At 38.9% G+C, this 115,343-nt stretch carries 105 protein-coding genes, 1 pseudogene and 1 riboswitch (2 of these 107 running past the window's edge); of the genes and pseudogenes, 91 read left to right on the top strand and 15 right to left on the bottom strand.

Features of this window, described 5'->3' with window-relative positions; translation table 11 throughout:
- A protein-coding gene (locus tag KI375_RS01430) for a carbon starvation CstA family protein (protein ID WP_212971762.1) crosses the window boundary here: on the bottom strand, positions 1-1,244 show its 5' portion. Its footprint begins 190 nt before the window's first position; only the first 1,244 of its 1,434 coding nucleotides appear in the window; its start codon is at positions 1,242-1,244; its stop codon lies beyond the left edge, outside the window.
- A 78-nt stretch (positions 1,245-1,322) separates the two neighbouring features.
- On the opposite strand from KI375_RS01430, the gene KI375_RS01425 reads away from it, so the two are divergent.
- A complete protein-coding gene (locus KI375_RS01425; protein ID WP_212971761.1) occupies positions 1,323-1,952 on the top strand; it encodes a hypothetical protein in 630 nt (209 codons plus the stop codon).
- Between the two features lie 108 nt (positions 1,953-2,060).
- On the opposite strand, the gene pdxK is transcribed toward KI375_RS01425, so the two are convergent.
- The gene (gene pdxK / locus KI375_RS01420; protein WP_212971760.1) at positions 2,061-2,882 is read right to left on the bottom strand and encodes a pyridoxine/pyridoxal/pyridoxamine kinase; all 822 of its coding nucleotides are present in this window, start codon (positions 2,880-2,882) and stop codon (positions 2,061-2,063) included.
- Between the two features lie 139 nt (positions 2,883-3,021).
- Positions 3,022-3,174 carry a helix-turn-helix domain-containing protein gene (locus KI375_RS27880; RefSeq protein ID WP_212971759.1) on the bottom strand — a complete coding sequence of 51 codons (153 nt, stop codon included), beginning with the start codon at positions 3,172-3,174 and terminating at the stop codon, positions 3,022-3,024.
- A 197-nt stretch (positions 3,175-3,371) separates the two neighbouring features.
- On the opposite strand from KI375_RS27880, the gene KI375_RS01410 reads away from it, so the two are divergent.
- A complete protein-coding gene (locus KI375_RS01410; RefSeq protein WP_244852161.1) occupies positions 3,372-4,154 on the top strand; it encodes a YhfC family intramembrane metalloprotease in 783 nt (260 codons plus the stop codon).
- Positions 4,155-4,257: 103 nt separating this feature from the next.
- Here the strand turns inward: KI375_RS01410 and KI375_RS01405 are convergent, their stop codons facing one another.
- Complete coding sequence (locus tag KI375_RS01405) at positions 4,258-4,581, bottom strand: YflT domain-containing protein (protein WP_212971758.1); 324 nt, start codon at positions 4,579-4,581, stop codon at positions 4,258-4,260.
- Between the two features lie 178 nt (positions 4,582-4,759).
- Here KI375_RS01405 and KI375_RS01400 point away from each other — a divergent pair, with 178 nt between their 5' ends.
- Together KI375_RS01400 and KI375_RS01395 are read left to right on the top strand one after the other, a co-directional pair.
- Positions 4,760-5,050 carry a YwdI family protein gene (locus KI375_RS01400; RefSeq protein WP_212971757.1) on the top strand — a complete coding sequence of 97 codons (291 nt, stop codon included), beginning with the start codon at positions 4,760-4,762 and terminating at the stop codon, positions 5,048-5,050.
- Between the two features lie 306 nt (positions 5,051-5,356).
- Positions 5,357-5,728, top strand: coding sequence for a DUF423 domain-containing protein (locus KI375_RS01395; protein WP_207446458.1), 372 nt, complete (start codon positions 5,357-5,359; stop codon positions 5,726-5,728).
- A 93-nt stretch (positions 5,729-5,821) separates the two neighbouring features.
- On the opposite strand, the gene gerQ is transcribed toward KI375_RS01395, so the two are convergent.
- Together gerQ and hemQ are read right to left on the bottom strand one after the other, a co-directional pair.
- Positions 5,822-6,292: a spore coat protein GerQ gene (gene gerQ / locus KI375_RS01390; protein WP_374706774.1), complete on the bottom strand. Its 471-nt coding sequence runs from the start codon at positions 6,290-6,292 to the stop codon at positions 5,822-5,824.
- A 511-nt stretch (positions 6,293-6,803) separates the two neighbouring features.
- A complete protein-coding gene (hemQ, locus tag KI375_RS01385; RefSeq protein WP_212971756.1) occupies positions 6,804-7,553 on the bottom strand; it encodes a hydrogen peroxide-dependent heme synthase in 750 nt (249 codons plus the stop codon).
- Positions 7,554-7,828: 275 nt separating this feature from the next.
- Here hemQ and pta point away from each other — a divergent pair, with 275 nt between their 5' ends.
- Positions 7,829-8,821 carry a phosphate acetyltransferase gene (gene pta, locus KI375_RS01380; RefSeq protein WP_212971755.1) on the top strand — a complete coding sequence of 331 codons (993 nt, stop codon included), beginning with the start codon at positions 7,829-7,831 and terminating at the stop codon, positions 8,819-8,821.
- 325 nt (positions 8,822-9,146) lie between these two features.
- The gene (gene lipL / locus KI375_RS01375) at positions 9,147-9,980 is read left to right on the top strand and encodes an octanoyl-[GcvH]:protein N-octanoyltransferase (protein WP_212971754.1); all 834 of its coding nucleotides are present in this window, start codon (positions 9,147-9,149) and stop codon (positions 9,978-9,980) included.
- Between the two features lie 393 nt (positions 9,981-10,373).
- Here the strand turns inward: lipL and KI375_RS01370 are convergent, their stop codons facing one another.
- The gene (locus KI375_RS01370; RefSeq protein ID WP_212971753.1) at positions 10,374-11,090 is read right to left on the bottom strand and encodes an RsfA family transcriptional regulator; all 717 of its coding nucleotides are present in this window, start codon (positions 11,088-11,090) and stop codon (positions 10,374-10,376) included.
- Positions 11,091-11,490: 400 nt separating this feature from the next.
- Here KI375_RS01370 and KI375_RS01365 point away from each other — a divergent pair, with 400 nt between their 5' ends.
- On the top strand, positions 11,491-12,792 hold the full coding sequence (locus KI375_RS01365; protein WP_212971752.1) for an HD domain-containing protein: 1,302 nt from the start codon (positions 11,491-11,493) through the stop codon (positions 12,790-12,792).
- A 53-nt stretch (positions 12,793-12,845) separates the two neighbouring features.
- Positions 12,846-13,355, top strand: a complete 510-nt coding sequence (locus KI375_RS01360; protein ID WP_212971751.1) for a YwgA family protein — start codon at positions 12,846-12,848, stop codon at positions 13,353-13,355.
- Positions 13,356-13,565: 210 nt separating this feature from the next.
- On the opposite strand, the gene KI375_RS01355 is transcribed toward KI375_RS01360, so the two are convergent.
- A complete protein-coding gene (locus tag KI375_RS01355; protein ID WP_212971750.1) occupies positions 13,566-13,754 on the bottom strand; it encodes a 2-hydroxymuconate tautomerase in 189 nt (62 codons plus the stop codon).
- A 153-nt stretch (positions 13,755-13,907) separates the two neighbouring features.
- On the opposite strand from KI375_RS01355, the gene KI375_RS01350 reads away from it, so the two are divergent.
- Both KI375_RS01350 and KI375_RS01345 read left to right on the top strand, forming a co-directional pair.
- The gene (locus KI375_RS01350) at positions 13,908-14,573 is read left to right on the top strand and encodes a site-2 protease family protein (protein ID WP_207446444.1); all 666 of its coding nucleotides are present in this window, start codon (positions 13,908-13,910) and stop codon (positions 14,571-14,573) included.
- A gap of 9 nt (positions 14,574-14,582) precedes the next feature.
- Positions 14,583-15,107: a YwhD family protein gene (locus KI375_RS01345; protein WP_212971749.1), complete on the top strand. Its 525-nt coding sequence runs from the start codon at positions 14,583-14,585 to the stop codon at positions 15,105-15,107.
- A gap of 535 nt (positions 15,108-15,642) precedes the next feature.
- Here KI375_RS01345 and KI375_RS01340 read toward each other — a convergent pair.
- Positions 15,643-17,643 (bottom strand): transglycosylase domain-containing protein, encoded by a 2,001-nt coding sequence (locus tag KI375_RS01340; protein ID WP_212971748.1) that lies wholly within the window; start codon positions 17,641-17,643, stop codon positions 15,643-15,645.
- 237 nt (positions 17,644-17,880) lie between these two features.
- Here KI375_RS01340 and KI375_RS01335 point away from each other — a divergent pair, with 237 nt between their 5' ends.
- Both KI375_RS01335 and argS read left to right on the top strand, forming a co-directional pair.
- The gene (locus tag KI375_RS01335) at positions 17,881-18,324 is read left to right on the top strand and encodes a YwiB family protein (RefSeq protein WP_212971747.1); all 444 of its coding nucleotides are present in this window, start codon (positions 17,881-17,883) and stop codon (positions 18,322-18,324) included.
- Entirely contained in the window at positions 18,321-19,991 is a 1,671-nt protein-coding gene (argS, locus tag KI375_RS01330) for an arginine--tRNA ligase (protein WP_212971746.1), read from the top strand. The genes KI375_RS01335 and argS overlap by 4 nt, the downstream gene beginning before the upstream one ends.
- Before the next feature lie 511 nt (positions 19,992-20,502).
- Here the strand turns inward: argS and cls are convergent.
- A complete protein-coding gene (gene cls, locus KI375_RS01325) occupies positions 20,503-21,699 on the bottom strand; it encodes a cardiolipin synthase (RefSeq protein ID WP_212971745.1) in 1,197 nt (398 codons plus the stop codon).
- A 139-nt stretch (positions 21,700-21,838) separates the two neighbouring features.
- Positions 21,839-22,020: riboswitch (cobalamin riboswitch) on the top strand.
- Between the two features lie 111 nt (positions 22,021-22,131).
- Here cls and KI375_RS01320 point away from each other — a divergent pair.
- From KI375_RS01320 to KI375_RS01185, 29 genes and pseudogenes are all read left to right on the top strand, one after another.
- A complete protein-coding gene (locus tag KI375_RS01320) occupies positions 22,132-23,124 on the top strand; it encodes an ABC transporter substrate-binding protein (RefSeq protein WP_212971744.1) in 993 nt (330 codons plus the stop codon).
- On the top strand, positions 23,087-24,142 hold the full coding sequence (locus KI375_RS01315; protein WP_212971743.1) for a FecCD family ABC transporter permease: 1,056 nt from the start codon (positions 23,087-23,089) through the stop codon (positions 24,140-24,142). Before KI375_RS01320 ends, KI375_RS01315 begins: the two co-directional genes overlap by 38 nt.
- A gap of 1 nt (position 24,143) precedes the next feature.
- The gene (locus KI375_RS01310) at positions 24,144-25,376 is read left to right on the top strand and encodes an ABC transporter ATP-binding protein (RefSeq protein ID WP_212971742.1); all 1,233 of its coding nucleotides are present in this window, start codon (positions 24,144-24,146) and stop codon (positions 25,374-25,376) included.
- A gap of 423 nt (positions 25,377-25,799) precedes the next feature.
- Entirely contained in the window at positions 25,800-27,914 is a 2,115-nt protein-coding gene (locus KI375_RS01305) for a (Fe-S)-binding protein (protein ID WP_212971741.1), read from the top strand.
- A 293-nt stretch (positions 27,915-28,207) separates the two neighbouring features.
- Positions 28,208-28,405, top strand: a complete 198-nt coding sequence (locus KI375_RS01300) for a hypothetical protein (protein WP_212971740.1) — start codon at positions 28,208-28,210, stop codon at positions 28,403-28,405.
- Positions 28,406-29,095: 690 nt separating this feature from the next.
- On the top strand, positions 29,096-29,647 hold the full coding sequence (gene rpoE, locus KI375_RS01295; protein WP_212971739.1) for a DNA-directed RNA polymerase subunit delta: 552 nt from the start codon (positions 29,096-29,098) through the stop codon (positions 29,645-29,647).
- Between the two features lie 353 nt (positions 29,648-30,000).
- Positions 30,001-30,672, top strand: coding sequence for an aspartate/glutamate racemase family protein (locus KI375_RS01290; protein WP_212971738.1), 672 nt, complete (start codon positions 30,001-30,003; stop codon positions 30,670-30,672).
- A complete protein-coding gene (locus KI375_RS01285) occupies positions 30,669-32,165 on the top strand; it encodes an FGGY-family carbohydrate kinase (protein ID WP_212971737.1) in 1,497 nt (498 codons plus the stop codon). The genes KI375_RS01290 and KI375_RS01285 overlap by 4 nt, the downstream gene beginning before the upstream one ends.
- 46 nt (positions 32,166-32,211) lie before the next feature.
- Positions 32,212-33,126, top strand: coding sequence for a class II fructose-bisphosphate aldolase (locus tag KI375_RS01280; RefSeq protein WP_212971736.1), 915 nt, complete (start codon positions 32,212-32,214; stop codon positions 33,124-33,126).
- Between the two features lie 114 nt (positions 33,127-33,240).
- Positions 33,241-35,277, top strand: coding sequence for a YyaL domain-containing protein (locus tag KI375_RS01275; protein WP_212971735.1), 2,037 nt, complete (start codon positions 33,241-33,243; stop codon positions 35,275-35,277).
- A gap of 6 nt (positions 35,278-35,283) precedes the next feature.
- Positions 35,284-37,236: a four-carbon acid sugar kinase family protein gene (locus KI375_RS01270; protein WP_212971734.1), complete on the top strand. Its 1,953-nt coding sequence runs from the start codon at positions 35,284-35,286 to the stop codon at positions 37,234-37,236.
- 48 nt (positions 37,237-37,284) lie between these two features.
- Positions 37,285-37,920, top strand: a complete 636-nt coding sequence (locus KI375_RS01265) for a D-sedoheptulose-7-phosphate isomerase (RefSeq protein WP_212971733.1) — start codon at positions 37,285-37,287, stop codon at positions 37,918-37,920.
- A complete protein-coding gene (locus tag KI375_RS01260; RefSeq protein WP_212971732.1) occupies positions 37,917-38,897 on the top strand; it encodes an ROK family protein in 981 nt (326 codons plus the stop codon). The genes KI375_RS01265 and KI375_RS01260 overlap by 4 nt, the downstream gene beginning before the upstream one ends.
- A 99-nt stretch (positions 38,898-38,996) precedes the next feature.
- Positions 38,997-41,420 (top strand): alpha-mannosidase, encoded by a 2,424-nt coding sequence (locus tag KI375_RS01255; RefSeq protein WP_212971731.1) that lies wholly within the window; start codon positions 38,997-38,999, stop codon positions 41,418-41,420.
- Positions 41,421-41,916: 496 nt separating this feature from the next.
- The gene (locus KI375_RS01250; protein WP_212971730.1) at positions 41,917-42,924 is read left to right on the top strand and encodes a LacI family DNA-binding transcriptional regulator; all 1,008 of its coding nucleotides are present in this window, start codon (positions 41,917-41,919) and stop codon (positions 42,922-42,924) included.
- A gap of 24 nt (positions 42,925-42,948) precedes the next feature.
- The gene (locus KI375_RS01245) at positions 42,949-43,836 is read left to right on the top strand and encodes a carbohydrate ABC transporter permease (protein ID WP_212971729.1); all 888 of its coding nucleotides are present in this window, start codon (positions 42,949-42,951) and stop codon (positions 43,834-43,836) included.
- Between the two features lie 4 nt (positions 43,837-43,840).
- Positions 43,841-44,728 carry a carbohydrate ABC transporter permease gene (locus KI375_RS01240; RefSeq protein WP_212971728.1) on the top strand — a complete coding sequence of 296 codons (888 nt, stop codon included), beginning with the start codon at positions 43,841-43,843 and terminating at the stop codon, positions 44,726-44,728.
- An 83-nt stretch (positions 44,729-44,811) separates the two neighbouring features.
- Complete coding sequence (locus tag KI375_RS01235; RefSeq protein WP_212971727.1) at positions 44,812-46,107, top strand: ABC transporter substrate-binding protein; 1,296 nt, start codon at positions 44,812-44,814, stop codon at positions 46,105-46,107.
- Between the two features lie 87 nt (positions 46,108-46,194).
- Complete coding sequence (locus KI375_RS01230; RefSeq protein WP_212971726.1) at positions 46,195-47,472, top strand: amidohydrolase family protein; 1,278 nt, start codon at positions 46,195-46,197, stop codon at positions 47,470-47,472.
- Positions 47,473-47,483: 11 nt separating this feature from the next.
- The gene (locus tag KI375_RS01225; protein WP_212971725.1) at positions 47,484-49,625 is read left to right on the top strand and encodes a Sip1-related alpha-galactosidase; all 2,142 of its coding nucleotides are present in this window, start codon (positions 47,484-47,486) and stop codon (positions 49,623-49,625) included.
- A gap of 99 nt (positions 49,626-49,724) precedes the next feature.
- Complete coding sequence (locus KI375_RS01220) at positions 49,725-50,357, top strand: YesL family protein (protein WP_212971724.1); 633 nt, start codon at positions 49,725-49,727, stop codon at positions 50,355-50,357.
- A 457-nt stretch (positions 50,358-50,814) separates the two neighbouring features.
- Positions 50,815-52,164: an ABC transporter substrate-binding protein gene (locus tag KI375_RS01215; protein WP_212971723.1), complete on the top strand. Its 1,350-nt coding sequence runs from the start codon at positions 50,815-50,817 to the stop codon at positions 52,162-52,164.
- 132 nt (positions 52,165-52,296) lie between these two features.
- The gene (locus KI375_RS01210; RefSeq protein ID WP_374706773.1) at positions 52,297-53,262 is read left to right on the top strand and encodes a carbohydrate ABC transporter permease; all 966 of its coding nucleotides are present in this window, start codon (positions 52,297-52,299) and stop codon (positions 53,260-53,262) included.
- Positions 53,259-54,134 (top strand): carbohydrate ABC transporter permease, encoded by an 876-nt coding sequence (locus KI375_RS01205; protein WP_212971722.1) that lies wholly within the window; start codon positions 53,259-53,261, stop codon positions 54,132-54,134. The genes KI375_RS01210 and KI375_RS01205 overlap by 4 nt, the downstream gene beginning before the upstream one ends.
- 41 nt (positions 54,135-54,175) lie before the next feature.
- Positions 54,176-56,608, top strand: coding sequence for an alpha-mannosidase (locus tag KI375_RS01200; RefSeq protein WP_212971721.1), 2,433 nt, complete (start codon positions 54,176-54,178; stop codon positions 56,606-56,608).
- Between the two features lie 185 nt (positions 56,609-56,793).
- Positions 56,794-57,567 carry a DeoR/GlpR family DNA-binding transcription regulator gene (locus tag KI375_RS01195; protein WP_244852196.1) on the top strand — a complete coding sequence of 258 codons (774 nt, stop codon included), beginning with the start codon at positions 56,794-56,796 and terminating at the stop codon, positions 57,565-57,567.
- A gap of 163 nt (positions 57,568-57,730) precedes the next feature.
- A pseudogene (locus KI375_RS27875) lies at positions 57,731-57,874 on the top strand (glycosyl hydrolase-related protein); the annotation flags it as partial.
- Between the two features lie 212 nt (positions 57,875-58,086).
- A complete protein-coding gene (locus tag KI375_RS01190; RefSeq protein ID WP_306419749.1) occupies positions 58,087-58,935 on the top strand; it encodes a DeoR/GlpR family DNA-binding transcription regulator in 849 nt (282 codons plus the stop codon).
- A 360-nt stretch (positions 58,936-59,295) separates the two neighbouring features.
- Positions 59,296-60,897 carry a CTP synthase gene (locus tag KI375_RS01185; RefSeq protein ID WP_212971718.1) on the top strand — a complete coding sequence of 534 codons (1,602 nt, stop codon included), beginning with the start codon at positions 59,296-59,298 and terminating at the stop codon, positions 60,895-60,897.
- Between the two features lie 56 nt (positions 60,898-60,953).
- Here the strand turns inward: KI375_RS01185 and KI375_RS01180 are convergent, their stop codons facing one another.
- Positions 60,954-61,475 (bottom strand): DUF2529 domain-containing protein, encoded by a 522-nt coding sequence (locus tag KI375_RS01180; protein ID WP_212971717.1) that lies wholly within the window; start codon positions 61,473-61,475, stop codon positions 60,954-60,956.
- 166 nt (positions 61,476-61,641) lie between these two features.
- Here KI375_RS01180 and KI375_RS01175 point away from each other — a divergent pair, with 166 nt between their 5' ends.
- From KI375_RS01175 to fabZ, 38 genes are all read left to right on the top strand, one after another.
- Positions 61,642-62,025 (top strand): response regulator, encoded by a 384-nt coding sequence (locus KI375_RS01175; RefSeq protein ID WP_212971716.1) that lies wholly within the window; start codon positions 61,642-61,644, stop codon positions 62,023-62,025.
- Positions 62,026-62,172: 147 nt separating this feature from the next.
- The gene (locus tag KI375_RS01170; RefSeq protein WP_212971715.1) at positions 62,173-63,027 is read left to right on the top strand and encodes a class II fructose-bisphosphate aldolase; all 855 of its coding nucleotides are present in this window, start codon (positions 62,173-62,175) and stop codon (positions 63,025-63,027) included.
- A gap of 364 nt (positions 63,028-63,391) precedes the next feature.
- Entirely contained in the window at positions 63,392-64,678 is a 1,287-nt protein-coding gene (locus KI375_RS01165; RefSeq protein ID WP_212971714.1) for a UDP-N-acetylglucosamine 1-carboxyvinyltransferase, read from the top strand.
- 233 nt (positions 64,679-64,911) lie between these two features.
- Entirely contained in the window at positions 64,912-66,195 is a 1,284-nt protein-coding gene (rho, locus tag KI375_RS01160) for a transcription termination factor Rho (protein ID WP_207446932.1), read from the top strand.
- Between the two features lie 187 nt (positions 66,196-66,382).
- The gene (gene rpmE, locus KI375_RS01155; RefSeq protein WP_207446407.1) at positions 66,383-66,589 is read left to right on the top strand and encodes a 50S ribosomal protein L31; all 207 of its coding nucleotides are present in this window, start codon (positions 66,383-66,385) and stop codon (positions 66,587-66,589) included.
- Positions 66,590-66,958: 369 nt separating this feature from the next.
- Positions 66,959-67,570 (top strand): thymidine kinase, encoded by a 612-nt coding sequence (locus tag KI375_RS01150; protein ID WP_212971713.1) that lies wholly within the window; start codon positions 66,959-66,961, stop codon positions 67,568-67,570.
- A 138-nt stretch (positions 67,571-67,708) separates the two neighbouring features.
- Complete coding sequence (gene prfA / locus KI375_RS01145) at positions 67,709-68,779, top strand: peptide chain release factor 1 (RefSeq protein ID WP_207446395.1); 1,071 nt, start codon at positions 67,709-67,711, stop codon at positions 68,777-68,779.
- Positions 68,780-69,640 (top strand): peptide chain release factor N(5)-glutamine methyltransferase, encoded by an 861-nt coding sequence (prmC, locus tag KI375_RS01140; RefSeq protein WP_212971712.1) that lies wholly within the window; start codon positions 68,780-68,782, stop codon positions 69,638-69,640.
- A gap of 231 nt (positions 69,641-69,871) precedes the next feature.
- Positions 69,872-70,672: a stage II sporulation protein R gene (spoIIR, locus tag KI375_RS01135; RefSeq protein ID WP_212971711.1), complete on the top strand. Its 801-nt coding sequence runs from the start codon at positions 69,872-69,874 to the stop codon at positions 70,670-70,672.
- Positions 70,673-70,823: 151 nt separating this feature from the next.
- Positions 70,824-71,882, top strand: coding sequence for an L-threonylcarbamoyladenylate synthase (locus KI375_RS01130; protein ID WP_212971710.1), 1,059 nt, complete (start codon positions 70,824-70,826; stop codon positions 71,880-71,882).
- 156 nt (positions 71,883-72,038) lie between these two features.
- Positions 72,039-72,617 (top strand): manganese efflux pump MntP, encoded by a 579-nt coding sequence (locus KI375_RS01125; RefSeq protein WP_244852156.1) that lies wholly within the window; start codon positions 72,039-72,041, stop codon positions 72,615-72,617.
- 220 nt (positions 72,618-72,837) lie between these two features.
- Positions 72,838-73,272, top strand: a complete 435-nt coding sequence (locus tag KI375_RS01120) for a low molecular weight protein arginine phosphatase (protein WP_244852154.1) — start codon at positions 72,838-72,840, stop codon at positions 73,270-73,272.
- Positions 73,273-73,305: 33 nt separating this feature from the next.
- The gene (locus KI375_RS01115; RefSeq protein WP_212971709.1) at positions 73,306-74,595 is read left to right on the top strand and encodes a methyl-accepting chemotaxis protein; all 1,290 of its coding nucleotides are present in this window, start codon (positions 73,306-73,308) and stop codon (positions 74,593-74,595) included.
- Positions 74,596-74,659: 64 nt separating this feature from the next.
- A complete protein-coding gene (gene rpiB / locus KI375_RS01110; protein WP_207446387.1) occupies positions 74,660-75,127 on the top strand; it encodes a ribose 5-phosphate isomerase B in 468 nt (155 codons plus the stop codon).
- On the top strand, positions 75,124-75,669 hold the full coding sequence (locus tag KI375_RS01105) for a TIGR01440 family protein (protein WP_212971708.1): 546 nt from the start codon (positions 75,124-75,126) through the stop codon (positions 75,667-75,669). The genes rpiB and KI375_RS01105 overlap by 4 nt, the downstream gene beginning before the upstream one ends.
- Before the next feature lie 254 nt (positions 75,670-75,923).
- Positions 75,924-77,159 carry a serine hydroxymethyltransferase gene (gene glyA / locus KI375_RS01100; RefSeq protein WP_207446385.1) on the top strand — a complete coding sequence of 412 codons (1,236 nt, stop codon included), beginning with the start codon at positions 75,924-75,926 and terminating at the stop codon, positions 77,157-77,159.
- Between the two features lie 905 nt (positions 77,160-78,064).
- Positions 78,065-78,694 carry a uracil phosphoribosyltransferase gene (upp, locus tag KI375_RS01095; protein WP_207446383.1) on the top strand — a complete coding sequence of 210 codons (630 nt, stop codon included), beginning with the start codon at positions 78,065-78,067 and terminating at the stop codon, positions 78,692-78,694.
- A gap of 118 nt (positions 78,695-78,812) precedes the next feature.
- A complete protein-coding gene (gene wecB, locus KI375_RS01090) occupies positions 78,813-79,955 on the top strand; it encodes a non-hydrolyzing UDP-N-acetylglucosamine 2-epimerase (protein ID WP_212971994.1) in 1,143 nt (380 codons plus the stop codon).
- A gap of 425 nt (positions 79,956-80,380) precedes the next feature.
- Positions 80,381-80,758, top strand: coding sequence for an ATP synthase subunit I (locus tag KI375_RS01085; protein WP_207446381.1), 378 nt, complete (start codon positions 80,381-80,383; stop codon positions 80,756-80,758).
- Between the two features lie 22 nt (positions 80,759-80,780).
- Positions 80,781-81,491, top strand: a complete 711-nt coding sequence (atpB, locus tag KI375_RS01080) for a F0F1 ATP synthase subunit A (RefSeq protein WP_207446379.1) — start codon at positions 80,781-80,783, stop codon at positions 81,489-81,491.
- 62 nt (positions 81,492-81,553) lie between these two features.
- The gene (gene atpE, locus KI375_RS01075; protein WP_057982634.1) at positions 81,554-81,766 is read left to right on the top strand and encodes a F0F1 ATP synthase subunit C; all 213 of its coding nucleotides are present in this window, start codon (positions 81,554-81,556) and stop codon (positions 81,764-81,766) included.
- Between the two features lie 205 nt (positions 81,767-81,971).
- The gene (gene atpF, locus KI375_RS01070; RefSeq protein ID WP_212971707.1) at positions 81,972-82,478 is read left to right on the top strand and encodes a F0F1 ATP synthase subunit B; all 507 of its coding nucleotides are present in this window, start codon (positions 81,972-81,974) and stop codon (positions 82,476-82,478) included.
- Positions 82,479-82,480: 2 nt separating this feature from the next.
- Positions 82,481-83,017 carry a F0F1 ATP synthase subunit delta gene (locus KI375_RS01065; protein WP_212971706.1) on the top strand — a complete coding sequence of 179 codons (537 nt, stop codon included), beginning with the start codon at positions 82,481-82,483 and terminating at the stop codon, positions 83,015-83,017.
- 32 nt (positions 83,018-83,049) lie between these two features.
- The gene (atpA, locus tag KI375_RS01060) at positions 83,050-84,558 is read left to right on the top strand and encodes a F0F1 ATP synthase subunit alpha (protein ID WP_212971705.1); all 1,509 of its coding nucleotides are present in this window, start codon (positions 83,050-83,052) and stop codon (positions 84,556-84,558) included.
- A 113-nt stretch (positions 84,559-84,671) separates the two neighbouring features.
- A complete protein-coding gene (locus tag KI375_RS01055; protein WP_212971704.1) occupies positions 84,672-85,529 on the top strand; it encodes a F0F1 ATP synthase subunit gamma in 858 nt (285 codons plus the stop codon).
- A 33-nt stretch (positions 85,530-85,562) separates the two neighbouring features.
- Positions 85,563-86,984, top strand: coding sequence for a F0F1 ATP synthase subunit beta (atpD, locus tag KI375_RS01050; protein WP_212971703.1), 1,422 nt, complete (start codon positions 85,563-85,565; stop codon positions 86,982-86,984).
- An 18-nt stretch (positions 86,985-87,002) separates the two neighbouring features.
- On the top strand, positions 87,003-87,404 hold the full coding sequence (locus KI375_RS01045; protein WP_212971702.1) for a F0F1 ATP synthase subunit epsilon: 402 nt from the start codon (positions 87,003-87,005) through the stop codon (positions 87,402-87,404).
- A 383-nt stretch (positions 87,405-87,787) separates the two neighbouring features.
- On the top strand, positions 87,788-88,021 hold the full coding sequence (locus tag KI375_RS01040; RefSeq protein WP_212971701.1) for a DUF1146 family protein: 234 nt from the start codon (positions 87,788-87,790) through the stop codon (positions 88,019-88,021).
- Positions 88,022-88,320: 299 nt separating this feature from the next.
- Positions 88,321-89,019, top strand: a complete 699-nt coding sequence (locus KI375_RS01035; RefSeq protein WP_212971700.1) for a YwmB family TATA-box binding protein — start codon at positions 88,321-88,323, stop codon at positions 89,017-89,019.
- Positions 89,020-89,051: 32 nt separating this feature from the next.
- The gene (gene murA / locus KI375_RS01030) at positions 89,052-90,359 is read left to right on the top strand and encodes a UDP-N-acetylglucosamine 1-carboxyvinyltransferase (RefSeq protein WP_212971699.1); all 1,308 of its coding nucleotides are present in this window, start codon (positions 89,052-89,054) and stop codon (positions 90,357-90,359) included.
- Positions 90,360-90,593: 234 nt separating this feature from the next.
- Entirely contained in the window at positions 90,594-91,619 is a 1,026-nt protein-coding gene (spoIID, locus tag KI375_RS01025) for a stage II sporulation protein D (protein ID WP_212971698.1), read from the top strand.
- A 630-nt stretch (positions 91,620-92,249) separates the two neighbouring features.
- The gene (gene spoIIQ, locus KI375_RS01020) at positions 92,250-93,167 is read left to right on the top strand and encodes a stage II sporulation protein SpoIIQ (RefSeq protein ID WP_212971697.1); all 918 of its coding nucleotides are present in this window, start codon (positions 92,250-92,252) and stop codon (positions 93,165-93,167) included.
- Positions 93,168-94,046: 879 nt separating this feature from the next.
- Positions 94,047-94,334, top strand: a complete 288-nt coding sequence (gene spoIIID, locus KI375_RS01015; protein WP_207446359.1) for a sporulation transcriptional regulator SpoIIID — start codon at positions 94,047-94,049, stop codon at positions 94,332-94,334.
- Between the two features lie 343 nt (positions 94,335-94,677).
- A complete protein-coding gene (gene mreB / locus KI375_RS01010) occupies positions 94,678-95,679 on the top strand; it encodes a rod shape-determining protein (RefSeq protein WP_212971696.1) in 1,002 nt (333 codons plus the stop codon).
- Between the two features lie 77 nt (positions 95,680-95,756).
- Positions 95,757-96,542: a flagellar hook-basal body protein gene (locus KI375_RS01005; RefSeq protein WP_212971695.1), complete on the top strand. Its 786-nt coding sequence runs from the start codon at positions 95,757-95,759 to the stop codon at positions 96,540-96,542.
- A gap of 33 nt (positions 96,543-96,575) precedes the next feature.
- A complete protein-coding gene (locus KI375_RS01000; RefSeq protein ID WP_212971694.1) occupies positions 96,576-97,397 on the top strand; it encodes a flagellar hook-basal body protein in 822 nt (273 codons plus the stop codon).
- 153 nt (positions 97,398-97,550) lie between these two features.
- A complete protein-coding gene (locus KI375_RS00995) occupies positions 97,551-97,847 on the top strand; it encodes a DNA-directed RNA polymerase subunit beta (protein WP_212971693.1) in 297 nt (98 codons plus the stop codon).
- Between the two features lie 96 nt (positions 97,848-97,943).
- Positions 97,944-98,372, top strand: a complete 429-nt coding sequence (gene fabZ / locus KI375_RS00990; RefSeq protein ID WP_212971692.1) for a 3-hydroxyacyl-ACP dehydratase FabZ — start codon at positions 97,944-97,946, stop codon at positions 98,370-98,372.
- 36 nt (positions 98,373-98,408) lie between these two features.
- On the opposite strand, the gene KI375_RS00985 is transcribed toward fabZ, so the two are convergent.
- A complete protein-coding gene (locus KI375_RS00985; protein ID WP_212971691.1) occupies positions 98,409-99,584 on the bottom strand; it encodes a helix-turn-helix domain-containing protein in 1,176 nt (391 codons plus the stop codon).
- A 173-nt stretch (positions 99,585-99,757) separates the two neighbouring features.
- On the opposite strand from KI375_RS00985, the gene KI375_RS00980 reads away from it, so the two are divergent.
- The 7 genes from KI375_RS00980 to KI375_RS00950 all read left to right on the top strand — a co-directional run bounded on the left by KI375_RS00980 (position 99,758) and on the right by KI375_RS00950 (position 109,090).
- Positions 99,758-101,050: an MFS transporter gene (locus KI375_RS00980; protein WP_212971690.1), complete on the top strand. Its 1,293-nt coding sequence runs from the start codon at positions 99,758-99,760 to the stop codon at positions 101,048-101,050.
- 211 nt (positions 101,051-101,261) lie between these two features.
- Positions 101,262-101,597, top strand: coding sequence for a hypothetical protein (locus KI375_RS00975; RefSeq protein ID WP_212971689.1), 336 nt, complete (start codon positions 101,262-101,264; stop codon positions 101,595-101,597).
- A gap of 223 nt (positions 101,598-101,820) precedes the next feature.
- Entirely contained in the window at positions 101,821-102,798 is a 978-nt protein-coding gene (locus KI375_RS00970; protein WP_212971688.1) for an ABC transporter permease, read from the top strand.
- A gap of 15 nt (positions 102,799-102,813) precedes the next feature.
- A complete protein-coding gene (locus KI375_RS00965; protein WP_212971687.1) occupies positions 102,814-103,713 on the top strand; it encodes a carbohydrate ABC transporter permease in 900 nt (299 codons plus the stop codon).
- A gap of 167 nt (positions 103,714-103,880) precedes the next feature.
- On the top strand, positions 103,881-105,548 hold the full coding sequence (locus KI375_RS00960) for an extracellular solute-binding protein (protein WP_244852152.1): 1,668 nt from the start codon (positions 103,881-103,883) through the stop codon (positions 105,546-105,548).
- Between the two features lie 121 nt (positions 105,549-105,669).
- Positions 105,670-107,538: a cache domain-containing sensor histidine kinase gene (locus KI375_RS00955; RefSeq protein WP_212971686.1), complete on the top strand. Its 1,869-nt coding sequence runs from the start codon at positions 105,670-105,672 to the stop codon at positions 107,536-107,538.
- Positions 107,539-107,569: 31 nt separating this feature from the next.
- The gene (locus KI375_RS00950; RefSeq protein WP_212971685.1) at positions 107,570-109,090 is read left to right on the top strand and encodes a response regulator; all 1,521 of its coding nucleotides are present in this window, start codon (positions 107,570-107,572) and stop codon (positions 109,088-109,090) included.
- A 78-nt stretch (positions 109,091-109,168) separates the two neighbouring features.
- Here KI375_RS00950 and KI375_RS00945 read toward each other — a convergent pair whose 3' ends face one another.
- On the bottom strand, positions 109,169-110,215 hold the full coding sequence (locus KI375_RS00945; protein ID WP_212971684.1) for a metal ABC transporter solute-binding protein, Zn/Mn family: 1,047 nt from the start codon (positions 110,213-110,215) through the stop codon (positions 109,169-109,171).
- Between the two features lie 333 nt (positions 110,216-110,548).
- On the opposite strand from KI375_RS00945, the gene KI375_RS00940 reads away from it, so the two are divergent.
- The 3 genes from KI375_RS00940 to KI375_RS00930 are packed head-to-tail and all read left to right on the top strand — an operon-like array spanning position 110,549 to position 113,550.
- Entirely contained in the window at positions 110,549-111,532 is a 984-nt protein-coding gene (locus tag KI375_RS00940) for a CobW family GTP-binding protein (RefSeq protein WP_212971683.1), read from the top strand.
- Between the two features lie 26 nt (positions 111,533-111,558).
- Positions 111,559-112,560 (top strand): permease, encoded by a 1,002-nt coding sequence (locus KI375_RS00935; RefSeq protein ID WP_212971682.1) that lies wholly within the window; start codon positions 111,559-111,561, stop codon positions 112,558-112,560.
- Positions 112,561-112,569: 9 nt separating this feature from the next.
- Positions 112,570-113,550 carry a TIGR03943 family putative permease subunit gene (locus KI375_RS00930; RefSeq protein ID WP_212971681.1) on the top strand — a complete coding sequence of 327 codons (981 nt, stop codon included), beginning with the start codon at positions 112,570-112,572 and terminating at the stop codon, positions 113,548-113,550.
- A gap of 349 nt (positions 113,551-113,899) precedes the next feature.
- Here KI375_RS00930 and KI375_RS00925 read toward each other — a convergent pair whose 3' ends face one another.
- Positions 113,900-114,340: a YwpF family protein gene (locus tag KI375_RS00925; protein ID WP_207446336.1), complete on the bottom strand. Its 441-nt coding sequence runs from the start codon at positions 114,338-114,340 to the stop codon at positions 113,900-113,902.
- Between the two features lie 233 nt (positions 114,341-114,573).
- On the opposite strand from KI375_RS00925, the gene ssb reads away from it, so the two are divergent.
- Together ssb and KI375_RS00915 are read left to right on the top strand one after the other, a co-directional pair.
- A complete protein-coding gene (gene ssb, locus KI375_RS00920; RefSeq protein WP_207446918.1) occupies positions 114,574-114,915 on the top strand; it encodes a single-stranded DNA-binding protein in 342 nt (113 codons plus the stop codon).
- A 49-nt stretch (positions 114,916-114,964) separates the two neighbouring features.
- Positions 114,965-115,156 (top strand): hypothetical protein, encoded by a 192-nt coding sequence (locus tag KI375_RS00915; RefSeq protein WP_212971680.1) that lies wholly within the window; start codon positions 114,965-114,967, stop codon positions 115,154-115,156.
- Between the two features lie 92 nt (positions 115,157-115,248).
- On the opposite strand, the gene KI375_RS00910 is transcribed toward KI375_RS00915, so the two are convergent.
- A protein-coding gene (locus tag KI375_RS00910; protein ID WP_212971679.1) for a hypothetical protein crosses the window boundary here: on the bottom strand, positions 115,249-115,343 show its end. The gene runs 250 nt beyond the window's last position; 95 of the gene's 345 nt are visible here — the last part of the coding sequence; the start codon falls outside the window, past its right edge; it ends in the stop codon at positions 115,249-115,251.

Here is a 115,343-nt window from a genome sequence, read left to right as displayed (position 1 = left end):
ATGAGTGAGATCCAGTAATTTTTTCGCGCAATATATAAATACATAGCACCAATAAATAAAGTGATCACAGCAGTCGATTGATTTGCCCAGCTAAAATATCTCCACAACAGATTGAAATCGACTTTGGTTAGCAGGAAGGCAATAATAAATAAAGGAAAGGCAACCCATAAGCGACTAGAGAATTTTCTTTGCGTTAAACCTAAATATTCGGCAATAATCATACGAGCGCTCCGAAAAGCTGTATCGCCAGATGTAATGGGAAGGACAACCACTCCAAGTACAGCGAGTGTCCCACCCATTGCGCCAAGTAGAGAGGTCGAAACTTTATTGACAACCGCTCCTGGTCCACCTGCTGCTAAAAGGGCATTCAATTCACCAGGATCAAATAAGCTCATCGCTGCGGCTGCCCAAATCATTGCAATTACTCCTTCGGCAATCATCATCCCATAAAATATTTTCCGGCCTTGGCTTTCTTTTTGTATAGTACGGGAAATAATCGGGGTTTGCGTAGCATGGAATCCTGATAAGGCTCCACATGTAACAGTAAAAAATAAAAGTGGAAAGATCGGTGTCTGTTTAGGGTGAAGGTTTGTCAAGGACAATTCTGGAATTGGAGCCCTAGTGATGATAAGTCCAACGCCCACACCAACTGCACTTAGGATTAACAGCGCACCGAAAAATGGATACAATCGTCCAATGATTTGATCGATCGGTAAAAGTGTAGCAAGAATATAATAACTAAAAATAATCAAAACAATGACTCCCAATGCAATCTTTCCATCCATTAAAACATGCAGTAGACTAGCAGGAGTGATAACAAAAACCGTACCTACCAATAAAAGCAGCAGGACAGCTAAAACATGAACAATATATTTCATTGTTTGTCCTAAAAATTTGCTTGCTAGTGCAGGCAAATGAGCGCCGCGATTGCGAATAGAAATCATCCCTATTAAATAATCGTGAACTGCCCCGGCAAAAATAGATCCAATCACAATCCAAACAAAGGCAACAGGTCCGTATAGAGCTCCCATAATCGGACCAAAAATGGGGCCTGTCCCCGCAATATTTAGTAATTGGATTAAAGCATTTTTAGATGAGTTCATTGGCATGTAGTCGACCCCATCATGATTGACAAATGCAGGGGTAGGGCGATTATGTTTGATGCCGAATATCTTTTCAACAATCTTTCCATATGTAAAGTACCCTAGAATTAAAAGAATGATTCCTCCTAAAAAGGTTTGCATTTTTACTTCCTCCATTGAATCTTTTGCTTCCAATGTTATTCTAGTAAAAGACGATTTAGAACAATAGGGGATGATTTGATGGGAATGAATAAAGCTGATCGTATAAGAGTGTACGATGGAATAGAGGAATTACAAACACAAGAGTTAACCAGAAGCCTAAGTATAGATGAAAGACAAGAATTAGACGATTTGTATGAAGAAGTATGGGAAAAAGATCGATTAGACTGCAAGCAAAGTTTACAGGAAAGTTATATCAATCTTTTTGCGTTCCGTAATGGAACTATGGTGGATGAACCTGTTAAATATGGCTTAATGGACCGGGTTTTGCAAAGGGAAAGACGGGAATTTTATCGAATAAGTGTTAGTGAGGAAGAAGATTTGCATGAAGATCGGTGGCAGTTTTCTTTTACATTAGAAGTACGTGAATTAATAGAGCAAGCCGGTCTTGAGAGAGAATGGCCACAAATGCTGCCAGTGAATGTTGGAAGCGATCTATGGGATGTGCTTAAAAAAGAGGAAGTGACTTGGTTGCAGCAACTGCCAAAACCATCTTGGTGTTACATGAAAATGGTTGAAACCGCGGAATTGGAAAGATTGGCTGCTGATCACAGTGAAGATATGCTAGATGCGATTAAATGGCTAAAAAAATTATGGGGAGAAGGGTATCAAATCTATGGGGACGCCATTGATTTGTTTTATTTTTCATAGTGCTTTTCTTAAAAAATTAGGGTCTGTCCACATCCCCAATGGGACACGGGAGTCCGCTCAAGCCCTAAAACGCCCAGAAAAGAAGAATCCCCTTTTCTGGGCAAGTTTTTATTTCTCTGTATTTTCTTCAAATGTAAAATAGGCACCATGCATGACAGGTCCAACATATTCATTTAGCTTCCACCCATGTTGGATAGCGGCTGTCACAAAGTTTTTGGCAGAAATGACAGAATCCTTGACTGATTTCCCTTTCGCTAGGTTCGCAGTAATCGCAGCAGCGAAAGTGCAACCAGCCCCATGATTATAGGTTGTTTCCAGTTTATCTAATTCAAGTAGGGTAAAGTCATGACCGTCATAGAAAAGGTCGATTGCTTTGTCATGTGCTAACGCCTTTCCACCTTTTACGACAACATTTTTTGCACCTAGCTCATGAATTTTCACAGCGGCTTCTTTCATCCCATCAATGGTTTTGACAGGATCTGTTTGTGCTAATTGTCCAGCTTCAAATAGGTTCGGCGTTACAATTAAAGCCCTTGGGACAAGAAGCTCACGCATTGCGTCCGTATTTTCCGGTTGTAAGACCTCATCCTCGCCTTTACATACCATTACAGGATCAATCACGACATTCTCTAATGCATGTTCATCCAATTTTCGAGCACCTAACTCAATAATTTCAACAGAACCGAGCATCCCTGTTTTCATAGCATCGATCCCAACTGATAGAATTGTGTTTAATTGCTTTTCTACTGTATCAACATCTATTGGAAAGACATCATGGCTCCAGCTATTGTTTGGATCCATTGTGACGATAGATGTTAAAGCATTCATACCGTACACGCCATATTCTTGGAATGTTTTTAAATCAGCCTGGATTCCAGCTCCACCACTTGAATCCGAGCCAGCAAGAGTTAAAACTTTTTTCATGACCATTTCTTTTTCCTCCTAGCTCATAAAGAATGTTTCTTTTTAGGATATACCAATTGATTTGAAAATAAAAGATATTTATTTTGTGGACCATTTAATTAGAAAGACACGAGTAACCCAGCTTCTATTGTTCAACATCAAGTGGCTATTGTCGATGCCTGTACTGTATGGGAGTACATTTGTTATATCTTCGGAATAGTCGTCCAAAGTAGTTGATATTGCAAAAGCCAACAGCATCAGATATATCAGTAATCGTTAGACTATGACCATCAAGCAGTTTCTTGTGAAATGGCTTCACCCAAAGACCTCACAGTGATACGATGGAAAGGGAGTTTACGACGTTTATGGACAGCCCAATTTTGTAATGGAAAATGATAAACTTTGGAAGGAAAAGAAAAAAATGATGAATTGGATGAAACCTTCATTCATTTAATACGTATTGAATAGGGATGAAAACAGAATGGACTCAAGTATCTAGAAAGGAGATGGTAGTCGTTGGTTTCTACTTCTATGTTTATTGCACTTATTGCCTCGATTTTATTTGCGATCGGCTTACCGGTTGTATTAGTTGTTTTCTTTAAAAAGAAATTTGGTATTTCGTTATATGTTCTCTTAATTGGATTGGCAACCTTTTTGGCCTTTGCATTAGTATTAGAGAATATTCCCCATGTGTATTTTCTAACACTCAATTCAACAACAAGTGAATGGCTGAAAAATCCTTGGATGTATATGCTGTATGGTGGCTTAATGGCGGGTCTTTTTGAGGAAACGGGCCGTTTAATAATGATGAAATATGTCCTGAAAAAGTATCGTGACTGGAAAGATGGTCTATCCTTCGGATTAGGACATGGTGGTTTTGAAGCAGCCGTGTTGGTGGGCATCTCAAGTATTAGCACTCTTGTTATGGCGATTATGATTAATAATGGCTCTTTTGATTCTCTTGCGTCGATGAATCCATCGTTGCAAATGGCGAAGGATCAGCTAACAGGAAGTTCAGTTCTTATATGGTTAGGTGGAATTGAAAGAGTTAGCGCGCTTGCGATTCAACTTGGATTATCGATCCTTGTTCTATATGGAGTGAAAAATAGGAAGATCATTTTCTATTTTCTCGCGATCCTTATTCATGCACTTATTGATTTTCCGGCAGCGCTCTATCAAACAGGAACAATCGAAAATATCTTTGTTGTTGAGATCATTTACGCCCTTATTGCTGTGATTGCAATTATTTGGGTTGTAAAATCGAGGGGGTTGTTTAAGGAGACTGTACTAAAAGTATAGCTAATATGTTCTTCAAAATTAAAGGCCCAAGAATGCTGTTAAATCAGCAATCTTGGGCTTTAATGCTTTTATTTTTGAGCATAATGATTACGGCCCTACTTGCCTAGTGTTGCTGAGCCACAATCACAACTTGTCCTCTATCTAGAATGCTTTCATACTTCTCGGCTTCCTGATGTGTCAGACCGACTGATTCGAATTTTGCTCGAAGCTCGTCTCCTTTTTTTCGAAAGATGTTTTTTACAGAATCCACAACACCTTCTTCTTGAAGGCCGACTGTCTCAACTTCAGTAGCATCCGCTAGATCTTCTGTTCGATCATCATCATGGGTAAATAAATAGATATCATCGTGAGAAAAACCTTGGGCTGTTAACTGAGTAATAATATTATTAGCTTCTACACCATTTTCACAAACTTCAATTCTATTCATTAACAATCATCCTCCTTAGAAATATGATCTGCACATTATGTATATTTCCGATTTTGAGTATTTCAAACATCTATTTGTTTTTCATTCTTATAGAAGGGGGTTTTTTCAAAACTTACGGATAAAATTTTTGCTTTTTCAATCGATAAACCCTAAGCTAGATGGATAAGAGGTGATTATAATGGGCGTTTCCTATGAAGTTTTATTAGCTAAAATGCAAGAGGAGATAAATAAGGCAAAACATGCGAGTGAGATGTCTACTAGAAAAGCTCATTTGTATACAGTGAAAACATTAGCGGAGCTTGGAATAGGGGGAGAGGAACTCAATCAGCATACGGAAAAAAAGGAGAAGGTTTCTGAATTCACGCCAATTTTTACACAGCAAACCCAACCAAAGCCAATATCCATTCCGCAATCAGATCCCATTAAAACAGAAGATGGAGCTAATGGGGATTCTATATTTGATTTTTAAAAGCGTGCCACCCTGGTGGCAGACGCAAATCGCGACGTCCTGTCGTAGTACCTCCTGTACAGCGCAACGCCGTTCTGACCAACTTCCCGTGGGCCTAATGGCTAATAGAACGATCCTAACGGCTAATAAAAGGGGTTATCTGCTAATAGAATGTAAATAATGGCTAATAGGATCCTACAACGGCTAATAGAAAGCTTTTAACGGCTAATAGAATATAATTGAAGCGTTTGTTCAGGTGGATTATTTTCCACATATAAAGATCTGTTAGATATGAAAATGAATTTTTAAAAAGGAAGGTTGGACATAATGAAAATTTTTATTATCTTAGGTGCTTTGAATGCCTTTTTGGCCGTTGCGTTAGGAGCTTTTGGCGCCCATGGTTTAGAGGGGAAGCTAGAGCCGAAATACTTAGAAGTTTGGAAAACAGGAGTTCAATATGAAATGTTTCATGCAATTGGCTTGCTCGCGATTGGGATCCTTGCTGGAAAATATCCGGCATCCTCCCTTTTGTCATGGTCTGGTTGGATGATGCTAATCGGAATTATTTTATTCTCAGGAAGTTTATATGTATTAAGTACATCGGGAATCAAGGTATTAGGGGCGATTACGCCTTTGGGGGGAATTGCCTTTCTCGTATCATGGGTTTTATTGGTTATTTTTGCGGTGAAACATCTATAGTTCTAAAAACATAAAAATGCACTGGGAAACAAGTTTGGTTTCTCAGTGCATTTTTATCCGAAGTGATTAGTGCTCCACCAAAGTCCTGCTGCCCTAACGCGGTGGTGCAGAGGCAAGGGGACCAGAACCAAAGGGATATTCATATTCGACGGGTTCATTAAATGTTACATAATCTACATAGACCATCGGAATTAAATACCTTTTTCCGGTTTCTGGATCACTTAGAATGACATGATCCCTTCCGGCAGCCTCAATAATACCTGTAAAAACTTTGGCGTTCCATTCCCGATTGTTTTCAAAGGTTGTGTAAACGTCGACGAGTTTCCCTTTGTTTAGCCTCAATATATTCTCAATATAGGACTCTTCAATCGGGAGCATTCCTGGAACATTGTTACCAGCTTTTGCACCTGCACCTACGTTTGGATTCGGCATTTGCATCTGCTGAGGTTGATAGAGATTTGGATTTTGTCCCTGTTGTGGACCATTCGGATTCGGCATTTGCTGCATGGGATACATAGGATAATAGCCGCCGGAATTCGCTTGGTAAGGATTCGAATTTGCCAAGAATCTCACTCCTTATAAATAGGTTCTCCATGAAATTTGTTGCTCTTTCATTTGTATGTATCACTAAGCAGGGATATGCCTGTTAATTAAATGCCTAGTATGCCCCAGATTTTGTCGAAGAACAAAAGCGCAAGCGCCTTGATGTAAGAAGAAAGGCTAAATTCGCGCCGTTCTGGCGCAACGCCTTCCTGACCAACATCCTGTTGGCCTCCGACAAGCAAATGTTCCTGAACCTAGGAAGGGGCCTTTTTCCCTTCATAGGTTCAGGGTTATTAAGCAGAACATCGGCTAAGTTCGCCACGTCCTGGCGCAACGCCGATGGACTCGCATCCTGCGAGCCTCTCGGGGCTAGGCGCTGGAGCTGGATGACAAAACTCAAAATTACAATTTATCCACAAGCCAAGAATTTTATAGTTTCCTTAACAAAAAAATCCCTATCCCTGAAGGTAGGGATAGGGATAGGGATAGGAGTACAGTGTGGTTACTGTACTTTTATTAGTTTAAAATATGTTTATACGTGCAAGAAGTGAGATAGGTCTTGGTCTTCCAGCAGGTTTCCGACAAAGAAGGCACCAAATTCTCCATAACGAGCACTTGCTTCATCAAAGCGCATTTCATAAACAATCTTTTTAAATTGGAGAGCATCATCAGAAAATAGGGTCACACCCCATTCAAAATCATCGAAACCAGCTGAGCCGCAAATAAGCTGCTTGATTTTCCCAGCATATTTCCGACCGATTAAACCATGACTCCTCATAAGTTCTCTTCTTTCCTCCATTGGAAGCATGTACCAGTTATCATTTCCCTCACGGCGTTTATCCATTGGATAGAAGCAAACATGCTGTGTTTTAGGCAATATCGGATAGAGTCGGCTACGGACATAAGGGTTTTGATAAGGATCTTCATCGGAATCGCCAGCTAGGTAGTTACTTAACTCCACAACGGAGAGATATGAATAAGTAGGTAGGGTAAATTCTGTGATTGTTAATTTATTAAACTCATTCTCAATCTCATTCAATTCTTCTAATGTGGGTCTTAATACCATAAACATAAAGTCAGCTTTGTGACCTAAAATCGTATAAAGCGCATGGCTTCCTTCTTTATGCTCCTGTACTTCATTTAATTTATCCAAAAATTGCTGGAATTCTTGGATAGCTGCTTGGCGTTCATCATTTGAAAGTAACTTCCATGAAGCCCAATCTATTTTTCTAAAGTCTTGAAGTGTATACCAACCATCTAATGTGACTACTGCTTCACTCATTTGATCCACTCCTATATGTAAAATATCTTAATTAATACTTATTCAAACTATATCATAGTTTTTCCAACTATTCAGTTTCCAATCAATAATGTAGAAAAAACGACAAGAATATACATATCATTATGTGTTACTGGGTAAAAAGGTATATGCTTAGGTGGAGACCAACAAGAAGTTAGTTGGTTACAAAGGCATTGCGGCATACTAATGCTAGCGAAGCGACAGGGTGTTGCGACTTTAACCTTTGATCCTTATTATGAAGATAGGAGGCTTTTATGATGGCTCAATCAAATCATGGTTTATTTGAAGAATTGAAAAGAAAAGTACAAGGATGGGATAGAAAAATTGTGTTCCCCGAGGCATTGGATCCACGGGTATTAGCTGCGGCGGGACGTCTTGCTTCAGAAGAAATTCTTACTCCTGTTTTAATAGGTGATATAAATGATATTCAAGATAAAGCAAAGGAACAAAGGATTTCCTTAGATCTAATGGAAATCTATGACCCGCAAAATTATATTGAAATGGATAAAATGGTCGCTGCATTCGTGGAGCGAAGAAAAGGAAAAGCCACAGAGGAAGATGCTAAAAAATTATTGCAAAATGAAAATTACTTTGGCACGATGCTGGTTTACATGGGGAAGGCAGACGGTTTGGTAAGTGGTGCAGCCCATTCTACAGCAGATACAGTTAGACCTGCTTTACAAATTATTAAAATGAAGCCAGGCCTAAGCAAAACGTCGGGTGTTTTTGTGATGGTAAAGGGTGAGGAAAAATACGTGTTTGCTGACTGTGCCATCAACATTTCCCCAAACTCACAAGACTTAGCAGAGATTGCAGTAGAGAGTGCAAAGACGGCTAAAATGTTTGATGTTGATCCGCGTGTTGCTTTACTCAGTTTTTCAACAAAAGGATCAGCTGTTTCTGATGAAACAAAAAAGGTAGAGGAAGCCTTGCAGTTAGCAAAAGAAATGGATCCAACACTTGCGATTGATGGGGAAATTCAATTTGATGCAGCTATTGTTCCTTCTGTAGCAAGTAAAAAGGCTCCTAATTCTCCTCTGCAAGGAGATGCGACTGTATTTGTTTTTCCAAGTCTAGAAGCTGGAAACATTGGCTATAAAATAGCTCAACGATTAGGTGGTTTTGAGGCAGTTGGACCAGTTTTGCAAGGATTGAATTCACCAGTTAATGACCTCTCTCGTGGATGTAGTGAAGAGGATGTTTATCATTTGGCTGTTGTGACAGCGATCCAATCAATGGAGAAAAACTAATAAAAGGTGTTCAAAAAGTCGGTAAAAATGACACCGCGAGCTAAAGTATCTTCGACTAAGTACCGACACTTCCTGTGTCGAATGTCGAAGTCACCACACATGTGTAAGCTCGTTGTGTTGTTTCTGCGCTGCTCGAAAAAGAAAAACACTTTTCCTTCGTGCGGTGCGGATTCGGGGAAGATTTCCTTATGCTCATGTATCAGGATAAGTTTTCTTGTACTAAAATCGTCCACGTCTTGTGCAATGTAGAGGTCAGCGTCCTTATCCGATTTGTTCCTTTTTATCTTCCTTTTTGAACACGTATTATATTAATAGGAGAAAAAGAATGTCAGAATTATTAAGACAAAAGGAATGGCGCTTGATCGATCAATCAGGATATAATCCTTATTTTCATGCCATTCAATCGTTCGCGATGGACGATACTTTATGTAGGTCAGTGGGGAGTGGGGAATCCCCACCTACCCTGCGTGCATGGGTGCATCCATCCACATTAGTGTTAGGAATCCAGGATACAAAACTTCCTAATTTGTTTGCAGGTCTTCGCTTTTTGCAAGAACAGAATTACACAGGGATTGTCCGTAATTCGGGTGGACTGGCAGTGGCATTAGATGAAAATGTGTTAAATCTATCTTTAATTTTTCCGGACACAGAGAAGGGCATCGATATAAATCGTGGCTATGATGCGATGTGGGAGCTTGTCCAATTAATGTTTGCTGATTTTGATTGTGAGATTGAAGCTCGAGAAATTGTTGGTTCTTATTGTCCGGGAAGCTATGACCTCAGCATTGGAGGAAAAAAGTTCGCAGGCATTTCCCAACGGCGAATTCGAAAAGCGGTTGCCGTGCAAATTTATCTTTGTGTAGCAGGCAGTGGAGCGAAACGGGCCACGCTCGTCAAAGAATTTTACGAGCATGCCCAGTACCAGGCTTCTACAAAGTTTGTGTTTCCAAACATTCAAGTAGATGTGATGGCTTCTTTAGCTGAATTATTGGGAGTGGAATTTTCCATCCAAGCCGTGATGCAACGTTTTCTTCAAGTGATGAATAACAAATGTGACAAGCTATTCACGGGTCAACTTCGGGGGATGGAATTAGATTGGTTCCAAGAATATTATGAGCGAATGGTCAAGCGAAATGAACAGCTGAACATCAAAAAATAGAGCCTTGACAGGGGGAAGTCATGGCTCTATTTTTGCGTCTATATGATAAAAACAATTATACGTAATCAGGCCCACAGGATGTGGGGCAGAACGGCGTTGCGCCAGGACGGCGCGTCTTTAGCTGTTCAACCTTACTATGAAAGTTTGTACGCAGCTAAACAGTCGCCTTCCGCTTTTCTTTGTCCAGCTCCAGTGCCTAGCGCTTAGCAAACTTTCAGCTTCTTCCTACGATAAGTCAACATCGATTCGTCCTTCGTCCTCATCGTGTTTCCTTTATCTCAGGGCTACAGGATGTAGGTCAGAACAGTGTTGCGCCAGGACGGCGCGTCTTTAGCTGTTCAACCTTACTATGAAAGTTTGTACAGCGCTGAACAGGCACTTCCGCTTTTCTAGTTACTCGGCCATTTTTTCTAGGTTGCCGTTTCGGTCCATTTTAAAGGATGTTGGGGGAGCTTCTTCTTCATCAAATAAGACTAATTTTCGAGCACGGTTTAAAATTTTCATTAGGGTCTCATAGTCTTCCTGCATTGTGACGGAGTTGTCCTCCAATTTGGCAACTTGTTTCTGAAGAGTATTGTTTTCCGCCTCTACGTCGCGGAGTTGCTTTTTCAATCTCTCATTCTCTCTTTGTAAAATTTCTTGTTGGAAACCAGAACTTTGCAAAGTTTGTAGGTATGAAATGATCTTTTGCATATTCAGATCGCCAGTCGGTTCAACTGGTGCTGGTAAAAGATTTTCTTGAAAGTTAGTAGTCTCTGCTCTCGTTGACTCACCATTTAAGATTTCGAATGCTTCATCCATTTCCATATCTGCCTCATCGAGAAGCGTCATAGGTGGCTGATAAAGCAGTTTCTTTTTGCCGCTTTGCTCTTTCCCCATAACACGATGACGTTGCTTGCGCTGTTTTTTAGCTAAATCCAATGCTTTTTCATATTGGTGACGAACAACAGCATTCCACCTGAATCCACATGCAGCAGAGGTGCGATTTAATTTATCCCCCACTTCTTCAAAAGCATTTAACTGTGTACTTCCTTCGCGAACATGTCTTAACACCGTTTCTGCTAGCAATAAATCATTCTCTTCTGTCCAAGCGTCTTGTCTTGTTTTCATTCTCATCATCTCCTATTTTTTTCTCCCAAAATTAATTTTTCTTTTCAAGCATTTGCTAGTTGCAAAAAGTTATGATTTAGTAGAAGTTATCTCGAGATTTGCTAACTTCATTTCTGTTAGAATAGACAAATGCTAACTTCTTTGATTAGTACTATCATGGACAGATCAAATCATTTTTATACAAAAATAAAAAATAATGATGAAAATAATTGTAAATCGTTTGCAATCCATGTGTGATTATTAAAAAAACGTGAGGAAGTCTGGACAGTTGCGCAATCAATTCTTTGTTTTCAACCTAAATGGATATCTTGGATTATAAGTTGATAGGAAATCGGGACTTTATATAAGTATCTAAAGCCGCTATAATAAAATTATGCTAGATAGGAAGAGGGCCAAATCAATGGATCATTCCAATTTAAAATTAAGTGAAGAGAAGGTATTTAAAGACCCTGTTCATCGCTATGTTCATGTACAAGATCAAATTATTTGGGATTTGATTGGAACAAAAGAGTTTCAACGTCTACGACGAATTAAACAATTAGGGACGACTTATTTAACCTTTCATGGGGCAGAGCATAGTCGTTTTAATCATTCACTTGGGGTATATGAAATTGTACGTAGAATTGTGGATGATGTCTTTCAAGGACGTCCAGAATGGAACGAAAATGAAAGGTTGCTGTCATTATGTGCGGCACTTTTGCATGATCTTGGACATGGACCATTTTCGCATTCATTTGAGAAGGTGTATCATACAGATCATGAACAGTTTACAAAGCAAATTATTTTAGGCGATACAGAGGTCTATGCCGTTTTACATAAAGTAAGTGCCGATTTTCCGCAAAAAGTTGCGGATGTAATTGGAAAAACATATCCTGATAAGCTCGTCATTAGCTTGATATCCAGTCAAATTGATGCTGATCGTATGGATTATCTGCAACGAGACGCCTATTTTACAGGCGTAAGCTACGGGCATTTTGATATGGAACGAATCATGCGAATTATGCGGCCAACAGAAGACCAAGTTGTGTTTAAAACAACGGGTATGCATGCAGTAGAAGATTATATTATGAGTCGCTATCAAATGTATTGGCAAGTGTATTTTCATCCAGTTACGCGTAGTGCTGAAGTGATATTGACTAAAATATTGCAGCGAGCAAAGGCTTTATATCAGGATGACTATCAATTTAAATATTATCCTACTCATTTTGTTTCCTTATTTGAAGAAAAAATAAGTTTAGAGGATTATTTAAAATTAGATGAGCCGGTGATCCTTTATTATTTCCAAATGTGGGAAGAAGAGAAAGATGTGATTTTGCAAGATTTATGTTCTCGATTTATGAATCGGAAATTATTTAAATATGTGGAGTTTGACCCGTCAAAACAGTATAAACTGCTGGGACAGCTAGAGGAGCTATTTAAAAAAGCGGAGATTGATCCTGATTATTATTTGGCGGTTGATTCCTCCTCCGATTTGCCGTATGATTTTTATCGGCCAGGGGAGGAAGAGGAGCGTCTTCCCATCCATTTATTAATGCCTAATCAGGAACGCCATGAACTATCTAGGGAATCCGCTATTGTAGAAGCGATATCCGGCAAAATGCGGACAGATCATAAATTATATTATCCGCGTGAACTCCTGCTAGATGACTCAAAGCACCGAGAAGTGAAGAAGCAAATCTTGTCCATCTTAGAAAAACATTGATTATCCTCTGAAAGAACGATTGAAAAATAGAACCAGGAGTTGATTCGTTTGCCATGCTAAATGATCATCAAAGATTAATGAATGTATTTGCCTTATCTGGAGAAGTAACGGGACGGAAAAAATTACAAAAAATGATCTACATAGCGAAGAAAATGGGCTTTCCATTTCAGGAAAAATTTGAATTCCATTTTTATGGACCCTATTCTGAAGAATTGAGCTTACGCGTTGAGGAACTATGCAATTTTGGTTTTTTAGATGAAATGAAAGAAGATAAAGGTGGATATTCTCAATATAAATATAGAATGACTGAGAACGGTAGCGAATTTTTAGAAGAATACAATGTGAAAGTTCCACATTTAAAAGAGTGCTTGTCCAGTATGAATGAGCAAAGTGCCCGTTTTCTTGAGCTTGTCTCAACAGTGCTTTATTTTGAACAAGATCCACGTGAAGAAGTTGAAGAGAAAATTCAGACGCTAAAGCCAAAACAGGGGTACACAAGTGAGGAAGTTGAGGAAGCCTACCAGTATATTGCAATGTTAAGAAAGACAAAAATATCTTTGTGAAGTAAAAGAATATTGAATGAGAAAAGACAGCAGGAAGCCATTAAGTCGAACTGCTGTCTTAAATTTTAAAAACGGTAGAGGGAGCATAAATAGCTTCAGCAGCCTAGCAAACTTTCCGGTTTCTTCCTACGATAAGTCAAGATCGACTCGCATTCTAGGCTTATCGTGTTGCTTTTACCTTTAAAAGTTTGTAAGTCGCTAAACGGTTTTCTAATCTTCATCACTTAAGCGTTTTCCACCAACTGCATAATGATTTTTACTCATTTCTTCAATAAAGACGACAATCTTTTCTTTTGGAGCTCCAGCTGTCTCACTTACAGCAGCTGTAACCTTATCTACAAGGGCCTTTTTTTGTTCTTCTGTTCGACCTTCAAGCATTTTTACTGTCACATAGGGCATTTCGATCACCTCATCTCAAGTTATGTACACCTAAAAGTGTATTCCTTTTGTGATTTTGAATCAATACCCGGAACAGATTGTATGAGGTTTATCCAAAATTTTTGTATAATATGAAGCAAGCGTAGATATTCTTAATAATGAGGAGTTGGATATGTGGAAAGGTTTCTAGATAGTTTTTTGCGTTTTCCGTTAGAACAATTGCCACTGATTGTGGTGGTTTTATTGATAGCTTTTACAGTACATGAATTTGCCCATGCCTTTACAGCTTATAAATTAGGAGACAATACAGCGAAGGAGCAGGGAAGACTGACACTCAACCCGATTCAGCATCTAGATCCCTTGGGAACATTATTGATATTAATTGCTGGCTTCGGCTGGGCCCGTCCTGTGCCAGTTAATCGATATCATTTTAAGAATCCTCGTGTAGGTGGAATCTTTGTTTCCCTTATGGGACCAATTAGTAATTTTATCCTCGCGATTATCGGCACAGGTATTTTCTACATATTGGTTGTAACAGGAGTTGCCGGATCTTTACATCCACTTGTAATTCAGTTTTTTAATCTGTTTATTTATTTTAATGTACTATTATTTGTTTTTAATTTACTCCCGCTTCCACCTTTAGATGGATATCGGATTTTGGAAGATCTTTTGCCAACGAAGGTGAGGGCAAAGATGACGCAATTCGAATCATTTGGCGCTCTTATTTTCTTAATTTTAGTGATTACGCCGTTAGGGAGATATACGATCTATCCGATTATTAATACGGCGATTCCCTTTTTCATTCAAAGTATCCAACGAATGTTTTCGATATTTTTTTAGGAGGTTTAAATGATGGAGCCGAATAAGCGCAAGGTTGAATTTAATATATTAAAAAACGATCCTGTTGATGGACATAAAGGATATGGAGTTGGATCGCTTAGTTTAGAAAATGTGACACCTTTATTGATTGATGTGGCAGAAGGGGAAGTTTGGATTGATCCTCAGGTTATGCATGCTCGCAGCAAAACAGAGCGTGGAGTGAGATATGTTCAATCATTAGAGGAGTTGCTCTCTCAATTCCCTGAAGAAGACACGAAAAAATATTGGGTAATCTGGGTGGTTTTAGATCGGAAACCTGAAGGGCCATGTTACTCAGGAGTGTCTGCGTGTGAATTATATATCAATCGACCTGCACGCAGAGGATATAAATCAATGCCCCAGCACGTCAATTACATGGATAAGGCGATGAAAGGAAAAATTATTGTTGACCATATGGACCAAGAGTCGCGACTCAAACTAGGGGAATTTTTACAACAATACGATGGCGAGATATGGGAACGAACAGAAGAAGAAGTAAAGAAAGCTTTTCTTTAAAAATAGAATCCTTGATGAAATAAAGTTAAACTTCAATCAGTGGGATTTTCTTTCATCCCCACTGATTTCAGAAGATCAAAGGCTAAATTCGCGACATCCTGTCGGCCCGAATAAATCGGGCTTTTACTGGCTGTTGATCCCCCACTTACAATTCTAGGTTTTCCACGAATTCTTGAAGTGGGAGTCTTACAGCCAGTTAGTGCAGGATAAAATATTTCGCTTGGACCTAATCGTTTTCCTTGCCGTTTTATACAAAAATAAGTAAACTAACATATGGTTTGCACAGCAAACTAGGACAAAGCAGGAAAAGCGGAAGGCGCCCGTTTATTGGCGACAAGCAAATGTTCTGAGACAAAGAAAGGCGTTCTTTGCCTTTCATTGTCTCAGGTTATTTGACCTCGAGCCGATGGCGCCTGGAGCTGGACAAAGAAAAGCGGAAGTCTCCGCTTTCGCAAGACGACCTCGAGGCCGCACACCTCGAGGTTGTTTTGTTACTCTATTTATCATTCGGTAAAATCCGGGGCGTTCCAGACACCTAAAAAGGGCCTCCTAAAAGATGTTCGGTGCAAACTTCCTCTGGTGCAGTGCCTTTGAGGAAGTAGGTGAGCCTGAAGGTTGGGCACATGTCGGTGGCCCATAGGCCATTTTCCGGATCCATTGGAACAGCTTCTACGCCTGAAGGTGGTTTGAAGACATGTTGTTCTTCTGATTGCTGGTCAATGGATTGTTCCATAAATTGAAGCCAAATGTTTTTGGCGTATAATTTATCAGCGGTTAACGTGATTTCTTCTCCTTGGTCATAACCTGTCCAAACGACAGAGGCTAATCCTGGAGTAAAACCCGCCATCCAGTAATCCGTATTTGTAGATCCTGATTTCCCTGCATAATCTCGACTCATTTTTCCGGTCATAGAGGCTCCTGTCACGGAGGCGTATCCGTTTAAACGATGATCGAACATGCCCATCATCATATGACTCATGACAAAGGCCAATTGCGGATTTAAGACTTGCTCTTGGTCAGGCTTTGCTTCATAAAGGATGTTTCCATTTCGGTCTTCTACCCTTGTAATAAAAATGGGATCCACCTTTTTGCCGCCATTCGCGAGCATACTATAGCCATTGAGGAGCTCCGTTACTTTTAATCCAGATGTTCCTAAAGCTAAAGAAGGTACAGGCTTCATTTCAGATTTGATACCAAATTGTTTAACTGTATTGGCGAGAACATTCGCACCTAAAAATAAATGTGTTTTTACAGCATAGATATTATCTGAGACGGCAAGCGCTTGTGCCATCGTAATTTCATCATCCGCATAATGATTATTAAAATTATGAGGCGTATATTCGGATTGTCCATGATCATATTTAAAGGTTGTCTTCTCGCTCCGAAGTTGAGTAGCGGGGGTAAAGCCATGCTCTAAGGCTGCGTAATATAGGAACGGTTTGATGGCTGAACCTGGTTGCCGTATCGCTTGGGAAGCTCGATTAAACGAACTTTCATTGTAATCCCTTCCCCCGACCATAGCTGTTACGAATCCAGTTTGCGGATCCATTGCCGCAAACCCCACTTGAATATCTGATGAATCAGGTATCACCTTTTCGACCACATCTTCCGCTATTTTCTGTTGTTCCGTATCTAGGGTGGTGTATACTTGCAGACCCCCCAAAGCAATGACTCTTTCATCTAATCCCGCCGTTGTTGTTAACTCTTTTTGGACCATATCATAAAAATAGGGAGCCATATCAGCTCGATGATGTGGGTGCTCGCCTACAAAAGTTAATGTTTCATTGAGCGCTTCTTTTTTCTCATCTGCTTGAATATAACCATTTTCCTGCATGGCATCTAAAATAAGCTTTTGCCGCTTTTTCGCTTTTTCTTCCGATTTTAATGGCGAATAAATATTAGGTCCTTTCGGAATACCCATTAACATAGAAGCTTCTGCAAGGGTTAACTCTTTTGAACTTTTGCCAAAATAAAATTGACTGGCAGACTCGATCCCATAAGCCCCATGTCCAAAATTGATTGTATTTAAATAGCCTTCTAAAATCTGATCTTTATCGTAATGGAATTCCAAACGTGCCGCATACATCGCTTCCGATATTTTCCGGCTCCATGTTTTATCCATTGTTAAAAAAAGGTTACGAGCATATTGTTGCGTGATCGTACTGGCGCCTTGCACCTTTTGTCCGGCCTGTATATTGGCTAAAACGGCTCCAGCAATTCTTTTAAAATCAAAACCGTGATGTTGATAAAAGGTTTGATCTTCAATAGAAATGGTCGCTTCCATGACAGCAGGAGAAATATCCTGACTTCCCACCCAATATCTGCGTTCCCCATTATGACTCTCACCAAAAACTGTTTCGTCTGAGGTATAATATAAGGTTGATTGCGGAATTGTTAACGGTGGCGGCCCAAGGATTTTAAGATAAATAATAAAGGATATCCCCATAATTAAAATAAGGCCGACCATCAATAATACAATATAAGATAGCAACCGAATATTTCTCCACTTTTTCCGCATTTTTATTTCTGCTTCCATGAACCCACCTCCTACATTCTAGCAATCTCCTATCAACCAGTATGAGGAAAGCTTCCCAGTTTTATTCATGGAAAATGGATTTTTTTTGCAAATTCCAATCTTGCTAGTAGAATGGACTTTCACTAAAATCTTTCTTATAATAGAAAAGTTACTAATTACATGGAAATCAGGATTACTTAGGGATGTTTTTTTACTAGCTAGTTTCGTACATAAAATGTATTAAAGGTTGTGCTTTTTTTGCTAATTGACACACAAACACCCATAAAGATTCACTTAACAACGAAAATTAAACTGGATCAAGACGAAGAAACGTATGAACTAACAGTTTTTGGCCGCCATTATCAAAAAGGTGATACGATTTATTTAAAATATGATGAAGTACAAGAGCAGGGGACGGTCCATACTGTTGTAAAAATCACCAAGAATGAAGCATTCATTTTACGAACAGGCCTACTTAAAATGCGTTTGAATTTTAAATTGAATGAAGAAAAAAGAGGCTCACATGAAAGTGAGCTAGGTACCTTGTTTTTAACAACAAATACAAAACAATTGACACATCATGAGACAAATGATCATTGTGACGGTCAGTTACATTTGGCTTATGAGCTTTCAATGCAAAATACGTTAGCCGGTTTTTACGAGATGAAGATTGTCTATGAGGAGGACGAAGTAAACAAATGAATATCGTAGAACAGATGCAAGAGAATTTAAAAAGCGAGATTCGGGCAGCTATCTTAAAGGCAGGACTTGCCGAAGCGGAGCAACTGCCAGAAGTGATGATTGAAGCCCCGAAAGATCAAGCACATGGGGATTATTCAACAAATATGGCGATGCAATTAGCAAGAATTGCGAAAAAAGCGCCAAGAATGATTGCCGAAGAGATTTCAGCTCATTTCGACCGCTCAAAGGCTTCGATTGAAAAAGTAGAAATTGCCGGTCCAGGATTTATTAATTTTTATATGGATAATCGCTACTTAACGGACATTGTGCCGCTTATCCTTAAGCAAAAGGATGAATATGGATCCTCTAGTGCTGGGGGGGGGCAGAGTGTTCAAGTGGAGTTTGTCTCTGCTAACCCAACTGGGGATTTACATCTTGGTCATGCACGCGGAGCGGCAGTAGGCGATGCTTTATGTAATATTTTTGATAAAGCTGGTTATCAAGTGACACGAGAATATTATATTAATGATGCTGGGAATCAAATTAATAACTTAGCTTATTCTGTGGAAGCTCGTTATTTTCAAGCTTTAGGACTGGAAAAGGATATGCCAGAGGATGGTTATCATGGAAAAGATATTATTGAGCTTGGACAAAAGCTAGCAGCAGAAAAAGGGCAGCAATATGTGCAAATGGATGAGCAGGAACGATTTGATATTTTTCGTCAGTATGGATTGGACTATGAACTTGCGAAATTGAAGAAGGATCTAGAAGATTTTCGAGTAACTTTTGATGTGTGGTACTCGGAAACCTCTTTATACGAAAACGGGAAGATTCTCCCTGCTTTAGAAAAGTTAAAGGAAAAAGGCTATATATATGAAAAGGACGGGGCCACTTGGTTCCAATCGACTGCCTTTGGTGATGATAAGGATCGGGTATTGATTAAAAAAGATGGTAGTTACACGTATCTGATGCCAGATATTGCATACCACTTAGATAAGCTAGCTCGTGGATATGAGCAACTGATCAATATTTGGGGAGCTGACCATCATGGTTATATTCCGCGAATGAAGGCAGCGATTGAAGCATTAGGATATGAACCGGGTCGACTTGAAGTAGAAATCATTCAACTTGTACAGTTATATAAAGACGGCGAAAAAATGAAGATGAGTAAACGGACAGGGAAGGCCGTCACAATGCGTGATCTTGTTGAGGAAGTAGGCCTAGATGCCACTCGCTATTTCTTTACAATGAGAAGTGCGGACACCCACCTTGATTTTGATCTCGATTTAGCAGTCGCTGAATCGAATGAGAATCCTGTTTATTATGCCCAATATGCACATGCTCGCATTTGCAGTATTCTTCGCGCTGCCGATGAGCAGGGTTTTACCTTTGATGAAGATACACCGGTTGATATTCTTGTTAGTGAAAAGGCGATTCACTTATTAAAGCAGCTTGGGGAGTTTCCACAAATTATTGCCGATGCTGCTGAGAAGAGAATACCACATCGAATTACGCATTATATTTATGAGTTAGCCTCTGTTTTCCATAGTTTCTATAATGCTGAAAAGGTGTTAAATAAGGAAAACAAAGAAGAAACAGCGGCAAGATTAGCCCTTGTGAAGGCTGTGCAGCTTACACTGAAAAATGCTTTAGCACTGATTGGTGTTTCAGCACCAGAAAAAATGTAATAAGAAAAGCGGAAGGCGACTGTTTAGCTGCGTACAAACTTTCATAGTAAGGTTGAACAGCTAAAGACGCGCCGTCCTGGCGCAACGCTGTTCTGACCTACATCCTGTAGCCCTGAGATAAAGGAAACACCATGAGCTTGAAAAGCGAATGGATGTTGAATTATCGTAGGAAGGCACCGAAAGTTTGCTAGCAGCTAGGAGCCGAAGCTGGACAATGAAAAGCGGAAGGCAGTTATTCAGGGGGGGACAAGCAAATATACTGGACTCGCCTCCTACCAACTAAATACTAGCCAGTTTACTGTTCATTCTTCTTCGATAAGTAGAAGCCCAGACAAGCACTTGTCTGGGCTTTAAAAATGTGTCTCCATTTATATCGAGGTTGGGACAAAAGTGTTTTCATCAAAGGAAAAAACGAACTAGTATGGTGTATATCCTCGCTTCGGAAATATCCTTCGCTAAGGAAATACATTGTTCGTTGGAGCTTAACGTTTAGTTATGCCCGAGCCGGCATTTACATCAGTCCTTTCACTAGCCAACCAATCCCTTCCTTTACGCGAACGAACCAGCCTACTTGATTGAGTCCATGAAGGGAGAGCGCCTCTGATTGCTGAATATCTTGTTCAAATGTATCCTTTGCGTGTGCGATGAAAGGTTTATCGTAAATGAAGCAGGTCATCTCACTATTTAGAAAAAAACTGCGATTATCAAAGTTGGCTGTACCAATGCTACATAATTGCTCATCAATAATCATAATTTTCGCATGATAAAATCCTTTTTGGAATTGATAAACAGCACCACCTAGGGCTAAGAGCTGGCGTAAATAACAAAAAGAGGCCTCTTTTACGATCGGGTGATCAGCTGTATTGGGAACAAGAACTTTTATCTGTACCCCTCTCATCAACGCTTTATTTAATTCAGTCAGAAGATCTTTAGGAGGAACAAAATAAGGTGTGCCGATTGAAATGGAGTGCTCCGCCTGTCTAATCAGTGAGCGCCATTTCTCATCCATTTTTATCCCTTCAGTAGGAAAGATTTGATATTTCATTTTTCCATTCGCTGTAGGATTATTAGAAACATGGGGGAGTGGTTGTCCAGTCGCTTTTTGCCAGTCAAAATGAAACTCTTGCTGCAAGTCCTTAATCCCCTTACCTTCTATCCGAATATGATAATCACGCCAAGGTGATAGTCCTGGTTTCTGATCAATGTACTCCATTCCGACATTATAACCACCTAAATAACCAACCGCCCCATCAATAATCGTTACTTTTCGATGATTACGTTGTTGAAGTGAATACAAAGGAAACAGCCAGTTAGGTCGATGACAGAAGGCGACTTCTATCCCATGTTGTTTGGCCTCTTTGATCCAGCTTCTAGGGACCTTCCAACTGCCAAGACAATCTAAAAGAACTTGTACTCTAATCCCTTTATCAGCTTGTTTCTTTAATATATTAAAAAAAGTTTGGCTTAATGAGTCATCTTTCACAATATAAAATTGCACTTGAATGGTGGATTTGGCCTTTTTTAAATCGGCAAAATAAGTAAGAAATAAATTTGTTCCAGTGGTAATCAGCTGTATCCGGCCATGTCGGATGGGGTATTGCCTTATCTCGATCTGATTAAGAAAATGGCGTCTGCCTAAATAATAATTGATAAAGGCTAGGCCTATGAGAATAATAATAATGAAAATGCCTATCATTACAAAACCCATCGTATATCCCCCTTCGATTTCTTAATTTCCCCCTTTATGGTAAAAAGATGTTCGTTTTTTAAAAAAGATGTATAATGAATGGGGTAGAAAATTACATATTTAGTATCGGTGTCGAAAATAAGCCTTGTGTGCTCGTGCGTTACTGAACAACCGCCTTGCGCTTTTCTTATTTTCGACTTAATAGGGAAGTTGGTGTGATTCCAACGCGGTCCCGCCACTGTAAATGGGAGCTGCTACAAAGTCCACTGTGCATATTCGCATGGGAAGGGGTAGTAAGTGATGATCATAAGCCAGGAGACCTGCCGATGCTATTTGTCAATCAACCTACGCGGATGGGGAGAGAGGAAGTAGCGAAAAAATTTTGCTCTCTGCATAACTCAAAGCATCTCCAGTAGGCGATGTTTTTTATTATTTTATATGGGGGAAATTTAGATGAGAAAATGGAATATCAATTTTATAGCTATTATTTTGCTACTATTTACGTTACTAACCGGCTGCGGAACGAATGCAGAACCAAATACAAAAAATTCAGAAGGAAATAAGGAGCAAGTAACAGAGGAGCAGACGACAGAAGAAGCTGCTTATCCAGTGACGATTATAGATGCAACAGGGAAAGATGTGGAGATCAAAGAGGAGCCGGAACGGATTGTTTCCTTAATGCCAAGTAATACGGAGATCGTATTTTCATTAGACAAAGGAAATGACGTGGTCGGTGCGTCTACCGAATATGATAATTATCCTGAAGAAGTGAATGAGATCGAAAAAGTGGCCGCTAATTTTGAATTAAATGTTGAGAAGGTACTTTCCTTGGAACCAGACCTTGTACTTGCTCATGGTACCAACCTTGCAACATGGGAAAGTGGACTCAAGCAAATAGAAGATAGTGGGGTCACAGTATTGGTGATCGAGGACGCACAAAGTTTTGAATCAGTCTATGAAACGATTGAAACGATTGGTCAGGCGCTTGGAAAATCAGATAAGGCGAGCGAGCTTATTGAGAATATGCAAGCACAGTTAGCAGAGATTACAGAGAAGTCGGCAGAGATTGCTGATGATCAGAAAAAAGCAGTCTTCGTTGAACTTCAACCAGCACCAGAAATATTCACGACAGGTCAAGGTACATTCATGAATGAAATGTTAGAAAAAGTCGGTGCGATAAATACTGTGACAGAGGACGGGTATCCTACTTTAAACGAGGAAGCTGTCATTGAAAGTAATCCTGATGTGATCATTGTCAATTATAGTTATATTGAAAATGCAGTAGATCAGGTGTTACAGAGATCCGCTTGGAATGAGGTAACTGCGGTCAAAGAGGCACAAGTATATCAAGTGAACGAAGATCTTGTAAGTCGCTCAGGTCCGCGGATTATTGAAGGAGTAGAGGAGCTTGCTAAAACCATTTATCCAGAAATATACGGAGAATAAGTTAAGCATTTCATATTGCCTTGCGATCGTCTTTTTGGTGATTACATTATGTCTTGGTATAGGTGTCGGGACAGTACAAGTTTCTTTTAAGGAGATGATGGTTATTTTTAGCCATCATCTTCTTCCTCTTTCCATTCAAGCTGATCCTTTGCTTGATAATATTGTCACCAATATTCGTTTGCCGCGTGTCATGCTTGCCGGGTTGGTTGGAGCATCCCTTTCATTGGCAGGGGCTGCTTTTCAAGGATTACTGAGAAATCCGTTGGCCGACCCATATACTTTGGGGGTCTCTTCCGGTGCTTCGGTTGGAGCAGTCGTGGTGATTTTTTTTCAAATCAGTCTTCCATTTGTCGGTTTATTAACATTACCAATCGCCAGTATTGTTGCGGCCTTTATTACAATTTTTATTGTCTTATTTTTTGCTCGTAAAATTGAACCTGGAATGCGAGTAGAGACGATTATATTAACAGGCATTATCTTTAGTTCATTTTTGGGCGCCTTCCTCTCCTTGATTATTGCTTTATCTGGACAAGAATTAAGACAAATTATTGGCTGGTTGTTAGGGAGTGTCTCCATGCGCGGCTGGAGTTATGTTTGGATCATTCTTCCGTTTTTCCTTATTGGTGCTTGCTTATTGTTAGTAAATACCCGTGAACTAAATGCGATGTCGTTTGGTGAGGAGCAAGCGCAGCATCTAGGAGTCAATGTGGAAAAGCGCAAAATGCTTGTTTTATTTGCCGGCTCTCTACTGACTGGAGCGGCCGTCGCTGTTTCGGGCACCATTGGCTTTGTTGGTTTAGTTATCCCGCATGTAACAAGATTATTATGGGGGCCTGATCATAAACATTTATTGCCGTTATCCATGTTTATCGGGGCCGGCTTTTTAATTCTAGCTGACTTAATCGCTCGGACGATTATCCAACCAGCGGAGCTTCCGATCGGAGTCATTACAGCCATTTTTGGAGCACCTGTTTTTGCCATGGTTTTGATGAGACGAAAAAGAGAAAGTAGAGGATAAAATGCTGAAAATTGATCATATTTCGGGTGGATATCCTGGCCATCAAGTATTAGCTGATCTTTCCTTTGCAGTAGAAAAAGGGGAGATCTTTGGTATCCTCGGGCCGAATGGGAGTGGGAAAACAACTTTATTGAGAATGATCAGTGGCTTGCTGCATCCAAAAGAGGGAGAGATCCTTCTTCAGGATAGATCGCTTAAAAGCTTTACCGCGAAAGAGCTGGCGAAAAAAATGGCTGTGTTGCCGCAAATTCATTCTGAAGTTTTTGCATATACCGTAAGAGAGACGGTTTCATTGGGGCGCTATGCTCATCAAAAGGGATTATTTCATGCGACTGACCGAAAAGAGGATAAACGAATGATTGAGGAAGCAATGAAGGCGACCGGCGTTTACTCTTTTCAGCATAAATTATTGCAGTCGCTCTCAGGTGGCGAACGGCAACGTGTTTTCCTTGCACAAGCTCTAGCACAGAATCCGGAAATTTTACTACTAGACGAGCCAACAAATCATTTGGACTTAGCCTTCCAAAAAGAACTATTGGATCAATTGAAAAAATGGGTAATTGAAAGAGGGCTGACTGTTCTTTCTATTTTTCATGATTTGAATATTGCAAGTCTTTATTGTGATCGTGTACTTCTAATGGATAAAGGGAACGTTCATGCTGTCGGGAATGTAGAAGAGGTCATTCAAAAAACGTCGGTTCAGAAGGTCTATCAAACAGAGGTAGAAGTACAGACCCATCCCATAATCCCAAAGCCACAAATCGTTTTGCTTCCAAATGAATGGCGGAGCGAAAACGACGCGCTCATCAATGAAAAATGTGTGCAGTATAAAGAAAACACGCTCTGTATCCAAGCTCCTGGTTCTCTGAAAGTAATGGACTCAGATGGCAGAATAGGCTGGGAAAGCCAGTTTAAGGTCGCAGAAAGCCTGTCTTCTCAAGATTTCCAATGCGGCACATATGGAAATTCCTTTATTATCACTTGGACGGATTCAGGCAAGCAGCTTTTTCATCATTCTATTTTTATAAATGGTTTCCTTTCGGATGAAGGATATATTCGAGCCGTGCTGGCATTGAGTGAAATAAAAACACTATTATTGGGGAAAATTGAAGGGAAGTTTAGCATAGCAGCTTTACAAAATGGACAATCGGTTGATCCAAGTGAGTTGCGCGCCAGCTTACAAGAAGGGATCAAGCAACAATTAGATTACTTTCTTCATTTTGATTCGTTATAGGCTTAAGAATAAAATGATAGAACATAAAATCAGAAGCAATTACTTCTATAAGGAGGGGTTGCTTTTTTTGAAAAGGTAAGAAAGTATAAATTCTGGCTAATGCTTGATCCAGCTCCCGGCGCCATCGGCTTGAGGCTCGCAGGAGCGAGTCCATCGGCGTTGCGACGTACAGGATGTACTAGTGCAGACGAAGCGACAGGACGTCGCGTTTGAGTCTGCCGCCAGGACGGCGCGAACTTAGCCTTTCTTCCTAGTTCAAGGCGCTTGCGCTTTTGTTCATTTGGACATCCGCCTAGCAATTTGTGAATCTTGGAATAAAGTGATTGGTTGCAACATAATTTGGATAGAAACAAAAGACATTGACTGAATGCTCATTCATTTTATATGATAAAGAGACTAAGATACAAAAAGGGAGTGCTAGGAATGAGTGCGCTGTTTTGGCTTAATTGGATTGCTTTTCTATCTGCAACCGCTTACGGTGTTTATCTCTTCGTGTATGTAGTGAAGACAAGAATCGCTTATATGAAACTTGGAAAAAAGGCAGAATTCGATCGTGATGTGAAACAGAGACTAAAGAGAATCGCTGTTAATGTTTTCGGCCAAAAGAAGCTTTTGAAGGATAAAAAGAGCGGTCTTATTCATGTTGTGTTTTTTTATGGGTTTATTCTTGTACAATTCGGGGCTGTTGATTTTATTTGGAAAGGACTTGTCCCCGCTTCTCATATTCCGTTAGGTCCCCTATATCCTGGTTTTAAATTCTTCCAGGAAATTGTCACACTTCTCATTTTAATCGCAGTCATTGGCGCTTTTTACCGGAGGTATATTGAAAAGTTAGCGAGATTAAAAAGAGGCTTTTACGCAGGGTTAGTCTTATTGTTTATTGGTGGTCTGATGCTATCTGTCTTATTTGGAAATGCGATGTCCTTCATATGGCATCAAGAGCCTGGAACATGGACAGAACCTGTTGCCGCAGGAATAGCAAGTATTTTTCGTTGGTTGGACCCTATGGTAGGAGCCGCCTTGTTTTATATTGCTTGGTGGGTTCATCTCCTGCTTTTGCTTGCCTTTCTCGTCTACGTTCCCCAATCAAAACATGCCCATTTACTTGCGGGACCCGCAAATGTTTATTTAAGCAATCCTGATGAAGGAAAGAAGTTATCAACCATTGATTTTGAGGACGAAACGCAAGAAACCTTTGGTGTAGGAAAAATTGATGAATTTACAGATTTGCAACTAGTTGATCTTTATGCCTGTGTAGAATGTGGACGCTGTACCAATATGTGTCCAGCATCCGGAACTGGAAAGGCATTATCACCTATGCATATTATGACGAAATTACGCGACCATCTTACGAACCATGGAGCAGCCGTAACAAGTAAGCAGCCGTGGGTTCCGACATATGCCTTTTCAGGAACTTTAGGAAATAAATTGGCAAAGGCTGGAGCGGGAAAGGGAGCGAAAGAAGCAGCTGCGTCAGTAGATTATCATCCAAGTATGATCGGTGATATTATTACAGAGGAAGAGTTGTGGGCCTGTACGACGTGCCGTAACTGTGAAGATCAATGTCCTGTCATGAATAATCACGTAAGTCATATTCTTGATATGCGCCGTTATCTGGTCCTAACGGAAGGCAAAGTCAATCCAGATGCCCAGCGTGCGATGCAAAATATTGAGAGGCAAGGCAATCCTTGGGGATTAAATCGCAAAGAGAAGGAAGTGTGGAGAGAAGCACGGGAGGATGTTCAGGTCCCAACTGTTAAGGAACTAAAAAAGGTGGGAGAAGAATTTGACTACCTGCTTTGGGTAGGCTCCATGGGCGCTTTCGATAATCGCAGTCAGAAAATTGCTCTATCCTTTGCAAAATTATTAAATGAGGCAAAAGTGAAATTTGCTATCCTTGGAAATAAAGAGAAAAACTCTGGAGACACCCCTCGGAGATTAGGAAACGAATTTTTATTTCAAGAATTGGCTGCAGCTAATATAAAGGAATTCGAAAAACACCAGATTAAAAAAATAGTGACCATTGATCCGCACGCTTATAATATTTTTAAAAATGAATATCCTGATTTTGGCTTTCAAGCGGAAGTATTTCATCATACGGAACTACTTTACCAACTGATTCAGGAAGGACGTCTAAAACCAAAATTTAATGTCGAGGAGAAAATCACTTTCCATGATTCTTGTTATCTAGGTCGCTATAATGAAGTTTATGATCCACCAAGGGAAATTTTAAAGGCGATTCCAGGAATTACGTTGATTGAAATGGTTCGCAATCGTGAGAACGGGATGTGTTGTGGAGCTGGAGGGGGATTAATGTGGATGGAGGAAGATGTGGGGCAACGTGTGAATGTTGCGCGCACAGAGCAAGCTTTAAAGGTAAATCCATCGATCATTAGTTCAGGATGCCCCTATTGCTTAACGATGTTATCGGATGGAACAAAGGCAAAAGAAGTGGAAGATGATATTGGCACCTATGATGTAGCAGAATTATTGGAAAGATCAGTTTGCGGAAATCCTAAAAATGAAAAAATATCATAAGCCTAAGGAAAAAGTCTTCGAAGTATGTGAAAATAGGTAAGATTGGGACAAAAGTGTTTTCACAAGAGAAAAAAAGAACTAGTGGGTGCATATACTCGTTCCGGAAATATACTTCGCTTTCCCGGGCGACTGGCAAGCTTCCCCCTTTGGGATCTACGCGTATTTCCTCCGCTAAGATCATATATCGTTCTTCTTTGGAGCTTAACATTTTAGTTATATCCCAGTATCCTCTATTTTTTAAACGTTTTTTTGAAAAGTTACTGAACAAACCTCGATGAACAGGGTGTGGATGTATGAAAATAGCACTTTATATAATGGTGGGGAGTTTATTCTTGATCGCCAGCTTTTTTCTTTATCAAAATTCGCTAGGAGCGATCCCATTCTTGATTGGATCGATCTTTTTATTCTTTTTAGTACATAAAAGCCAATTCGCATCCAAAAAGGAAGAAAAAACCTCAATAAAAAATGAAGATCCTAACAAAAACCAATAATAAATCAAAAACAGTAGCATAAATGAATTTTATTTGTTTATAATGAGAAAAGCGGAAGCGCCTGTTCAGCGACGTACAAATTTAAAGACTTCTGACGAGATAAAGGAAACACGATGAGCCCAAAGGGCGAATCGATGTTGACTTATCGTAGGAAGAAGCCGTAAATTTGCTAGTCGCTAGGCGATGTAGCTGGATCAAGAAAAGCGGAAGCGCCTGTTCAGCGACGTACAAATTTAAAGACTTCTGACGAGATAAAGGAAACACGATGAGCCCAAAGGGCGAATCGATGTTGACTTATCGTAGGAAGAAGCCGTAAATTTGCTAGTCGCTAGGCGATGTAGCTGGATCAAGAAAAGCGGAAGCGCCTGACCAGCTGCGTACAAACTTTTTAGGGGACTGAGGAGATAAAGGAAACACGGCGAAGTATGAGCCGATGTTGACTTATCGTAGGAAGTCACCGAAAGTTTGCTAGCAGCTAGGAGCTGGAGCTAGACAAAGAAAAGCGGAAGCGCCTATTCAGCCGATGTTGACTTATCGTAAGCAAAAGCCTTAAAATAGCTAGATAAAGAAGAATACAGATGTTTTTAGCAAGGGAAACTGAGTTAAATAGGTAATCTTGCTGGGAAAATGATCTTATCGCGGATTTACGTACATAAAACTGTAAATATCTATAAAGGGAGCGAATTTTCAATGTTGCAACGATCAAAGGAAGAATTACAGGAAATGTCCCTCATTGAGGTTGCTTTTCAAATTTTTGAAGAGAGAGGGGCAGCTATTTCCTTTCAAGAATTAATTGATGAATTGGGAGCTAATCTAGGATTATCCAAAAATGAAATGCAAGGAAAAATGGTACAATTTTATACAGATTTAAATATAGATGGAAGATTTATGACACTTGGTGAGAATCGTTGGGGCCTTCGTGAATGGTATCCGATTGAACAAATTGATGAAGAAGTAGTCATGCAAACAAAACCTAAGAAGAAAAAGAAAGCGAAAAAAGTGGTCAAGGAAGAAGAAGATCCACTTGAGGATCTGGAAGAAGAAGAACTTGAATACGATCTTGAGGACGATGAGGAGATTCTAGATGATGAGGAAGAAGAGGATGAAAGCTTAGAAGCTCTTCGTGAGGAAGAATTTGAGGAAGAAGAATTTGATGACGACCTTCTCGATGACGATGATGATAAGGACTATGAATTAGACGATGATGAGGAAGCAGAAGAGGAGGAAGAGGAAGAAGAATAATTTCAGCTTCCATACAAATATAGCTTTTATAATTGACTTATATTATAAGTAAAAGACCCGCAAAACACCAATGTTTGCGGGTTTTTTGTGGGTTGGGAAATTTGGACGATGAATGATGAGAGGGCATGGTTGAGACACCAATCCTTTAGGAATAAAAGTTAATGGGAAGGAGTGGTTAATGACCCAGGATAGAATATCTATTGTCTCTTTTTAGGAAATACGTTGACGTTTTTTTGGTTTTGATACATAATTAGAGGTGTAAACAACAAAATATCTACAAGAAACCACATTTGAAACCAATCTTTTGGCATCTTATCTATTACGATAAGAAAACACAGAAAGGAGAGAGGCCGATGAGTAAAAAAGTTGCCATCATTCATACAACACCGGTCACCGTTGACTCTCTAAAAAAGCTTGCGGGTTATAAAATCCCGGGAGCTGAAGTAATCAATTTTGTGGATGATTCTATTTTACCTCAATTGATTGATAATGGAGGAAATGTAAAAGAAGTAGAAAATCGATTAATTCAATATGCCCAAATTGCTGAACAAGTTGGTGCAAGCGTTATTTTGAATGCATGTTCATCTGTAGGCGAGGTTGTCGAAAAAATGCAGGAGAGTGTATCTGTTCCGATCGTTAGAATTGATGAAGCAATGGCTGAATTGGCTATTGAAAAGGGTAATAGGATTGGAGTAGTTGCTACACTTGCCACAACATTACATCCGACAATAAATCTATTAAAAGAAAAGGCAAATGCCTGTCATAAATCATTGGAATTAATATCAGAAGTAGCTGGGGAGTCATATCAATTACTATTAGCTGGTGATCAGAAAGGGCATGACCACACCCTAGCTAAAGTATTAAAGACGATGACTGAACAGGTAGATGTGGTTGTTCTAGCACAAGCGTCAATGGCTCGGGTGGTTTCAACACTTCCCACAGAATTACAAGGGAAGTTCCTTTCAAGCCCAGAACTAGGTATGGAACAAGTCTCTGAAACATTGAAAAAGGCGAGCGTTAAATGAAATTACTAGGGATAGATATAGGTACAACACATATTAAAGCAGGGTTGTTCAATAAAAACGGAACACTTATTCAGTTGGCAATTCATAAAAATCAAAATTATGTGAATAAGCAAGAGCATACTTATTATCACCCAAATGAAATGTGGAAAGTTGTGGCAAGGGCGATTAGAGAGGTCGCCAGAGACCAACAAGAACAAATCGCATCCATTGGAATCACGAGTATGGCTGAAAGTGGTTTACTGCTTGATCCTAAGACTGGGGACTATCATTCTCATATTATTCCCTGGTTTGATAGGCGGACAGAACCGATCGCAGAATTAGTTGAACAAGAAATAGATCCAGTTGAGCATTTTATTAAGACAGGTCTTCGAAATAATTACAAACATGGCCTTGCGAAGATATTGTGGTTAAAACAGAAAAATCCTGAGTATTTAAAACATGCTAAGTGGGTATCAGCTTCTGATTTTATTGCTTACAAATTAACTGGGAAAATTGGTACTGATTACACTCTAGCTGCAAGAACTTTTGCCTTTCGAATTGACCAAAGGCAATGGGATGCCCCATTGCTCAACCATTTTGGACTAAGTACTTCTTTGTTTCCGGAGGCAAAGCCAAGTGGAACAAAAATAGGGGAAATTCCCTCCCATGATTTTCAATCAATAGGATTAGAAAAGGGGATTCCAGTTGCTGTCTCAGGCCATGATCATGTCTGTGCAGCTTTAGCAGTCGGTGCGATTGAACCAGGAGTTGTATCTGACTCAATTGGTACTGCAGAGACGTTAGTTGGGGCATTTGATAAGCGAGCTTTAACAAAACAAGATTATGATTCGGGTTTTAACTTCGGATGTCATATTTTACCCAATTCTCTTTTTTTTATGGGAGCCATACAATCGTCAGGTGGGTCGGTAGAATGGCTAAGAACCCAACTTTCTGATGAAAGTTTATCTTATGAAGAGATCAATACCCTTTTAGATAAAACTATCAAAAAGCCGACTGGTATCTTGTATTATCCGTATTTGGCAGGTAGCGGCTCACCACAAGCAGATCCAAATGCAAAAGGTGCCTTTATTGGTCTACAGACACACCATGATAAAGGGATGCTGTTAAGAAGCCTATTAGAAGGTACAGCCTATGAATTTGAAAACATGAGAAGAGCAATTGAAAAATTGCAGGAATTCCATATATCAACTTTAGTTGCTGTTGGTGGAGGGACAAAAAATCGACATTGGATGCAAATCAAAGCAGACGTATCCAACTGTTCACTATCAATACCTTCTATTACGGAGGCGACATTGCTAGGGGCTGCGATTGCAGCTGGATTAGGTTGTGGCATTTATAAAGACCAAAAAGAAATGTTTCATTTGATCTCTCGAAATGATCAAGTGGTGATTCAGCCGAATCAAACGAATTCTAAGAAATACAAGCGTATATTTGAAGAAGGCTATATGTCATTACAGCAACCACTAAGAGATTTCTATAAAAAGAATTTATGAATATTTAGCGTTTATTAGTTTTGAATCTGACAGGGGAGTTTTTACAATGACAAAAATAGATATAAAAAATGTGCTTACTTTAAAAAGGGCATTGGAACAAGCAGAGCGAGGCAAATATGCAATTGGCTCTTTTTCTCCACGATACACCGATATGATTCCTGCAATCTTAAGAGCAGGGGAAAAAACGCAATCACCTATTATCGTACAAATTTCACAAAAGGAATTAGACCGTTACGGAATTACACCGTTTGAATTTGGAGAAAAGTTCTATCAATCGATGAAAGAGGAAAACATTACAGTTCCAACTGTTCTTCATTTGGACCATACGAAGGATTTTCAAGTTATTAAGGATGCCATTGAAGCTGGCTTTACCTCGGTCATGATTGATGCATCTGAGCATCCACTTGATAAAAATATTGACATTAGTGCAAAAGCTGCAGAGTATGCTCATGCGAAAGGTGTCTCAGTTGAAGCGGAACTTGGAAAAATTGGTACAACGGATTTTGTAGAAACAGACAATGATGAGGAATTGTATACAAACCCTGATGAAGCATTACAATTTGTCAATGAAACAAAAATAGATGCATTAGCGGTATCTGTTGGTACAGCACATGGTGTTTATAAGGTAAAGGAACCTACTGTGGACATTGAGAGACTAAAGGCAATACGTGCCAACACTCCTGTTCACCTCGTCTTACATGGTGGGTCTGGTGTACCTGCAGAATTAATCCAAGAAGCAATGAAACTTCCGAATGGAGGAGTTAGTAAAGTAAATATTGCGACAGACTTGGAATTAAGTCTGCTTGGTGCCTTAGGAAGAGAAGAAAGAATGTCCAATCAGGAGTGTAAAGATCTACCAGAAGATGAAAAACGAAAAGGGCAAAATGCCGTAGAGGAAACAGTGATAGATAAAATTATAAACTTTTTAACAAGTGAGCAACATGCAAAAGACTTCAACTAATCTTTGAATGAAGCAAAATAAATATGTATGAGGGTGTTCTTTTCCGGGTTTCTACCTTATAAAAAATCCCTTTTACATATTTTTAAAGTGACGGATTGAGGGAGGTAGGGCAAAATGGGTCAAATGCATACAGAAATACAACAATCAAATGGAAATTACAAATTAAGGGTATTTCCCTCTTCGATCAAGAATAAGGATGCTTACATGCAATTATCGTCTCTGATTTCTACAATGGGGCTGGCAGAAAATGAAAACGTTCCTATTTCTAAGGTAGTAAAGACGAATAAGTGGATCACACTAAAGGGATCATCCACTCATTTCGGTGTCTATGCGACCGTAAAAGCGCAAAAGGGAATATGTGAATATTTGGATGTGAATATGGAAGTAACCTATCATGGGAACGAGCCGCTACATGCAGGTCTTCAGGTACGGTATGATCTTTTTGGCTCCGGGCAACCAACATGGATGATTCCAGGGGCGTTTTATAAAGAGAATCGTTTTTCTCATAATACGCGAATGTATCCAAGATACGACTATAACGGTGGGGATATCGAAAAATTAGAATCTGATTATTGGGCATTTCGCTCCGATCGTGCCGCACTACCGGCTGTATTTGCTTGGAATGATCATTTTAGCGGGGCCTTATTTACAGAAGAAATGTCTAGTGTAGGATTGACAGGCCTCGGTTTTATTGGCAATAAAGATGAGACAACTATTTGGCTTAACTATCCATATCGTGAAGAGCCAAAAACATTCTTTAGCCCAGTGGAACCACATCCAGCAGATTGTCCAACATATCAATGGAAACCTGCTGAAACAGTGAAGATTCAATATAAAGTATACGTAGGAGAGCAGGATCTTCATGCGTATGACCCATTTATTAGAGAACTATATAGTCAACATCAAAAGATGTATTCGTTAAACCCATGGGTAGATTTGAAGAAAGCGGCAGAACTAACAGCACATGGACTACACTATTGGCATTATGATCCAAACTACCATATTCTCAATGAAACGGCTGCTTTTGATCGGGAGTTGAATGGCAATGTTGGTGGCAAGGGTGATCGTCCACATATGCACGTTGGTTGGGTGAGTGGTGCCCAATATGCTCATGCGCTCTTGACGTACGGAAGAAGGAATGATGTGAAGAGTTATACAGAAGCAGCGATTAACGTGATGGATAAAATCGCTTCAGGATTAGCCCCAATTGGCATTTTCTGGGCTGAATGGAAAGTAGATAAAGGTTGGGGGACAGGATGGAATCCCAATAGGAATTGGTTGCAAGCACGTACGATTTCCGAAGCAACTTTGTTTATGGTCCGATCGTTGTTGTTTGAACATAAACATGATCAAACACATCAAGACTGGGAGAAGGCGGTTCAATCAAATTTGGATTTTGCTGTTCAATGTCAAAGAGAAGATGGTAATTTTGGTTCGTACTACCATTGTGAAACGGGGAAAGTAGAAGAATGGGATGGAGCTGGAGGGATTCTTTGGATTGCGGCTCTTTTAGAGGGCCATAAATATTTTCAGGATGATCGGTATTTGAATGCTGCCCTCTTAGCGGGTCACTATTATCGACATTTTATTAAGGATGAATTTATTTACGGCGCCCCGGAAGACGTCCATTTAACCCCAACATCTGAAGATGCCTATAACGGTGTTGTTGCGTATGTATTATTATATGAAGCAGATAAAAAAGAGCAATGGCTTCAGTTGGCCTCACATGTAGCCGATTGGATGATGACGTTTAGATGGACCTATAATTTGGCATTTCCAAAATTTAGTATGTTGCGCCAACTCGATTTTCGCTCTCGTGGAGCAGATCAGGCATCCCCATCTAATCAACATCTTCATAATTATGGGTTATTCTGTGTACCTGAAATGCTCCGCTTATGGCATTATACTGGTGACACCTACTATTTGGATCGTACCCGTGATAATCTTGCCTGTTTTATGCAATGTATTGCCCGGGAAGATGGTGATTTTAATGCCTATAAAGGGATGGTCACAGAGCGTTACTATAATACCAATAGTTTTCAAGCAAAAGGAATGTTACTGACGTTATCACATGCCTGGTGTGTGGGGGTTATTTTATATGCAGCACAAGAAGCACAGGCCTTCTCTGAAGAGTTAAGGATAATGGGGTGATTGTACTTGTCAAATGTTAATGAAATAAGAAGGCAACTGCAAGAAGTTGGAACGTACATGATGGATCATGATTTGGCATGGGGAAATGCTGGAAACATAAGTGCAAGAACTGCGGAGGATCATTTTTTAATTACGGCTAGTGGAACATATTTGGGAGAACTCTTAGCGGATGATTTTGTGGAATATTGCTTTGATGGCAAGCGCAGTACACAAGACCGAAAACCGTCGAAAGAAATACCAATGCATCAAGCAATTTATGAGGAGAGATCTGATATTCATGCGATTCTCCATGCCTCGCCTTTTTATAGCACGCTGATCGCTTGTTCTGATGTTGAGATTCCATCGGAGTGGTTTGTGGAATCGATGTATTATCTTGAGCGTTGTGAGCGAGTATCTTATCATCATCCAGGCTCTACTACTTTAGGAGAGGCTGTAAGGGAGAAGGCTGCGAAAGCAAATATTTTATTTCTAGAAAATCATGGTGTTCTTGTCTTTGATACAAGTGTCAAAGAGGCTCGCATGGCTCTACAGACACTTGAATTTGCCTGTCGGATGTTCATTACAGCAAACGGGGCTTCAATTCCGATGAAACAATTGCCTGAAAACACTGTTCAAGATTTTCTTGAACACTCCGGTTATAAGCCAAGAAGAAGGTGGAAAATGAATATGATCGGTGTGATAGCAGACGACATTACTGGTTCAAATGATATTGGAGTAATGTTTGGTAAGTCAAATTATATTGCAGATATTTTCAGCTACGGTCCCACTGTGTTATCGAATGTAACAAAGGACAATCGAGATGTTTTAATATTTGATACGGATTCTAGGCTGGATGATGAAAAGACCGCGTATGATAAAGTTTATCAGGCAACATTGGACATTCAAAAAGCAGGGGCCGACCAATTTTTTAATAAAACGTGTTCTGTCTTTCGTGGCAATATAGGATCGGAATTTGATGCGATGTTAGATGCGCTGAAAGAGGAGTTTGCGATTGTTGTGCTAGGTTTTCCGAAAAACGGAAGAACAACGCTTCGTTCCATCCATTATGTATATGGAGACAAGCTACAAGATTCTCAATTTAAGGATGATCCGATTCATCCAATGAAGGAATCTAATTTAGTCACCATTTTACAGTCGCAAACAAGCCGGAGAGTCGGAGCCATTCATGAGGAGATTATCAAGCAAGGATCAAAGGCAATCAAACAACAGATTCAACAAATGAAAATAAATGAACAGTTTCAATATATAATCTTAGATGTAACCAATCAGAATGACTTGTATGAAATTGCGAAGGCTGTTTATCAAGAAAAGATAATCTGTGGAAGTTCTGCATTGGCAGAGGAAATTCCCAAGGTTCAGAAAAAGCGGGACAAGGCCAAAAATTTGTTACCATTACCAGCAAAAAAGAGTGAGAAAGGGCTGTTTTGTGCAGCAGGAAGCCTTATGCCACAAACATATCACCAAATCAATTATATGAAACGAACAGGAAATAGTGTGATAGAGTTTGACACATTTGAATTTTTAAAAAGTGATGCAAAGAATAGCTTTGTCAATGGGTTGGTTGAAAAAATTGTAAAGGACATGCTTGATGGGAAAAATGTTGTCTTTCATTCAACCAATACAAACGAGAAGGTTAGAGAAACAAAAGCTGAAGCTGCGAAACATGGATTAAATAATACAGAAATCTCTAAAATGGTTTCAGAAACCATTGCCCATATTACCTCTGAAGTCATTAGGAGAACAGAACAGTATCGCTTTGTCATCGCGGGTGGCGATACATCGGCAACAGTTTGTAGGACATTGGGGATAGAAGGGATGAGAGTATGGAAAGAAATTCAGCCGGGTTTACCTTCTTGTTTATCCCATACGAATCCTCCCTATCTCTTTGTATTAAAATCAGGTAGCTTTGGAAATGAAACTTTTATCGAAGAAGCCTTTGAACATTTACTTCAATGGTAGAGCTGAAGTTTTGTCCTAGATGTCTAGTTTTGTAAAGGAGGGAAAACGGTGAATGTAGAGTTGGAAAAATTAGTTAGTAAATATCCTGAACTAGTAGATTGTACTTCCGATCTGGAGGAGGCCTTTCAGTTGCTTGTAAGCAGTTATCGCCATGGTGGGAAGCTTTTATTATGTGGTAATGGTGGAAGTGCAGCAGATTGTGAACATATTGTCGGCGAATTAATGAAAGGGTTTGTGCTAAAACGTCCTGTTGATGAGCCGTTTAGACAACAATTAAAGAAGATAGATCCTTCCGCAGGAGAGTATATGGCGGATCATTTACAACAGGCATTGCCAGCTATATCACTTGTGAGCCATACAGGGTTAGCAACAGCATTTGCAAATGATATTGCAGCTGACATGGTCTTTGCTCAGCAAGTATATGGCTATGGAAAAAAGGAAGATATTGTACTTGGTCTTAGTACGTCAGGGAACTCTAAGAACGTTACAAAAGCCATGCAAGTAGCGAAAGCAATGGGCTTGAAAACGATCGGGCTTACTGGTGTGAGTGGTGGGAAGATGAAAGAAATATGTGATGTAACGATTCGGGTTCCATGGAAAGAAACATTGGATATACAAGAAAGACATCTTCCTATTTATCATGCACTTTGTATTATGCTCGAAAAGGAGTTTTTTCAATCATGACTATTTTGGCAGGTTTAGATATCGGTGGGACAAAATGTGCTGTTATTCTCGGGAAACTGAGAGAAGAGCAAATAGAAATACTTGAAAGAGTAGCATTTCCAACACCAGGTACACCAGGACAATCTATTCAGAAAATGATAGAAAGCTTGGATGGGTTAATTGACAAGCATCAAGTGATGATAGCTGCAATAGGGATTAGCTGTGGGGGACCATTAGATAGTCGAAAAGGTGTAGTTTTATGTCCACCTAATTTACCTGGATGGGATCATATAGAAATCGTTGATCAACTTGAGGCATATTATCATGTGCCAGTCGCATTACAAAATGATGCCAACGCAGGAGCCATGGCAGAATGGAGATGGGGAGCAGGTAAAGGCACAGAAAATATGATGTTTCTTACTTTTGGTACTGGTATGGGAGCAGGATTAATCTTGAATGGACAACTATATTCTGGAACGAATGATTTGGCTGGTGAAGTAGGGCATATTCGTTTAGCAGAAGAAGGGCCAGTCGGCTTTGGAAAAGCAGGTTCTTTTGAAGGGTTTTGCAGTGGGGGTGGAATTGCTAGACTTGCCACAACAATGGCTAAGCAGGCAATTGAGGAAGGAAAGCGCCCGCAGTTTTGCCAGACTTTAGCAGAATTGCATGATATTACAACCAAAAAAGTTGGAGAAGCAGCTCAAAATGGGGATGAATTAGCCCTTAAAGTATTTTCTATTGTTGGGCATCACTTAGGGAGAGCATTAGCGTTATTTGTGGATATTTTAAACCCAGAAAAAATCGTTATCGGAAGTATTTATGGCCGTCAGAAAGATATACTGGAACCATTGATTAAAAAGGAACTTGAAGAAGAGGCGATTGGTCTGTCTTTATCTGTATGTGAAGTCGTTCCAGCAGGCCTTGGAGAGAGTATTGGAGATCTAGCTAGTTTTTCAGTGGCATTGCTTGCCTTGAAGGGAAACAAAAGTAATTCTTAAAGGAATTTGTACTGGATGTGGCCCTAGACTACATTCCCTGTAATGTTAAAACAAATAACGGGAGCGTTCCCAAAAGTAGAATTTGAGGAGGAATTAACTATGAAAGAGAAAACTTTGCATATGATTGGTAATGGTCATATTGATCCTGTTTGGATGTGGCAGTGGCAGGAAGGGTTTCAAGAAACAAAGGCTACATTCCGTTCCGCATTGGATCGCTTGAATGAATACGATGATTTTGTTTTTACATCTAGTTCTGCTGCGATGTATGAATGGGTAGAAAATAATGATCCGCAAATGTTTGCGGAAATAGAGGAGAAGATTAAAGAGGGAAGGTGGGTTATTTGTGGTGGATGGTGGTTGCAACCAGATTGCAATATACCTAGCGGAGAATCCTTTGTACGCCAAGGATTATATGGACAGCACTATTTCAAAGAAAAATTTGGGGTCACCGCTACGGTTGGGTATAACGTCGACAGTTTTGGGCATACAGGGATGCTTCCGCAAATTTTGCAAAAAAGCGGAATGGACCATTATGTATTCATGCGCCCGGGACCGCATGAGAAGGGTTTACCAGGTCGTCTCTTTTGGTGGGAGTCAGATGATGGGTCTCGGGTGATGGCTTTTCAAATTCCATTTGAATATACGACATGGGGCAAAGATTTAGAGCAGCATGTAAAAAGATGTGCTGATGAAATAAAAGAACCCGCCAATGAACTCATGAGTTTCTACGGAGTTGGAAACCATGGTGGGGGACCGACAAAAGAGAATATTGAAAGTCTAAAACGTTTAAATGAGGAAGAGTATACATCAAAGATAGTGTTAAGTTCACCAAATCATTTTTTTGCTGAAGTAAAAAAGAAAAATCTCACCCTCCCTACTGTTCACGAAGACTTACAATATCATGCAGTCGGCTGTTATTCAGTTCACTCTGGTATCAAGAAGTGGAATCGGGAAGCTGAGAATTTGTTGGGTGCCGCGGAAAAACTAGCTGTTATTGCTAATCAAGTGACAGGACAACCATATCCAACTGATTATAAGCAGGCGTGGAAAAATGTACTTTTTAACCAATTTCATGATATTTTGGCGGGAACAAGCTTAGAAGCAGCGTATGAAGATGCACGAAATATGCATGGGGAAGCCATGTCTATCGCGGACCGAGGACTTAATTATGCTGTGCAATCTTTAGCTTGGAATATTGATATCGAACAGGATGAAAGCATGCTTCCAATTGTCGTCTTTAATCCTCATTCTTGGGCTATCCATACCAATGTTGAAGTGGAGTTCAAGAAACTCCAAGATGATCAAATGCTCATTGATGAAAATGGTCAGGAGGTTCCGCTTCAGGTTGTTCAATCACATGCTACAGCAAATGGTCGTAACCGCCTGAGCTTCCTTGCAGATGTTCCTGCAATGGGTTACCGAGTGTATAAGGTAATATCTGACTCTACACCTAAAGAGTTCCCTACTATTAAAGCGAATGATTATGTGTTGGAGAATGATCGTTATCGACTAGAAATCAACCCTGAAACAGGTTTGATACAGAGCTTCTATGATAAAGAAGTCCAATATGAAATCCTTGCTGGAGAAGCGGCAAGACCAGTTGTGATCAATGATCATAGTGATACATGGTCCCATGAGGTTGTTCGTTATGATGACGTAGTTGGTCAGTTTAAACCAAAAAGTATTCAGAGGATTGAACATGGATCAGTTAAATCAGTGATTCGTGTTGTAAGTGAATTCGGTGCTTCTACATTACTACAAGATTTTACTATGTATAAGGAATTAAATCATATAGATGTACAAGTCACACTTGATTGGAGAGAAAAATTTAAAGCACTTAAACTCAAGTTTCCAGTTGATTTAGTGCATAGAAAAGCAACATATGAAACGGCTTATGGACATATTATTCGTGAAGCAGATGGGCATGAACAGCCAGGTCAAAGTTGGATTGATGTCTCAGGTACCATCAAAGCAACAGGAGGAAGCTACGGATTGAGCATCACAAATGATGCGAAATATAGCTATGACGTGGATGGAAATGAAATGAGCATTACCGTTCTGAGAAGTCCAATCTATGCTCACCATGTTCCATTAATACCAGATCCAGAAGGACAGTATTCGTTTATTGATCAAGGAATTCAACGTTTTCAATATTCCTTATTACCGCATGAAAAGAGTTGGGAAAATGCCCTCACGGTTAAACATGCAGCTGTCCTAAACCAGCGCCCTATTGCTTTAATCGAAACGTATCATAAAGGTTCGTTGCCTCAAAAGGATTCTTATATATCGATTGACAAAGATAATGTAATTGTAAGTGCAATGAAGCAAGCTGAAGACAATGATGATATCATCATACGCTGCTATGAAACAAATAAGGTATCAACGAAAGCAACGATTCAATTACCTAAATGGGATCGTTCGATTACGGCTGATTTTGGACCATGTGAGATCAAAACTTTTAGAATACCAAAAGACCCTTCAAAACCAGTAATGGAAACAAATCTGTTGGAATGGCAAGAATAATCATGTGAATATCGAGGTTGGAACAAAAATATTTTCACCAAAGAAAAAACACACTGCTATGGCGTATGTAATGGCTCCGGGAAGAATATATTTCCGCTTTTCGGTGGCGAGTGGCAAGTCTCCTTAGTCTTGTCTTCTCTTTCCTGGGGCTTGACGAACTCTCATTTCTCGTAACGTCAGCGAAACATCATTTGTTTGAAGGTAGCAGCTGATTAGTAATAAATGAATAGCGTAGATATTGACTAATTTAGTATAAAGGCATTCTCCAAAAGCACAAATAAACCATATAAAACCACAAAAATGCACGAAAAAGGGTTGAAAAGATATGTTAAATGAACTAAAATTTAAGTGAATAAAAAATGGGAACGTTCCTAATAGTAGAAAGAATAATCATGTTTCTGAAAAATCTCTTTTTATAGAGTAAGTTTGCTCCTTATTGGGAACGATTCCACCATTTGTCTTTTTAATTACTTTTGCAATTTTTGGAGGTGAATAGGTGAATCCTACAATAAACGATGTCGCCAAAGTAGCCAAGACTTCGAAAAGTACGGTTTCTCGCTATTTAAATGGATATAGCGTAAAAAAGGAAACAGAAGAAGCCTTGAAACGAGCAATAAAAGAATTAAACTATCACCCAAATGTAAACGCTAGAAGATTGGTGAAAAACAATACACAAGTAATTGGGGTTGTTGTGGACGATATTACCAATATATTTTATGCAGGCATTTTAAGAGGTATTGAGCAAGTTGCTAATCAATGTGGTTATCAATGTGCTTACTATAGTCGGACTTCGCATTATCAAGGAGAGTTTGGATTTTTAGATCTAGCATTGGAAAGACAAGTCGATGGGTTGATATATATTAGCTTTTTAAAACATTCAGCGGAACTGTTAGAAAAAATTCAGAAATTACCGATACCAGTTATTCTTGTTGGAGGTACAGAAAAAGGCCGCCATATTGAAAATGTCTTTTCTGTAGATATAGATAATGAAATGGGTGTGAAGGAAATTGTTCATTATCTATATCGCATTGGTCATAGAAATATTGCCTATATAACAGGACCTGAAGAGTTTTCTGCTACATTTTGGCGTAGAAAAGGATATGAAGACGCCTTAAAGGAATTAAAACTTGATTACAAACCTGAATGGGTAATTCCTTCCGATTGGTCAGAAGAAGGCGGGCACTGGGCCATGAGGGAATTGCTAAAAGTAAATGGCTTTACCTCTGTAATTGCTTCCAACGATGAAATGGCGATCGGAGCACTTTTATGCGCACATGAACTAGGTTTTAGAGTCCCAAAAGACTTTTCAATTGTTGGGTTTGATGATATTGAGGTAGCAAAATGGGTTTATCCTCCTCTGACAACAGTTAAACAACCTCTTTCTCAAATGGGTGAAGTGGCTGCCAATGCTCTCGTTAAAAAGTTGAATGATGAGGAATTCGCACAGAAATATGTTCTCATCCAACCAAAACTAATTGTTCGTCATTCATGTATGAAGGTATAAGGAAAAGGGAGGTTCGAAAACATTATGTTTAAAAGTAGAATTGATAAAAACCCGCATGGCTACTACTTTGTTGCACCATTTTTTATAAGTTTTATCATATTTGGATTAGGGCCTATTCTTTATTCGTTTTATTTGAGTTTTACAGATTGGAGTGGATTTAACGAACCATCGTTTGTCGGTTGGGCAAATTACGAACGTTTAATCCAAGATAAACTCTTTTATAAATCCATTGGAAATACCTTGATCATATGGATATTCTCTATTATCCCTCAGCTTACGATTGCTTTGACACTTGCGCTTATTTTAAATGAAAAATTTATTCGCGGGAGACACTTATTTCATGCCATCTTTTATTTTCCGAATATCATTACTCCGATTACTCTGGGAGTAATGTTTGCGTTAATGTTTGATTGGCAGACTGGTAGTATCAATAAATTACTTGAAGCATTAGGGTTTATTCAGGATCCGGTTTACTGGCTCAATGATCCTTGGCTAGCGCGTATTATTGTAGCATTAGTCATGATGTTTCAGAACTTTGGTTTTAATATGTTGGTATTTTTGGCTGGATTGCAAACGATTCCCGAAGATTTATATGAAGCAGCAGAGATTGATGGGGCTTCTAAATTTCAGACAGCCATAAAAATAACAATCCCTTTAATCAGGCCCGTGCTTATATTCACATTAATTACATCAGTAATAGGTGGGTTGCAAATATTTGACGCACCATTGATGTTAGGAAAAGGTCCGGGTAACTCAACCCTTACTATGATTATGAATTTGTATGAGGCAGCCTTTGTAAGGTATGACTATGGATATGGATCAGCTATTGCTTATGGAGCGTTTGTTGTCATTGCGATTGCAACCGTTATTACGTTTATGATTCCTGGTGTAAGAAAGAAAAAGGAGGCGTAGCAAATTGCGAGATTTAGGAAATGGGCAGTCAACTTCTCTAATGACAGAAGACCAATTAAAAAAACAACAAAGAAAAAGCTTGATCATTAAAACCATTATATGGATCGTAATTGTCGCTGCAGCCATTCTTTGCTTAATTCCTTTTTACAGTATGATCATTACTTCAACCCATCGAAATTCTGAAATTGCAAGAAAATTACTATTGCTTCCTGGTGATCAATTTATCGGCAATTACAAACGACTCGTGGATGTTGTGCCGATTTGGAGGGGGTTTGTTAATAGTTTAATTATTACCGTGATCTCTACGATTATTGGATTATATTTTTCTGCTTTAAGTGGTTATGGTTTTTCAAAATATAAATTTAAAGGAAATGCCCTTTTGTTTGCCTCGGTTTTAGCAACTATGATGGTTCCTGGTCAGCTGGGGATTATCGGCTTTTTCAGATTAATGAATGAAATGGGACTAGTGAATACGTATTGGCCATTAATTTTACCATCTATTAGTAATGCCTTTGCCCTGTTTTTCTTTAAACAGGTGGCAGATAATACAGTCCCTAAAGAAATGTTAGAGTCAGCAAGGATTGATGGCAGTAGGGAAATTACCACTTTTCATCGAATTGCTTTGCCACTAATGGGACCATCTATCGCTACGATGGGAATCTTTCTATTCATTGGAAAGTGGAATGAGTTTTTACAACCAATGATTTTAATATTTGACAATAATTTACAGACTCTTCCCGTGATGATTGCGAGTGTAAGAAGTCAATTTAATGTAGATTATGGCGCCCAATATGTTGGGATCGTGATTTCTGTCATCCCTATCTTGATTGTTTTTGCTCTATTCTCTAAACAAATTATTGGCAATGTTATGGCTGGTGCGATTAAAGAGTAAGGAGAATCTGGTTTTAAGGAGGTGGTAAGAAGAAATTGTTGGTTCAATACACTGGAAAAGCATAAATATAGGGGGAGTAAAAGTTGAAAAAGGTTTCTCTTTTATTACTATTAACATTATTGTTAGGTGTTCTAGCTGCTTGTGGTGGAAACAATAGTGAGCAAAATAATCAATCGAATAAGCAACCAATGGAGGCAAAAGCACCTGATGAATATAAAGGAGATTTAAATATTTGGACATTTTTTGGTGATGTAGAAAAAATGGCTGAAAAATTTGAGGAGAAATATCCGAATGTCAAGGTTAATGTTAGTGTATTTCCAGGAGATCAATACCAAACGAAATTAATGAACGCAATTAATACAAAAACTGATGTGCCAGATATTTTTGACCTTGAACGAAGTTACATGGGGAAATTTATCAACCAACCTTTTGTGGCTGATTTGTCCGCAATGGGCATAGATGAATTGGTGGAAGATTATGTACCCTATGTAAAAGAATTAGGGACAGGCGAAGATGGAACGATTCGGGCTATTTCCGATCACTCTTCACCAGGTGCGTTCTGGTATCACCGCGATCTAGCGAAAAAATATCTTGGTACGGATGATCCGAACAAAATTTCAGAAATGGTTGATAGCTGGGATAAATTGATTGATCTTGGTAAGAAGGTTGAAACGGAGAGTAATGGAGAAGTTCACCTGATTTCTCATTTTGGTGATGTCTTCAATGTCGATCGATCTCACCAAGAAATGTGGGTGCAAGATGATAAGTTAACGATTGACCCGGCTTGGGAGGACGTCTTTAATTATATGAAAGCGGTCAGGGATGAAGGTGTAGATGCGAAGTTAGGATATATGTCAGCAGGTTGGGGGAATGCCTTAAATGATGGCGGTGTGATTATGTTTGCTATGCCTGCTTGGGCAGGATTTATGGTTGATAATGATGACGGAGCTGCGGAAGGAAAATATGGACTTGCGAAAACACCACAAGGCTATTTTGAAGGGGGAACCTATCGAGCGATATACGAAGGTTCTGAACATCAGGACTTGGCTTACGAATTTGTTGAGTTTATCGCGGGCGAAGAATGGCAACAGTACAACTTAGAAGAAACAGGAAATATGCCTGCTCTTCAAACGGTCTACGACGATAATATGGAAACATATAAAAGCCCATTTTTTGGAGACCAACCAGTATTAGAAATATATAAAGATCTTGTGATGGATATACCAGAGAAAAAGGCTACAGGAGATGAAGAGGAAATTTCAACATTATTTTATGATGCGGCTGCTGAAGCTGTAGATAATGGAGACTCTTATGAAAAAGCGCTAACCATTTTTAAAGAAGCAGTTAAAAATGGTTACCCAAATATTGAAGTAAAGTAATAATAAATAATCTGAATGACGACTACTTTGCTTGTGAAAGTAGTCGTCTATAACTATAAGAGGTCATTTCTAAAGGAGAAGTTGATTTTGAATACCATTGCACAACATATTCACAACATAAGAATAATTGATGGACATGAGCATTTAATTCCTCAGGCAGATCGAAAGAAAATGCAAGCAGGCTTTTTTGACCTTTTGCATTACCTAAGCTCAGATTTAATGACGGCAGGGATGGATCCCGAATTTTTTGATCATAAGAAAAATACGTTGTCAGATAAAGAGAAGGCTACGATTTTTCTGGAATATTGGCCTAAAGTAAAAAACACAACCTATGCTCAAATGTTACAGTCGGCTGTGGAGGATTTATATGGAATAAATGATTGGACTGTAGAAGGAATCTTGGCATTAAATGCTAGGGTAAAAGAGGCATCTCAAGATCCTGACTTATATCGCAAGGTTTTACAGGAACGGGCGGGAATTGATCTTGCATTTCCGCTAATTTTTACAACAAAGGTTGATTTTGATTTATTCAGACCTGTGATGTGGATGGATCATGTTTTTAAATTAAGAAATCTACAGGATATTCGAGCCGTAGAAAAAGAATACGGTTCTCGTTTATATGAATTTGATCATTATTTGCATGCTGTGAAGAAAATTATGAAACAATATATGGAAGATGGCATGGTAGCGACGAAGATTGGTGCTGCTTATTGGCGGACGTTATATGTAGACAAGCCGACAAAAGATGAAGCAGAAAAAATATTTAATCAGCTGAAATCCCTTCATTTAAGTGAGAGCTTATCACAAAATGAATTAAAACCGCTGCAAGATTATCTAATCCATCATGTCATCCAGCTTTCGATCACATTTGATGTACCCATTCAAATCCATACAGGTCATCAAGAACCAAGTGTATCTGGTAACGGAAATGTTGTTACAAATTCAAAGGTAACAGATCTTGTGCCGCTATTACTTGAATACAAGGAAGCAAAATTTGTACTTCTTCATGGGGGATATCCCTATTATCATGAATATTTATCGATTGTGAAAAACTTTTCCAATACCTATGCCGATTTAACTTGGTGTTACATTCTTTCACCAACAGCAACTAAACAATTATTATCCCAATTGATCGAAATGGTTCCACAATCCAAAATCCTTGGATTTGGCGGCGATTATAGCCAAGTAGAAGGTACGTATGCTCATGCGAAACTGGCCCGAAACATTCTATCTGAGATTTTAACGGATAAAGTCGATGGCGGTATGATGACAGAGCCAGATGCCTGTGAATTTGCTAACAATATTTTTAGGAATAATTACATTAAACTATATAAATTAGATTTAAAACAAGTATCCAATGAATAGAGGGGATCAACGTGTTTCAATCGAAATATGATGGAGAACTTTTACAAATTAAAAACAAAGAGGATAAAGTTTTAGGCGATATACAAATTGAATTAAGCACAGATCGTATTGATGATATGAACTTGCAATTTATTGAAGAAAAAAGAGATGAACGAACAGATCGTTTTGGAGATTATACGCGACATGAATTTATTTATAAAGATAGTGACAGAGCAAGTTTTTCCTTTATATTCCATTGTTATGAAGAGGTAATCCACGCGTACACGGATGTTAAGATTTTTAGTGAGCGACTCTTTGGACAGAATGAGGTCCTTCAGCCGGAAAATGGTGTGATCATAAAGATTAGAAATACAGGAAATATTGATGGACTTATTGCTCATTATCGTCATAAAGATTGGTGGACCCGTCCCTATTTTGAAAAAGACTTATCAGGTATTCCGCCAAGAACGCAGTCCCTACTGTGGCATAATGGGGAAATATTTTATCAATTACTTCCCGTATGTGACGATATTTTTAAAGCGGAAATAAGGGGAGCAGAACAAGGTTTTGATATTACAATTTCTTCCTCAGATCATGGACGAGCACAATGTCAAACCCTTGCTTTTGTGTTAGGAAAAGGGGAGAATCCATTCGCATTATCAAAACAACTCACAAATAATGTACTTATGCTATGTGGTAAATCAAAGACAATAAGTGAAAAACGTTATCCAAAAAAGTTGGAGCATCTTGGTTGGTGTAGTTGGGATGCATTTTACCATAATGTCAATGAGTCAGGCATTCTACGTAAAATGGAGGAATTTATAGAAAAAGGGCTGCCAGTAAAATGGGTCATGATTGATGATGGGTGGTCGAAAACCAATCAAGAACGCTTAAGTGCCTTTGAACCTGATAAAGAAAAGTTTCCGGAGGGATTTAAAGCCTTAACCGATCAATTGAAAAATATATATAATGTAGAATCTGTTGGGGTATGGCACACATTTGCTGGGTATTGGGGCGGAATCGATCCTACTAGCTCATTAGCTGATGAAATGACCCCTTATATTTACAAAACAAATAGTGAAAAACAAATTCCTTATCCAGATAAAGGTAAAGGATTTGGATTCTGGGATGCATGGCATTCGTATTTAAAACAACAAGGTATTGATTTTGTTAAAGTGGATGGTCAAAGCGCGATTACTAATTTTATGAAGGGACAAATGTCTGTTGGGGAAGCGGCATTGGAATCCCATAAAGCGCTAGAAGCCTCGGTGGGCATTCATTTTGATCAGTGCATGATCAATTGTATGGGAATGGCACCAGAAAATATATGGAATCGCCCGATTTCTGCTGTATCAAGAAGCAGTGATGATTTTGTACCAGACGATGCAAATGGTTTTGCTGAGCATGCCTTACAAAATGTCTATAATTCCTTTTACCATGGAGAACTATTCTGGGGCGATTGGGACATGTTCTGGACAAGGCATCAAGATGCACAACGTCATGCCTTGCTAAGAGCCATCAGTGGAGGTCCCATTTATACAAGTGATCCTGCAGGCCAGACGGATCCAGAAGTAGTTAAGCCATTGATCTTTAAGAATGGTCGGATTCTACGCTGTGATCAACCTGGTAAACCGACAAAAGATATACTTATGAAAGATCCAACTAATGAAAATGTCCCCTTGAAAGTATGGAATACAAGGAATGGGGTAGGGATAGTAGCGGCATTTAATATTCACTTAGTTGGAAAAAAGGTCAAAGGGAATATAAGTCCAAGTGATATTGATGACCTAAGGGCTGAAGAATATGTTGTGTATGATTATTTTAAGCAAACAATCGACACCATGCAACGAACTGAAATAAAAGATATTGAGTTAGAGCAAGAGGGATACGGCTTATACTTCATCGTGCCTAAGAAACATAGCCTAACTCCATTAGGATTAATCAACAAATATATTTCACCGGCTACGTACAAGCTGGAATATTTAGCAGAAAAGTCTATGATGGTTCGGTTAGATGAGGGTGGGGAATTCGCCTTTGTGGCAGAATCAAAACCTCGTGAAATTCGAGTGAATGGGCAAAAAGTGGCTATTGAGTATTTGAATGAAGAAGAAAACATGTACACAGTAAATTGTTCTGAACAGGAAATGCAAGTCATAATTGAAATTAAATTGTGACTAAATAAGCTAAAAGCCTAAAAGCAGACATCGTTTTCAGAACTCAAGCTGATTTTGTTGAGAACTTTTCCGGAAGTTTTTTGAAAGGGAGTAATAATAGTGGGTGAACAGGGATGGAAAAATCAACTTGTTCGTTTTGCTGAATGGTTTTCTCGATTAGCCTATATTAACCTTTTATGGATCGGTTTTACCTTACTTGGTGCAATCCTTTTAGGCTTTGTTCCAGCGACAGTTGCCATGTTTGCTGTGTTAAGGAAGTGGATGAGGGGAGACATAGAAGCATCCGTTTTTAAAGAATTTTTGTCTTTTTATCGTAAAGAGTTCTTGAAGTCGAATACTGCTGGTGTGCCTATTCTACTCATCGGCTATATTATGTATATAGATGTAGCGGTCTTTGAATTTCATGATACTATGTCCATGCAGATCTTAAAATTTTTATTATATATTTTGTCTTTTCTATACTTATTAATCGCGGTTTATTTCTTCCCTGTTTATGTGCAATATGAGTTGAAATGGTACCAGTATCTAAAAATGTCTGCTTTAATGGCGTTTGCCACACCCTTTCGCGCTATTTGGATGGTTCTCATTGGTTATGGTGTTTGTTTTCTAATGATTAAAATGCCGATTGTTATGCTTTTCTTCTTGGGAAGCACGATTGCTTATCTCTGGCTTATGATTTCTTTACCAGCCTTTTATAAATTAGAACAGGGAGGAGCCGAATTAAAAGAATAAATAATAGGAGAACTCCTCTTTATCCCACGTGAACGTTCTATAATTATCACTTAATAAGTAAATAAGATTTCGCTTGGGAGGGATCTGTTTATAAGTGAAACCACACGAGTCATAATTCGAAAATAAGTCCCGTCTGAAGGAAAAACTTTATAAATAGAAGAGTTCAATATAACTGACTCTCTATTTATAAGGTTTTTTTGCTTTTTGTAAAAGGTGATTGTATTAAACCATACAAAACACCAAAATAATGTGTGTTTATATGTGTTATTATAAATTTTACCAGCTTTTTATTTGAAAACCACAAAAAGTAAATAAAAATACGTTGACTTTGTAAGCGGTATCTGTGCATAATAAACGTAAGTTATAACAAAACCACAATAAAACCCAATAACCAATTGTTGTTTCCTCTAGGTTTTGGGGTTTATTGCCGAATCTATTGAAAAAGAGGGGGAAGGAAATGAAAACGTTTAAAAGGCCATTTGCAAAATTATTGCTACTCATTTTAGTCCTAGGTACTATATTAGCTGGCTGCGCTGGACAAACAGGATCGAAAAAAACGAATGAAGGAGATAACTCTGATTCATCGAGAAAAGATAAGGTTGTAATAGACTTTTGGACTTTTTGGGGTTCTGAGACTCGTAGACCGATTGTTGAGAAAATTATTGATGACTTCAACGCTTCTCATGACGATATTGAAGTAAAGCACACGTACTTCCCGTTTGGGGATATTTGGACAAAGTCGTTAGCCTCTATTGCAGCAGGAAATCCACCTGATGTGATTATTAATGATATTAATACTGTGTCACAACGTGCGGAAAAAAAGCAAAACACAAATCTATCTGAGTTTATCGAGAAGGAAGATGGATTTGAAGATCAGTTTTTTGAAAATACATGGACGCCGATGTTATATGAGGGGGATCCCTATGCCATTCCATTTGATACAGATACTTACATGCTCTTCTACAACAAAGAGATATTCAAAGAGGTTGGACTAGATCCTGAAAAACCACCTACCACTTGGAAAGAACTTGAGGAGTATGCTGAAAAGATTGATAAAAAAAATGGAAACAAATACGAAAGAATTGGTTTCTTGCCTCGCCATGGAGCGGGTGCTGATATTTATATGCTAAATACGGATGGTCAATCCTACTGGGACTATGAAAATAATAAACCAGTTATAAATAGTTCTAGTAATGTAGAAGCACTGCAGTGGGTAAAAGATTTCGAGAGTCGCTATGGTAAAAAGGTGATTAACTCATTTTCCGCAGAATTTGGTTCAGAAACTGCAGATCCTTTTATTGCCGGTAAAATCGGGATGTATATTTCTCCGGGTACCTTCTATACCCAAATTAGAGATTATAGCGATGATATGGAATTCGGAGTGGCTCCCTTACCGAATAGGGAAGGTCACTCAGGTGGAAACACGACATGGGGCGGTGGATTTGTTGCAGAAATCCCATATGGAGCTAAAAATCCTGAAGCCTCCTGGGAATTTCTTAAATATTTAGCCGGTAAGGATGCGCAGGAATATTGGGCTGTTGAAAATTTCACCAATGTACCAAATATTGAAGCATCTGAGGCAGCCGCAGAAAGCGAAGAGTTATCTGAGCTAGGACGTTCTGTTTATCAAGCAACAGTCGATAATTTGGATAATACTGTCAGAACGCCAACACCTCTAGAAGCACCTGATTATTTATCAGTCATCAATCCTGAAATTGAAAAGGCATTATTAGGAGAACAATCTGTTGAAGACGCGTTGGATAAAGCTCAGAAATCTGTAGAAAAACTGGTAGAAGGTTCAAAATAATTCTTGTAATCAAGAAGTGAGCAGCTCTTTCACTTCTTGATTCTTGATAAATTATTGTTCTGGCCGTCATATATGGACTCACCTAGGAATGCGTAGGTAGTTTCAAGTGAAGGTGCATTGATACGAAAGGGGATGAACAACTTGCGAACCTCACCAACTATGAAAGAGAAAACTCCTAAGAAGAAAAAAAAGAGAAGTAGTGGTCTTGAAAGGAAAGAAACAGTACAAGGCTATATTTTTATTGCCCCTTGGATCATTGGAATCTTATTTCTAACAGGCGGTCCAATCTTGTTTTCTTTGTTTGGAAGTTTTACAAATTATGATGTTACAACAAGAATGGATTTTGTTGGCTTCAAGAACTACATCCGAATGTTTACAAATGATGATTTATTTTGGACTTCTCTATATAACACGTTATACTATGTCATCTTTTCTGTACCATTAACGACTGCTGGAGCGGTTATTTTAGGTGTTTTACTAAATCAAAAAGTTCCGGGTATGAGGGTGTTTCGAACCATTTATTATTTGCCTGCTGTGCTTTCTGGAGTCGGAGTATACCTCTTATGGATGCAAATATTAAGCCCTGATACAGGTTTGATTAATACAATGTTAGGTTGGATCGGGATTGATGGACCAGCTTGGTTGTTTGACCCGAAATGGACGAAACCTTCCCTTATTTTTATGAAACTTTGGAGTTTGGGTGGTGGCATGCTTCTCTATTTAGCTAGTTTACAAGGAGTACCACAATCCTTGTATGAAGCAGCAGAAATGGATGGGGCCAGTATTTTCCATCGTTTTCGTCATATTACACTTCCTATGATTACACCGGTCATCTTTTTCGATCTTGTCACTAGTTTAATAGGAGGATTTCAAATTTTCCAAGAGGCCTATGTAATGAGTGACAGTGGTGAAGGTGGTCCAGCAAATTCATTAGTGTTCTTCAATCTTCATATGTGGAATAAGGCATTTAAAACGTTTGATATGGGCTATGCGATGGCCATGTCATGGGTACTATTTGTTATCGTCTTCATTTTAACCCTAATCAATTTAAAACTTGCTCCACGTTGGGTGCATTATGAAGGAGAGGATCGAAAATGAGGTCAATAGAACAAAATAAGACAAGCTACTTTAGTTCAACAAAGAATAGAAAACGCTTTGTGCAAATTGCGGTATTGTTCATCCTCATTATAGGAAGTTTGTTCATTTTGTCACCCATTTGGTGGATGATTGCAACTTCCTTAAAAGATATGAAAGAAGTCATGGCCTATCCACCAACCTTTTTCCCAAAGGAACTCCATTGGGAAAATTACAAAAGAGTGTTAGATGCGGCACCATTTGCCGGTTATGCGGCAAATACGTTGATTATTACCGCTATTGTTGTTGTCGGTAATGTACTCTCTAACTCGTTTATCGCCTATGGCTTTTCAAAAATTAAGTTTAAGGGTCGCAATACACTCTTCGCTATTGTCCTGGCAACGATGATGATTCCAGGCTTTGTGATGTTAATCCCTCAATATATTATTTTCTCTAAAGTTGGGTGGTTAAATACGTGGTTGCCATTAATTGTACCTGCTTTTTTCGGTAACGCCTTTAATATCTTCTTACTTCGGCAGTTTTTCCTAACAATTCCTAATGAATTAATTGAGGCTGCAAAAATTGATGGTGCCAATCATTTCTATATTTGGTCAAAACTGATGATTCCTTTAACAAAACCTGCAATTGTAACGATCGCCATATTCTCATTTAATGGGGCATGGAATGATTTCCTTAGTCCGCTGCTCTATATTAATGACCAGGCTCTCTACACATTGCAACTAGGACTTCAAGTTTTTCAAGGGCAAACGAATACACAATGGAATTTATTAATGGGAGCATCCTTACTTGTTCTCTTGCCAGTGATTATTCTATTCTTTCTTTTCCAACGCTATTTTATCGAAGGAATGAATATTACTGCAGGATCGAAAGGATAATGGAAGCTCAAAAATGAAGCACGGAAAGCGAGGAGTTTCATATGGATAGTAAACAACCTACATTATATATGATTGGCAATGCACACATAGACCCTGTTTGGCTTTGGCAATGGCAGGAGGGATTTCAAGAAACGAAAGCAACATTTCGCTCAGCACTTGATCGGATAAAAGAATATAATGATTTTGTTTTTACAAATAGTTCTGCAGCCAATTATGAATGGATTGAAAATAATGAACCCGAAATGTTCGAGGAGATTAAGCAGCGAATTGAGGAAGGACGCTGGGAAATTGTTGGAGGTTGGTGGATCCAACCTGATTGTAATATTCCAAGTGGAGAATCATTTGTCAGACAAGGATTATACGGACAACATTATTTTCAAGAGAAGTTTGGAGTAACGGCCAAGGTTGGTTACAACGTCGACAGTTTCGGTCATAATGGAATGTTGCCGCAAATCTTGAAAAAAAGTGGAATTGACTATTACGTTTTCATGCGGCCAAGCCCGCAAGAAAAAGGCCTTCCAGGACGAATCTTCTGGTGGGAGTCAGATGATGGCTCTCGTGTGCTAACATATCGAATCCCATTCGAATATTGTACATGGGGAAAAGATGTGGAAAAACATGTACGCAGAAATATGGGCGAATTGAAAGCCCCTTTTAATGATTTAATGTGCTTTTATGGGGTTGGAAATCATGGGGGAGGTCCAACGAAGGAGAATATTGAAAGCATTAAACGAATGAATAATGGTCCTGAGTTTCCTAAGATGATTTTCAGCACACCAAATCAGTATTTCGCCGATATGGTCGAGAAGGATTTACCAATTCCAGTAGTGCATGACGACTTACAACATCATGCAAGTGGTTGTTATGCTGCTCATTCTGGTATTAAAAAGTGGAACCGTGAAGCGGAAAATCTATTACAAATGGCAGAGAAATTCTCTTCAATTGCGAATTGGACAACAGGACAGCAGTACCCGGGAAATTATGATCAAGCATGGAAAAATGTCCTATTTAATCAATTCCATGATATTTTAGCAGGTACGAGTTTAAAGTCAGCATATGATGATGCTCAGCATATGCATGGAGAAGCTATGTCGATTGCAAGTAGAGGCTTGAATAATGCGATTCAATCTTTATCTTGGCGCATCGATATCGAAGAAGAAGAAGGAATGAAGCCGATTGTCGTTTTTAATCCACATTCATGGGATAGTAAGGTAGTTGTGGAACTTGAGGTTGGAGGATTAAAGGACGACTATGTATTAGTGGATGATGAGGGCATGGAAGTGGCCGTTCAATCCATACAATCACAAGCAACAGCAGGCGGTAGGTATCGAATTAGCTTTATTGCCGATTTGCCGTCATTTGGTTATAGAGTGTATAAAATCAAAAAGCAGTTATCGAATAAAGAGTTTGGAACAATTGATGCTAGTGATCAAAAACTTGAAAACAATTCGTTCCGTGTAGAAATTGATCCACAAACAGGGTTTGTCACAAGCCTTTTTGATAAAAAGAAGCAGATTGAACTCCTTGAAGGTCCTGGAGCCCGACCTGTTGTTATTCAGGATGAGAGTGATACATGGTCTCATAATGTTCTACGCTATCAAGATGAAATCGGACAATTTACAGCAAAGAGTGTCCAAAGAGTGGAACATGGCCCGGTTAAATCAGTGATCCGTGTGATCAGTGAATTTGGAAAGTCAAGCCTTATTCAAGACTTTACGATGTATAGAGAATTGAACCAAATAGATGTCCATGTAACAGTCAATTGGCAAGAACAATTCAAGGTGTTGAAATTAAAATTCCCCGTAAATATTATTTTTCGAAAAGGAACGTATGAAATTCCGTATGGGCATATTGTTCGGGAATGTAATGGGGAAGAAGAACCAGGACAAAACTGGTTTGATATTTCCGGCACAAACCCACCAACAGGTGAAATGTATGGGTTAAGTATTTTAAATGATGGAAAATATAGTTTCGATATTCATAATAAAGAAATGAGCTTGACTGTGTTGCGCAGTCCAATTTATGCCCATCATGACCCAATCAAACCGAAAAAGAATGAGCACTATACATTTATCGATCAAGGAATTCAAACGTTTACCTATACCTTGCTGCCACACGAAGGAAACTGGGAAACAGCAGGTACTGTCAAACGCGGATTGGAACTAAATCAGCAGCCGATATCACTTATTGAAACCTATCATAAAGGTCCACTCCCGCAAAAAGATTCCTTTTTGTCAGTCGATGTGGATAATGTGATTGTTACGGTTATGAAAAAGGCAGAAGATCATGATGATATCATTATACGCGCCTATGAAACAACAGGTATTGAAACAGAGGCGAAAATTGAACTGCCGAAATGGAATCAAACCATTGCAACGACATTTAAGCCCTCCGAAATTAAAACATTTCGTATTCCTAATGACCATACGAAGCCTGTGCTAGAAACGAATTTATTGGAATGGGTAGAATCATAATCATTGTTATTCGTGAACGCCAGATTTAGAAATGTCTGTCCCATTTTGCATATGAATATTATCAGAGGATGTGCAAAGTTAGCCAATATAACTGGAAAAGCAAAATAGTGAAACTTCATTCTTACTCCCAGTTAATTCGGGATAAGCATAAGAACGGTTAAGGGGGCGGAATATACGTGATTGTAATGGAGCGGCGAAATAAAATAAAAGAAATAGTTCGAAGTAAAAAGAGCGTAAAAGTCTCTGAATTAGTTCATCTCTTTAAGGTGTCGGAGGAAACAATTCGCCGAGATTTGAATCAAATCGAAAAGGATGGTCTGATTCAAAAAAATTATGGTGGTGCTATTTTACTTGAGGATATAGATCAACCAATGGATTTTATTCTCCCTGTCCAACAAAGGAAACGCCAGTTTCTTACAGAAAAAAATGAAATTGGTAGAAGAGCCGCTGAATTGGTGCAAGAGGGGCAAATTGTGATCCTTGACGCAGGAACAACAACATGGTGTACAGTAAAAAACCTCCATCAATTAAAAGATTTAACCATTATATCTAATGCCTTAAATGTTGTGGAGGAATGTAGCAAAAACGGAGATTCTTCCATTTATCTATTAGGTGGAAAATTAAGAAGACATTCGATGAGTCTAGTTGGACCTCAAATTGAAAGTGAACTTGAGAAATACAGTGCTAATTATGTTTTTTTAGGGACTTCAGGATTTTCGCTTCGCCAAGGGTTTATGAGTTCAGATTTATATGAAGCGGAAATTAAACGAGCGATGGTTTCGGCAGGAGAGAAAATTGTCTTACTAGCGGATCACAGCAAATTTCAGAAAGTGGGGCTAACTTCCTTCTGTCATTTAAAGGATATCGATATATTGATTACGAGTGACTTAGTCGATGAACAAATTCTTAAGGAAATAAGGGATGCTGGAGTTGAAGTCATCGCGGTTCCATTACCGTAGCGGGATTGAACTGGGATAAATTGGATCTCCATTGAAAGAAGAGGCTGAGACAAAACTAAAAAAATAAGTTCTAAAACCGAACAATGTATTACCTTGGGGAAGTATATTTCCGGAACGGGGATATGCATCATACTAGTTCGGTTTTTTCTTTGGTGAAAACACTTTTGTCCCAGTCTCTTTCATAGAAACAATTAAGGTAAAGAGTAATCTAGTCGAAGAAGATGATCAAGATGTGACTTATCAAGCTAAACAAATAACGTTCTCTATTGCTCCATATGAGATTAAGACATTTAAAGTTTGGTTTTAGATGGAACAAACAATGCGTACATCCTCAAATAGAGGGAATGTAAAGTGAGAGAACAACGATTATAACCGATCGGATCCATAGTAAAACTATGAGTAACTCATAAATTGCACACTCAGTCGAAATCTCTATACCAATTGCAATTTGCTATTTCAGAAAGACAGTTAAAATCTTTCTCATAAGATGTTAGAATAGGATAAATAGATTTCTTTCAAATGGGGAATGCCATTGTTCAATATAAGATAACCAACCATACTATAAAGAACGGGGAAGTTAAAATGATTGCTGCCGAAAGAAGAAACAGGATAAAGGAAATGCTACTTAAACATAAAAGTGTGAAAGCTTCCGATCTTGTTGATCAATTTAATGTTTCTGAGGAAACCATTCGCCGTGATTTGAGCCAGCTTGAGCAAGAAGGGATATTAAAAAAAAATTACGGTGGCGCTATACTAGCGGATAAATTCCAGCAAGATACGCTTATTTTGCCAATTAGACAACGACAGCGACAATTTTTCGAGGAAAAAGAGTTAATCGGTAAAGGTGCTGCTGAGCTTGTACAGCCTGGACAAACCTTAATATTAGATGCTGGGTCAACCACCTGGCATGCTATTAGGGAGATGGAGAAGGTTAAGGATTTAACGGTTATTACCAATGCCTTGAATATTGCAGAGGAGTGTACGAGAAATGAATCGATATCTGTCTATCTCCTTGGTGGGAAATTAAGGAGAAGGTCCCTTAGTACGGTTGGACCACAGGCTGAATTAGAGCTTCAAAAGTATATTGCTGATTATGCGTTTATAGGAACATCTGGTATATCTTTAAGACAAGGGATTACAAGTTCAGATCTCTATGAGGCAGAAGTGAAAAAGGCTATGATATCAGCTGGGCAAAAAAGCGTTGTCTTAGCAGACCATTCTAAATTCCAAAAATTGGGCTTAACTTCATTTTGTCATTTTAAAGATGTAGACATTTTGATTACAAGCGACAAAGCAGATGAACAGATTTTAAAGGAAATTGAAAAAGCTGGGGTAGAAATTATTGTTGTCCAAACAAATGATGAATAAGAGTGGCTCTTGGCTAGCCTAAAGGCATGAAGAATGTCTCTACGGGCTAATCAATACCTTACTGCAAAAGATTCATCCACTTGACTTCCTAAATACGAATATGTATTATCTTATTTGGGCTCCTTGAAAAAGGACTGTTTTTTATAAACCAACACGCTCCCATTACATTTTTGTAACGGGGGCGTTTTTTCTGTTTATAAAGGAATATGGTAGAGCTCACTATCTCTATTTTGCTAATATGGAGTTTTTCCTATTATCAAATTGGAAGAGCTTTGCTCGTGCCTTCACTATGTGTACTACTTTTTTGTGTTGAGTTGTTGATTTTGAAAAAGAGTAGAAGGTAAAGAAGGAGGAAGGATTGTGTCTAAATTTATTTTTATTACCGGTGGGGTAGTTTCATCATTAGGAAAAGGAATCACTGCATCATCCCTTGGACGACTTCTAAAGAATCGTGGTTTAAGTGTGACGATTCAGAAATTCGATCCGTATATAAATGTGGATCCGGGAACGATGAGTCCATATCAGCATGGAGAGGTTTTTGTTACAGATGATGGGGCGGAAACAGATTTAGACCTTGGACATTATGAACGATTCATTGATATTAATTTAAATAAATATTCTAATGTGACGACAGGCAAGATTTATTCAGAGGTGATCAAGAAAGAACGACGTGGTGATTATCTGGGCGGCACAGTTCAAGTGATTCCACATATTACAAATGAAATTAAAGATCGTATTTATCGCGCTGCCGAAAAAACAAAAGCAGATGTTATCATTACTGAGATCGGTGGAACGGTTGGAGATATTGAGTCACTTCCGTTTTTAGAAGCGATTAGACAAATGAAATATGATGTCGGACTTGATAATGTAATGTACATTCATTGTACGCTCATTCCTTATCTACAAGCAGCTGGAGAAATGAAAACAAAACCGACTCAGCACAGTGTAAAAGAACTTCATAGCTTAGGGATTCAGCCCAATATTCTTGTTGTTCGTACGGAAAGACCGATTTCGGAAGAGATAAAGGACAAGCTTGCTTTATTCTGCGATATTCATAAAGGATCTGTTATTGAGGGGCTTGATGAAAGTACTTTATATTCCATCCCATTATCTTACCAAGAACAAAAAATGGATCAAATTGTCTGTGAGCATTTGAAATTAGATTGTGGCGAGGCAGATATGACGGAATGGAAAAAGCTCGTTGAAAAGGTACAGGGACTTGAGCATACAACAAGGATTGCCCTTGTTGGAAAATACGTGGAATTACCAGATGCCTATATTTCTGTAGTAGAAGCTTTAAAACATGCCGGATACTCATTCAATTCGGATATCAATATTAAATGGTTAAATGCTGAACAGATGACAAGTGAAAATGTAGAAGAGGAACTGAAAGAGGTAGATGGTATTCTCATTCCAGGTGGATTTGGGGACCGTGGGATTGATGGGAAATTAATTGCCATTCAATATGCACGTGAAAACCGCATTCCATTTTTAGGGATTTGTCTTGGTATGCAGTTGGCTTCTGTAGAATATGCTCGCAATGTGCTTGGGATAAAAACGGCCCATTCTGCAGAGATTCAACCAGATACGAAAGCACCGATTATTGCTTTATTACCTGATCAAGAGAGTGTAGCGGATCTTGGTGGAACATTACGTTTAGGCGGATACCCATGTAAATTAACCCCTGGCACAAAGGCTTATGAAGCATATGGAGAGGAAATCATTGAAGAACGCCATCGGCACCGTTATGAATTTAATAATGCGTATCGAGAAAAAATGGAAGAGAATGGTTTTGTCTTCTCTGGTATTAGTCCAGATGGACGTCTTGTAGAAATCGTTGAATTACAGGAGCATCCTTGGTTCGTAGCAAGTCAATTCCATCCAGAATTCAAATCACGTCCAACACGTCCGCATCCATTATTTTATGGTTTTGTAGAAGCAGCTATGAGGACAGAAAAGTAATCCAAGCTGAAAAACAGCCTGTTTTGTTCACCGGATTGAGCAAAACAGGCTGTTTTTTATTCATATTCAGTTAAAATCTCATCTAAAATAAATTTTATGCATGTATAAATATAAAGACCTGCTATTAAAGTAGGGAATCCAACTCTTTCTCCATCTTCATTGGGAATAAGCGGCTTCAATACAAATGTATTAATATGAACATCAGCTACATCAGGAAGATGATGTTCAGTTGTTTTTTTAACCCCTGAAACGGCTACAAAGGAAATGCCCTTTTCTTCCAGCTGTTTTGCGAATTCGTTGGCCTTATGATCATCAGAGAAACGTGTAAATAGCAACACTCGATCAATCGGTTTAAGGTCGGCAACATCCTTTAAAACTCGTACATTTTCTAAAGGTTCCGGACCATTGATGGCCTCTAGCACAACCCCTTCCATTTCTCCAAAGCCTTTTATATAAATGACTCCCTCACCAGCAGAAGCTTGCGCTAATAATCTGGCTCCATCTTCAATCGAATAAGCTTCTTTATCCATAATGCGGGTGAAAAGTCCTAATAATTGGGTGGTAAACATTTTCTGCATTTTTAAAAATTTGCTCCTTTCCCTATTCCTTCACTCATTATACTGTTGAAATATGAAGAAAAAAAGGGATTTTTGAAGGACTAAGTAAAATAAAAATAGAATATTAACAAGTGTTACTGGATTTATATTTTACTATTTTAATTAACAATATTGAGAGGGAGATAAAATGACAAAGAAAATATTAATTGTCGATGATCAATTTGGTATTCGTATTTTATTAAACGAAATTTTACAAAAAGAAGGCTATCAAGTTTATCAAGCGGCTAATGGACCAGAGGCATTATCTATCACGGAAGAGCATGATCCTGATCTAGTATTATTAGATATGAAAATTCCGGGTATGAGCGGTCCGGAGATTTTGGCTGAAATGAAAAAGATGAAGGCTAATATTGGGGTGATGATAATGACGGCATATGGTGAACATGAATTAATTAAAAATGCCAAAAGATTAGGAGTTATCACTCATTTTTCAAAACCATTTGATATTGAAGAAGTTCGCAGTGCTGTTAAAAAATATTTATTTGAAGGAAATACAGACGCTCCCTCATAGAGTCTGTCTGGTATATCATCCCATTGGTAAAATCGTTGGTAATAAGTAGGTGAATTTGGTATGATAAGAGAGGAAGAAAACTAACCGCTAGGATATAGTCCTAAAATAGCACACCAGTGCGCAGTTTACCCCAGAGGAGGAAAAGCAATGCCATTAGTTTCTATGACTGATATGCTTAATAAAGCAAAAGAAGAAAAATATGCAGTAGGACAATTTAATATTAATAACTTGGAGTTTACACAAGCAATCCTTCAAGCTGCAGAGGAAGAAAAATCACCTGTTATTCTTGGTGTTTCAGAGGGTGCGGCTCGCTATATGGGTGGTTTTAAATTTGTAGTGAAAATGGTAGAATGTTTAATGGAAGAATATGAAATTACTGTACCTGTGGCAATCCATCTAGATCATGGCTCTAGTTTTGAGGCATGTGCCAAAGCTATCCATGCTGGATTTACATCTGTAATGATCGATGCTTCTCACGATCCATTTGAACAGAACATTGAAACAACCTCTAAGGTCGTTGAACTTGCTCATTTCCATGGGGTATCGGTTGAAGCTGAGCTTGGTACTGTTGGTGGACAAGAAGATGATGTATCTGGAAGCATTATCTATGCAGATGCAAAAGAATGTGCGGAGTTAGTAGAACGCACAGGTATTGATTGCTTGGCACCTGCATTAGGTTCTGTTCACGGCCCTTACAAAGGTGAGCCAAATCTTGGATTCAAAGAAATGGAAGAGATCGGAGAATTGACAGGAATGCCATTAGTTCTTCATGGTGGTACAGGTATCCCAACGAAGGATATTCAAAGAGCGATTTCTTTAGGAACAGCTAAAATTAATGTGAATACAGAAAACCAAATTTCTTCTGCCAAAGCAGTTCGTGAAGTTTTAGCAGAAAAACCTGATCTTTACGATCCTCGTAAATATCTTGGACCAGCACGTGATGCCATTAAAGAAACGGTGATTGGCAAGATGCGTGAATTTGGTTCCTCTGAAAAAGCATAATTTTTTAGAAAAAAAATAAATGATGGTGGCCGCTCGTTTTAATGGGCGGTTTTCACTGTCGCCTTACGCTTTTCTTGTTCTCCTTCAATGTCACTACTCCTATTTTATGATCTACAAAAAAATATAAAATATCTATTGCATGGGCCTCATATAATGATTTGATTACACAAATGTTAAAAATTACTACTTTTTTACATGTTTCGCCAAAATTCGTATATAATATTGTATAATTAGGCCTGCAGAAAGCAGGTCACAAAGGCGTTGCGACGTACAAGATTACTGCAGGCAAAATGTTTGAGTCTGTCAACAGTAAGTCGCTAAGTTAGCCTTTAATTCTTATTATTTCCCAGAAAGGACGACTAAGATGGAAAAGCTTAAAATTGCAGGTGGTTATCCTTTAAAAGGGACGATTAAAGTAAGTGGGGCTAAAAATAGCGCCGTTGCCTTGATCCCTGCTACACTCTTGGCTGAGTCGCCTGTGACAATCGAGGGCCTTCCTGATATTTCAGATGTGCATATTTTAAAAGCATTGCTAGAAGAAATTGGTGGAGACGTTCACTTTGATCAGGGGAACATGACTGTGGACCCTACGAAGATGGTTTCAATGCCTTTACCAAATGGAAAGGTAAAAAAATTAAGAGCCTCTTATTATATGATGGGGGCTATGCTTGGGCGATTCAAAAAGGCGGTTATCGGTCTTCCGGGTGGCTGTCATTTAGGTCCACGTCCCATTGATCAGCATATAAAAGGTTTTGAGTCTCTTGGAGCAAAGGTTACGAATGAACAAGGGGCTATTTATTTACGAGCAGATGAACTTCGAGGTTCACGTATTTATTTAGATGTTGTAAGTGTTGGAGCTACCATTAATATTATGTTGGCTGCCGTCAAAGCAAAAGGACGTACCATTATTGAGAATGCGGCTAAAGAACCAGAAATTATTGATGTAGCAACACTTCTAACCAATATGGGAGCCAAAATCAAAGGTGCAGGGACAGATGTTATCCGTATTGATGGTGTCGAAACATTAAATGGCTGCCGTCATACGATTATACCGGACCGGATCGAAGCAGGTACATACATGATACTAGCGTCGGCAGTAGGAGAAGGTGTTCTGATTGATAATGTGATCCCGCATCACCTCGAATCGCTAACAGCGAAGTTACGAGAGATGGGCGTTCAAGTAGATGTTGGGGATGACCAAATTTTTATTGGTAAGGGAGATCAGTTTAAACCAATTGATATAAAAACACTTGTCTATCCTGGTTTTCCAACTGACTTACAGCAACCACTTACTGTATTGTTAACAAAGGTAGAAGGTTCATCCATCGTAACAGATACCATTTATTCTGGACGATTTAAGCATATTGATGAATTAAGAAGAATGAACGCAAATATCAAAGTAGAAGGCCGTTCAGCTATTATTAATGGTCCATCCGAATTGCAAGGTGCAAAAGTAAAAGCCTCTGATTTACGAGCTGGAGCTGCTTTAGTTATAGCCGGCTTACTTGCAGACGGTATTACTGAGGTATCAGGTCTAGACCATATCGATCGTGGATATAGTGGCTTGGTTGAGAAGCTAAATGGACTTGGTGCGACGATTTGGCGTGAAAAGATGACAGAGGAAGAAATGGAACAAATAAAGAACGCATAGGTCTATAGGACTTGGTACGAGCGCCGATTGAATATATAGAGTATAAATAAACATAAAAGCGGGGAGTCTGAAGGATAAAATAGACTCCCTTTGCAAGTTTTCCCATTTCCGTGTAATATAGAGACATCTTCAAAGCTCCAACTCTTCATTGCGCAGCTAACTAGCATCCTTCCCGTATTTTAACAAAGCTATTATTTTTATATTTTTTGAAATTAAAAAAGTGTGGTGTCATGATGGCGGATTTAAATATTTCATTACTTGAAGATATGAAATTAAAAGAATTATATGAATTAGCTAAGGAATACAAAATTTCTTACTACAGTAAATTGACGAAAAAGGAATTGATTTTTTCAATTTTGAAAGCTCGCGCTGAACGAGAAGGCTTTTTCTTTATGGAAGGTGTCTTGGAAATCATTCAATCTGAAGGGTTTGGGTTTCTTAGGCCAATTAATTATACGGCTAGCTCGGAAGATATTTATATTTCAGCTTCGCAAATTCGTCGTTTTGATTTAAGAAATGGTGATAAAGTCTCCGGTAAAGTTCGGCCTCCGAAAGAAAACGAACGTTATTTTGGATTGCTTCATGTCGAAGCGGTCAATGGAGCAGACCCTGAAACTTCAAAGGAACGCGTTCATTTCCCTGCGCTTACTCCTCTGTATCCTGACCGTCAGATAAAATTGGAAACGACCCCAACCAATCTATCAACAAGAATCATGGATTTGGTTTCACCTGTAGGCTTTGGCCAACGGGGATTAATTGTTGCCCCACCGAAAGCTGGAAAAACAATGCTATTAAAGTCAATTGCTAATTCTATCACAACGAATCATCCGGAAGCGGAGTTAATTGTTTTATTGATAGATGAACGTCCTGAAGAAGTAACGGATATTGAACGATCCGTTGACGCAGATGTGGTTAGCTCGACTTTTGATGAGGTGCCAGAAAACCACATTAAAGTGGCAGAGCTTGTGTTAGAAAGAGCGATGCGGCTAGTGGAACATCGGCGCGATGTTGTCATTCTGATGGATAGTATTACGCGATTGGCGCGTGCTTATAATTTAGTTATACCGCCAAGCGGTCGAACTCTCTCAGGAGGGATAGACCCTGCTGCATTTCATCGTCCGAAACGCTTTTTTGGTGCGGCGCGAAATATTGAAGAAGGCGGAAGTTTAACGATTCTAGCAACTGCTCTTGTCGATACAGGGTCAAGAATGGATGACGTGATTTATGAAGAGTTTAAAGGGACAGGAAACTTAGAACTGCATTTGGATCGCTCGCTGGCAGAAAGAAGAATCTTCCCTGCCATTGATCTTCATCGTTCTGGAACAAGAAAAGAAGAACTACTCATACCAAAAGAGCAATTGGATAAACTTTGGAAGTTGCGTAAAGCGATGTCCGATACTCCGGACTTTATGGAAAAGTTCATGCGTAAATTACGGAAATCCAAAACAAATGAGGAATTTTTTAATATGCTTGCAGAAGAAACCAGAGGAAGGGCAAACAGTAAAACGTTAGTCTAAGCAAAGCTATTTATTTTGTAGCAAGGAAGATATTTCCGATAGAATTTCTTTTAAAATAATTGCATTCTAAATATAGAGTTGTTATAATTATAATTGTGTTTTTATTACATGATATGAACACAAACGATTTCTAGTGTATTTTAACTCTGTTTCAGCAAATGATTCAGGGCATAAGGAGATGAAAAGAATGAAAGCAGGAATTCATCCAGCATATAAAAAAATTATGGTGAAATGCGCATGTGGGAATGAATTTGAAAGTGGTTCTGTAAAAGATGAAGTGCGAGTTGAAATTTGTTCAGAATGTCATCCATTCTATACAGGCCGCCAAAAATTTGCTTCTGCAGATGGGCGTATTGATCGCTTCAATAAAAAATACGGCCTTAAAGAAAAATAAAGCGGAAGCGCCTGTCCAGCTGCGTACAAACTTTGAAATTAAAGGATGAACGGCTAAGTTCGCGCCTTCCTGGCGCAACGCCGTTCTGACCAACATCCTGTTGGCCTGAGATAAGGGAAACACGATGAACCCGAAGGGTGAATCGTAGGAAGGCACCGAAAGTTTGCTAGCAGCTAGGCGTTGTAGCTAGACTGAAAATAAGAGTTGTAGGCTGAAAAAAACAGGCATGTATAAGTGCCTGTTTTTTTAATGCATGAAATTGGGTTTGGGCATGTTGTGCTGACTTCTATGTTATCCACAGGACGTGGGTAGCTTTATTAGAAGTTCATTACCCTGATACATGAGCACAAGAGGAAGGAGCTATGCCTCATGGAAATGATGAAACAACCAGGGTGGATAGAAGTAATTTGTGGAAGTATGTTCTCAGGAAAGTCTGAAGAACTGATTCGACGTGTAAGGAGGACCATTTTCGCTAATCAATCGGTTTTGGTATTTAAACCTCAATTAGATGACCGTTATAGCGTGGACGAAATTGTCTCTCATAATGGAACTGCGATTATGGCAGAACCAATCCTTTCCGCTGCGAATATACTTCAGAGACTCAATGAAGAGGTAGACGTTATAGCGATTGATGAAGCGCAATTTTTTGATCAGGGTCTTGTGGATATTGTGCAACAACTGGCTAACCAAGGCTATCGAATCATTATTGCCGGTTTAGATCAGGATTTTCGTGGAGAGCCATTTGGTCCAATGCCTACATTAATGGCGATTGCGGAACGAGTAACAAAACTTCAAGCAGTCTGTGTTGTTTGTGGCTCACCGGCTAGTCGTACCCAACGTTTAATCAATGGTAAGCCAGCCAATTATGAAGATCCAGTTATTATGGTAGGTGCTGCGGAGAGCTATGAAGCACGCTGTCGACATCATCATGAAGTGCCTACAAAGTTAACCTCGACTATTAAACAAATGGAAAATCCATGAAGAAACACCCCCTCCTTAGTGAACATTTATTCTTGGGGTAGTTAGTGAAATTTCCTTTTTTTCGCAGAATGGTTTGCTTTGAAGGGAGCCAACGTTATAATATAGTAATCATGGAAGCCAACTTTTGAGGTGAAAAGCATGTTTGATAAATTGCAATCGGTTGAAGAACGTTATGAGAAGTTAAATGAATTATTAAGTGATCCAGAAGTGGTCAGTGATTCCGATAAACTAAGGGAATATTCAAAAGAACAATCCAGTATTGCAGAAACCGTAGAAGTATACCGAGACTACAAGATAGCACAAGAAGAATTTAAAGGTGCTAAAGATATGTTAGATGAAAAATTAGATGAAGATATGCGAGAAATGGTCAAAGAGGAAGTCAATGAGCTTCAAGAAAGACTAGAAAAGCTGGAAGAGCGTTTGAAAATTCTCCTTATCCCGAAAGATCCCAACGATGATAAAAACGTCATTATGGAAATTCGTGGTGCTGCTGGAGGAGATGAGGCAGCTTTATTCGCGGGTGATTTGTATCGCATGTATAGTCGTTATGCGGAGGCACAAGGCTGGAAAACAGATGTCATTGAAGCAAATTCTACCGGTCTTGGAGGATTTAAAGAAATTATTTTTATGATTACAGGAAATGGTGCCTTCTCAAAACTTAAATATGAGAATGGGGCTCACCGTGTTCAACGTGTACCTGAAACAGAATCAGGCGGGCGAATTCATACCTCGACTTCTACTGTGGCTGTGCTTCCTGAAGCAGAAGAGGTAGAAGTAGATGTTCATGAAAAGGATATTCGTGTGGATACATTTGCCTCTAGTGGCCCAGGGGGACAAAGTGTTAATACAACGATGTCTGCTGTTCGTCTAACGCATGTTCCGACGGGGATTGTTGTTTCCTGCCAGGATGAAAAGTCTCAAATTAAAAATAAAGAAAAAGCGATGAAGGTGTTACGGGCACGTATTTATGATAAATTCCAGCAGGAAGCCCAGGCGGAATATGATGCCAATCGGAAATCAGCTGTAGGCTCTGGAGATCGTTCTGAACGAATTCGTACATATAACTTCCCGCAAAATCGGGTAACGGACCATCGAATTGGTTTGACGATTCAAAAGTTGGATCAAATTCTCGAGGGCAAGCTTGATGAAGTGATCGATAGTTTGGTGATTGAGGATCAATCGAAAAAGCTTGAGAGCGTGGAAGAATAAATGTTAACGAAGAAAGTGTTTGAGGCCCTGAAATGGGCTTCTTCTTGTTTAAAGGAACATCATCGTGATGAGAATGCTGGGGAATGGCTGCTTCTGTGGATTTTACAGATAGATAGATCTACATTGTTAGCAGAACAAAGAATGTCACTAACAGAGGATCAATGGAAACGTTTTGAACATGCGGTAAAGCGGCATGTAACAGGCACACCCATTCAACACATTATCGGGTATGAAGAATTTTACGGACGAAAATTTATCGTGAATGAACATGTGTTGATTCCTCGGCCAGAAACAGAAGAGTTAATCGAGGCTGTTTTGCAGAGAATACACAATGTATTCCCTGTAAACGAGCATTTGAAGTTAGTAGACATTGGGACAGGTAGTGGAGCGATTGCGATTACCATGAAGCTAGAAGCTCCAAGTATGCAGGTGATGGCAACGGATATATCTCAGGATGCATTAAAAGTAGCAAGAGACAATGCCAATGCATTGAGAGCAACGATCCATTTTCAGCAAGGAGATTTACTTGAACCGCTTGTACAGACCGGCGAAAAAATGGATATTATCCTTTCCAACCCACCTTATATTCCTGTTCATGATGTTCTAGATGAGGTTGTCCGAGATCATGAGCCTTCTTTGGCCTTATTTGCTGGAGAGGATGGCCTGGATTTTTATAGGAGATTTGCCTTGGGCTTACCGAAGATTGTTCAGAGAAAAGCGTTGATCGCCTTTGAAATTGGAGCAGGACAAGGGGAAGCGGTTGCTGCTTTAATGCAGCAGGCCTTTCCAACAGCGCTTACGGAAATACTATTTGATATTAACGGAAAAGATCGAATCGTCATCATTCAATGCAGAGAGTGATGATGGTAAAATCGCCTGCGCATTTCGTGTGTCTGGCTCCAGCGCCTAGCGATTAGCAAACTTTCAGCTTCTTCCTACGATAAGTCAACATCGGCTCATGCTTCGCCGTGTTTCCTTTATCTCGTCAGAAGCTTAAAAAGTTTGTACATCGCTAAACAGTCGCTTGCGCTTTTCTGTGTATATGATTCTATTTTTCTGTCTATACTGCTTTTGTAGAGGGGGCGGTTAGATATGAAGAAGGAATATATGAAAAAAAGATTCTATCAAAAGAATATTGCGTGGATATATATATTGGTTTTAGTGATTGGGTCTGCGATAAGCTTAATTTTACCTAAGATGGAAGTAGCGCAGGCAACAGATCCCTTTGTTATACCAGATGAAGCGATTCGTTTACGGATATTGGCGAATAGTGATAAGGAAAAGGATCAGGCGATTAAGCGAGAAATTCGGGACGCCGTAAATGAAGAGATTAATGAGTGGGTGGCTGAATTAACCTCACTTGATGAAGCTAGACAATTGATGAAGTCACGTTTAGACATTATTGAAGGGATTGCCAATCAAAAACTAGAAGAAGCAAATATAGAGGATACGGTACAAGTTGATTTTGGTGAAGCTCAGTTTCCAACAAAACTTTATGGTCAATATCTTTACCCGGCAGGAACATACGAGGCGATTGTGATTACAATTGGAGAAGGCAAAGGAGCGAATTGGTGGTGTGTGCTTTTCCCACCATTATGTTTTCTGGATTTCTCTAATAGTTTAGCTGTAAGTGAAGCGGCAGCAGATACAGAAGAAACTGTAGATCAAGAACATATAGAGTCCAAAGCGGAAGAGGATTTGCAAGAACAGGAAATACAAGAAAAAGATAAAGTAAAGAATAAAGAAGATAAGAAAGCAGAGGCTGATTTAGAAAAGTCTGGGGATAACGGAGAAACTGTGGAATATGAAGCAGAAGCGGATATGGTAGTCAACCAAGAAGACGAAGTAGAAGTAAAGTTTTTCCTGGTTGAATTATGGGATAAATTTTTTTAAATCCTTATACACAGAATTAACAGGGGTTATCCACTGGGAGAGAACTAGTTATCCACATTTGTGGGTAACTAGTTCGCCTTTTTGATACTTATCAACAGATAAATCCAAATATAACGGACTTTTTAGATTGAATAGAAATGGGGAACAAATGATGAACACAATTCACTGGTCTGTGGAAAAGGTTGTGGATAATTTCGAAACCTATCCACAGATTCAAGAAGCTGCACAGTATATTCGGGATAACGAAATAGTGGCCTTTCCAACTGAAACGGTGTATGGATTGGGGGCAAATGCAGGTTCAGACAAGGCTGTAGCGCGAATATTTGCGGCGAAAGGTCGACCTTCTGATAATCCACTTATTGTCCACATTGCTGAATATCAACAATTAGAAAAACTAGTAATGGAGATATCAGAGCAAGTCAGGTTGTTGATAAGTGCTTTTTGGCCGGGACCACTTACGTTGATTTTTCCCAAAAAACCGGGAGAATTATCAGAGCATGTGACCGCAGGATTGGATACAGTAGCGATTCGAATGCCGAGTCATCCTGTTGCTCTCGCTTTAATTCGCGCCTCAGGTCTTCCGATTGCTGCCCCTAGTGCGAATCGTTCAGGTAAGCCAAGTCCGACTACTGCGAAGCATGTTGAACAGGATCTTAATGGGGAAATCGCCGGGATTTTAGATGGAGGAGCGACAGGTGTTGGCCTTGAATCTACGGTTTTAGATTGTACTGGGCAAGTTCCAGTCATTTTGCGACCAGGTGGAATTACGAAGGAAGAATTAGAAAATGTGATATCAGATAAAATTGAAGTTGCATCTAATACTATAGAAAAGAAGAGTGCACCACGAGCACCTGGAATGAAATATACCCATTATTCCCCAAGTGCCCCGCTTTATTTAGTCGATGGGAAAGTAGACTGGATCCAAGATTTAATTGATGAGAAGCGCAAGGAGGGACTTAAGGTAGGCATGCTCGCTTCAGCAGAGACAAAACAAAAATATAAGGCTGACCTTGTATTGGATGTAGGCAGTAGACATAATCTTGACCACGTAGCTCATCAACTCTATAACAGCTTACGTGAATTTGATAAATCGAATGTTGAGATTATTTATTCGGAGATATTTCCTCAAACTGGTGTAGGGGCAGCGATTATGAATCGACTTGAAAAAGCAGCCGGGCATCAGTGGATAATTCAAGTGGAAAAAGACTAGTGATATTATAACGGTTCAACTAGCACCGCTCCCAGAATACGAGGGAAAACAAGAATAATAAATGAGGGTCGCAAGATTTTCGCTGATTGAAGTTTCATTTTATCTCTTAACTAACTTCTAGTCTTATAGTTTCCTGCATATGTTTCCCTTATAGGCATGTCCGAAGGGAAAGGGGATAGTGGGTTGCTTGCGGAGATTGTGACGGTTATGATCATGGCTTTTGCGGTAAGTATGGATGCTTTTTCGATCTCTCTTGCTATAGGTGCATATAAAATAAGATTAAGACAGATCTTTTATATTGGACTTGTTGTCGGCATATTTCACTTATTAATGCCTTTATTAGGAATGTTTGCTGGCCATTTATTATCAGGTACTTTTGGAGATATTGCTATTTATATTGGTGGAGTCTTACTTATTATACTGGGATTGCAGATGGTGCTGATGATCTTTCGAAAGGATCGTGGTTCGACTTTTCTCCCTGTTGGATGGGGCGTCTTACTCTTTTCCCTTTTAGTCAGTATTGACAGTTTCTCAGCAGGTTTAAGTCTGGGAATTTTTGGCGCGAAGGCAGCAGTCGCTGTTGTTTGTTTTTCGGCTATGTCGATTGGCATGACATGGAGTGGCCTGTTAATCGGTCGGAAAATGCAAAATATGTTAGGGATATACGGTGAATTATTAGGCGGCATTATCTTAATTGCCTATGGAATAAAACTGTTAGTTCCGTTTCCATGGTGAAAAGCAACCTTGAAATGAGAAGAAGATAAGACAAGTGCTTTTTTCTATATTTAGCTAGCGCCCAGCAAATATAGGACGTTAAACAGGGGCTGCTACTTTTGTATGCGACAGCTGGAAAAAGCTGTCTTTTTTTATGGAAGTATGGCATAATTTTTACAAAGCAACATGCGGTCTTTTGACCTATATGTGAAAACGAGAAGAATATGGAGGCGATCATACATTGAGCGGTTGGAGGGTGCTTTTTATTTGTACTGGTAATACTTGCCGAAGTCCGATGGCTGAAGCGATCTTCAATCATAATTGGAGGAATAGGGGGGTAGCGAAATCAGCTGGTTTATTTGCTATTGAAGGAGAAAATGCTGCCTACAATACGATACAAGTTTTACAAGAAAAAGGAATTGACTGTAAGCATCGATCTAAAGCATTGGATAAGGATGATATGGATTGGGCTACTCATGTTTTTACAATGACAACTATGCATAAAGATATGGTTATGAATGCCTATCCAGCTTATGCTGATAAAATTTTTACGCTAAAAGAGTTTATGGGAGAATATCCGTTAGATGTTGCAGATCCGTATGGTGGAGATGAAACTGTCTATCAAAGGATGTTTGCTGAATTAGATGAGTTAATTAGCAGGATGTTCACAGAATAAAATGGGATTCTTACTATTGACAGGAGCAGGAATATGACAAAGAAACAGCGATATCGTTTTGGCTTACAGAAAAAACTAGTTGTTTTCACAACGACATTGGCAGTGGTTACATTTTCAACAAGTGCTATTTTCTTGTATTTTATTTATCCGTTTGTTGATCAATATATAAATGAACAGGTGTTTACTATTCTAACTTTATTATTAGGTATTATCTGGTCCGGGATTCTTGCTTATTTAAGCGCCACCATCATGACAAAGCCACTGCAAAGTTTAAAAGAGGCGGCTTCGAAGGCTGGAGAAGGTGACATTGGTACTGATGTTATGGTAGGAAAAACAGATGACGAGATCAGATCTTTAGGTCTAGCCTTTAATCAAATGTTAGGTAATTTACGTGAAATCGTGCAACAGATTGAAGGAAACATTACTCAAACGAATAAAAATGTGGTTTCAATTTCGCAAAAGTCTAAAAAGGTGTCAGTAGAGGCAGAAAGTGTCGCACATACGATCTCTGAAATATCTTCTGGTGCTGAAAGCTCTGCCGCTGCTATCCAGGCCACAGCGGAATCGGTAGAAGATATCACAAGACTTGCACAACTGGTGCAGGACAAGGCTAGAAAATCGGAAGATATCTCTCAAGAAATGCTAACAGAATTAAAAGAAAGCCAGAAGGTAGTAGACTCCCTTGTCGTCGGCATTGGACAATTAGCTGATCGAAATGATCAATCTCTTAAGTCTGTTAAAAGATTAGAAGAAAATGCTTCTAAGGTAGAAGAAATTATTCATCTTGTTGGGGATATTGCCAATCAGACCAACTTGTTAGCGTTAAATGCTTCCATCGAAGCGGCCCGGGCAGGAGAACAAGGAAAAGGATTCGCAGTAGTTGCAGAAGAGGTTAGAAAACTAGCGGATGAAAGTGCAAATGCTGTGCATGGGATTACAGAACTCCTGCAAAATATTCAAATCGAGGTTAAACAGGTAGTTGAACAGATTACAGACCAAGTGACGTCTGCTAATGAAGAGGTTGATAGAGGAAAACAAACCAATCTTGTTATCGGGAAAATGACGGAAACCATTCATCATTCAGCTACATCTGTTGCTGATATATTACAGCTGGTGGAGCGGCAATTGGAGAATGTCCAAGAAACCTCTGGACAAGCAGAAGAGGTTGCGGCGATTGCTGAAGAAACATCGGCAGGATCGGAAGAAGTGGCACGGGTTGCGAGCAAGCAAGCTCAAGATATGGAAGAAATCGACCAATTAGCGATCGCTTTAGAAAAACAAGCCAGCAAATTAAAAGACACAATTGCCCGTTTTTATTTATAATAGTAGTATGATTATCAGGCCGTTCAGATAAGAACGGTCCTTACTTTTAAGGAGGCAATTTAAAATGAAGGTAGCACTAGCATCAGACCATGGTGGGATTCAAATCCGTGAAGTGATTCGGGAGTTATTGGAAGAATTGGGAATAGAATATCAGGATTTCGGCTGTGACTGTGAAACATCTGTTGATTATCCTGATTATGCAATGCCTGTTGCTGAGAAAGTAGCGAATGGTGAATTTGACCGTGGGATTCTTATATGTGGAACAGGAATTGGCATGAGCATATCAGCCAATAAAGTAAAAGGAATTCGCTGTGCGCTCGTTCATGATGTATTTAGTGCGAAAATGACTCGACTCCATAATAATAGCAATGTATTAGCTATGGGAGAGCGAGTAATTGGTGCGGGATTAGCGAGTGAAATTGCTAAAACATGGCTATTAACCGAATTTGAAGGCGGCCGACATCAACAAAGGGTTGAAAAGATTAACAACTATGAAGAAGAGGCAGCTTCTGGAAGTGAAACGGAAAAATGAACGAACCGAAAAAGTGGAAACAGGAAGTGAAACAACTTATTCAAGGATGTAAAGAACATTTTCACCTTGAACAAGGAAGCTTACTAGTAATTGGGTGTTCTACATCAGAGATCATAGGGGAAAAAATTGGAACATCCGGAACAATGGAAGTTGCAAAGGTATTATTTGAAGCGCTCCATAAATATGCAAATGAGCAACAGTTATTTCTAGCATTTCAATGTTGTGAACACTTAAACCGAGCCTTGGTGCTCGAAAAGGAGATTGCGAAAAGAAAAGGCTGGGAACAAGTCTCCGTCATCCCGGCACCGCATGCGGGCGGTTCCATGGCAACCTACGCTTTTCAACATCTTGAAGAGGCTGTCCTGGTAGAAACGATTCAGGCGGATGCTGGCATTGATATAGGAGATACTTTTATTGGTATGCATTTAAAACCTGTCGCTGTTCCGATCAGAATGGAGCAAAAGCAAATTGGCTATGCCCATGTCACGAGTGCCATCACCCGACCAAAATTAATTGGTGGGGCACGCGCTATTTATGAATAGTAGATCATTTTATCAGGAAAATCTCTAGGGATTAAGATAGAATGTAGTGGAATATATTGGTAATCACCCCTTAATTGGCCATTTCTCTTACTAAGACGTCTTCTGTAAAAGCTGAACATTATTTTAAATTTTGACGAGAATGTTAAGAAACAACAAGAAATAATCTGAATTTTGTTTGCAAGGAATTTTCTACATGGTAGAATAAGAATGAATTTACAAAAGTCGATACAGTCAAATAATAGGGGGAATGAGAAATGAGCATCATTGCCGAACAAGATCCACAATTGTACGAAGCGATTCAAAATGAATTAAAACGTCAACAAACAAAGATTGAACTCATTGCATCAGAAAATTTTGTGAGTCCTGCTGTAATGGAAGCGCAAGGCTCTGTTTTGACGAATAAATATGCAGAAGGATATCCAGGTCGTCGCTATTATGGTGGCTGTGAATATGTGGATGTTGCCGAAAATCTTGCGCGAGATCGTGCGAAGGAAATCTTTGGAGCCGAGTATGTCAATGTGCAACCACATTCAGGAGCCCAGGCTAATATGGCTGTCTACTTTACTATCTTAGAGCCAGGTGATACGGTACTTGGAATGAACCTTTCACATGGTGGTCACCTCACTCATGGAAGCCCAGTTAACTTTAGTGGAGTTCTATATAACTTTGTAGAATATGGTGTGGATCAAGAAACTCACTATATTAATTACGAAGATGTCCGTCAAAAAGCGATAGAACATAAACCAAAATTGATTGTTGTTGGAGCTAGCGCTTATCCTCGGACAATTGATTTTAAAAAGTTCCGCGAAATTGCCGATGAAGTAGGCGCTTATGTAATGGTGGATATGGCGCATATTGCAGGCCTAGTTGCGACTGGGCATCACCCAAATCCGGTTCCTTATGCCGACTTTGTTACAACGACCACTCATAAAACATTGAGAGGTCCGCGTGGTGGAATGATTTTTTGTAAAGAGGAATTTGGCAAGAAGATCGATAAATCAGTTTTCCCTGGCATTCAAGGCGGCCCGCTAATGCATGTGATTGCTGCTAAAGCTGTAGCCTTTGGTGAAGCAATGACAGACGAGTTTAAAGTATACAGTCAGAATGTGATTGATAATGCAAAGCGTCTTGGCGAATCCTTACAAAAAGAAGGATTAAAACTAGTGTCAGGAGGAACAGATAACCATTTGGTTCTTCTTGATGTTCGTTCAGTTGGACTGACAGGAAAAGTAGCAGAAAAAGTATTGGATGATATTGGAATTACAGTGAATAAAAATACAATTCCTTTTGATCCAGAAGGACCATTTACAACAAGTGGTATTAGAATCGGTACACCTGCAGTAACTTCCCGTGGTTTTGGATTGGAAGAAATGGATGAAATTGCCTCATTGATTGGATTGGTTTTAAAGAATCATGAAGATGAAGCTAAACTTGAAGAAGCACGCGAACGTGTCGCGACTTTAACAGCAAAATTTTCTTTATATGAATAAATATTTTACAATCCGCTCCTCACAATGGGGGCGGATTTTTTTATTGTTAAGAAAACTATAAAATTCTTGGCTTTGTCTACTAATAGAAGCGTTTTTTCTGTTTATTCGGTTGGGAAAGCTCATCGATTTCCGTCCACCTGCCTAGTCGTTGCTTGGAGTGCAGGGGCCGACTCCTGCGGGACAAGCATGGCCTTGAGATCACGCAAGGCGCGCAGCGACTGAGGAAGCTCAAGCCTTGCCCCGCGGAAAGCGTGCCCCGGAACGGAAGGCAACCGGAAAATCGCACACCAACTTTACATGCCTAGAAGAGGGGCTGTCACAGAAAAGCTCAGTTTTCACTGCCTTTCTGGACAGCCCCTTTTTTATAAATGAGATTGGGATGAAGCTTCGGAAATATACTTCGTTAAGGAAAGCATTGTTCGTCTTTGGAATTTAGTTTTTGTGTCCCAGCTTCTTCCTGCGATTAGTCGATAGAGTAATCCTTGAAAAGAGGACTTAGTTTCCCATTACCAAATTTGAAGTGAGAGGGAGGCGACTCCCGGGGGATTAGCGTAGGATGAAATCCCGCAGGAACGAATTAGAGATCAAAGGTTAAATACACAGCCGAGCGGTAGGCTCAAAGCGCAATGTTCTGTTGCTTCGCCTGCACTAGTACATCCTGTATTCCCTCCGGAAAGAGCCGCCTGCAAAGGAAATCAACGCTTATAAGCTAGTGTATTTTAGAGGGTGTATTACAATTTATATTGACAGGATGTTTTATAAAAAGGAATTAGCAAATTGATTCAATAAGATTTCAATTATATCTCTTGCTCTAGAATCTCCTTTTCTGTAGAATAATCAGAGGAATGTTGAGTTAAGCTGATAAATGATATGGTTACGTACTTAAATTTTAAAGGAGAGATACCATGGCTAAAGTATATGTGTTCGATCATCCTCTCATTCAACATAAACTTACATATATTCGCGATAAAAATACCGGGACAAAGGAATTTCGTGAGCTTGTAGATGAAGTGGCAACTTTGATGATGTTTGAAATTACAAGAGAAATGACTTTGCAAGAAGTGATGGTAGAAACACCTGTTGCTTCAGCAAAAGCGAAAGTAATATCTGGGAAAAAGCTTGCCATTGTGCCAATTCTGCGCGCCGGAATTGGAATGGTGGACGGAATACTTAATCTTATTCCGGCTGCAAAGGTAGGTCATGTTGGTCTTTATCGTGATCCCCAAACACTTAAACCTGTAGAATATTATGTGAAATTGCCAAATGATGTTCACGAACGAGAGTTAATTCTAGTGGATCCAATGCTAGCAACCGGCGGTTCAGCGATCGCTGCTGTTGATTCGTTAAAAAGCCGTGGTGCAAAAAATATTAAGTTTATGTGTCTTATTGCTGCTCCAGAAGGAGTCGAAGCAATGAAGGAGGCTCACCCAGATGTAGATATATACATCGCGGGATTAGACGAAAAGTTAAGTGAAAAAGGCTATATTATTCCGGGATTAGGAGATGCTGGAGACCGGCTATTTGGTACGAAATAATGAGCTTGAAAATTAATCCAGGTGGAGAATCGCCCGGGTTAATTTTTATATAGAGGTTTGGAACCGTTTGAATAATCTCACCCATAATTGGGAATTGGCTGTAGGAAGTGATATGAAGATGGAGAAGAAAATTAAAGTAATGTCTGTGTTTGGGACAAGACCAGAAGCGATAAAAATGGCTCCCCTCGTGCTGGAACTGCAAAAAAATCCGAATCAATTTGAATCTACTGTCGTTGTGACAGCCCAGCACCGGCAAATGCTAGATCAAGTTTTAAAGATATTTGATCTCCGCCCTGACTATGATCTGAATCTTATGAAGGATCGGCAAACGTTAATAGATGTTTCCACACGTGGGTTAGCAGGATTAGACCGGATAATGAAGGAAGCACAGCCGGATATCGTTCTTGTTCATGGGGATACTTCGACAAGTTTTATTGCTAGTTTAGCTGCCTTTTACAACCAGATAGAGGTAGGGCATGTAGAAGCGGGGTTAAGGACTTGGAATAAGCATTCTCCATTTCCAGAAGAAATTCATCGCCAATTAACAGGTGTATTAGCCGATTTGCATTTTGCCCCAACAAAAGCTGCTGCCAACAATCTATTGCAGGAAAATAAGCGGAGAGAGAGCATTTTTATTACAGGGAATACAGCGATTGATGCTCTGCAAACAACAGTTAAAAAGGAATATCACCATGAAGTGCTTGAAAAGATCGGACAGGATCGTCTTCTTCTTGTAACCGCTCATAGACGGGAAAATTTGGGCGAGCCAATGAGACATATGTTTCAAGCGATAAAAAGGATTGTTCAAGAATATCCCGATGTACAGGTCGTCTACCCGGTCCATCTTAATCCCGTTGTTGGGGAACTAGCTCAAGACATATTAGGCGAAAATAAACGTATCCATTTAATTGATCCTTTAGATGTCATTGCCTTTCATAATTTTGCGGAGCGTGCTTATTTAATTTTGACAGATTCTGGCGGCGTCCAAGAAGAAGCTCCTTCCCTAGGTGTTCCAGTTCTAGTACTTAGAGATACGACAGAGCGACCAGAAGGCATTCATGCGGGCACATTAAAACTTGCAGGAACAGAAGAAGAACAAATTTATAAACTAGCAAGTGAATTACTTACGGATCAAGAGAAATATAACAGAATGGCTTATGCTTCTAACCCATATGGTGACGGGCATGCTTCTGAGAGAATTTGTAAAGCCATTTCATATCATTTTAATCAAAGCTCAAAAGGGCCAAATCCCTTTGAATAAAGGGATTCTGAGTGATGTTTTCAAAGGATCAAAACAAAGAAAGAATTTTATGGTAATTTTGTGAACAAATTTAGAAAAAAATAAAAATCCTCTGGAATAAATTAATAGGAAATCAATTGACTTTGATATAGTGCTATTGTATGCTAAAAAAGGCTGTGGATAACCGGTCAAATCCACGTAATACATAGAAACGGGCCCAATTACATATAAAGGTTTGTTTTATGCGAAAAAGGTCATAGTTTTTCCGCACATTATGTCGTAGTATGTCTAATCAGAATCTCAGTTAAATGCGATCTTTATTTCAATTTTACTAAGTAAAAATAGCAGAAGATCCAAGTATCGTTTTTCTGGTCATCATGCTGTCGCCATTCAGCTGTTTGTCCTACAGATTAGCCTCCAAGTATACGACTTTGGGAGATATCTAAATGTCAGAAATTCAACAACTATTTATTAGACACTGTAAATATATGCTCTATTTTCTAGCCATTTATGTGTTGGGCTGGGGATTTACAGAATATAAAACTATATTTATGGGGCTAATTTTGGGAACCGTCGTGAGTCTTTACAATCACTGGAATCTCTATCGGAAAACAAAAAGACTTGGATTGGCTGTCACAGAAGGAAAAAAAGTATACGGAATGGGCATGCTAATACGAATGGCTGCGGTCATATTAGCCGTTTATGTGGCTATGGAATTCCCCGATGTATTTCATTTAGGAAGTGTTATAATTGGAATAGTGACTGCTTATGCAGTTATTATGATAGATTTTATGATCCAGCAAATTTTCAAACCCCGAAAGTAATCGGAAGAGAGGTGAATCTGATTTGGAACATGAAGCGCCATTAAGAGAGATAGCGGGGCTTACGTTTAACCTTTCCAATGTGCTAATGATTACCGTTACGGCTCTCATCGTCATTCTTATTGCTGTTATTGCCACGAGGAAGCTTGAAATGAAACCAACCGGCATGCAGAACTTCATGGAATGGATTATGGATTTCGTAAAAGGCATTATTAATAGCAACATGGATTGGAAGACAGGTGGTAACTTTCATCTGTTAGGGATCACGCTACTCATGTTTATTTTTGTAGCGAATATGCTTGGATTACCAATGGCAGTCATTGTCCAAGATGATCTTTGGTGGAAATCACCAACCGCTGACCCTGTAGTAACCTTAACATTATCTGCGATGGTAATCGCTTTATCACATTATTACGGTGTGAAAATGAAAGGATTCAAGGAATATGGTAAGGATTATTTCAGACCAGTAGGATTTATGTTTCCTTTTAAAATTATTGAAGAAGTGGCCAATACAATTAGCTTAGGGCTACGTCTTTACGGTAACATTTATGCTGGAGAGGTCTTAATTACTTTGTTAGCATCAATGGCCGCAACAGGATTTATTGGTACAATCGGTGGATTTTTACCGTTAATGGTATGGCAAGGATTTAGTATTTTTGTAGGTGCACTGCAAGCCTTTATTTTTACAATGTTAACGATGGTTTATATCTCACATAAAGTGAGTTCTGACCATTAATATATACCCGTTTTTAATAGCGGAAAACATACTTTTTTATATAAACGAGGAGGAAAATAATAATGTATGCAATCTCAGCAGCAATCGCAATTGGTTTATCAGCTCTAGCAGCAGGTCTTGGTAACGGTATGATCGTTTCAAAAACAGTTGAAGGAATGGCACGTCAACCAGAAGCTCGTGGAATGCTTCAAACAACAATGTTTATCGGTGTTGGTATCGTTGAGGCGATTCCAATCATGGGTGCCGTTATTGCATTTATGCTTCAAGGAAGATAATAAAGGCTCCATTTGCCGATGTGGCGGTCCATTTACATAATGTAGTAGGCGCCTATCTTTCAGTTGGCGGAGTTTATTACTAGATGAAAATGGCGAAGCTTACTTAAAAACTTCGCCATTGCTTTATTTACTAAAAGTAAATGTTCGTTTTTTATCATGTTTTTGAAAAAAAGTTGCCTTGATTTTGAAGGGAGTGAAGCATACCGTGCTTGCAAATAGTTTAGTGCTAGGACAGGCTTTTAATGGTGGAGATATTGCATTCACCTTGATAGCGTTCTTAGTATTATTGTTCATACTTAAAAAAGTTGCTTGGGGCCCATTAATGGGTGTTATGATCAAGCGTGAAGAATATATTGCCACTGAAATTGAAGAGGCTGAAAAAAGTCGAGTTGAATCCAATCAACTATTGGAAGAACAAAGAGAATTATTAAAGAAGGCTCGTCAAGAAGCACAAGAAATGATCGAAAACTCCAAACAGCATGGAGAAGTACAACGTGAGGAAATTGTTCAACTAGCGAAGCAAGAAGCTGAACGATTGAAGGATTCCGCACGTATTGAAATTAAACAAGAGAAAGAACAGGCGATCACTGCATTGCGTGAACAAGTGGCCTCATTGTCTGTTATGATTGCTTCCAAAGTTATTGAAAAAGAATTGAATGAAGAAGATCAACAAAAACTAATTGATGAATATGTTCAAAGGGCAGGAGAATAAGTATGAGCAAAAATGTTGTTGCTGAACGTTACGGTTTAGCCTTATATCAACTAGCCAAAGAACAAGACCAAGTGAACAAATGGGAAGAAGAAGTTCGTGTTGTACGAAAATCAGTGAAAGACAATCCAGATTTAATTACACTACTTTCCTCTCCTAATCTTACGATACAGCAAAAGAAAGATGTTGCGAAAGATGCTTTTGCTAAACTATCTCCAAGCGTAGTCAACACCATTATGCTTTTAATTGATCGAAATCGCCAAGATCACATTGTAGATGTGGCTAGCTCTTTCATTAATTATGCAAATCAAGATCATGGGGTAGCAGAAGCAACGGTTTATTCTGTTCGAGCATTAACCGCCTTGGAAACAGAAGCCATTTCAGCAACATTTGCAGCAAAAATAGGTAGACGTTCGTTAAACATTGAAAATATTGTCGATTCTGAGCTACTTGGTGGGATTAAAATAAGTATAGGAAATCGCATTTTTGATGGAAGCCTTCGTGGGCAATTAGATCGTCTTGCGAAAACATTAACGACTTGATGAAGTCTTTTGAAAAATGAGGGGTGAAATTCATGAGCATCAATGCTGAGGAAATCAGTGCACTGATAAAAAAGCAAATTGAGAATTATCAGGCTGATATGGAAGTAAATGATGTTGGTACAGTCATCGAGGTCGGGGATGGTATTGCCCGCGTGTATGGACTGGACAATGTCATGGCAGGAGAACTGATTGAATTCTCTACAGGCGTCATGGGAATGGCGCAAAACCTTGAAGAATCGAATGTCGGGGTAGTAATTTTAGGTCCTTTTACAGATATTCGTGAAGGTGATGAGGTTAGACGGACTGGACGGATTATGGAAGTCCCAGTCGGGGAAGAATTAATTGGTCGTGTCGTGAATCCACTTGGACAACCTTTAGATGGACTTGGCCCGATTAATACAACGAAAACACGCCCAATCGAATCACCAGCACCTGGTGTTATGGATCGTAAATCGGTTGATGAGCCACTACAAACTGGGATTAAGGCGATTGATGCACTTGTTCCAATTGGACGTGGACAACGTGAATTAATTATCGGGGACAGACAAACTGGGAAAACAACAGTTGCCATTGATACGATTTTGAATCAGAATGACCAAGATATGATTTGTGTATATGTAGCGATTGGTCAGAAGGAATCAACTGTCCGTGGAACAGTTGAAACACTGCGTAAGCATGGAGCATTAGATTATACTATTGTCGTAACAGCTTCGGCTTCCCAACCAGCACCACTCTTGTATTTATCAGCTTATACTGGGGTTACAATGGGAGAAGAATTCATGTATAACGGTAAACATGTACTTGTTGTATATGATGACTTATCCAAGCAGGCAGCTGCTTACCGTGAGCTTTCACTACTACTTCGCCGCCCACCAGGTCGTGAAGCATATCCTGGGGATGTATTCTATCTCCACTCTCGTCTATTAGAGCGTGCTGCGAAGCTTAGTGATGCTAGAGGCGGTGGTTCATTAACTGCTCTGCCATTTGTTGAAACACAAGCAGGCGATATTTCAGCTTATATTCCAACAAACGTAATTTCGATTACAGATGGGCAAATTTTCTTGCAATCTGATCTATTCTTCTCTGGTGTACGTCCTGCGATTAATCCAGGACTATCCGTTTCACGTGTAGGGGGATCTGCCCAAATTAAAGCTATGAGAAAGGTAGCAGGAACCTTGCGTCTTGACCTAGCTTCCTTTCGGGAATTAGAATCATTTGCTCAATTTGGTTCAGACCTTGACAAAGCAACCCAGGATAAATTATCACGTGGTCAACGTACAGTAGAAGTATTAAAGCAAGATCTAAATAAACCAATTAAAGCAGAAAAGCAAGTAATGATCCTATATGCATTAACAAAAGGATTCCTTGATGATATTGCTGTTCATGATATTCTTCGCTTTGAAGATGGCTTATCAGCTTGGTTGGATCATAACCGTGCAGAACTTTTAGAAGAAATTCGTACAACTGGAGCACTTCCAGATGAGCAAAAAATGGCTGATGCTATCAACACATTTAAAAACACATTTGCGAAAAGTGAATAAGAGAACTATTTAATGTTCGAAACATGACTCTATTTATAAGTGGACCATTTTGATCAATAGCGTGATCTACTTATAAATGAGTTTTAAATACTGGGAAAGGATGGTGAACTTAGATGGCCTCCTTACGAGATATTAAATCTCGCATTACCTCCACTCAAAAAACGAGTCATATTACAAAAGCTATGCAAATGGTGGCTGCTGCTAAACTTAGCCGTGCAGAAATGAACGCAAAGTCGTTCGTTCCCTACATGGAAAAGATTCAGGAAGTGGTCGCAAGTATTGCTTTAGGTAGTAGCGATGTGACTCATCCGATGTTAGAATCACGTCCAGTGAAAAAAACCGGTTATTTAGTGATTACTGGGGATCGTGGATTATGTGGTGCCTACAATAGTAGTATTTTGCGCGCCGTTAATACTAAAATCCAAGAACGTCATAAATCAAAAGATGAGTATGCCATCATTGCGATTGGACGAATGGGGCGAGACTTTTTCCTGAAGAACAATATGAATGTTGTCCTGGAGATCAATGGATTGCCAGACCAACCTAATTTTGCTGATATCATGGAGATTACTAACAAAACAGTTGCAATGTTCTCTGATGGAACCTTTGATGAGTTATATATGTATTATAATCATTTTGTAAGTGCCATGACCCAGGAAGTAACGGCTAAGAAAATTCTTCCACTTAACGAAATTGCTACCTCTACAAAATTGATGACATATGAATATGAACCATCTCCTGAAGCCATTTTGGAAGTATTGCTTCCTCAGTATGCTGAGAGTCTAATTTATGGGGCACTTCTTGATGCAAAAGCGAGTGAACATGCAGCAACAATGACTGCTATGAAGAGTGCCACAGATAATGCATCTGATCTTATCGATGATTTAACATTATCTTATAACCGAGCTCGCCAAGCAATGATTACTCAAGAAATCACTGAAATCGTTGGTGGAGCTGCAGCTTTAGAATAATATTTTACATGAACCCAGGTAGGAGGGGACAAGATGAACAATGGACAGATTCTTCAAGTAATGGGACCGGTCGTGGATGTGAAATTCCCAAGCGGCCAACTTCCTGACATCTATAATGCGCTGAAAGTATCGTATAAGGCGCAAACAGAATCTGAAGTAAATATTGATTTAACATTGGAAGTAGCCCTTCATCTAGGCGATGACGCCGTCCGCGCAATTGCCATGGCATCTACAGATGGAGTACAGCGTGGTATGGAAGTCGTTAATACGGGCGCAGCTATTTCTGTACCTGTTGGTGATGTAACACTTGGACGAGTTTTCAACGTGCTAGGGGAAAACATCGACCTTGATGAAGCACTTGCCAGTGATGCACGACGGGATCCAATTCACCGTGATGCACCGAAATTTGATCAATTATCAACAGAAGTTGAAATCCTTGAAACAGGAATTAAAGTAGTTGACCTACTAGCTCCTTATATTAAAGGTGGAAAAATTGGTCTATTTGGTGGAGCGGGAGTAGGGAAAACCGTTTTGATCCAGGAACTTATTAATAATATTGCGCAAGAACATGGAGGAATTTCCGTGTTTGCTGGAGTTGGCGAGCGTACGAGGGAAGGTAATGACCTTTACTACGAGATGAAGGACTCCGGTGTTATTAATAAAACGGCAATGGTCTTTGGACAAATGAACGAACCACCGGGTGCACGTATGCGTGTAGCTCTAACTGGTCTAACGATGGCAGAATATTTCCGTGATGATCAAGGACAAGATGTTCTGTTCTTTATTGATAATATTTTCCGTTTTACTCAAGCAGGTTCAGAGGTATCAGCCCTTCTAGGCCGTATGCCATCAGCAGTTGGTTATCAACCAACACTTGCAACCGAAATGGGGCAATTGCAAGAGCGGATTACATCAACAAATGTAGGGTCTGTTACATCCATCCAGGCCATTTATGTTCCTGCGGATGACTATACTGATCCAGCACCTGCAACAACTTTTGCTCACTTGGATGCAACGACAAACCTGGAAAGAAAGCTTTCCGAAATGGGGATTTATCCTGCGGTGGACCCACTTGCATCTACTTCACGTGCCCTTTCTCCTGAAATTGTTGGGGAAGAGCATTATGAAATTGCACGTCAAGTTCAGCAGACGCTTCAACGTTACCGTGAGTTGCAAGATATTATTGCGATTCTAGGGATGGATGAGTTATCTGATGAGGATAAATTAATTGTTGCTCGTGCTAGAAGAATTCAATTCTTCTTATCACAAAACTTCCATGTTGCAGAACAATTTACAGGTCAACCTGGTTCTTATGTTTCGGTTCAAGATACGGTAAAAGGTTTTAAAGAATTGTTAGATGGTAAATATGACCACTTGCCTGAAGATGCGTTCCGTCTTGTTGGACCAATTGAAGACGCAATTAAAAAAGCACAAGAAATGGGCGTAGAAGTTTAAAAATAGGGAGGGAAAGTTATGAAGACATTGCAAGTTCATATTGTCACTCCCGATGGCCCAGTTTTTGATGGCGATGTTGAAATGGTCACCACAAAGGTAGAATCCGGAGAGCTAGGTATTCTTCCTGGTCATATTCCAATGGTCGCGCCCTTACAAATTGGTGCCGTCCGCCTCAATAAAGGCAATCAAACAGAATTTGTTGCGGTCAATGGCGGTTTCGTTGAAGTACAACAAGAGAAAGTTACGATCTTAGCGCAAACGGCTGAAAAGGCTGACAGCATCGATATTGCCCGTGCGGAGGAAGCAAAGAAGCGTGCCGAAAGACTTCTACAAGGAAATCAGGATGATGTGGACTTTAAACGTGCGCAGTTGGCATTAAAGAAAGCGATGAATCGTATTGATGTTTATAAACATCATTAAAAGAGATGTTCAAAAAGTCCGGTAAAAATGAAACTGCGAATTTCTTCGTTGGCTTATTTCTGTGCTGCTCATGTATTTAATAGCATACATTCCGCTGCTCGAAACTGCGCCGCCTCGAACTTTCGACGTACAGGATGTACTAGTGTCGGCATTGCTGACAGGACGTCAGCGCTTTTAGCCGACTTGGTCCTTTTTATCCTCCTTTTTGAACACGTACTAAAATTTAATTTAACACCTTCTGATCGCTTGATTAGAGGGTGTTCATTTTAGGCCAACAGGATGTTGGTCAGGACGTCGCGCCCTTAGCAGTTCATCCTTCACATCCTTTTCAATTTTCTTAATTCATCCTGCGTTTTTAGATTGACAAATATGGAGGTATTCCTATGCTTGAGGATTTAGGTCAACAGGCGTTGATCAATATTATTTCACATTTATTTTTCATTGGCATAGCCTTCATTGCCTTACAAGCTCTTCATTTTGATAAATTACTCAGAGGAAATCGTGTCTTCCAAGCACGACTACTATATGTCCTTTTAACGATTGTGATTGGCTCGACAGTGAGTAATTTTTTTCTTGATTATTTGGATTGGTCAAAACAATTGCAATTGCTTTTTTAAATCTAAAATCTTGTCCACTAGTTGATGTTGAGATACTGCCTCATGGTTTACCACACATTTTTCAATCCATTATGACAATCATTTTCTCAATGAAATATGTCTGAATTATAACAATTAGATAAATTTATGATAATAATGGTGCTTTTTACCTGTTTGCAAACCGGGAACTTTTGTATAATATGTGTATTGATGTGTGCGAATTTTGTCGGATATAAAGTCATTGTTCGTCTGATTTTGCGTTATATTATTTGTATGTCTTTCCCCCTAAAGGAAACAATGTTAGTAAGGGGGAGTGGGACATGAAAACGAACTTTTACAAGCTTACGATTATGGTCGGTTTATGTGTTTTTTGTTTTATCTTAATGTTTAATGGGAATAAGTTTAGTGCGAGGACAAATATAGAAGATCTTCAACAAATAGCGAATTCAGTTGAACAAGCGGATGGAACGATAATTGAATGGTCTCTGTATGCAAGAGAAGCTGTTCAAGATTTGGATGTGGATCAATATATACTTCAATATCCAGAAATGGAATGGACGGTTAGAGAGGATTCCGTAATTGGAATCCTAAACACTGATACATATAATGAAACCATTCAGATCATGAACAATCAACAAAAAGATACTCCATTTATTTCATACGAGCTAACAGGTACAGACTGGGACGAAGCTACTGGGATGCAAGCTTCGAAAATCGCTAGCCTTCGTATGAACACCCTTTTTAATGGTGAACCAAATTTGTTCTCTTGTATTAAAGGCGAATTCAATAATTCTATCGATGAATTTACCAATCATGTTATGCAATCTTTACAAGCAAAAGAAATTGAATCCATTAAAGAACATAAATTTCGATCCATTTCAGCATATTCTTCTCTTTTTACCCAAACTTTGCCATTAAGAGACCAACAAATGAATGTACAATTGGGATTAAGAAACAATGATTTGGGCAATGGAACGACTTTTGTGATCGGCACACCCATCTTGACGATTGAATATTAATATAAGGACTACGGACGCGGAGGGGAATTCTCTTGGAAAAAATCATCGTCCGCGGGGGTAACAGATTGAACGGTACAGTAAAAGTTGAAGGTGCTAAAAATGCCGTTCTACCTGTGATCGCCGCATCATTATTAGCAAGTGAGGGAAAAAGCATCATTCGGGATGTTCCATCTCTCTCCGATGTATATACAATTGGCGAAGTGTTACGCCATCTCAATGCTAATGTAGAATTTGAAAATAAACTAATTACAGTAGATGCCACGGATCACCTTAATATTGAGGCTCCATTTGAATATATGCGTAAGATGCGAGCTTCAGTACAGGTAATGGGACCATTATTAGGTAGAATTGGTAGAGCAAGAGTTGCTTTACCAGGAGGCTGTGCGATTGGCTCAAGACCGATCGATTTACACTTAAAGGGCTTCGAAGCAATGGGAGCAAAGGTGAAAGTAGATAATGGCTTTATTGAGGCGACAGCTGATCGTTTAGTAGGAGCAAAAATCTATTTAGACTTCCCAAGCGTTGGAGCAACGCAAAACATTATGACTGCAGCTGTGTTGGCAAAAGGTGAAACCATTATTGAGAATTGCGCGAAAGAACCAGAAATTGTGGATCTTGCCAATTTCCTCAATAAGATGGGGGCTAATATCAAAGGTGCAGGCACTGGTACTATTCGTATTGTTGGAGTCGAAAAGGTCTATGGTGCGGACCATACGATTATACCTGACAGAATTGAAGCAGGTACATTCATGGCCGCTGCAGCCATTACAGGTGGAAATGTCTTTATTGAGGGCGTGGTTCCTGAACATTTATCTTCTGTCATAGCAAAATTGGAAGAAATGAATGTGGAAATTATTGAGGAACTAAACGGTATTCGAGTCATTGGACCTGACCGTTTAAAGGCTGTTGATATTAAAACAATGCCACATCCAGGCTTTCCGACAGATATGCAGTCGCAGATTATGGCATTGCTTTTATGTGCGGAGGGCACAGGTCTTATTACAGAAACGGTATTTGAAAATCGGTATATGCATGTGGAAGAATTCCGAAGAATGAATGCTGATATTAAAATTGAAGGTCGATCTGTGATCATTACAGGACCTTGTAAACTGCAGGGGGCAGAGGTATCATCAACTGATTTACGTGCCGCTGCAGCGCTAATTTTGGGCGGTCTTGCGGCTGACGGCTATACCCGTGTTACGGATTTACATCATTTAGATCGTGGCTATTTAGATTTCCACTTGAAATTGAAGGCCCTTGGTGCTGATATTGAAAGAGTTACGGATCAAGTAGAAGCAAAGGAAGAAGAAGTCACTTCAGCAAATGTAACGGAAATTTAATAATGCTAAACACGAAATAAGCCTGGATTCTTGAGGAAGCTCACTGGATTCGGGTTTATTTTACTTTTTCCTCCTGTACATTCCTTTGTAAGCGCCCAATAATATGCGAATCAATTCATCGCCTTCCTGATACATAATGTTCATTCGATAAAATGACATAATTGCTTGTCCTAGCCCATATACATGGAGTTGAACGAACAGTTTTTTTACAATATGGATATGGAGGAATTTCAAATGAAATCAATCAAGCCTATCTTTATTTCTGCTACACTTCTCATTACTCTAACATTCATCATCCCCTCCTTACTTGTGCTATTTTCAAAAGATGAAAAAACCGTAGTTCAGGAAGAGGAAAAAGTCGAATCCGCTAAAGAAACAGCGGAGGCACCAGAGGAATCAGAACCGGATGTGGCGGTGTTTCGCGATGAATCTAAAGAAATTGAGACCTTCCCTTTAGAGGAATATGTAACGGGAGTAGTGGCGATGGAGATGCCTGCTAATTTTGAGGTAGAAGCTCTTAAAGCACAAGCTTTAGCCGCAAGGACATATGTTGTGAATTTTTTACTGCAAACAGATGAAGAATCCGTTCCAGAAGGAGCAAATATTACCGATACAGTGACCCATCAGGTGTTTAAAAACCAAGATGAGCTGAAAGAACTGTGGGGAAAAGACTTTGACTGGAAATATAAAAAAGTTTCCGAAGCTGTTCAAACGACAAAAGGAGAAATCCTTACTTATAAAGATAAACCAATTACTGCCTCCTTCTTTTCAACCAGCAATGGTTACACGGAAAATGCAGAGGAGTACTGGAAGGATAAAATTCCCTATTTGAAAAGTGTTGAAAGTCCATGGGATAGCAAAGCACCTAATTTTGAGAGTGAGAAAAAAATACCAGTTGAGGAGTTTGAAACATTACTAGGAGTAAGCATTGGCAGTGATAAGGAAGTTGGAGAGATTACTGGCAAGACCTCAGGAAATAAAGTAGCGACGGTTAAAATTGCTGATAAAACATTCTCTGGAAGGGAAATAAGGGAGAAACTTGATCTTCGCTCAACTGACTTCCGGTGGGTTAGGGATGGTGATTCAATCACCATCACAACAAAAGGCTATGGACACGGCGTTGGAATGAGCCAGTATGGGGCGAATGGGATGGCCCAAGCAGGGAAGGATTATCGAGAAATTGTGGAACATTATTACCATGATATCCATATATCTGAAGCCAACCAATTATTTGAAAAGCAATTTGCATTTAGTTCTTAGGAGAAATCGATTTGGGTAAATGCCGTAACTGGCCGTGCCCGTCACGGTAGGAAAGTGGAAAAAGGGGCACGGTATAGTCACAGGCCGTGCCCGTTTTGGTTGGAAAAGGGAAAAAAGGGAACGGCGAAGTGAATGGCCGTGCCCGTTTTGGTTGGAAAAGGGAAAAAAGGGAACGGCGAAGTGAATGGCCGTGCCCGTTTTGGTTGGAAAAGGGAAAAAAGGGAACGGCGAAGTGAATGGCCGTGCCCGTTTTGATTGGAAAAGGGAAAAAAGGGAACGGCGAAGTGAATGGCCATGCCCGTTTTGATTGGAAAAGGGAAAAAAGGGAACGGCGAAGTGAATGGCCATGCCCGTTTTGATTGGAAAAGGGAAAAAAGGGAACGGCGTAGTCACAGGCCGTTCTCGTTTTAGTTGAAAAGTGAAAAAGGAACAGTGCATAGTTTTACCTCTCCAATCCTCAAAAAGGTAAAAGAAACAGCCAAGCCAACTTGGGAGGCGTCTGGTATTTTTACCCAATTACAAAATTAATGCATAAAAAAATGGATTTGTCGAAAAATAACTGGATAATTTGTTTGGGACAAGTATAATATTTTCATTTTCTGTTCAGAATGATTGACAGAGGTGATGAAAATGAGAGAGGAAGAAAAGAATCAATCTTCTCAATGGAAAAAAGTCCTAAAAAAGCGGTGGGTATATCCAGCAATTTATCTTGCCAGTGCAGCCTTGATTATATCTGGAATTTTCTGGTTCCAGGCGGCGAATAAAGATGTAGCAGATCCGCCAAGTGTAACTGAAAATAATACAGATGATTTACTAGGCAGCAACAACAATGAAGATGCAGTAGAGGTTACACAATCACTTGAAAATGTAGACATGCCTGTAGCTAATGCGGATGAAGTGGAGTACGTCACGGAATTTTTTGATATTAATGCATCTGAAGAGGAGCAAGAAGCAGCACTTATTGTGGATGGAAACAAATATCATCCTAATCTAGGAGTCGATATTGCTAAAAAGGATAATTCAGAGTTTGATGTTCTTGCGGCTCTAAGTGGAAAAGTTACAGCCGTTCGTGACGATTCTTTGTTGGGAAATGTCATCGAAATTGAACATGACAAAGGTGTTACAACTATATATCAATCTGTAAAGAATATGAAAGTCCAAGTAGGAGACTCCGTTAAACAAGGAGATGCACTTGCAACGTCTGGTACAAGTCAACTAAATAAAGATGCAAAAACCCACTTGCATTTTGAAATTAGGAAAGACAATCAAGCTGTGAACCCACAAAGCTATTTTGGGCAGTCAGTTACATCTCTTGAAAAAGATTCTAAGGTTGAAATGCAAGAGAAAGAACAAGCTGATGAAAGCTCAAAAACAGATGAAGAAACCGATTCTGAAAGCCAAACCGGCTCTAATATCGAAGAGTCCGATTCTGAAAGCCAAACTGGTTCTGATGTGGAAGAATCCGATGATCAAGCAAAAATAGATGATCAAACGAATACAGATGATGAGACAATGGAAGAAAGTTCAAATTTACAAATTCAAGAGTAACTCACATAAAAAAGGCGAATCCAATTCTATTAGGATTCGTCTTTTTTTTATGGAAAATATCATTTCTCGGGAAATAATGCATTTGTTTTGTAGAAAATAGCAGAATGAACCGACTTTTGAGAACCCTTATGCTATTCAAATTGTCATAATATATACGAGTATCAAAATCACTAGGAAATCTGCTAAAAGAAAATAGACCACCGATTTTTTATTGTTAAGAAAACTATAAAATTCTTGGTTTGTGGATAAGTTGTAATTTTGATTTTTGACGTCTAGCTCGAGCGCCCAGCGACTAGCAAACTTTCAGCTTCTGCTTGCGTAAGTCAACATCTGCTCATGCCTCGCCGTGTTATCTCAGGCATACAGGATGTAGGTCAGAACAGCGTTGCGACGTACAGGAGGTACTAGTGCAGACGAAGCGCCAGGACGGCGCGTTTGAGTCTGCCGCCAGGACGGCGCGAACTTAGCCGATGTTCTGCATAATAACCTGAGCCAATGAAGGGCAAAGAACGCCTTTCTTTGTCTCAGAACATCTGCTTGTCGAAGGTAGCGGGAGTCTTGCGCTTTTCTTGTTGCGTGCCTTTTACTATGAATATTATGAATTTAGGCATATATTTACCGTTAAGCCAATAAGTATATACAAACTGTACAAAACATTGTGAGTGTTTGAGGTGAGTGATCGTTCATTGGCAGCCATATTTCGTTGAATACATGCTTAAGTCCAGAAAAAGAGAAGACTTTCAAATAAAAAATTACACTAAACAAATACCAGTTGCGAAAAGGGTGAGATTAACCTAACGCGAGTAGATCTAGAAATGATATAAAAAAGACGAGTCTCATTTCACACTCCTCACATCCAATTTGGGGAGGGCGAGAGGTGTGCACGATTACATCAAAGAGCGAACAATCAAGATAGGTAAATATATCGTGGAGACAAGAAAAACGGTTCGTGTCATTGCAAAGGAATTTGGAGTATCAAAAAGTACTGTTCATAAAGACCTGACAGAAAGACTGCCGGATATTAATCCTGACTTAGCCAATGAAGTGAAGACTATTTTAGAGTATCATAAATCAATTAGACATTTACGAGGAGGAGAGGCAACAAGGCAAAAATATAAAAAGGAAGATGAACAGGAAGAACTATCAAAGCTGGAAGTCATGAAATAAGGATATTGTTCAATTATTTTATTGGAATTAGGCGGATGGAGAGCGCAGTACTATCTCTATCCGCCTTTTGTCTTGAGGAAATTAAGAAATATTAACTTGAATTGTTTAGAATCGGAATGAATTATTTCTAAAAACCTACGTATTTAGTATAGGATTATGGTAAAATAAACAATTAGGGAATATTATATGGTGAGACTTTTTACCTGTTTACTCCATGAACAAATCCTAACGGTACATTATCACCGTAAAATAGGAACTTAATCTGCCTTTTTGAACTTAAAATATACACGAAAAATGACAAATAGCCCATACGAGGGATTGAACTTAGAAAGAAGGGAATAGAATGTTTGCAAAGGATATTGGGATCGATTTAGGAACAGCAAATGTATTAATTCATGTTAAAGGACAAGGAATTGTTTTAAATGAACCTTCTGTGGTTGCAATTGAGCGTAATCAAAATAGAGTATTAGCTGTCGGAGAAGAAGCGAGACAAATGGTCGGAAGAACCCCGGGAAATATTATGGCGATTCGTCCATTAAAGGATGGAGTGATCGCAGACTTTGATGTAACTGAAACGATGCTCAAGCATTTTATACATAAACTGAATGTAAAAGGCTTTTTATCAAAGCCAAGGATCTTAGTATGTTGTCCAACGAATATTACGAGCGTTGAACAAAAAGCCATTAGGGAAGCGGCAGAAAAAAGTGGTGGAAAAAAGGTTTTTCTTGAAGAGGAGCCGAAAGTAGCAGCAATTGGTGCGGGGATGGATATTTTCCAACCTAGTGGCAATATGGTCGTGGACATTGGCGGTGGAACGGCTGATATTGCTGTACTCTCTATGGGGGATATTGTGACATCTTCCTCGATCAAAATGGCCGGAGATAAATTTGATCAAGAAATATTAAATTATGTGAAAAAACAGTATAAATTATTAATTGGAGAACGTACTGCTGAAAATATTAAGATTAATATCGGGACTGTGTTTCCAGGATCGCGTAAGGAAGAAATGGATATCCGGGGGCGTGATATGGTATCTGGGCTTCCAAGAACGATTACGATTTATTCTAAGGAAATAGAAGAGGCTCTTCGTGAACCTGTGGAGACGATTGTTCAATCGGCTAAAATGGTTTTAGAAAAAACACCGCCAGAGCTATCCGCTGATATTATTGATAGAGGAATTATGTTGACTGGGGGCGGTGCTCTCCTTCATGGAATGGACCAACTACTAGCAGATGAACTAAAGGTACCTGTCCTGATTGCAGAACATCCGATGGATGCAGTGGCGATGGGAACCGGCATAATGCTTAAAAATATGGATCTTGTGACACGCCGAGCGCTCATTTAACAACTTTAAGGAACGTTCAACTTGCCGATATAAGAAGTAGAGAAAAAATGAACGAATAAAGGTGTGTGAGGGTTTATATGTTAAGAGGTTTATCGACAGCAGCTTCCGGAATGTACGCACAGCAACGTAAGACGGATTTAATCACGAATAATCTAGCCAATATGAATACGCCTGGCTACAAAGAGAGCCAATCTGCCATACGAGCATTTCCAGAAATGTTACTCCAAAAAGTAGGTGGAATGGAAAAGCCTAATCTACCTAGGGAAGTAGGATCCATCAATACAGGTGTGTATATGCAGGAAACGATGCCAAAGTATGTACAGGGTGACCTTCATCAAACAAATCAAAACACTGATTTAGCTCTTACAAATGGACCGAATGGTTCTGTGTTTTTTACAGTTGAAGATCAAAATCAGGTTAAATATACGCGAAATGGCCGCTTTGTTTTAGATGGAGATGGAGTATTAACGACATCTGAGGGGATTCCTGTCTTAGATCGACAAGGGAACCAAATTACTTTAGATAGTGATCAATTCACAGTTACAGCAAATGGAACGATTATGGAAAATGAGAACCAAATTGCCCAGTTAGGAATTACATTAGCAACTGACCCTCATGAACTTATCCAAGAAGGCAACGGCCTTTTACGCGTAGAAGAAGGGGTTGCAGACCTTCCATTTGCCGATCAGGAGCCTTTTATTGTGTCACAAGGCTTTTATGAGCGCTCAAATGTGGACTCGTCTCGAGCGATGACTGAGATGCTTAGTGCCTATCGATCGTTTGAAGCCAATCAGAAAATTGTCCAAGCCTATGATAGGAGCTTAGATAAAGCCGTGAACGAAGTTGGCAAAGTGAATGGATAACAATGATATTTAAGAGCTAAGGAGAGGCCATAGATGAGTCATATGATGACAACTGCAGTAAATACAATGAATCAATTGCAAAAACAATTTGATTTGATTAGTCATAATATCAGTAACTCCGATACAACGGGGTATAAAACACAAAATGCTTCATTTGCAGAATTAATGGTTCAATCCATTAATAATCAGTCTGGTCAAGAAAAAGAAATCGGAAGAGTATCACCCTTCGGCATTCGCCAGGGAGTTGGAGCAAGGGTAACAAAAATGCCGATTAGCTTAGAGCAAGGCTCACTAAAAACGACTGACCGTCCCTTGGATATTGCATTCACAAGTCCAAAGCAGTTTTTGAAAGTCTCTGATGACAATGCACTGCGGTTTACGAGAAACGGTGCTTTATACCTAATGCCACTAGAGAACCAACAAGGCACTCAGCTGGTAAACCAAGATGGCCTTCCCATCTTAGACGAGAACAACAATCGAATTATTCTGCCAAATGAAATAAGCAATATCCAAATTAATGATCATGGTCAATTAACGGCAGAAGGATTACCAGCTCCCATTCATTTAGGGGTGATTGAAGTCAAGAAGCCGCAGTTACTTGAACAAAAAGGGGATTCTTTACTTGGTCTTCCGGATGACCCCAATGTTGAGCCAGGGGAGATCTACACGGATTTAACGAATGCCGCTGGACTTCGAGGAGATATTGGCATGCAGCAACAAACACTCGAGAATGCGAATGTTGATATTGGAGTTGAATTATCAAATATGACGATGGTGCAACGTGCTTTACAATTTCAATCAAGATCTATTTCAATATCAGATCAAATGATGGGAATTATCAACAACATTCGGTAAAATATGATATGATAAAGTGGAACTTTTATTAAACTGGGACAACTTATATATCGACTATGTTAGAGTGCCCGTATAGAAATCACTGAATACTTAGCAAGTAAATTTTTCGTTTTAATTATTTTTACTAATTAAAACAAAGGAGTTTATCGCAAGATGGCCAATCAAATCAGCCAAGAGAAAGTTCAGTCAAAAGAAGAACGGACAAAGAAAAAACATGATAAGAAGATTGAAAAGCAAGCAAGTAAAGAGGAGAAGCGGTCTAAACAACGAGTTCGTATTAGGCTTATTCCGATATGGCTACGCTTGGTTTTAATCATCATCCTTTTTTCGGCTAGTCTTGCAACTGGACTGATGATTGGTTATGGAGTAATGGGCGATGGAGTCTCTAAGGATGTTTTTAAAAAGAAAACATGGACCCATATTATTGACTTAGTAAAAGAAGACAAGTAAAGGAAGACTCCAAACATATATGAGCAAGCTGGCGTTGTTTGTGTTGCGCTTTTAGCCAGCTCATCCATACATAATTGAATAAAAGGAGAGAGCGTAATGTTAGATATTCAACAAATTAAGGACATTATTCCTCATCGCTATCCTTTTCTGTTAGTAGACCGAGTGTTGGAAGTGGACGCAGGAAAAAAAGCGGTTGCCATCAAAAATGTAACTGCAAATGAGCCCTTTTTCAATGGCCATTTTCCAGAGTATCCTGTCATGCCAGGCGTTCTAATTGTGGAAGCTTTAGCGCAAACAAGTGGTATCGCGATGATGCAAACTTCAGAAAATGAAGGGAAGCTTGGCCTATTTGCAGGGATTGACAAGTGCCGATTTAAGCGCCAAGTTGTACCTGGAGATCAACTAAAGCTTGAAGCAGAAATTACGCGTATGAGAGGTTCGATCGCAAAAGCAAATGTGAAGGCAACCGTAGATGATGAATTAGTCTGTGAAGCGGAAATCATGTTTGCGCTTCAGAAAATCTAATAGTAGGAACAAGCTGACAAGATTGGTCAGCTTGTTTTATTTTCTAACCAACTTTTTATAAGTCTCAACTGCAAAATCTTTGTAAGGATTGTCGGGAAATGTCTTCATATTTTCTACGGCATATTTTGCTAGTTCTTTAGCGTTTTTCATATCCCCTATTTCTGCTAAGCATAAGGCTTGGTACGAATCCTTCAGATACAAAAGTGATAAATCAAAAGGATGATGAAGATTAGGATGAATTTCCACCTTTTTTAAATAAGAAAGTGCCTCTTTATACTGGGCAAGTCCCCATAAGGATTTTCCCTTTTCCAAGTATAAATGTCCCATATGATAATCCGCCATTTTATTTTCAAACAATACTCTTTCCATCAACTGTAGGGCCTGTGAATAATCTGCCTCCCAATTTAGCCAATGAATATCGAGGATATCACAAAAAACATGCGATTCATCATCTTCCGCGAAATCTCCATAAGACTTTAGTTTCCTTAAGTAAAAATTTTTCTGATCTTGGTCTCGCAACATCATAGCGTAAGCAGCCGCAAGTCGATATAAATCATTGATCCGATAAAAAATCCCATGTTTTTTTGAATGGCGCATTGCTTGATCCATAACTCCTTTTGCCTTTTCCACATCTCCAACCGCAAAATACATAAATGACTCATGGTAGTCAAGATCGACTTGTGATATCGGGTCAAGCAAGGCATATATGGATTCAATATGCGTTCTCTCTTTAAGAAGCAGCTCTAAAGATTGCTCGTAGCGATGTTCGGCGAAGTAGACTTCAGAACGAAATATAGCTATGTCAACGTGTTTTGAACTTATATTTAACTGTTCATACATTCGTTCCGCACGTTTTGCATAAGTATTCCAGTCATCCAATTTTTCAAAATATAAGCAGTAGCTATAGAGTTCTAGTAAGCGGGCTGCTTCATAACCGTGAGAAATCTTACTTAGATAAGGTTGAATAAGGGTATATAGTTGTTTGTATTTATCATTATATTGACGAAAATCTAAATTCTTTAGTCTCTCAGCTTCCTGAAGAACTTCACTCCATTCTTCTGCATTTACTTCCTCCAGTAGTTCTGTTACATCAATTTCTAGCCGCTTGGCGATATAAGATAAGCTTTCCATGGAAGGCTGAGCTTTGTTATTTTCAATGAGACTTAACATTCCTTTTGTTAATACATTGCCGGCAAGGGCTTCTAAAGTCATCTTCTTTTGTTTACGTAATGAACGAATTCGTTCTCCGAGTGTATTGATTTTAAGCCTCTCCTATCTGTTCATCAATATAGTTTAATTATATTAAACTTTTCCTTGCTTGCCAAGAAAAAGGATGGTATGATTTGTTTAATTAAATTAAACAAAATAAAAAGGTGGGAAATTAGATGAATAAAGATTGGCGTTTGAAGCGGGCTACTTATCACCTATGGACTTTCGTATCGAGTAAGATGATCTCCACATTTGGTGCTCAAGTATATGCTTTTGCGATTAGCTTTTATATTTTGCAAACAACGGGATCTGCCGCAAGTTTTGCAATAAATCTTCTTTGTAATATCGTTCCTAGAGCTATAGCTGCTCCGTTTGCAGGGTATGTTGCAGATAAGTATTCTAGAAAGATGATTGTCATCTTTGCACAAATAGCGACGATTTTGGCGATCGGAGGCTTATTAACTATCACGTTAACATTTGGTTTATCTCTTACAGCGATTTATGTGACAACCGCTATACTTTCATTAACATCTACTTTCTCAGGAGTGACCTTCACCTCATCTATTAGTGGATTAGTCGATCAAGACCGGATTCAAAAGGCGATGTCTTTCAATCAAATGTCCATCTCTTTCGCCGCGATTGCTAGTCCAGCAATTGGAGGATTATTATATGGTATTATCTCAATACCTGTATTTCTAGCCCTTTATATGATGGCTTCTTTTATTGCTGTGTTGCTTGAAGCTACAATGAACTTCAATTTATTTGCCGTAAGAAGGGAAATAAATAAGGAAGAGAAAGAAACGATGTGGGCAAGTATGAGCGCAGGGATTGCTTATTTAAAATTTAAGCCTGTGATTATGACAATCATTTGGCTTTCATTATCAATTAATTTTTTTATGGGAGCCTTTGAAGTAGGGTATTCCTACGTATTGATTGAAAAATTGAAAATAGCTTCCCAAGATTTTGGTTTTACACAAGGCGCATTTGCGACAGGAATGCTACTGATGTCGATATACTTTTCCATTACAAAAGAGGTTAAATATCCTTTATTAGTTGCGAAACGAGGTGTTCTTTGGATAGGTGTCATTATTGGAAGTATGGCAATCCCTCTCATAATTTCTTTTTCTTATACAACGATTTTTACATTTTACATTATTCTGATGCTTAGTTTTGGTGGATTGGTTATTTTAATCAATACACCGATCCAAGTGATGATGCAAAAACAAATAGATGATGATTACAAAGGTAGAATATTTTCTATATTAGAGACTATGTCAATGGCTTTAATGCCACTTGGTACAATTCTATATGGCTTTTTGTATGATCTTTTTTCTGCCCAGTGGATCTTAATCGGATCGGCCTTGCTCTTATTGGTGGCCGTAATTGTGATGGCAAGGCCATCAATTATAAGAAAGGCACATCCAGAATTGGAAATAAGTGAGGCTAAAGCCGCAGAAAGTTCTGTTTAATAAAATGTTGAATGAGCATTAAAATGAAGTAGGTTTTGTTCACTTCTTCAAGTGGAAAAAAGGTTACCAAATTTTGTAGAAAGTTTTTTGCAAGGTTTTACCGATTTTGGGAAAGCTAATATCAGGCTACGGGCGATGCTATATTTTAATGGATATAACAAAGCCAAAAAATTCCGCCTATATGGGGCAAATCTGAAAGGAGCTTACCAAAATGAATATTAAATGGACAAAGTTTTTAGGAGCAGCGGCATTGGCCTCGATATTATTAGTAGGATGTGGGAATAATGATAATGATCAAAATCCTCCACCTCCGACAAATGATAACGAAGTTGATGACAATGGAATGAATGACAATGGGGTTAACGACGACAATGGAATGGACGATAACGGTGTCAATGACAACGGCGTCAACGATGATAATGGTGTCAATGATGATACGGATATGAATGATACGGACATGGATAACGATTTAGAGGGAAATGACAACATCAACAATGATAATGATATGAACAATGATAACAATATGAAGGATGACGATAAGAAGTAAACAAAGCAGGGGGAAATTTCTCCTGCTTTTTCCTTTGGGGTTTAAGCAACCGCCGGTATCTAGTATTTTTCCTTCCTGAACTCCTTTCCGCTCTTTCCTCCTGTCATACCACTAACTAAAAATCTGCACCCCTAAGTAAAATTTAAGGGCTTACATTTAAAATCTCGTTTTACTATGATAAGACTATCATCAATGAAGAAATGAAAGTTAGGGTGGGAACGAGATGAAACTGAACCTAGAACAAACAAAGAAAACAAATCCTCCTGTCTTGATTCCAAGTAGAAGCCGAAAAATTGGGAAATTAGGAAGAGACCTTATTTCTCAACGTCAGTTACAAATCATGGCCATTCTAGGCGTCATTTGGATGATTATCTTCAACTATATACCTATGTATGGATTGATCATTTCTTTTAAGGAGTACAGTGTTATAAAATCGATTTCTGAGGCTCCTTGGGTAGGACTGATGCATTTTCGTGAGTTTATTGAAGATGACAACTTCTGGATTGTGATAAAAAATACGCTTGGCATCAGTTCCATAAAATTATTGATTGGTTTTCCATTGCCGATTATTTTTGCTCTTTTAATGAATGAATTAACATCATTAAAATTCAAAAAAGCGGTCCAAACGATTACTTATCTTCCACATTTTTTATCATGGGTAGTGTTAGGCGGAATTTTAACGACTTGGTTGGCAGATGTGGGAATTATGAATGACATCCTAATCGGACTAGGTCTTACCAATGAACGCTTAAATTTTTTAGCGGAACCAGATTATTTTTGGGCGATTGTGATCATTTCTGATATTTGGAAAGAATTAGGCTGGTCAGCGATTATTTACTTAGCTGCGATTGCTGGTGTGTCACCGGAATTATATGAAGCTTCTACAATCGATGGGGCGAATAAGTTTCAGAGAATGTGGCATGTAACTTTACCTTCCATCCGTCCAACGATTACGATTTTATTTATTTTAGCCGTGGGTGGTGTTTTAAATACGAATTTTGACCAAATCCTCGTGTTACGAAATTCTTTAAACGAAAGTGCTAGTAATGTAATTGATATTTATGTTTATCAAGTCGGCATCCAGAATGCGCGATATTCTTATGCAACCGCTGTCGGATTATTAAAGTCCGTTATTGCCTTTATCCTGCTATTGTCAGCAAATAAAATTACGAAAAGATTAGATGGCACTTCATTATTCTAGAAAGGCGGGACTCCCATGTTTCAACTTATGAAAAGAAATCGACGGACATTAAGTGAGTATATATTTGATAATCTTAATATCCTTATTATGTTATTTCTATGCTTTATTACGATTTATCCGATTTGGTATGTAATTGTGAACTCTCTTAATGAGGGAATGGATGCCATGAAAGGAGGGATCTATTGGTGGCCACGAGAGTTTACGCTGGAAAATTACCAGGCTGTTTTTGCCAATAAAGGTATTTTGACATCCTTTGGGGTGACCATTGCAAAAACGGTCATTGGTACTGTCTGTCACGTGTTCTTTACTGCGATGGTAGCGTATGCGTTATCGCGTAAAGAATTAAGAGGCAGGAATATGTATATGTTTATTGGTGTTGTGACGATGTTCTTTAGTGGTGGATTAATTCCTTATTTCCTATTATTGCGAGATTTAGGTTTGTTAGATAATTTCCTTGTCTATATCATTCCAGCTTTATTCAACTTCTTTGATCTAATTATTTTCGTCTCCTTTTTTAGGGAATTGCCCACATCATTGGAGGAAGCCGCTAAAATTGATGGGGCGAGTGATTTAAAGATCTTTTTCAAGATCGCAATTCCTTTGTCGATGCCAGTGATTGCAACAATTGCGCTTTTTCATGGGGTCTATCAGTGGAATGACTATTTTGCCGGAGTGATTTTTGTCAATGAACCAGATCTACAGCCGATTCAAACCTATCTTTATAAAGTGGTCGCAGAATCAAGTTCCAATCAGATGATGACCAACGCACCAGGTGGGGTTATAGGTAAAACAGTAACATCACAATCGATTAAATTAGCGACAATGGTTGTGACAACTTTACCGATTGTGCTTGTTTATCCATTTTTGCAAAAATACTTTGTAAAAGGGATGCTGATTGGATCAATCAAGGGGTAAGAACTTGCTTATGCTAGGGCAAGGATAGGCAAGTAGAAAATATAATCAAGTTGATTAAAGAGGTTGTTCAAAAGGTCCGATAAAATTGACACTAGAAGTCAGCACTTTTAGCCGACTATGTCCTTTTTACCTTCTTTTTGAACACGTACTTAAAGGGGGAAAAGAGAATGAAAAGTAAAAGATATTTGAAAAGCTTCTATCTACTAGCTATGACATTACTGATTGCTATATTGATGACGGCCTGTTCCTCTTCAAAAAAAGAGAATGTAGAGGCGGAACAGCCATCTTCTGAAAATGCGACAAAGCTAACAGAAAATGATCCAGGTTGGCAAGAGGATAACTCGCCCATTACATTTGATTGGTATATTAATTTTTCATGGTTTGCCAGTAAATGGGGTGGAGACGAAACCTCCAAATATATTACAGATAAAACTGGTGTTACCTTAAACATTATGGCTCCTGCCGGAAATGAAGCGGAGAAAATGAATACAATGATTGCTTCAGGCAAACTACCCGATTTCATTACTTTAGCGTGGGGAGAAGAGGCAGTAAAGCAAATGGTTGAAGGAGAACTTGTCCTTCCATTAAATGATTTGGCTGAACAATATGATCCTTACTTTTTTAAGGTAGCGGATCCAGCTAAATTAGCGTGGTATCGACAAGAAAATGGCAATGTCTATGGCTATCCGAATGCTTCTTCATCACCGAAGACGTTTGATAAATATAAAGATTTAAAACCATCCAATCAGACCTTCTTAGTTAGAAAGGATATGTATGAGGCAATTGGAAGTCCTGATATGCGTACACCAGAAGGATTTCTTCAAGCATTGAAAGATGCCAAAGAGAAATTCCCTGATGTCAATGGAACGCCTTTAATTCCTTTGGGGTTACATGAATTTGGGGATACAGGAAACTATTCGTTGGAAGGTTATTTGCAAAATTTTCTCGCTATCCCGATGGAAAAGGACGGGGAGTTGTATGATCGTTCAACCGATCCTGAATATATACGTTGGTTAAAAGTATTACGACAAGCAAATGAAGATGGATTGTTAGCAAAAGACATCTTTATCGATAAACGTCCACAAATGGAAGAAAAGATTGCTCAAGGTCGCTATTTCGCGATGCTCTATCAACGTAGTGATATGGAAGCACAAGAATTAGCACGCTATCAAAATGACCCGGATTCTGTTTATATTGCGGTCGATGGACCAGCGAATGAAAACTTAGATCCCCCAACCTTATCTGGGGATGGATTATCGGGATGGACAATTACATTAATTTCCAAAGATGTTAAAGATCCAGCAAGAGCAATTCAATTTATGAGTTATTTAATTAGTGAAGAGGGGCAAAGGGATATGTACCTTGGGCCAGAGGGGGTCACTTATGAGGATGTTGATGGGAAACCTCAATGGTTTCCAGAAGTCCTAGATTTATTGCATTCTGATCGAACCGCTTTTGATCAAAAATATGGTGCCTCGAATACATTCTGGATGTTAATGGATACAGATATGTTATTAGAATGGCAACCACCAACAGAGGAACCAATGAAACAATTGGAAGACTGGACAAAAGGAAAAACGGAAAGCTTTGCTGTTTTTGATGATCTTAACCCCCAAGGTACATCTTCGGAAGGAGTAGCAAACGGCAAAATTGCACAAGAATGGGGAAAAACCTTACCAAAAATGATTTTAGCAAAATCAGACAAAGAGTTTGATGAAGCTCATGAAGAATTTTTGAAAAAGCGGGATAAATTGGGCTATGAAAAAGTTCATGAATACCAACAAAAACGGTACGAGGAAAATAAAACTAAAATTGAGAATGCAATGGAGGAATGATAACTGGAAAGAGGGAAATCTGCTGGTAGGCAAACTTCCCTCTTTTTTACCATTTTCTCGCCAATAGATTCTGTGCGATAATATAGGTATAAAGATCTAACTGCGGAGTGTGAGAAAGGTAATGTTTACTAGGTTGATAAAAAGGGGCTTTCAAAAATTTGGACATCTATCCTTACGTAATAAACTGATTGTCGTCTACCTTACTTTGTTTTTGGTCCCGGTTGTATTGATTGTGTTTATTTATTCTCAGCAAATTTATAAAAACGCTATTAAGGAATCGGAACGAAATCATCAATATGAATTAGAAATGGAAAAAATCCATATAAACAAAAATATAGAATCCATGCGTGAGTCAGCACAAATACTTGCTTCTGATCAAGATATTATCGATTTTGTTAGCGTACCAGGAGACAAAGCGGTGGAGCAGTTGCTGGATTTTCAAAGAAATCAGATGATGAAAATGGGGAAGTTATTGAATGTCAATCCCAGTATTGAATCAAGCCATTTTTTTGTGGATGATGAGGCTCTCAATGAAATGTGGCCAATTTTATTTCGGGAAAATCGAATTGAACATCTGCCTTGGTTTAAGGAAGCGATGTCAAGAGATGAAATAGAACTATGGAAGCTACAAAGTGAGGACTCCCAGCTTCTAACCAATAGAAAGGAAAAAAATCCAAAAATTGCTCTATATCGCAAAGTCAATGATATCCATGGTAATCATTTAGGAATAGTTGAAATTTCTATGTTCCAAAAAAACTTTTTTCCGAAAATGTATAGCCCGATACAAGATGAACAATCAGAAATTATCTTAGTCAATCAACAACAACAAATTTTTAGCAATCCGGCCCGAACATTTTTAAAAGATCATCCATTTACAGAAAAAGACTATCAGTATATTTTGGATCATTTAAAACAGGATGAAGAGATTCACAGCCTTTTATTCACAATCGAGAAGATTCCTTATCTTGCAGTTTCTACCTTTATTCCAAGTATCGATACATTTATGATCAATATCGTATCCTTAGAAGATCTACATTCAGAAACGAAGCGGGTACGTATTTCGACTATTTTACTAGCTGCCGCCTTATTATCGGTTTTATTTTTGCTCACCTATTTGATGATCTCCCTTTTATTAAAGAAAATGTATAAGTTAATTGATAAGATGAAACAAGTGGAGAAAGGCGACTTTACAACAAATATAGATGTAGAAGGCGATGACGAATTTGCTGCACTCGCTTTTCATTTTCGGAGTATGCTTGAAAAAATCAATCAATTGATCGCCGAAGCGGTCTATAAACAAGCGATTACCAAGGATACAGAATTAAAGGCATTGAAAACACAGATTGATTCCCATTTCCTTTATAATACATTGGAGAATATTAAAATGATGGCAGAAATTGAAGGGAAATATGATATCTCTGATTCTCTCACCTCCTTAGGAGAAATGATGCGTTATAATATCAAATGGAAAAATGAATTTGTCGTGCTAAGGGAAGAAATTGCTCATATCCAAAATTATATTGAAATTATGAACCTTCGCCTCGATCATCCCATTCACTTTGTAATGGACATTCCTACTAAGCTGGAAAATCAAGAGATATTAAAATTATCCTTACAACCAATTGTGGAAAATGCGATCAAACACGGCTTGCAGCCAGATTTCAACAATAAACAACCATGTTTGAAGCTTCGAGTTTATGAGGAAAATGATCAATTGCTTATGATAGAAATAAAGGATAACGGAGTTGGAATGGATGAGCAAGTACTTGATTCATTAAGTCGTAGCTTACAACTTGAGGGAGAACCTGAAGCAGTTTCACATAAAAATGGTTCTGGTATTGGATTGAAAAATGTCCAAGAACGTGTGCTATTATCTTATGGAAAAGAATATGGGATTCAGGTGGAAAGTGAAAAAAATATATATACAAAGGTCATACTAAAATTGCCCTTTTTCATCATAAGGCGAAACTTCAATCAGTGGGGGAACTAACCGTTAATGCGGGATAAGGGGGCCAGTGGAGATGTATAAACTACTGATAATTGATGATGAACGAAACATTCGATTAGGGATTCAAGCGATGATTTTACGAGAATTTCCTAATCAATTTACCCTTCTATTAGCAAGCAATGGATTTGAAGCATTGGAGATATTGGAAACAGAACGGATTGACATTGTTTTGACTGATATTAAAATGCCTGGAATGGATGGAATTGAACTGATCCAAGCCATTCACTCCTTTGAGAAAAAGCCGCAAATTGTGATGATCAGTGGGTATGATGATTTTGAATATGCAAAAGAGGCAATTAAATATAGAGTGAAAGATTACTTGCTTAAACCGATTAATCGCAAAGAATTGCAGCAAACGTTAAAACAAGTCATAGCAGAGGTAAATATGGCAGAGGAAAAACAGAGAGAAAGAGAACGCAATCAAGCGAACCAATTAAATTATCTGTTCATTCATCCGGATATTACTAGGAATGAAATTGAAGAAGTGATGAAGAACTTAAGACTAGAATCATTTCCTGAAGAATATTTTGTTGGGATCATTAAAATGTGGGAACCGACTACGGAAATAGAAAGCCTGTCTTATGTAAAGGAGATCCTCGCCCAGTATTTTCAGGAATCTTTTAAGAGAATGATTACTTTTTATGACAAGAATCAAAATATCGTTGTGCTTACACCTACAATATCTGTGTTTGAAAGGCTGTTAGATAAATTTGGCTCTATAACTGCATTTATCGGTGTAAGTGCAAAGTTCAGACATCGCTTCCAAATCAAAGAAGGATATGAACAAGCATGTTACGCTTTAAAGCACTTGTTTCTAACTTCTAGTAAAAAAGTTATGCTTTTTTCAGAAATAACCCCAAAAGTGAAAGAAGACCCAATTCCATTGGAGAAAATCCAGAAAATCTCTAATATGCTTGGTACGAATCGAGATCAAGAAATTAGAAAGCAATTATTAGAAATTCTTAATTTAGAGGAGATATCGAGCAATGGAATTGAATATATGGAGGAGCTCCATCAAGCAATCAATGAAGTTCTTTTAGATTCCGCCTTCCATCGGCTTGGCAAAGAATCAATTGAAATTATGCAGCACTATGATCATGTAGGCCATATTTATAATTTCAAAGACTTTTATGAGTATTATTACGCGTTGGAAGCTTTGGTTCTTCAATTACATGAATATACAAAGCGGCTTAAAAGCATTTACTCTGAGCAGAAATATATGGAGGAAGCCTTGCAATATATCGAGGAAAACTATTATAAAGATTTAAATTTAGCGGTCATTTCCAATTATGTCTCTTTAAATTATTCTTATTTTAGTCATATGTTTAAGGAATCCACAGGACAAAACTTCATTGATTATTTAAAAAAGGTTCGTATTGAAAAAGCAAAGCCCCTTCTTCAAAAACCAGACCTGATGATTTCAGAAGTAAGTCATAAGGTTGGTTTTAATCATCCAAAACAGTTTGCGAGAGTATTTCGGGAACTTGAAGGAATATCACCAAAAGAATATAGGGAAAATAATCTACTCATTTAAAGCAACAGTCTATTCGCCCACTTATATAGCAAAAAAGACGTCTTAGTGCTCGCCTAGCGACTAAGACGTCCCAAAATATTAAGGGGCAAGAATTTCTTTCAAGTTTTCGATATTTTTATTCATAATGCTAAAATAATCTTCATTATTTTTTACATCATCTTCTGTTATATACTCCAAGTTATGAAGTGTTACAATTGTCGTCCCTGTTTCTTTTTGGACAATATCAGCAATTTTTGTGAGAGGAGTTTGATCATAGACGATATAGTTAATATCATGTTCATCAGCTGTTTCGATAATGTTTTGCAACTGTTTTTGCGATGGCTCATTTTCCGGGCTTAATCCTGAAATGCTAATTTGTTCAAGACCATAACGGTGCTCCCAATATCCATATGCAGCATGGGAAACTAAGATTTCTGGGTGTTCTGCACCTTCAATCGTTGTTCTCAACTCATCATCGAGATTCTCTAAATCTTGTTTTACAGTTTGATAGTTTTCTTCAAAATCCTCTTTGGCAGAGGGCATTGCCTCTACTAGAGCATTTTTTATATTTTCTGCCATGCTAATCGCATGATTTGGATCTAGCCAAATATGTGGATCATGGTCGTGGTTATGATCATGTTCTCCCTCATGATGATCATGATCTGCGTGTCCATCTTCATCCCCATCATCATGGCTATGTTCTCCATGTTCCCCTTCATGTTCTGTATGCTCATCTTCACCATCATGATGGTCATGTCCATGACCTTCCAATAATTCGATTCCTTCTGAAGCTTCTACTAAAGTGACATTTTCATTTGTAAAGATGTCCTTAGATTTATCAATGAAAGGCTCTAGGCCAGATCCGTTAAAAATAAATAAGTCCGCATCAGCTATTTCCATCATTTTTTTCATCGTCGGTTCAAAAGTATGAGCATCTGCCCCAACGGGATAGACACTTTGCACTTGAACATGGTCTCCGCCAATTTTCTTTGTGAAGTCTTCTATTGCAAAGATCGTAGTAAATACTGTTAAGGGCTTATTCTCTTTTTCTGTGGCCTCTGATTCAGTAGAAGAAGCTGTCTGACAACCACTAAGAAAAATGCCGATCAATAAAACCAATATCAAAAAAATGGATTTTCTTTTCATATATCCTTTTCCTTTCTAACATTTGTAAAATAAAAATTGGTATTTTTTCTCTTCTAAGAGAATAGGTTTAAAGTAAATAGTAACTATTACGATTTATTTAGCGTTAACAGTCTCCACTAATTAAAGTTTCACTTTGATCCTATGAATATACTAACTTCCATGCGGATAGGAGCCAATGCCATAAATAATATCTGATAAAAGCAAATGACTAATTTTTAACAACGAAAAACGTAATCATTACGATCTGTATGGTATAATAAAAAAACCAAATTGGCAAGTACTTTTTTAACAATGGAAAAAATTATAGAAAATAGTGAAAGGATGAAGAGGTGAATGAATTTGGAAATAAGCATGAAAACTGGTAATAGAATCCCTGTCTATGTGCTAAGTGGTTTTTTGGGAAGTGGAAAAACGACCGTTTTATTACATATGCTTCAATACTGTGAGCAAATGGGTTGGAAACCGGGGGTTATTTTGAATGAATTAGGGGAGGCCAATGTCGAAGGGCATCTGTTTCAAAATGAAAAAGTATATGAATTATTAAATGGGTGTATTTGTTGTACAATTCAAGACGATTTAAAGGAAACGATGAATACTCTTATTTCTGAGATTACACAGCAACCATTAGATGTCTTATTTATTGAAGGAACAGGGGTGGCCAACCCTCTTGAGATCCAAGAAGTCATGTTAAGTACGCCCTATATCGATCAATTCAAACTAATGTCGATTATTACGGTGATGGATGCGAGTCATTTTTTAGAATATCAAAGTATTTTTTCGAGTTCGTCAGAGGTTCGTCAGTTGTTAAAGGAGCAGCTTGTTTGTGGGAGCTTATTGTTGCTTAATAAAACAGATATTGTTTCAATCGAACAGCTTAATAGGCTAAAACAAAAGGTAATGAAAATAGCGGGAGATAAAAAGCTCATAGTGGAGAGTGCATATGGAGAAGTTGATCCAGCCATTCTCTTTGAGCAACGAATTCAATCTATCCTTCTTGACAAAACATCAACACACAATGCTCATCACCATCACCACCATTCTAGCGTGAAGGCGATTAAGTTAGATAAGCTTCCTGTCTTCAATCAGAGGAAGTTTGAGAAATGGATAAAGCAATTACCTGATGGTGTTTTACGTGGAAAAGGGTTTATCAAACTTGAAGGATCTGATGATCTCTTCAGCTTTCAATATGCAGCAAAAAAGGTGGCATTTTCTCCAATTCCGGCTTCGTTAGAACGAGAGGCTGTAATCATTTTAATTGGCATTGGGATAGAAGAAAAACAGATTCAACAAGCCTATAAGAAATTAATCACATCGTGAAAATAACCAAGGATAGGAGCGTAAAGATGCGTGGACATGTAAATGGATGGGTAAGAGATGGAGTCGGAATCGTTCTTATGGGAGTGTTGATATGCATATTTTTATTCGCAGACATGACGAATATAGAAGCAACCATTCCAAAATCAATGTTGAACGTGAATACAATTTTCTTAAGTATTGTCTTAGAAGCCCTTCCATTCGTCCTGATTGGTGTATTTGTTTCAGCCTTGATTCAAACCTTTTTATCAGAGGAAATGGTGCAGAGGCTCATACCAAAGAACCCTCTGCTTGCTATTGTGCCTGCAGTCCTTGTGAGTGCTATTTTCCCTGTATGTGAATGTGCGATTATCCCTGTTGTCAGAAGGTTAATGAAAAAGGGGATGCCATTACATGTTGGTGTTATTTTTATCGTGGGAGCTCCGATTTTAAACCCGATTGTCTTTGCGTCTACCTATTATGCTTTCCAAACCACCCCAAGCATTGCCTATGCAAGAATGATTTTGGCGTTTGTATTAGCTATGATCATTGGGTTAGTAATCTATCTATTTTTTCGGAATCGTAACCAATTAAAATGGACAAGGAATGAGTTGGTGGACAAGCTGACAGAATCAAGGGGAATCCAAACGAATAAACTAAAATCCACCTTTTATCATGCAAGTGATGAGTTTTTTGATATGGGGAAATATTTAATTATCGGTGCGCTCATTGCTAGTCTTTTTCAAACGTATTTAGATCGAGAGGTATTAATTCAATTAGGAACCAATGATGTGTCTTCTCCATTGGTGATGATGGGACTTGGTTTTATATTATCCTTATGTTCTGAAGCAGATGCATTTGTCGCTTCCTCATTTTCTCATACTTTTTCGACTGGATCATTGTTAGCATTTTTATTATATGGCCCGATGTTAGATCTAAAGAATACGATTATGCTATTTGCCTATTTTCGAGCAAGATTCGTCATTGGCTTCATGATCATTGTGACAATATCTGTTTATCTTATCATTTTAGGTTATCAATTGTATGTGTGAGGTGTACTGATGCAAAAAAGAAGGGATTTTAGTTATCATATTCTATTCCAGGGAGTTATTCTGATCGGCTTTTTCCTATTAATATTTAAATTGATTGTCACCGGGAATATCCACTATTTCATAGCACCGAAGATGGTGCCTTTCGCCTATTTTTCCGTGACGGTTTTGTTTATATTAGGGGTGATCCAAATATGGAGAGGAACATCGGGAAAAATTGAAGATGTCTATTGTGGCTGCGGTTTTATTCATGATCAAGGAGGGTCTTTCCTCCGCTCACTCGTTGTTTACACATTGTTTATTTGCCCGGTTTTAACTGGTCTGGTTTTTCCTAATACGGCTTTGGACAGTTCCGTTGCGGCAAATAGAGGGATCAAATACGGATCAGGATTATACACGAAACCGCCTGAAGTGAAGGAAAACACGGATACATCCTTGGCGGAGGAATATTTAAAGGACCCTGAAGCGTATATGGAAAATTTAGATAAAAAAATTGAGGAACAAGGTGCTGATCAAGAGATTGGATCGAATGATCATGTTGAGATGGAAAATAATAATGTAGTGTATATGACAACAGAGGAAATGGACCAATTGGCAGCAGAGCTTGAGAACAGCGATAAAATCACTCTCGACGAAAAACGCTATCTTGCCATTATGGATCTATTGCACACAGATCCCCAATTATTTATTGGGAAAGAAGTAGAACTAATTGGATTTGTCTATAAAGAGCCAGAGTTTGAAGAAGACCAATTTGTCGTTGCTCGATTTGCTGTTTCTTGCTGTGTTGCCGATGCTTCCGTCTATGGTTTAATCGCCTCGATTACAGAAGCCCCCTCATTAGACGTTGATCAATGGGTGAAAGCAACCGGAACATTAGACACCACAAAATTGGATGGATGGGAACTCCCATTTCTCAAGATCACACAGCTAGAAAAAATTGAACAGCCAGCCAATCCCTATGTATATGAAGTTTATACCCAGCTGACTGAATAATGGCTTTCTACAGAACGAGAGTAGCATTACCTGCTCGCAGGAATGCTACTCTCGTTCTGTAGATCAGGAGTTTATCGGGAATTTAGCTTGTGGACAGAATATTGGTGAAAGGGGGCGGTGGGCTGTGACGAAAATGAGAGGGATGCTCAAAAAACGTAAGGGTGGAGGGCTTGGCCGTGACGAAAATAAGGGGGGGGCCAAAAAGCGTAACGGCGCAAGCCTTCGCCGTGCCCGAAAGTCGAAGAAATCAGCAAAAGGGTAACGGCGCGAGCCACCGCCGTGCCCGAAAGCCAAAGAAGTCAGTAAAAGGGTAATGGCCCGCATATTCACCATAGCAAGATTCAGACCCCTAGCTCCTCAATTTTTCATTATCCTTACTCGCCTTTTTTGTCCTCATGCGGTTTTTAAATTCAGCTCTTAAAGCCTCACCATTGTAGCCTTCCTTGATCAATTCATTTAACAGCAGCTCTAAATATTCAATGCGTTTTTTGCTTAGTTTACCCTTTAATAACACACTAATATGCTGATCCAATTCTTGAATAGAATGAACTTGTACTGTAAACGGTGCAGGATCATTTCCTGAATGTGTAATCACGACTCTAATTTCAAAGGGATCCTGGTTTTGATATTTCTCTTGAAAGCTTTGTCTAAATTGCTTATCAATGTAAGCCTCTATAATCCATTCTCCATCTTCACTTTCCATATTAATCACCAATCCATCTGTTAAAGGAATTTCGATGGCTTGCTGTTGATCCATTAGTTGAAGAGCTATAATTTTAAAGCTTTTCAAACCAATCCCCTCCATTCGGGCCTTTCCTAAAATTATAGCATGATCTTTGCGTTTTTTAAAAATTTCTTGGAAAAGGAGTTTTCATTTTAAATGAAGTGTCAAAATCAGCTTTTTGGTGGATAAAAATCAATTTTCCACTGGAAAATTGAGAGGAGAATGGCTTTTTGCTGATTTTACGAAGGGAAAAATGTCCGCTATGATATGAATATCTTGTCGAAAAGGAGGAGGAAATGGTGATTAATCAGGTAACCTTGGTCGGGCGATTAACGAAAGAACCTAGTCTTCGCTATACAATGGAAGGAAAAGCTGTGCTCAATGTGACAATTGCCCTCAACCGGATATTTAAGAATGCTCAAGGAGAGTATGAAGCAGATTTTGTTCTTTGTACATTATGGGGGAAAACCGCTGAAAATACATCGAAGTTTTGCAAAAAGGGTTCCCTTATTGGCATTACAGGAAGAATACAAACAAGACATTATGAAAACCAAGAAGGAAAGAGAGTCTATGTCACAGAGGTATTGGCCGAGTCAGTAAAATTCATGGATAAAAAGTCAACTCAAGAAAAGGCCTTTTAGAATAGCGCACCCCGGAATTTGTCGAAACAAGATACTTGGAGGTGAACACTTGGTTAGGGAAAGTGAGAATCATTCGGTGGAAATGATGGTTAGTGATCTTATTTTGATGTTAGGAAAAGCTAATCATGAATTACATGAATTAAAAGCTCGAGTGGCTCACCTGGAAAGTCTCCTTCAGAAACCGCATATAAAGAGTTCCCCAAATTCCACCCCCAATGTAGAGAGAAAAATGGCACAATAAATCACTCCTTATGTGCCAATGACCAATCCTCATAATACCCTCATGGAAAAAGACTGTACTAAGTGGAATGGCGCAGTCTTTTCTTTTATACATTAATGGGTATTATCTTTGCTGAGCTTTGTTATGAAAGCTCTTGCTTGTGCATCATTCACAATATCTGAGGCCTCTCCATATAAAAGCTTTGCTG

This window comes from Bacillus sp. J14TS2, from assembly GCF_018333015.1.
Classification (GTDB): domain Bacteria; phylum Bacillota; class Bacilli; order Bacillales; family Bacillaceae_C; genus Lederbergia.
The sequence above is the reverse complement of the archived record's forward strand: the minus strand, read 5'-3'. Positions and strand labels throughout refer to the sequence as shown.

Bases quoted from the DNA above. Each gene is read 5' to 3' on its own strand.
- KI375_RS01425 (WP_212971761.1), top strand. From the start codon at position 1,323: ATGGGAATGAATAAAGCTGATCGTATAAGAGTGTACGATGGAATAGAG.
- pdxK (WP_212971760.1), bottom strand. From the start codon at position 2,882: ATGGTCATGAAAAAAGTTTTAACTCTTGCTGGCTCGGATTCAAGTGGT.
- KI375_RS01405 (WP_212971758.1), bottom strand. From the start codon at position 4,581: ATGAATAGAATTGAAGTTTGTGAAAATGGTGTAGAAGCTAATAATATT.
- KI375_RS01400 (WP_212971757.1), top strand. From the start codon at position 4,760: ATGGGCGTTTCCTATGAAGTTTTATTAGCTAAAATGCAAGAGGAGATA.
- KI375_RS01395 (WP_207446458.1), top strand. From the start codon at position 5,357: ATGAAAATTTTTATTATCTTAGGTGCTTTGAATGCCTTTTTGGCCGTT.
- hemQ (WP_212971756.1), bottom strand. From the start codon at position 7,553: ATGAGTGAAGCAGTAGTCACATTAGATGGTTGGTATACACTTCAAGAC.
- pta (WP_212971755.1), top strand. From the start codon at position 7,829: ATGGCTCAATCAAATCATGGTTTATTTGAAGAATTGAAAAGAAAAGTA.
- lipL (WP_212971754.1), top strand. From the start codon at position 9,147: ATGTCAGAATTATTAAGACAAAAGGAATGGCGCTTGATCGATCAATCA.
- KI375_RS01370 (WP_212971753.1), bottom strand. From the start codon at position 11,090: ATGAAAACAAGACAAGACGCTTGGACAGAAGAGAATGATTTATTGCTA.
- KI375_RS01365 (WP_212971752.1), top strand. From the start codon at position 11,491: ATGGATCATTCCAATTTAAAATTAAGTGAAGAGAAGGTATTTAAAGAC.
- KI375_RS01360 (WP_212971751.1), top strand. From the start codon at position 12,846: ATGCTAAATGATCATCAAAGATTAATGAATGTATTTGCCTTATCTGGA.
- KI375_RS01355 (WP_212971750.1), bottom strand. From the start codon at position 13,754: ATGCCCTATGTGACAGTAAAAATGCTTGAAGGTCGAACAGAAGAACAA.
- KI375_RS01345 (WP_212971749.1), top strand. From the start codon at position 14,583: ATGATGGAGCCGAATAAGCGCAAGGTTGAATTTAATATATTAAAAAAC.
- KI375_RS01340 (WP_212971748.1), bottom strand. From the start codon at position 17,643: ATGGAAGCAGAAATAAAAATGCGGAAAAAGTGGAGAAATATTCGGTTG.
- argS (WP_212971746.1), top strand. From the start codon at position 18,321: ATGAATATCGTAGAACAGATGCAAGAGAATTTAAAAAGCGAGATTCGG.
- cls (WP_212971745.1), bottom strand. From the start codon at position 21,699: ATGGGTTTTGTAATGATAGGCATTTTCATTATTATTATTCTCATAGGC.
- KI375_RS01320 (WP_212971744.1), top strand. From the start codon at position 22,132: ATGAGAAAATGGAATATCAATTTTATAGCTATTATTTTGCTACTATTT.
- KI375_RS01310 (WP_212971742.1), top strand. From the start codon at position 24,144: ATGCTGAAAATTGATCATATTTCGGGTGGATATCCTGGCCATCAAGTA.
- KI375_RS01305 (WP_212971741.1), top strand. From the start codon at position 25,800: ATGAGTGCGCTGTTTTGGCTTAATTGGATTGCTTTTCTATCTGCAACC.
- KI375_RS01300 (WP_212971740.1), top strand. From the start codon at position 28,208: ATGAAAATAGCACTTTATATAATGGTGGGGAGTTTATTCTTGATCGCC.
- rpoE (WP_212971739.1), top strand. From the start codon at position 29,096: ATGTTGCAACGATCAAAGGAAGAATTACAGGAAATGTCCCTCATTGAG.
- KI375_RS01290 (WP_212971738.1), top strand. From the start codon at position 30,001: ATGAGTAAAAAAGTTGCCATCATTCATACAACACCGGTCACCGTTGAC.
- KI375_RS01285 (WP_212971737.1), top strand. From the start codon at position 30,669: ATGAAATTACTAGGGATAGATATAGGTACAACACATATTAAAGCAGGG.
- KI375_RS01280 (WP_212971736.1), top strand. From the start codon at position 32,212: ATGACAAAAATAGATATAAAAAATGTGCTTACTTTAAAAAGGGCATTG.
- KI375_RS01275 (WP_212971735.1), top strand. From the start codon at position 33,241: ATGGGTCAAATGCATACAGAAATACAACAATCAAATGGAAATTACAAA.
- KI375_RS01260 (WP_212971732.1), top strand. From the start codon at position 37,917: ATGACTATTTTGGCAGGTTTAGATATCGGTGGGACAAAATGTGCTGTT.
- KI375_RS01255 (WP_212971731.1), top strand. From the start codon at position 38,997: ATGAAAGAGAAAACTTTGCATATGATTGGTAATGGTCATATTGATCCT.
- KI375_RS01245 (WP_212971729.1), top strand. From the start codon at position 42,949: ATGTTTAAAAGTAGAATTGATAAAAACCCGCATGGCTACTACTTTGTT.
- KI375_RS01215 (WP_212971723.1), top strand. From the start codon at position 50,815: ATGAAAACGTTTAAAAGGCCATTTGCAAAATTATTGCTACTCATTTTA.
- KI375_RS01210 (WP_374706773.1), top strand. From the start codon at position 52,297: ATGAACAACTTGCGAACCTCACCAACTATGAAAGAGAAAACTCCTAAG.
- KI375_RS01205 (WP_212971722.1), top strand. From the start codon at position 53,259: ATGAGGTCAATAGAACAAAATAAGACAAGCTACTTTAGTTCAACAAAG.
- KI375_RS01200 (WP_212971721.1), top strand. From the start codon at position 54,176: ATGGATAGTAAACAACCTACATTATATATGATTGGCAATGCACACATA.
- KI375_RS01195 (WP_244852196.1), top strand. From the start codon at position 56,794: ATGGAGCGGCGAAATAAAATAAAAGAAATAGTTCGAAGTAAAAAGAGC.
- KI375_RS01190 (WP_306419749.1), top strand. From the start codon at position 58,087: ATGGGGAATGCCATTGTTCAATATAAGATAACCAACCATACTATAAAG.
- KI375_RS01180 (WP_212971717.1), bottom strand. From the start codon at position 61,475: ATGCAGAAAATGTTTACCACCCAATTATTAGGACTTTTCACCCGCATT.
- KI375_RS01175 (WP_212971716.1), top strand. From the start codon at position 61,642: ATGACAAAGAAAATATTAATTGTCGATGATCAATTTGGTATTCGTATT.
- KI375_RS01170 (WP_212971715.1), top strand. From the start codon at position 62,173: ATGCCATTAGTTTCTATGACTGATATGCTTAATAAAGCAAAAGAAGAA.
- KI375_RS01165 (WP_212971714.1), top strand. From the start codon at position 63,392: ATGGAAAAGCTTAAAATTGCAGGTGGTTATCCTTTAAAAGGGACGATT.
- rho (WP_207446932.1), top strand. From the start codon at position 64,912: ATGGCGGATTTAAATATTTCATTACTTGAAGATATGAAATTAAAAGAA.
- rpmE (WP_207446407.1), top strand. From the start codon at position 66,383: ATGAAAGCAGGAATTCATCCAGCATATAAAAAAATTATGGTGAAATGC.
- KI375_RS01150 (WP_212971713.1), top strand. From the start codon at position 66,959: ATGGAAATGATGAAACAACCAGGGTGGATAGAAGTAATTTGTGGAAGT.
- prfA (WP_207446395.1), top strand. From the start codon at position 67,709: ATGTTTGATAAATTGCAATCGGTTGAAGAACGTTATGAGAAGTTAAAT.
- prmC (WP_212971712.1), top strand. From the start codon at position 68,780: ATGTTAACGAAGAAAGTGTTTGAGGCCCTGAAATGGGCTTCTTCTTGT.
- spoIIR (WP_212971711.1), top strand. From the start codon at position 69,872: ATGAAGAAGGAATATATGAAAAAAAGATTCTATCAAAAGAATATTGCG.
- KI375_RS01130 (WP_212971710.1), top strand. From the start codon at position 70,824: ATGAACACAATTCACTGGTCTGTGGAAAAGGTTGTGGATAATTTCGAA.
- KI375_RS01125 (WP_244852156.1), top strand. From the start codon at position 72,039: ATGTCCGAAGGGAAAGGGGATAGTGGGTTGCTTGCGGAGATTGTGACG.
- KI375_RS01115 (WP_212971709.1), top strand. From the start codon at position 73,306: ATGACAAAGAAACAGCGATATCGTTTTGGCTTACAGAAAAAACTAGTT.
- rpiB (WP_207446387.1), top strand. From the start codon at position 74,660: ATGAAGGTAGCACTAGCATCAGACCATGGTGGGATTCAAATCCGTGAA.
- KI375_RS01105 (WP_212971708.1), top strand. From the start codon at position 75,124: ATGAACGAACCGAAAAAGTGGAAACAGGAAGTGAAACAACTTATTCAA.
- glyA (WP_207446385.1), top strand. From the start codon at position 75,924: ATGAGCATCATTGCCGAACAAGATCCACAATTGTACGAAGCGATTCAA.
- upp (WP_207446383.1), top strand. From the start codon at position 78,065: ATGGCTAAAGTATATGTGTTCGATCATCCTCTCATTCAACATAAACTT.
- wecB (WP_212971994.1), top strand. From the start codon at position 78,813: ATGGAGAAGAAAATTAAAGTAATGTCTGTGTTTGGGACAAGACCAGAA.
- KI375_RS01085 (WP_207446381.1), top strand. From the start codon at position 80,381: ATGTCAGAAATTCAACAACTATTTATTAGACACTGTAAATATATGCTC.
- atpE (WP_057982634.1), top strand. From the start codon at position 81,554: ATGTATGCAATCTCAGCAGCAATCGCAATTGGTTTATCAGCTCTAGCA.
- KI375_RS01065 (WP_212971706.1), top strand. From the start codon at position 82,481: ATGAGCAAAAATGTTGTTGCTGAACGTTACGGTTTAGCCTTATATCAA.
- atpA (WP_212971705.1), top strand. From the start codon at position 83,050: ATGAGCATCAATGCTGAGGAAATCAGTGCACTGATAAAAAAGCAAATT.
- KI375_RS01055 (WP_212971704.1), top strand. From the start codon at position 84,672: ATGGCCTCCTTACGAGATATTAAATCTCGCATTACCTCCACTCAAAAA.
- atpD (WP_212971703.1), top strand. From the start codon at position 85,563: ATGAACAATGGACAGATTCTTCAAGTAATGGGACCGGTCGTGGATGTG.
- KI375_RS01045 (WP_212971702.1), top strand. From the start codon at position 87,003: ATGAAGACATTGCAAGTTCATATTGTCACTCCCGATGGCCCAGTTTTT.
- KI375_RS01040 (WP_212971701.1), top strand. From the start codon at position 87,788: ATGCTTGAGGATTTAGGTCAACAGGCGTTGATCAATATTATTTCACAT.
- KI375_RS01035 (WP_212971700.1), top strand. From the start codon at position 88,321: ATGAAAACGAACTTTTACAAGCTTACGATTATGGTCGGTTTATGTGTT.
- spoIID (WP_212971698.1), top strand. From the start codon at position 90,594: ATGAAATCAATCAAGCCTATCTTTATTTCTGCTACACTTCTCATTACT.
- spoIIQ (WP_212971697.1), top strand. From the start codon at position 92,250: ATGAGAGAGGAAGAAAAGAATCAATCTTCTCAATGGAAAAAAGTCCTA.
- mreB (WP_212971696.1), top strand. From the start codon at position 94,678: ATGTTTGCAAAGGATATTGGGATCGATTTAGGAACAGCAAATGTATTA.
- KI375_RS01005 (WP_212971695.1), top strand. From the start codon at position 95,757: ATGTTAAGAGGTTTATCGACAGCAGCTTCCGGAATGTACGCACAGCAA.
- KI375_RS01000 (WP_212971694.1), top strand. From the start codon at position 96,576: ATGAGTCATATGATGACAACTGCAGTAAATACAATGAATCAATTGCAA.
- KI375_RS00995 (WP_212971693.1), top strand. From the start codon at position 97,551: ATGGCCAATCAAATCAGCCAAGAGAAAGTTCAGTCAAAAGAAGAACGG.
- fabZ (WP_212971692.1), top strand. From the start codon at position 97,944: ATGTTAGATATTCAACAAATTAAGGACATTATTCCTCATCGCTATCCT.
- KI375_RS00985 (WP_212971691.1), bottom strand. From the start codon at position 99,584: ATGACTTTAGAAGCCCTTGCCGGCAATGTATTAACAAAAGGAATGTTA.
- KI375_RS00980 (WP_212971690.1), top strand. From the start codon at position 99,758: ATGAATAAAGATTGGCGTTTGAAGCGGGCTACTTATCACCTATGGACT.
- KI375_RS00975 (WP_212971689.1), top strand. From the start codon at position 101,262: ATGAATATTAAATGGACAAAGTTTTTAGGAGCAGCGGCATTGGCCTCG.
- KI375_RS00970 (WP_212971688.1), top strand. From the start codon at position 101,821: ATGAAACTGAACCTAGAACAAACAAAGAAAACAAATCCTCCTGTCTTG.
- KI375_RS00965 (WP_212971687.1), top strand. From the start codon at position 102,814: ATGTTTCAACTTATGAAAAGAAATCGACGGACATTAAGTGAGTATATA.
- KI375_RS00960 (WP_244852152.1), top strand. From the start codon at position 103,881: ATGAAAAGTAAAAGATATTTGAAAAGCTTCTATCTACTAGCTATGACA.
- KI375_RS00955 (WP_212971686.1), top strand. From the start codon at position 105,670: ATGTTTACTAGGTTGATAAAAAGGGGCTTTCAAAAATTTGGACATCTA.
- KI375_RS00950 (WP_212971685.1), top strand. From the start codon at position 107,570: ATGTATAAACTACTGATAATTGATGATGAACGAAACATTCGATTAGGG.
- KI375_RS00945 (WP_212971684.1), bottom strand. From the start codon at position 110,215: ATGAAAAGAAAATCCATTTTTTTGATATTGGTTTTATTGATCGGCATT.
- KI375_RS00940 (WP_212971683.1), top strand. From the start codon at position 110,549: ATGAATTTGGAAATAAGCATGAAAACTGGTAATAGAATCCCTGTCTAT.
- KI375_RS00935 (WP_212971682.1), top strand. From the start codon at position 111,559: ATGCGTGGACATGTAAATGGATGGGTAAGAGATGGAGTCGGAATCGTT.
- KI375_RS00930 (WP_212971681.1), top strand. From the start codon at position 112,570: ATGCAAAAAAGAAGGGATTTTAGTTATCATATTCTATTCCAGGGAGTT.